Here is a 115,343-nt window from a genome sequence, read left to right as displayed (position 1 = left end):
GGTCTGATCGATATCGACGGCGAGCTGATCGGCTATCGACGCGATGGCGATACGCTATACGAGCTCAACGAGAGAGAGATTCTGCGACGCCGCGTCGAAGTCGGCATGGTGTTTCAGAGCTTCAATCTGTTTGCGCATCTGACCGTGCTCGAAAACATCATCGAGGCCCCGGTTGCGTTGGGACGTCTGTCGCGCGCGGAAGCGCAGAGTCTTGCACTGAGTCTGCTCGCGCGCGTCGGTCTCGAAGCGAAGGCGCATGCGTGGCCGCGTCAGTTGTCGGGCGGGCAGCAGCAGCGCGTGGCGATTGCGCGCGCGCTGGCGCTGAAGCCGAAGGTGCTGCTGTTCGACGAGCCGACCTCGGCGCTCGATCCCGAACTCGTCAATGAAGTGCTCGACGTGATCAAGGCCCTCGCGCGTTCCGGCACGACGATGGTGATCGTCACGCATGAAATCGGCTTTGCGCGCGAAGTGGCGGACACGATCGTGTTCATGGACCGCGGACGCGTAATCGAGTCGGGGCCGCCCGCGCAAGTATTGAACGAACCGCGCCATGCGCGCACGCGCGAGTTTCTGTCGCGCGTCCTGTGAATGCAGCCTGAACCTGATCAATGTCCAATCGACGTCAATTCATTCTCACCGCTACGGCGCTCGGCGCGCTGCTCGTGCGCAACGCGCTCGACGTGACACACGCGGCGCAGGCGCCGCACGGCACGGTGGATCTGAGCCCCGAGCAATCGGGCCGGATTCGCGTGCCGAAGAATCCGGATGCGGTCGCAGCTATCGGCAACCGCTACCGCTTCGCGAACGACGGCTGCTTCACGGTCGCGATTTCGCCGCACCTGCCGCCGACCGCGACCTACGCGACCGATGCGCGTACCGTCGTCGGCTCCGATGCCGACTACGCACAGTTGATCGCCGATTCGCTCGGCCTGAAACTGAACCTCCTGCCGATCGCGTGGGCCGACTGGCCGCTCGGCCTGAGCTCGGGTAAGTACGATGCGGTGATCTCGAACGTCGGCGTGACCGAGCAGCGCAAGGAGAAGTTCGATTTCACGACGTACCGGCAAGGGCTGCACGGCTTCTATGTGAAAACCGCGAGTCCGATCAGGAAGATCGCGCAGCCGCAGGATATTGCCGGGCTTCGGCTCATTACGAACTCGGGTACGAACCAGGAGAAGATCATCCTCGAATGGAACCGGCAGAACCTCGCGAAGGGTTTGAAGCCGGTGGAATTTCAGTACTTCGACGATGACGCCGCGAGCCGCATCGCGCTGCTATCCGGACGCGCCGACGTCGTATTCAATCCGAACGCGCCGCTTGCCTACGATGCGGCCACCACCGGCGCGATCCGCGAGGTGGGCACGCTGAACGCAGGCTGGCCGGCGCGCGCCGATGTGGCGATGGCCACGCGCAAGGGCAGCGGCTTGATGGATGCGCTGACGGTCGCGACGAACGGACTGATCTCGAATGGCACCTATCGGCGATCGCTCGCGCACTGGGGCATCGAGTCGGAAGCGTTGGCGCGCTCCGAAAGCAACCCGCCGGGTCTGCCGAAGTTCTGATGCGTTGAAAGCCCGCGGCAAAGCAGTGCGCCACAGCGCGCGACGCGTTGCAGCATCGGGTTTATTACTCCAGCAGATAACCGTATCGGATTTGCTTGGTTGGCATCGCGCGCACGGGCCGGTACATTCGTCGCACTCACCGCGCCGTTAGGCGCCCGCTGAATAGTTTCGACGAAGAGATGCCTGTGACGACCACCGCCGCTGCTTCTGCCGCTTCCGCTACCCCGCCGCAACCATTCGAGATCCGCCCGTTCGATGCGCCGCTCGGTGCCGAAGTGCTCGGCCTCGATCTCGGCCAGCCGCTCGGCGACGACGATTTCGCGCGCATCCACCGCGCGCATCTGGACCATCACGTCCTTGTGTTTCGCGACCAGCGCATCACGCCGGACCAGCAGATCGCGTTCAGCCGCCGCTTCGGTCCGCTGCAGATTCACGTGCTGCATCAGTTCGGTCTGGCAGGTTTCCCCGAGGTGCTGGTCGTGTCGAACGTGATCGAGAACGGCAAGCCGATCGGTCTCGGCGACGCCGGCCACTACTGGCACTCCGACCTGTCGTACAAGGAAAAACCGAGCCTCGGCTCGTTGCTGCACGCGCAGGAGTTGCCGGCCGAAGGCGGCGACACGCTGTTCGCGAACATGCATCTGGCGTGGGATACGTTGCCCGCGCATCTGCGCGGCGCAGTGGCAGGACGCAGCGCGGAGCACACCTATCTGGCCAAATACGCGGAACTGCAAAAACGCAGCCCGTGGCGGCCGAATCTGTCGGCCGAACAGATCGCGCAGGTGAAGCCGGTCGTGCATCCGATCGTGCGCACGCATCCGGAGACGGGGCGCAAGGCGCTGTTCGTCAGCGAGCACTTCACGACGCGCGTAATCGGTTTGCCTGAAGACGAGAGCAAGGCTTTACTCGACGAACTCTTCGCGCACAGCGTGAGGCCCGAGCATCTGTATCGGCATCGATGGGCCGGGCACGACATGGTGTTCTGGGACAACCGCTCGTTGATGCATCTCGCCGCCGGCACGCCCGACCACCTGCGCCGCAAGCTGTATCGCACGACGATCGAGGGCGACGTTCCGTTCTGAGCACCACGCTTTCCATCACAACCACACCTATCACACCGCACGCCCGTTGGAGTTTCAATGCTGAGCCGATTTCGCCCGACCGCCGCACGGCCGTCGTTCGTCCGCCGTTTGACGGCACTATTGCTGAGCCTGTCGATCGGTGCCGCGGGCGTCGCCGTCACGGCTCCCGCGCGCGCCGAGGGCGAGATTCGAGTGGCCGAGCAGTTCGGCATCGTGTATCTGCTGTTGAACGTGGCGCGCGATCAGCATTTCATCGAAAGCGAAGGGCGCAAGCAGGGCCTCGACATCAAGGTCGATTGGGTCAAGCTCTCGGGCGGCGCGGCGGTCAACGATGCGTTGCTGTCGGGCGCGGTCGATATCGCCGGCGCGGGCGTCGGCCCGCTGCTGACGATCTGGGATCGCACGCATGGCAAGCAGAACGTGAAGGGCGTCGCGTCGCTCGGCAATCTGCCGTACTACCTTGTGAGCAACAACCCGGACGTCAAGACGATCGCGGACTTCACGCAGAAGGACCGCATTGCGCTGCCGGCGGTCAACGTATCGGTGCAATCGCGCGTGCTGCAATACGCTGCGGCGAAGCGCTGGGGCGACAAGGAATACGACCGGCTCGACAAGTTCACCCAGGCGTTGCCGCATCCGGACGCGGCTGCGGCGATCATCGCGGGCCGCACCGAAATCACCGGGCATTTCGGCAATCCGCCGTTCCAGGAGCAGGAACTGGCCGGCAATCCAAAAGCGCATATCGTGCTCAATTCGTACGATGTACTCGGCGGCCCGAGTTCGGCGACGGTCCTCTATGCGACCGAAAAATTCCGCCACGACAATCCGAAGACGTATCGCGCGTTCGTCGATGCGCTCGCCGATGCGGCGAAGTACATCAATGCGAATCCGCAGGGCGCGGCCGATATCTATATCCGCACCAATCAGTCGAAGATCGATCGCAACCTGCTCGTGAAGATCATCACGAACCCGCAGGTGCAGTTCAAGATCGTGCCGCAGAACACGTTCGGGCTCGCGCAGTTCATGTATCGAGTCGGCGCGATCAGGAATGAGCCGTCATCGTGGAAAGATTATTTCTTCGACGATCAGGCGACGGCGGCGGGGAGCTGAGCATGACGTCCTGCGTTTTCATGGCGCTGAGCGGTACGCGGCAACACTCGTTGGCTGATTCGATTCACTCGCAGGGAGCGCTCTGATGGTGGCCAATCCTACGCTTCTGTTTCCCGATGACGCCGCGCGCAACGCCGCGGCAACGAGCGGCAAGCTGCTCGCGGTCGAGAACGTGACCCTCGAATACCGCACGCGCGAGCGGATCGTGCGCGCGACTCACGACGTCAGCTTCGACGTCTACGGCGGCGACCGTTTCGTGCTGCTCGGGCCGTCGGGGTGCGGCAAGTCGACGTTGCTGAAGGCGGTGGCCGGTTTCATCGAGCCGAGCGCGGGCAGCATTTCGCTCGATGCTCAACGCGTGCGCGGACCGGGCGCCGATCGGATCGTCGTGTTTCAGGAGTTCGACCAGTTGCCGCCGTGGAAGACGGTGGTGCAGAACGTCGTGTTTCCGCTGCGGGTCGCGAAGAAGCTGTCGAAACTCGAAGCGCACGAACGCGCGCTGCATTACCTCGACAAGGTCGGGCTCGCCGCGTTTGCGAATGCGTATCCGCATACTTTGTCGGGAGGCATGAAGCAGCGCGTCGCGATCGCGCGAGCGCTCGCGATGCAGCCGCGCGTGCTGCTGATGGACGAACCGTTCGCGGCGCTCGACGCGCTGACGCGCCGCAAGATGCAGGAAGAACTGCTGCGGCTATGGGAAGAAGTGAACTTCACGCTGCTGTTCGTCACGCATTCGATTGAAGAGGCGCTGGTGGTCGGCAACCGGATTCTGCTGCTGTCGCCGCATCCGGGCCGAGTGCGCGCGGAGCTGAACAGCCATCAATATTCACAGGACAGCTTCGGCCGCGCCGATTTTCAGCGCAGCGTCGCGCGGATTCATCAGCTGCTGTTCGAACAGACGGAGGCCGTGCAATGAGTACGCCCGCCACGTTGCCGCCGCCGGTCCGCGACGAATATGAACGCGCGCTCGAAGCGCCCGGCGAACTCACGAGCGAAGCGCCGTTGCCCATCGCGAGGCGGATCTTCGCGCACGGCTGGTTGCGCAAGACACTGATCGCACTCGTGCTGATCGCCGCGTGGGAAATCGCCGCGCGTACGATCAACAACGATCTGCTGCTGCCGACCTTCGGCGCAACCTTGAGCGCGTTCGTGCAAGGCGTATGGTCCGGCGAACTGCTCGCGAAGACGGCGGTATCGATGTCGGTGCTGCTGCGCGGCTATCTGCTCGGCGCCGCGTTTGCGTTCGTGCTGACATCGCTCGCGGTATCGACGCGTGTGGGCCGCGATCTGCTGTCGATGCTGACCGCGATGTTCAACCCGCTGCCGTCCATCGCGCTGCTGCCGCTCGCGTTGCTGTGGTTTGGGCTCGGCACCGGCAGCCTGCTGTTCGTGCTCGTGCATGCGGTGCTGTGGCCGCTCGCGCTCAATACTTATTCGGGCTTCCTGTCGGTGCCCGCGACGCTGAAGATGACCGGACGCAATTATGGTCTGACGGGCCTGCGTCATGTGTTGCTGATCCTCGTGCCGGCGGCGCTGCCGTCGATCCTGGCCGGGCTGCGCGTAGGCTGGGCGTTTGCATGGCGCACATTGATCGCCGCGGAACTCGTGTTCGGCGCGAGTTCGGGCAGCGGCGGACTCGGCTGGTACATCTTCCAGAATCGCAACGAGCTGTATACGGATCGCGTTTTCGCGGGGCTCGCCGCGGTGATCGTGATCGGTCTGCTGGTCGAGCATCTCGTGTTCGATACGCTCGAACGCGTGACCGTGCGGCGCTGGGGCGTGCAGCAGTAAGGCGGCTCGTCGGCTCGCATGCGCGGTCCGTGGCGTCTGCGGGAGCGCTGGCGGCTCGGCTCGCTGGTCCTGCTGGGTCGCACCTGCGTTCGCGGACAAATTTCCGGTTGCGTCCGCCGCTGTCGTGAACTACAAATTTAAAGTTACGCTGGCTCGATTTTTGGCGGGCCGCGCTTCCGTTCAGAACCGTTCAGAACGACAGGGAGAGTGCCGTCATGGGAATGCGCCCCGATCCTACCTTTCATGCATCGCCGAAGCTCGCGATGGATGCGCCGCCGGAAGAATTCGCGTACACGGTGCTGCTCAGTCCGGATGCCTCGCAGCCCGACGCGCTCGCCGTGATCGACGTGAAGCCCGGTTCGCCGACCTATAGCCAGGTGGTCCACACGGTGCCGGTGCCGAACAAGGGTGACGAGTTCCATCACTTCGGCTGGAACGCGTGCTCGTCCTCGTTGTCACCGTTGACGGGCCACGCGTTTCTGGAGCGACGCTATCTGATCATTCCGGGCATGCGCTCGTCGCGCATCTACATCGTCGATACCAAACCGCATCCGACTCAGGCGAAGATTCACAAGATCATCGAGCCGGAGGAGATCTTCCGCAAGACCGGCTATTCGCGTCCGCACACCGTGCATTGCGGACCGGAGGGCATCTACGTGAGCACGCTCGGCGGTGGCGGCAAGGACGGCACCGATGGGCCGCCCGGAATCTTCATCATGGACTGCCAAACATTCGAGGTGCTGGGCCGTTGGGAAATCGAGCGCGGCGAGCAGGAAAAGCATTACGACTTCTGGTGGAATCTGCCACGCAATTACATGGTGTCGACCGAATGGGCGTTGCCGCCGCAATTCGAAAACGGCATCGTGCCGGAAGACCTGCTCGCGAACAGATACGGCCACCGTGTGCACTTCTGGGATTTGCGCGCAAGGCGCAACGTGCAGACGATCGATCTCGGCGCGAACCATCAGATGGGGCTCGAAGTGCGGCCCGCGCACGATCCGAGGCGTGAGTACGGCTTTATCGGCGTCGTGGTCGACACCACGAATCTGGAAGGATCGGTCTGGACCTGGTGGCGCGAAGGCGGCCACTTTCACATCGAGAAGACCGCGACCATTCCGCCGGAGCCCGCGCACGCCGACGAATTGCCGCCGTTGCTGAAAGGGTTCGGCGCGGTGCCGCCGCTTGTCACCGACATCGATCTTTCGATCGACGATAAATTCCTCTACGTGTCCTGCTGGGGCACCGGCGAGATGCGCCAGTACGACGTGACCGAGCCGCGCAAGCCGAAATTGACGGGCTCGGTGCGCATCGGTGGAATCGAACGGTGCACGCAGCATTCGAACGGCAAGTCTTTCGCCGGCGGTCCGCAGATGGTCGAGATCAGCCGCGACGGCAAGCGCGTCTACTGGACCAACTCGCTGTACTCGACGTGGGACGACCAGTTCTATCCGGATGGCGTGCCCGGCGTGCAAGTAATGGCGCATGCCGATCCGAATGGCGGTCTCAAGCTCGCCGAAGATTACTTCGTCGAGTTTCCCGCCGGCTATCGCGCGCACCAGATCCGCCTGGAGGGCGGCGACTGTTCGACCGATTCGTTCTGCTATCCCTCGGTGGGCGTTTGAGCGGCGTGGTGTCTCCGCAAGCGGCACTGTGGCTGGCCGTCGTCGCGAGCGGCGTGTATCACGGACTCAATCCGGCGATGGGCTGGCCGCTCGCGGTGTCGAACGCGCTGATGCAGCGGCGCTCGCCGGCGCTGGTCGTGGCGCTGCTTTATCTCGCGGCGGGACACGCGCTCGCCATTCTGCTGATGATGCTGCCGTTCGCGATGCTCGCGAGCGTGCTTGCATGGCAGCGTCAGATGCAGATCGGTGCGAGCCTGCTCGTGATCGGCTTCGGGCTGGTGTTGCTGATGCGGCGGCGTCATCCGCGCGTGCTGGCGAGAATTCCGCCGTCGCGGCTCGCGTTGTGGTCGTTTGCGGTGGCGATCGCGCATGGTGCCGGCTTGATGCTGGTGCCGATCTACCTCGGTCTATGCCGCGCTGAAGAGATGGACGCAGCGCACAAAGCAGCGCAGACGCTGATCGAAACGAGTCTGCGCATGGCGCTGTCGGTCTCCGCAGTGCATGCGGCTGCGATGACGGCGGCCGGCGGCGTGCTCGCGTGGCTCGTTTATCGCTACCTCGGGCTCAGGTTCGTGTCGCGCAGCTGGTTCAATCTCGATGCGGTGTGGGCGTCGAGTCTGATTCTGGTGGGGGGCGTGTCGCTGGCGTTGAATGCGGCGGCAGCGGGTGTTTCCGGGTGATCTCGGCGAAGCCGATGCGGCAGTGGGTACAGCGTGTGCTGCGCAACTTCGGTGCCGGAACGCCGCGAAGATTCCGAAGAATAGCGAGAAATAAGCGGCTCGAGCACGCGCGGTCGCAGCCATGACCGACAGGCCGCAGAAAAAAAGCGCACGGATGGCGACTCGCAATCGCAGCGACGGCCAAGGCGCCGGAACGGCTCGCGAAAGGCCACGTGCGCGGCAAGATCGTGGTAGAGGTCGCGCCGCGGCAAGAAGCGTGCGCCGTCTGCTAGTTCGAATTCGCGTCGTCGCTCGCACTGCGCAGCGGCGCGCGGCTCTGATCGTTATTCAGATGAACGAACTTTCTCAACAGCCTCAATAGCTCTCGCGCATCCTCGTCTCCCATCCCGTCGAGCAGGCCGTGATTGAGCGCGTTGACGCCGGGAATCAATTCATCGAGCAACTGCTCTCCAGCCGGCGTCAGCAATAGACGACGCTGACGGCGCGGCAGAACTTCGCGCAGGATCCAGCCTTTGGCTTCGAGCCGCACCGCGATATCGGCAGTGGTCGAGGTGTCGAGGCCGACCCGTTGCGCGAGCGTGACCTGATCGAGCCCGGGCAACTCCTGCAGCATTCTGAGCACCGCATACTGCACGGGCGTGACTTCGCGCCCGATCAGATCATGAAACATGGACACGGAAATCTGATGCGCGCGTCGAATCAGATGGCCGGGCTGGTCGTACAGATCGATGCTGATCGCGGAAGTGCTGGTATCGGTTGATGTGACCATATTAGTTCTGAAGACCTCGCGCCTTTTCGTTGCAAATGGAATTGGCGAACAGCCTTTGTGTTACCGGATTGAAAGTTCGTCTAGGGGAAAACCTTCATTTAATCATTAAAGGCACATTGAGTACACTGAATCTCATTGAGTAGACTGAATGAAGTGCGCGGACAAACAACAAGGAGTGAGACTGACATGTTTCCCAGGAATGCGTGGTACGTCGCATGTATGCCCGATGAAGTCGCGGATCAGCCGCTCGGTCGGCAGATCTGTGGCGAGCCGATGGTGTTCTATCGCAACGCCGAAGGCACCGTGGTGGCGCTCGAAGACTTCTGTCCGCATCGCGGCGCGCCGCTGTCGCTCGGTTTCGTGCGCGACGGCACGCTCGTGTGCGGCTATCACGGCCTCGAAATGGGCTGTCAGGGCAAGGCGACCGGCATGCCGGGGCAACGCGTCAACGGCTTTCCATCCATTCGCAGCTATCCGGTGATCGAGCGCTACGGCTTCGTCTGGGTATGGCCCGGCGATGCGGCGCAGGCGGATCCCGCCAGGCTGCATCATCTGGAATGGGCCGAGAGCTCCGAATGGGCGTATGGCGGCGGCCTTTATCACATCCGCTGCGATTACCGGCTGATGATCGACAACCTGATGGATCTGACGCACGAGACTTATGTGCACGCGAACAGCATCGGGCAAAAGGAAATCGACGAAGCCGCGCCGAAAACCGTGGCCGAGGGCGATACCGTGCGCACGAGTCGCTTCATGGAAAACGTCGCGGCGCCGCCGTTCTGGAAAATGGCCTTGCGCGGCAACGGTCTCGCCGACGACGTGCCCGTCGATCGCTGGCAGATCTGCCATTTCACGCCGCCGAGTCACGTGCTGATCGAAGTGGGCGTCGCGCATGCCGGGCATGGCGGCTATCACGCGCCGGCTGACAAGAAGGCGTCGTCGATCGTGGTGGATTTCATCACGCCGGAAACGGAAACGTCGATCTGGTATTTCTGGGGCATGGCGCGCAATTTCCGTCCCGACGATGCCGAGCTGACCGCAAGCATCCGCGAAGGGCAGGGCAAGATTTTCAGCGAAGATCTGGAGATGCTCGAGCGTCAGCAGCAGAACCTGTTGCGCTGGCCCGAGCGCAATCTGCTGAAGCTCAATATCGATGCGGGCGGCGTGATGTCGCGACGCGTGATCGATCGGCTCGTCGCGCACGAACGCGCGCAGACGGGCGCGCCAGCGGCTGAAGTGACACGCGTGATTCCGGTGCGGACGGCAACATGAATCATCCCGTGCTGAATGTGGTGGTCGCGCGCCGGCGCGACGAAGCGCTCGGTATCGCGAGCTTCGAACTGGCGAGCGAAAACGGTCAGGCGTTGCCCGCTTTCGACGCCGGCTCGCACGTCGACGTGCATTTGCCCAACGGGCTCGTGCGTCAGTACTCGTTGTGCAACGATCCGCGCGAAACCCATCGCTATCTGATAGCGGTGCTGCGCGACGAAGCGGGACGCGGCGGATCGAAGGCGGTTCACGATCTGGTCCGCGAAGGCGAGCGCTTGCAGATCAGTGTGCCGCGCAATCATTTCGCGCTCGCTGACGATGCAGCACATCATCTGCTGCTCGCGGGCGGGATCGGCGTCACGCCGATCGTTTGCATGGCGGAGCGGCTTGCCGCCACGGGCGCTTCGTTCGAGATGCACTACTGCACGCGCTCGAAGGAACGCACGGCGTTCGTCGAGCGTCTGGCGCAGGCGGGCTTTGCGAAGTCGGTGCAGCTTCATCACGACGACCATCCGGGTGGCACGACGTTCGATATCGAACAGACGCTGAGCGACGCGCCGGCCGGCACGCATCTTTATGTGTGCGGTCCGCGCGGCTTCATGGACTTCGTGCTCGCGACCGCGCGTGCGAAAGGCTGGCCTGAAAACAGGTTGCACTACGAGTTCTTCGGCGCGGCCGCGAATCAGGCGGTGACGGGCGGCAGCTTCCAGGTGCGCATCGCGAGCAGCGGCGCGACGATCGACGTGCCGCCGGAATGCACAGTGGTGCAGGCGCTGGCCGCGCATGGCGTCGAAGTGATCACGTCGTGCGAGCAGGGCGTATGCGGTACCTGTCTGACGCGAGTGTTGTCGGGCGAGCCGGATCACCAGGATTCCTATCTGACCGACGAAGAACGCGCGGCGAACGATCAGTTCCTGCCGTGCTGCTCGCGCGCGAAATCGCCGCTGCTGGTGCTCGATCTTTGATCTGTGATCCTTGATCTTTGATTGACGACGGGCGTGTCGCCCGTCGTGCCGCCTATTGGGCGCCTATTGCGCGTTCCCCCCCAGAATCCGACGAACTTACCGTGCGCACACTCAACACCGGATCGTGCGCAATCGCTTCTTCCGAGAACGGCATCATCGTCCAGCGTTGGGCCGCGTAATCGCGTGTTCCGTCGGCATGGTGCGGCGACGCCGGATCGTCGGATTCGGACGGTGCAAGCAGCGTGCGCGCGACCACCTGATCGCCGGCGAACGACACGATCTGCAGATACGTGTCGCCCATTGGCTTCACGTTCATCGAGTAGCCGCTCGCATCGAATGGATGCGCGGCACACGCCGAGGTGAAATAGCCCCCCGCATCGCAGCCTCCGAAGAGCGCAATGCGCTCGTCGTTGCGTTGCACGTAGAGCGCCGTGCTGCGCGGCGCATCGATCGCGATGCCGGCTCGTTGCAGCGCCGCGAGCGCGTCATGCAGCGCGGCGGCGAGCTTCGCCGGATCGGCCGCAATGCCCGCGGGCGTGGTCAACGGCTTCGCGGGATCGAACGGCACCGCGTATAGCTGCGCGGGCGGAATCGTCAGCAGACGGCGCCACAACTCGTCCCACAAAGTTGCACCCACCGCGCCGGCCGCGGCCGTATCGTCCCATGCGGCGAGGACTTTGCACGCCGCGCGCTGTTGGTCGGCGTTCGGATCGGCCGGCAGGACCGCGGGCGCGTCGTTGCCGCACAGACGGTCGAGCACCGGCTGCTTGAACAACAACGCCGACATCGAGCGGCTGTCGAGCGCCGCGCGGCCGAGCGCATCGGCGGACACGCCATGCGGATCGTTCTGCAATTGCGCCGCGATCGTATGACCGAGGCGTGTGCGCAGCGTCTGCGGCGTGCCGGTCGCGCCGATGATCTTCGCGTAGCCCGTCATCGGTTCGGCCGGATTGCTGAGCCAGTAGCTGTCGTTGAAATTGCCGACATAGTCGCGCCGAAGCAGCGACGGCATTCGCGCGACCGGCAACGCATGATGCTGTACCGCCGCGGGATCGTCGCGCCAGTCGCAGTCGCTGCGCGAACCGTCGAGGACCGGCACGCCCGGCATGATTTGCGCCAGTGCCCGGCCGACCGGTGGCGTGCAGCGCTGCGCGAGTTCGTCGGGCACGTCCGGGATCGCGCCCATATCTGCGTACCACACGCGCGGATCGTCGCGGCCGATCGCGAGCGTGTTGACCCACGGCACGGCCGCGTTCTTCTTCTGGATGCGGATGAAATCGTCGAGCGAGCTCGCCTGATTCCATTCGAGGAAGTTTTCGTACACGCGGAAGTTGTCGGTGTTGATATCGCGCAGCGCGAACGCCTGCTGCGCATTCCACGCGAGCGCGGGCGACATCGTGCCGAGATTGACGAGCGGGCCGAAGCGCGAGCGATACAACGTGCGCGACACGGTATGCATCGAACCGTCGGCGGCGCGTACCTGGACGTTCACGCGCGACGGCGTCATCGCTTCGGTCTTGCCGTCGACCTGATACCGGGTCGGCGCGCCGGGTTCGAGCGTCAGCTTGAAGAGGCCGAAACGCTTCGCGGTGGATACGGTATGGGTCCACGCGATGTTGTCGTTGAAGCCGATGATGATCAGCGGCACGCCAAGAAACGACACGCCGGCGACGTTCAGCTTGCCGGGAATAGTGAGTTGAGCCTGGTAGAAACGATCGGGACCGGTCCAGAACCAGTGCGGATTGCCGAGCAGCAACGCGCTGCCGGTGTGCGTCGCGTCCGCGCCGAACGCGAGGGCGTTGCTGCCGATGCCCGCATGGCCGCCGAATTCGGCAAGCGGTGCGTCGACGTGGATGTCGCCGTGCAACCCGCTCTGCGGCGGCACCGGCATGGCCAGCGGCGGTTGCGCGGTCGCTATTGCATTGATGAAGCGCGCCTCGCCACCAGCCAGATTCGCCGCGACCTGACGCCGGTAGATGTCCGCGTTGCTGATCTTGCCGAGCCACGGCGCCGCGCGGCAGGCCGCATGCGCGCCCGGAAAGTCGCCGTGCGCGAGATCGGCGACGTAGCGGTTATAGCCGGCGACGAAGCCGTCGATCAGCGCGCGTATGTCGTCGGTCTGGCTTTTGCGGTAGCGCGCGACGGTCGCATCGTCGACGATGAAACGGAAGAAGAAATCCGAGTTGAGATTGTCGGGCTGGCCGAACGTCGCTCCTAATGCGGGGCGCGCGTCGGCGCCGAAGAAGCGCGAGCGTTCGCCGCGATAGGTGGCGAAGCTCTCGGCCATCGTGCATAAATTGTCTTGCGCCTGCGCGTAGCCGTAACCGTAGCCGAGGCTGCCCCAGTCGTCGGCTTTGATGTGCGGGATGCCGAGCGCGGTGCGGCGAATCTCGGCGCGATAGGGGCCGGCGTGCGCGACGTTGTCGGTGTCCGGGTTCGCGCAGCCTGGCAGCGTGGCGGCGATGGGCAGGGCGACCAGCAGGGCGGCGAGGCGGCGGAGCAAGGGGACGTTCGAACGCATGGTTCTTTTGTGGTGGGCGGACGTTGAGCGGCAATGGCTGTGGCGCAACCGCGAGCTTAGCGGGTAATGGAAGGCGGGTCACCGCGGGCAACGCTTGCGGTTGTGCATCGCTGCCGGCTCTGACCGGCGCGTCGAGGCGCGGCCGCGTCGAGCGCGTCACTGGTGCGATTGCTGGTCGTAGGAGGAGGCAGTCCGCATAACCGCGGCGGGAACGGAGCCGCGCAAGATGCCGTCTTTTGCGGACCAGCTGACGGCCACCGAAATGGCCTGCGTACTGACCTTCGTTCGGACCATATGGGGAAATACGGCCGGACCGGTCACCCGAAACGATGTGTCGAGCGTGCGCGGGGGATTGCACAAGTACACGCCAACGCGCTTAGTCAAGCGGTGTTCCCGTTGCCGTCGCAGTGCCCGTTGGCGGTGCTGAACAGCGTCTTCAGCTTCGCGTTGACCGCGATCAACTCCTGCACCGGCGCCGCCGCGAGTTGCTGATCGAAGAGCGTGAGGACCTGACCGAGCAGCGCGTAGGCGTCGTGATCGATGGCGCAGATGCCGTTTTCGAGTCCCGCCTGCCGGCAGCGCAGAATCACGCCCTCCGCGTCGCGAAACAACTCGGGTACGGCCGAGCCATAGCCGCGCTGATTCAGCAGCATCGCCATGTAAATGGCCTGTGCCATGCTGCCGACATGATATTGATTGGCGACGCCGCTGCGTAATGCCTCGAGCGTCATGTGATAGTCGAGCGAGATTTCGCCCGCCTTGGCAGGCACGATCGGGCGCAGCATCGCCTTCGGGCGGGTGCGCGGCGACTTCGCGGGTGCAGCGCGAGTAGCGCTCGCTTTTCTGGCCATAAGCTCACTGAGGCGGCCGGCTCACGCCGGGCCGCGACACCATCACGGAACCTGACAACGTCCATTACGGAAAACGGCTGCGCCGCGTAGCACGCGGCGCCGTTCCCGTTAGCCCATATGCAGACCGCCGTTCAGCGAGAAATCCGCCCCGGTCGCAAAGCCCGCCTGATCCGACGCGATCCACGCGACGATCGACGCAATCTCATCCGGCGTACCGAGACGCCGTACCGGAATCGTCGCGACGATTTTCTCCAGCACCTCCGGACGGATGGCCTTGACCATGTCGGTGCCGATGTAGCCCGGCGACACGGTGTTGACCGTCACGTTCTTGGTGGCCACTTCCTGCGCGAGCGACATCGTGAAGCCGTGAATGCCGGCCTTGGCCGTGGAGTAGTTGGTCTGGCCGAACTGGCCTTTCTGGCCGTTGACCGACGAGATGTTGATGATGCGCCCAAAGCCTCGGTCGACCATGCCCTCGATGACCTGTTTGGTCACGTTGAACAGGCTCGTCAGATTGGTGTCGATCACCGTTTGCCAGTCTTCGAACGTCATCTTGCGGAACATGCCGTCGCGCGTGATACCCGCGTTGTTGACGAGCACGTCGACTTCACCGACGTCTTTCCTGACCTTCTCGAACGCTTTCGCGGTCGATTCCCAATCCGCGACGTTGCCTTCGGACGCGATGAAGTTGAAGCCGAGCGCTTTCTGATCTTCGAGCCATTTGGCTTTGCGCGCCGAGTTCGGGCCGCAGCCCGCGACGACGGTGTAGTTCTCTTTGTGCAAGCGCTGGCAGATTGCGGTTCCGATACCACCCATGCCGCCGGTTACGTACGCAATACGATTTGCCATAAGTCCTCCTTCTTGTTTGGGGTGAGTTGAAGCAAGTCGATTGGAGGATGGACCTATTATTGGCAGCCGCCAACGGCCGGGACGATGGGCATTTTCACCTAGGGGTTAACTGCCAAATCAGCGGCGGAAATCGTTGTTTGACGGGGCAATGATTTCCGTTGCTTGCAGAATGAATGCTTTGCGAACTTCGGAGGTGCTCGATACCGCCGCTCGCCTGCCGTCCTTGCCTGCGCGCCATCTTCCTCTTACCCTTAGCGTTGGCCTTAAGTACCTGCCCCGGACACAGTCCGGCGGATTGCCCGCACGGCCATCGATCCGGGGCGCGAAGCCGTCTCTCGCTGCCGCGTCTTTTCGTGTGATCATCAGAGGCACATCAGGATGACTGATTATCTTGCTGACATCGATCCCGCCAGGTTGAATATCCTTGGGATCTTCGGGCTGTTGATTGGCGGGCTCGCGCTGTTTCTTCTCGGTCTGGAGTTCCTGACTGGCGGCCTGAAGGCGATCGCGGGATCGAAACTGCAGTCGCTGATCGGCGTGCTGACCGCGAGCCGGTTTCGCGGCGTGATAGCGGGCGCCGTCGTCACCGCGCTGCTGAACTCTTCGACCATCACGACGGTGCTGATGGTCGGCTTCGTGTCCGCCGGCCTGATGACGCTGGCCCAGGCGGTGCCGATGATCATGGGCGCGAACATCGGCTCGACGATCACCGCGCAGATCATCGCCTTCGACGTTTCGCGTCTGACGCCATACATGCTGGCGATCGGCTTCGTGCTGCACGCGTTTGCCCCGCGCGAGCTGCTGCGGCAGATCGGCAGCGTCGTGATGGGGCTAGGGCTGCTGTTCATGGGCATCCAGCTGATGGGCGAGTCCACGCATCCGCTGCGGACTTACCAGCCGTTCATCGACGCGATGCAGGATATGCGCAATCCGCTTTTCGGCGTCATCGTGGGAGCGGTCTTCACCGCGGTCGTGCAAAGTTCGGCGGCGACGCTCGCGGTCGTGATCGCGTTGAGCGGCCAGGGCTTGATGCCGCTCGAAGCCGCCATCACGCTGATTCTCGGTGCGAATGTCGGCACCTGCGGCACCGCATTGCTCGCGTCGATCGGCAAGCCGCCGGAGGCCGTGCAGGTCGGCGTCGTGCATCTGATCTTCAATGTGCTCGGCGTCGTGATCGCGCTGTTCCTGATTCCGCAGATGGCGGAGTTCGTGCGCTGGATATCGCCGTCGCATCCGGAACTGGACGGCCTCGCGCGCCTCGCGGCCGAGGCGCCGCGCCAGGTAGCCAATGTGCATACACTGTTCAGCGTGGCGAACACGCTGCTGCTGATCTGGTTTACCGGTCCGATCGCGCGGTTCGCGCAGCTGGTCGTGCCGAAGCGCCCGCAGGCCGCCAGACCCGCGGGCGATCCGCAGTATCTCGACGACTCGTTGCTGGATGTGCCGGCGCTCGGTCTGCAACGCGTGCGTATCGAGCTGACCCGGCTCGGCGCGCAGGTGCTCGAAGTCGTGCAACGCGGCTCCCAGATGGTGTCGACGGGCACGATGGAAGAGATCAATCAGATGCTCGATCAGGACAAGGAGAGCGACCGGCTCTCCTTCGAGATTCTTCAATATATCGGCCGCCTGTCGCAGGGGGAGCACTCGGAGGACGAAGGTCAGCAGATGGTCGGCTATACGCAGGTCGCGAGCCACCTCGAGAGCATCAGCGGCATTGTCGGCACGACGTTGATGACGGTCGCGCAGCAGCGAATGACGCAGCAGATCGACCTGCTGCGCCTGCGCGATGCGGCGACCACGCAGTTTTCCGAGGCGGTGATCCGCAATCTCGAGCAGGCGATCCGCACGATCGAGGCGCCCGATCCGGAGGAAGTCGCGCAGGTCATCGACGCGAAAGCCGGCATCGATAAACTCTCCGCGACCGCGCGTCAGGTCGTGCTCGCGAAGCTTCAGCTGGCGGACAAGGCGGACGTGGTCACGTTCCGGCTCGCCATGGATCTGATCGAGCAGGGCCGGCAGATCGCGCAGTTCGCGCGGGCCATTGCGAAAAACGTGGGGGCGCTTCAATAGACTCGATGGCGCGAGAGGCGCGTTCGGCGATCGCCATATTCGCGCGGAACTGATCGCCAGCACACGGAGGTTCGGCCTGCACGAGCGCTAGACTTGCGGCGTGTCATCCTCGTGACACTCTTTCAAAGAGAGTGGGATTGCCCGCCTTTGCTGTGCGGGCTTTTTTCGTGGCGCGCGGGTTGTGGTATCAGTACTCAAGCGGCGGCCGTCGTGAGTCGATTGTGCGATCTCCCACAGTGGCTTGCACAATAAGCAACGCCCGAAACGATTTAACACACGCCGCGTCCATAATTTGATAGCCTTAGTCGCAGCAGAGCATTGAACTCAAGGAGGGCTTCACCATGATGAGGTGGCTTGCTAACTGGGCTTCACAACATGCTCCTACTCCCGAGAAACAGGCCGAACGCGCGCTCAACAACTTGCGCATGGAACTGTTTCAGGCCGAACAGCTCGTGCTCGATGCACAGCTGCGTGCCGATTACTATCGGGCTCGCCTGACCTTCCTCGAAGAAGTCACGAGAAAGGGAATCGAACAGGTATCGGACGAACGCAAGGCTCCTCTAGAGCCTCCCCAGCCGTTGCGGCCGGGACTCAAGCTCACCGCGGCGCAATAGCCGCGCGTATTCCATCGCAATGTGTTCGGTCACCCGCGTCTCGCTACGTGGGGTGACGGCATTGGTGCTGTCGGGGGGCGCGTGCGGTGCGCGTTCCTGGGGGTAGATTGCGCGAGCATTGATTGTTGCGTGGAGAAGTTTCGGGTTGCCCGGTTTCGTGCTTCGACCGGGCAATCTCGTCTGAGCGATTGAATGTTGCTGCGCGACTTCTAATGCGCTTCGCTTGCCGCGAAACGCTTGCTTCGTCCTGCTTAACTTGCCAGATCGGGCGGCAGCTTGCCGCCGTTTGCCGCGAGCGCCTGCATGACCTGCTTGTGCAGCCAGATGTTCATGCTCGCCGAGTCGTTCATGTCTCCGCTGTACTTCAATTCTTGCGCAAGCTGCTTGCGGTGTTCGAGACTGCTGTCGACGCCGAGCGCCTTCATCGTGTCGACGATCGAAGTACGCCAGTTCAACGTCTGTCCACTTTCGCTGACGAGTTGATCCATCACGGCGCCCACGTCGACGTCGGTCAGCGGTGCGGGTGCGGCGGGAGCGTCGGGCGTCGCGGCTTGCGCGGCGGCCGGGTCGGGGGTGGGTTCCGTCGCGGGGGGAGGTTGGTCCGGCTTCGCTTTGCCGAACAGCTTGTGCACGATGTCACCAAAAATACTCATTTCCGAAATCTCCGCGGTTGAATGACGAATGCGAGTGGGGGCGCTCGCAGGACATGCGCCCACTATGCTACGCGATCTACCTCGGTGAAAAACGTAATATTTTGTCAGCCCGTCGTCATTCGGCGTGCGCGCGGTCGAACTGCCATACGGCGGGGAAGTCCATCAGTTTGCACATTTCGGAGAACGGGTACAGGGTGTTTTCCGCGTGCGTGGTGCCGCGCTGCGCCTTGATCTGGCCGTAGATGTCCCGCAACGCTTTCGCGACCGCGAGAAAGCCGGAGGCCGGATAAATCGCAATCGAAAAACCGAGCTTCTGCAATTCGGCCGGCGTCATTTGCGGAGTACGGCCGCCTTCGACGATGTTCACGAGCAGCGGTGTATCGAACGTGCGTGCGATCGTTTCCAATTCTTCGACCGATTCCGGCGATTCGATGAACAACACATCGGCACCCGCATTGGCGAACGCTTCACCGCGCCGCAACGCTTCGTCGAGTCCGAGCGATGTGCGCGCATCGGTGCGCGCGACGATCTGGAAGTTCGCATCTTCGCGCGTCTCGACCGCGACCTTGATCTTCTTCACCATGTCGTCGAGCGCAATCACTTTGCGGCCTGGCGTGTGGCCGCATTTCTTCGGAAACTCCTGGTCCTCGAGCTGGATGCCCGCGGCGCCGGCGCGCTCGTAGCCGCGTACCGTGTGCGCGACGTTCAGCAGGCCGCCGTAGCCGGTGTCGCCGTCGCAGATCAAAGGCGTGTTGGTGGCGCCGCAAAACGCGCTGACACGATCGACCATGTCGGTATAAGTCGCGAGGCCCGCATCGGGCAGGCCGAGATAGGACGCGACCGTGCCGAAGCCCGTCATGTACAGGCAATCGAATTGCATCGAGTCGGCCATCTTCGCGGAGATCAGATCGAAGATGCCGGGCGCGGTGACGATTTCCGGGCGGGCGAGACGTGCCTTCAATTGTTGACGTTTGTGCTGTGCGTTCATGCTATTTCCGTTTGCTGACGATGAATGTGTGCCGATTCGAGGTCGGATCATCGGCGCGGTTCACGCGCGACCGTTGCGCCGGCGAGCGCGGTGTCGGGGTCGAGCGTGGGGGGCGGCGCGATGTCTTCGAGCGAGCGCTGATTCGTTTCGATGCCGAACACCGCGAGAATCGCGGCCATCGCGACGAGCACGCCGACGATCACCGACAGCACGTCGCGCACGCCGCCCGTCGCATACAGGACGACTACCAGCTGCGGCGCGAGAATACCGGCGATGCGGCCCGCGCAACCGGCAATACCGTTCGCGCGCATGCGGTTTTCGGTGGCGAACAGCTCGGGGATGTAGGTGGCGATGCCGAGCGCGACCATCAGATACGTGAGCGTGAAAAGCAGGAAGCCGAGCACGGTGGCGGTCGCGACGCTCGTCGAGTGTCCGTACAGCCAGCCGACCGCGGCGGCGATCACCGCGACCGCAATGAGCCCATTTTTACGGCCTATCCGATCCGCAACCAGCACTCCCAGGAAGGCGCCGGCGGGACCGCCGAGCGACATCAGCGTCGTATAACCGAGCGACGACGCCATGCCCAGGCCCTGCTTGATCAGGAAGGTCGGCACCCAGACGATGAAGCCGTAGATCACGACGTTCACGCCGATCTGCACGCAGATCGCGAGCAGCATGCGGCGAATCTGCGGACCTTTGAACAAATCGAAGAGCGTCGTGGAGCGCGGAGCGGCAGAGGCCGATTCGAACGCAGGCGTGAAGGGCGGCAGCGGCTGACCCTTTGCCGATTCGGCTTCCGCCGCGCGAAGAATCGCATCGGCTTCGGCATAGCGGCCCTTCGATTCGAGCCAGCGCGGCGACTCTGGCATCTTCTTGCGAATCACCCAGACGATCATCGCGCCGACGCCGACGATCGCAAACATCGCGCGCCAGCCGATCGACGGGATGATCAGGTAGCCGATGAAGGTCGAGAAGAACAGCGCGGAGTTCGTGATCAGCGACAGATACGCGGACCACTTGCCGCGCACGGCCGGCGGAATGAACTCGCCGACCGATCCATAACCGACGACGATTTCCGCGCCGAGCCCGAGACCCATGAAGAAACGGCAGACGATCAGCCACGTCATGTTCGGCGCGAGCGCACCGGCGATCGACGCGAGACTGAAGATCGCGAGATTGAATTGGTAGGTGAACTTACGGCCCTTTGCATCGCCCAGCAAACCGGCCGTGAACGCACCCAATAACATGCCGACGAATGTCGACGACAGAAACGCCGCATTCAATTGCATCGTCGACCAGCCGCTCTTCGCGAGCGCGCCGAGCACGCCGCCGGCAAGGTAGATATCGAACGAATCGAGAAACATGCCTCCGCCGATCAGCCAGAGGATGCGCCGGTGAAAAGCGGAGAGGGGCAGTCTGTCCAGTCTCGGACCAGCGTTCACGGTGCTCGGCATTTCACGTCTCCTGCGTCGTTATGGGACGGCTATTCGTGCGTTGCGTCGATACGTGGTGCTGCGATGTTCGGCTGTGATGCGTGCGGACCAGAGGCTGATGGTCAATTGCTGATGGCTACGACGAGGGGTGTTCCCTTTGATAGCGGTCGAGCACCGCCTTCTCGGCGGCGAGGATATGACAACGGGTGATCGCCTCGGCCCACGCGGCATTGCGATTCTCGAGCGCCTGCACGATTTCGAAGTGCTGGCGTGCGCTGCTCGCGCGGTGTTCGTCGTTGTATGAGTCGAACGTCCACTTGATCAGCGGCGTTTCCTTCATCGACGTCAGCGAACGATCGAGGCGTGCATTGCCCGCCGCGGCCGTGATGATCGAATGGAATTCGCCGTTGGCGGCGAACCATGCTTCGGTCGTTTCGGGTGTGGACGCTTGCCGCGTGATGGCCGACATCTGTTCGGCGAGTATGCGCAACCGTTCGATTTCGGCGGCGCCGATTTTCATTGCGGCGCGCCCGGCGAGAAATGGCTCGATCAGAAGTCGCGCTTCGAAGATCTCGCGCGCGTCCTGCAGCGACCATGCCTTGACCCGCACGCCATAGTTCGGGCGGATCTCGACCCAGCCCTCGGCGCCGAGACGGCGCAGCGCTTCGCGCACCGGTGTGCGGCTCACGCCGAGGCTTTTGGCGAGCTGTTCTTCGCGCAGATACTGGCCCGCGCCAAAGCGGTTCTCGGCAAGCGACTGCTTGATCGCGAGATAGACGTCATCCGGAGATCGCGCCGACGGGGCCTGCATTGTATGCAAAATGCTCTCCTTCACAGCCGGACGAGTGAAAATCGACCGATTGACGGATACATTGTATGCAAAGTGGCGTTGCGCGGGCTCGGGGGTTTCCCTGGGCGATGAGGCGTGGTACCCGCCGCAAAAAGAAAATGGCCTGAAGGGCGAAGCCGCCCTTCAGGCCATTCACGAATACTTCTGGGATCAGAAGTGTGTGTTCAAACCGACCCGTGCGATAGCCTGGGTCTGGCCGCTCGATGCGCCGTTCGCGCTGTTCATGCCGTTGATCTGCGCGAAGCCGCCCGAGCTTGCGCGTTGATACAGACCCATCGCATAGACGCTCGTACGTTTGGACAGCGAGTATTCGACGATCGCCGCGACCTGGTGCGCGTGATTATTGTCGACGACCGAATTGCCCTTCATATACATATACGACGCGCCGGTGGCGAGTGCCGGCGTGAACCGGTACTGCGCGCCGACCGAACCTTCATAGACCGAGCCGCCGTTCGCCGAGTTGTGCACGGTGGTGAAGAGCGCGTTGGTGAACCACGAGCCGAAGCGGTAGTGCGCGCCGAGACCCCAGTTGCGCACGCTGACCTGCGGCGAACCCGCGGTGTAGTACTTCACGTTCGTATAGGCGGCATTGGCGCCGAACGAATTCGCCGCGTAGTTGAGCCCGAAGCTGGTCGAATTGCCCGCGCCAACGGATCCCGTGACATTGCCGAAGCCATACATCGCGCCCGCGCTGAATCCACCGAACACAGGCGTCAGGTATTTGACGGAGTTATTGAGGCTCACGCCGGCCATGCGGTCCCAGTCGAAGGCGCCGGTCGGATTCTGCGGCAGAGCGAGTTTCTGGAACGGCCCCGCGCGGAATGCATAGAAGTGGCCGGAGACGTTGGCAGGGTCATTCCCGCCGGCGTACAGCGAGTCCGTCATGAAGTCGTACTGATTACCGAGCGTGAACTTGCCGAGGCGATCGTCGACGAGACCCATGTACGAAAGACGGCTGAACAGGCTCGAATTAGGCATGAACTGCCCGTTGTTCAGCTGGTACTGGTTCACGAGCTCGAAGATGGCCTTGGTGCCGCCGCCGAGATCTTCCACGCCTCTCATGCCCCACAGGTTCGGGCCATTGACGCCGTCGTCCATCTTGACGTTGTGATTGCCACCCTGGTTACTCACATACGTAACACCGGTATCCATCAGGCCGAACAGCGTGACGCTGCTTTGCGCAAGCGCTGCCGTCGACATCAAGGTACCCGCGAGAATGGCGAGCGCGATTTGCGTCTTCTTCATCGAAATGATCTCCTTTTATATTTAGTCATGCCAAGCGAAGTCGTATAGCTGTGCCGTATTGGCGAATCACAAGGACCCAGGCGGGTCCTCGTGATGCGAAACAGGTCGGGCACTGGTGAACGGGGCTCAATATAGTCGGCGCGATGGTCCGGAGGAAGTGGCGCGGCTGGCCCGAAAAGCACAACTGATCGATGACCAGGCTGTCAGAAATCGCGGGGTTTACGCGAACTGCCGAGGCGGCGTGCTGACTGCGTCGTTTCAGGGGGTGAGATGTAGTTCGTTGAAAAATAAGCGCTTTGTGTTTTTCTCGCGGCGACGCCACGTTTTATTGTCGTAACGCAAGAGAATGAAAAATGTAAGAATTGGAGGTATCTCGACATTGCGTCGATAAACAAAACAGAAAGCTCATGGCATTGATTCGCAACGCGATTGGAAACGGCGTTGGGTTCACGCCACAACATGGCAATAGGCGAGATTGACGTCCCGTTGTTCTCTGTGAGAATACGCGCGCGATGCCGGGATTGTCGTTGCGCCATGCATAGAAGCAGTACTTTTCGAGTCTCTGCTCGTCATTACTTCCCGGAGGTCGTTCGAGTCTCATCGTGCCACCGAACTACCGGGTTCTTCCGCGCAAGATCTAACCACGTCCAATCAGCTTCCGTAATGCATTGCGACGCCCTTGGAAATTCAAGGCGACTCATTGCCGCGCAATGCATTTCAATTTGTTTCTTTTCACATCTAAAAAACTTATTGCATGTGGTCGTGCGAGATCTCGGTGCGCGGTTGAGCCGGCTTGCGCGGCTATCTGAAACTCCTTGTGCCATCGGCTCGAGCGTGGCTTCGGGGGTCTTCGGGTTGGACGCGCGAGGGTATCGGAGAGCCGTCGATATCGCTGATCCTTGTGGTTAACCCGCGATTACTTGTGATTCACCGTCTGGCTAACGTCGCGTCAAAACCCGGCGAGCCTACGCGCGACCGCGTGGTCATTGCCGAAAGAACGAAGACGTTTCTGAAAGCCGAAGTACTAAGAGAGGAGATGTGAATCGATGAAGGTGAATAACACTTGCGTCACTCGACGCGGATGCGTGATGCGCACCGCGAGCACACGCACCGGTCCAATAGTGGACCGCGACAACCACGCAGGAGAACAAGCATGAAAACACTGCAATCCCTGAAGTTACTGTCGCGTATCAAGGCGCGCAGCGTTTCGCTGCTGACGTTCGTCGGCGTTTGCGCGACGGCCGCGATCGTCGCCGCATGCGGTGGCGGCAGCGGTGGCGGCACGCTCACGTACACGCCGCTGTCGGTCGTGCAACCGGTCGTCGATTGCTCGAAGCTCGCGTCGATCGATATCACGGACATCGGCGGCGCCGGTAGTTCGATTACCTCGGCGACCGTGACCAACGCAACGGTCAACGGCGCGACGGTTGCGTTCTGCACGGTGAAGGGCACGCTCGCTCCGTCGAACACGTTCGAGGTTGCGCTGCCGGTCAGCTCGTGGACGCAACGTTTCGCGGAACTCGGTTGCGGCGGTTTGTGCGGCAACCTGAGCGATCCGACGCAGCAAAGCTCGTTCAGCTTCTCGTATCAGTGCCCGCTCGTGCAGCAAGGCGGCTTCGTGACGGCGGCGACCGACATGGGTCACTCGGGCCAGGATTCGAGCTGGACCACGGACCCGCAAAAGCAGGCCGACTTCGCGTATCGCGGCCAGCACATCACGACGCTCGCCGCGAAAAAGCTGATCAAGGCCTACTACGGACAGACGCAGAAGTACTCGTACTTCATCGGCTGCTCTGACGGTGGCCGCGAGGCGCTGATGGCTGCGCAACGTTACCCGACCGACTACAACGGTATCGTCGCGGGTGCGCCGGCTGCGCACTTCCAGATCCAGAACTCGCTGTATCACGGCTGGAGCGTGAAGTCGCAAAGCACGACCGGCACCAGCGCGGGCAATGCGACTCTGTATGCCGACAAGGCGACGCTGCTGCACAAAGCGGTTGCTGCGGCATGCGGCGGTGGCAGCGGTGCGGCCGACGGCCTGATCGCCGATCCGCGTACCTGCCATTTCGACCCGGCGACGATCCAGTGCGCGAGCGGCGCGACGAGCACCAGCAACTGCCTGACCGCTGCTGAAGTCACGACTGCGAAGGCCATCTACAGCGGTCCGACCGATGCGACGACCGGCGAGTACATGCTGGCGGGTTCGCCGCAGTATGGTTCGGAAGCGAACTGGATCGGCGTCGAAGTGCCGTCGTCGAACTCGACGGACGCACCGGTTTCGGTGACGAAGCTGTTCAGCTATTCGATCGTGACGGGCGCGTACAACCTGATCTTCACGGGCTCGCCGACGATGCCGACCATCGACACCTTCGGCTATCAGGACGCCAGCTTCTACCCGACTTATCTGAAGGCGAATCATCCGTTCATCGATGCGACGAGCCCGGACCTTTCCGCGTTCAATGCTGCCGGCGGCAAGCTGATCCTGTGGCACGGCTGGGCTGACCAGCACATCTCGCCGCTGTTCACGATCCAGTACTACGAGGCGATGCAGAACACGATGGGCGCGTCGAGCGTCGACCAGTTCGCGCGTCTGTATCTGGTGCCGGGCGTCGGTCACTGCGGCGGCGGCGAAGGCAACCCGAATATCGACCTCGTGTCGAAGATCACCAACTGGGTCGAAGAAGCCAAGGTGCCGACTTCCGTGATGACGTATCAGACGGATTCGTCGAACAACGTGACCGCCTCGCGGCCGGTCTATCCGTACCCGGCGGTCGCGAAGTTCACTGGCTCGGGCGACTGGCACGACGGCGCGAACTACACGCAAGGCGCGCCGCTCTATACGGCAGCCTCGCGTACGTGGGCCGGCTCGAGCTTCTACACGCCTTATACGGCGGCGACGCGCGGTGTTGCGGCGCCCTGAGCCGCTAGCGCGCAGCGGTAATTGACTACGTGCCGGTCCCGCAAGGGCCGGCTCGTCCCGAAGCGGAATGGCCGTTGCACGGTCATTCCGCTTTCTTCTTTTGTGCCTTTTTTGCAGTGCGAATTCGCTATCAGCGCTGGGCATCCTCGTTGAACGGGAAAGGTGGGCCGTCTCGCGGCCGTTGTATGCGAGTTCGTTCCCGCGTCATCTGTTCTATTTATGAGGATGCACGCGAACAGGCATTCGACGAGCCCGCTTCGAAGGGCCTGGGGCCTGGCTTGAGCGCTTATCCGACGGGGCTTTGCGCGAATCGGCGCAGCTTCGCGGGTGCTATGCGGAACGGTGAGAAAGCGGATACTCGCTTCGAGCATATGGTTAACCCGCGCTTTGGCCCGCGAAGGACGAAACGTACCTTCACGCCAGTCGCTTGAGTAAGGCGTGTAGGGGCCCATCGCCACGATGGATACGGAGTCGACGTACTTTGCGAAGCAACCCGCTTCGAGCGCGCGATGAGACCAATGAAGGAGACAGGAGAGTTTTGATGAGTACTACCAGCGGTAACCGGATTGACATCAAGAAGTTCATCGATGAACGGCCGATTTCGCCCTACCAGTGGCTATTGGTCGTGCTGTGTTTTCTGATCGTGACCGCCGACGGCATGGACGTCGCGATCATGGGTTTCGTCGCGCCGTCCATCATTCACGATTGGGCGATTTCGCGCCCTCAATTCGGGCTCGTGATGAGCGCGGCGCCGATCGGTCTCGTGATTGGCGCATTGTTCGCGGGTCCGGCGTCGGACCGCATCGGCCGCAAGTGGGTGCTGATTACCTCGGTGTTTCTGTTCGGCGTGTTCACGATCGCAACTGCGTTCACGCAATCGCCGTTTTCGATGGCGGCACTGCGTCTGTTGAGCGGTATCGGCCTCGGCGCCGCAATGCCAAACTCGACGACGCTGCTGTCCGAGTACGCACCGCAACGCAAGCGCGCGCTGCTGATCACCGTGATGTTCACGGGCTTCAATCTCGGCTCGGCCTTGATCGGCTTCGCGGCCGGCTGGCTGATTCCGGTTCACGGCTGGCGCTCGGTGCTGATTTTCGGCGGTGCACTGCCGCTCGTGCTGATCCCGTTCCAGATCTGGCTGTTGCCTGAGTCGGCCCGTTTGCTTGCGGTGCGCGGCGCGCCTGCGCAGCGTATCGGCAAGGTGCTCGGCCGGGTGTGCGGCGTGCACTTTGCAGGCAATGAAGTGTTCGTGTCGAACGAACCGCCGCTGCCGACGCGCAAGCCGATCGGCGTGCTGTTCTCGCAAGGCTATGGCTCGATGACGCTCGCGCTGTGGGTCACGTATTTCATGGGCCTGCTCGTGATCTATCTGCTGACGGGCTGGCTGCCGACGCTGATGAAGGATGCGGGTCTGTCGGTCACGACCGCGGCCAACGTCACGGCGATGTTCCAGATCGGCGGCACGATCGGCGCGATCCTGGTCGGCTGGATCATGGACAAGGCACGTCCGGCGCCGGTCATCAGCGCCGCGTATATCGGCGGCGCACTGTGCGTGCTCGGACTCGGCTACATCGGCGCGCTGTCTTCGTCGCTCGCACTGCTGGTGTTTCTCGCGGGCTTCTGCATGAGCGGCGCGCAAACCGGTCTGAACGCATTTGCGCCCGGCCGCTACCCGACCGTCGCGCGTGCGACCGGTGTGAGCTGGATGCTCGGCATGGGCCGCTTCGGCAGCATCTTCGGCTCGGCGATCGGCGGCGCGCTGCTCGGCCTCGGCTGGCAGTTCGGCGCGATCCTCGCGATGCTCGCAATCCCTGCTACGCTCGCCGCTATCGCCATCCTGGTGAGCCAGCGGGTGGGCGGCGCCGAAACGGTGGCGCAGCCGAATACCGCGCATTGACGCATGCGGGAACGCGGCGCGCGAGCGTTTCACGCGCGCCGCTGGTCAATCTCATTTACTGAGTTCATCTACTGAGGAATCACGGTGATCATCGACATTCACGGCCACTACACCACCGCGCCCAAGGCGTTGGAGACGTGGCGTAACCGCCAGATCGCAGGCATCAAGAGTCCGTCCGAGATGCCGAAGGTGGCGGAATTGCAGATCAGCGACGACGAGCTGTGCGAGTCGATCGAAAACAACCAGTTGAAACTGATGCGTGAGCGCGGCCTCGATCTGACGATCTTCAGTCCGCGCGCGAGCTTCATGGCGCACCACATCGGCGACTTCGAAATCTCGAGCACGTGGGCCGCGATCTGCAACGAACTGTGCTATCGCGTGAGCCAGCTGTTTCCCGAGAACTTCGTGCCGGCCGCGATGTTGCCGCAAAGTCCGGGTGTCGATCCGGCCACCTGTATTCCTGAACTCGTCAAATGCGTCGAGCAGTACGGCAATGTCGCGATCAACCTGAATCCCGATCCGTCGGGCGGCCACTGGACCAGCCCGCCGCTGTCGGACCGCTCGTGGTATCCGATCTACGAGAAGATGGTCGAGTACGACATTCCCGCGATGATCCATGTGAGCACGAGTTGCAACGCGTGCTTCCACACCACCGGTTCGCACTACCTGAATGCGGATACCACCGCGTTCATGCAATGCCTGACCTCGGACCTGTTCCGCGATTTCCCGACGCTGCGTTTCGTGATCCCGCACGGCGGCGGCGCGGTGCCGTATCACTGGGGGCGTTTCCGCGGTCTCGCGCAGGAGCTGAAAAAGCCCCTATTGAAGGACCACCTGCTGAACAATGTGTTCTTCGACACCTGTGTCTATCATCAGCCGGGTATCGATCTGCTCACACGCGTGATTCCCGTGGACAACATCCTGTTCGCTAGCGAGATGATCGGCGCGGTGCGCGGCATCGATCCGGAAACCGGTCACTATTTCGACGACACGAAGCGCTACGTCGAAGCCGCGGACATGAACCCGGAGCAGCGCTACAAGATCTACGAAGGCAACGCGCGGCGCGTTTATCCGCGTCTCGATAGCTTGCTGAAAACGAAGGGGCTGTAATCATGTATGAAATCGGAGTCGTCTATCGCAACATCCAGCGCGCGGATGCGGACGTGGCCGCGAAACTCGGCGCGCTGGGCTCGGCCACCGTGCACGAAGCCATGGGGCGCGTCGGTCTGCTGAAGCCTTATATGCGTCCGATCTATACCGGCGCGCGCGCGAGCGGCACGGCCGTCACGGTGCTGCTGCAACCGGGCGACAACTGGATGCTGCACGTCGCGGCCGAACAGATCCGGCCGGGCGACGTGGTCGTCGCGGGCGTCACCGCGGACAGCACCGACGGTTACTTCGGCGACCTGCTCGCCACGAGCTTCAAGGCGCGCGGCGCGCATGCGCTGATCATCGACGCCGGCGTGCGCGACGTCAGCGTGCTGACGGAGATGAACTTCCCGGTCTGGAGCAAGGCGATCTCCGCGAAGGGCACGGTCAAGGCGACGCTCGGCTCGGTGAACATTCCGGTCGTGTGCGCCGGCGCACTGGTCTCGCCGGGCGACGTCGTCGTCGCCGATGACGATGGTGTGGTCGTGGTGCCGTCGGCTATCGCGCAAGCGGTGCTCGACAAGGCCGCGGCGCGCGAGGCCAACGAAGCCGAGAAGCGCGCGAAACTCGCCTCCGGCGTGCTCGGTCTCGACATGTACAACATGCGCGGGCCGCTCGAGCAGGCCGGCCTGCGTTACAAGGACTGACAGGCGTGGTCTCAGAGTTCAATGCCCATGTGGCGCTCGCGCCGATCACCGGCATCTCGTCGATGGCCACACGCCAGCTGCTGGCCGAACTCGCCGCATCGTACGAGCGACGCACGGGGCAGGGTGTCGCGATCGAATCGGTCGGCGGCGTCGATGCCGCGCGCCGGGTCGAGGATGACGAAGTATTTGACATCGTCGTGCTTGCCGCGGACGCGATCGAGCGGCTCGTCGTGACGGGCTGCGTCGAGGCGGCGAGCCGCGTCGCGTTGGCGCGTTCGGGGATCGCGGTCGCGGTCGCGGCCGGACAAACGCACCCGGACATCGCGACCGCAGCGGCGCTGCGCGACGCGGTTCTCGGTGCGCGCAGCATCGGTTACTCGACGGGGCCGAGCGGTACTTATCTGCTGAAGCTGTTCGAACGCTGGGGTATTGCCGGGCAGATTGCGCCGCGCCTCGTGAAGGCGCCGCCCGGTGTGCCGGTCGGCACGCTCGTCGCGCGCGGAGAAGTCGCGCTCGGCTTCCAGCAGGCGAGCGAGTTGATTCACGTGCCGGGCATCGACGTGCTCGGCGAGCTTCCGGCCGCCGTCCAGTCCGCCACGACTTTCACCGCCGCGATCTGCACGGTGGCGCGCCAGCGTAAAGCGGCACAAGCGTTGCTTGCGTTTCTGGCCTCGCGCGAGGCCGACGGCGCAAAGCTGCAAAACGGCATGTCGCCCGCTTGAGGGCTGCTGGCGCTCGCCGACCCCTCCTCTTCGAGCGACTGCAGCGGGCACGCACGCGCTGTTTATCGAAGCGCTCCGTTCGATGATCGCGGGATCCGAACGCGACGAATGAAAGCGCGTTCAAACCAGCAGCTTGCCCCACTCGTAATCGATACGGTCCGGCGTGAAGGGCAGCACGCCCGCGCCGGGCGTAAATGTAAGTTCACCGAAATAAACGAGGCCATCCGGCGCATACAGGTCGACGCGCACATAGTCGAAGTCTTCGCACAGGCGGGTCGCGACATCGAGCACAGCCTGTAGGTGCGGCGGGCGCGGAGCGGGTGCCGCGCTGCGCTTGTAGTCGCCGATTGCGATATCGAGGTGATTCCAGTCGATGTCGTACACGTCGCCGTGCGTCGCGCTACCGAAGCGGTCGGAGATCACGAGGATATAGATGATCGGCCCCTCAGGCCGGCCACCAAAGCAGTGCATCTTGAAATCCGCCGGAATCTTCCCGCGCTGATCGAGCAGCAACTGCTCGAAGAACACGCGCGGCTCGATCATTCCGTAGTGCCGTTCGCGACCCACGTAATAGAACTGGGTGCGCAGCCATTGGTCGGCGAGTTTCTTCAGCTTCTCGAACGAGGTCTCCGATTTGTTTCTCACCACTTCGACGAAGCTGCTGCCGTGATTGGCTTTCATCACGAAAGCATCGGGCAGCGCGTCGAACACCTCAGGCGTGAATGCATCGGGCGCTGCGATCAGCGGTATCAAATGCTTGTCGCCGATTTTCCTGGCAATATACTCGCGCACCCGCAGCTTGTCGGTCAGCTCGACGAAGCGCGGATCAGGGTGAAGATTGCGCTGCAGGATCTTCTCATTGAACGTCACCGGATGAATCAGGTTCGGATAGCGGCCAATGCATTTGTGATGTAACAGGCTTACAAAAACGGTGTCCGGCAATAGGGTTTTCGCCGCTTCCTTGATCTTTCTTGCCGTAGATGGCGATTGCCCGTTCGCTGAATGCGCACCGGCGTGCGAACCCGGCCGCTCGCCGGACGGACCCAAGGCGCTGTCACCGGACTGTCGGGAGGCCGTTTTTTTCGGCGCGACAGGCGCGTCTTGCGCGGCCAGCCCCGCGGATTTGATGATCGTCATGTTTTAATCCCGTGGCGGTCGAGACGACGAGGCGTCCTCGGAGTAACAGGGAAATTGCAATCAAAGCGTCCTCGGTTTAACCGGGAATTGAAATCAAAGCGTCAGCGGTGCCTGCCGCAGCATCTCGGTTGCGGCGCTCCAGCTTTCCTCCGGCGTCAGCCAACGTTCATCCGCATCCACGTGCTGTTGCGCACGGAATTGGGTCGGCGACATCCCATAGCGTTCCTTGAATAGCCGCCCGAGCCGATTGCCATCGCCCATTCCGCAACGGCGCGCAATCTTGTCGACCGGCAAATCGGTGTTCTTCAGCATCGAGCGAACGATCTCGAAGCGTGTGCGCAGCAGATATTCGAGCGGCGTCATGCCGAACTCGCATTTGAAGCGGCGCTGGAAGTTGCGCTTGCTCATTGCCACCGATTCGGCCGCCTGCGCGACCGAAATAGCCTTGCTGTAGTTCTCCTTGATCCAGCGCGCCGATTCACGAATCTTCTCCGTCGTCGTCGTGATGTTGACGTCGTCGAGCTCCGAACGGCTTTTCTCGGCGTAGCCGGTCTGCAGGATGCGGCCGATCTTGCGGGCCGTGTCGGTATTGATGTCGCGCTCGATCTGCGCGAGTGCCAGATCGGTCGGCGTCACGTTGCTTTGCGTGCGTGCGGCATCACCACTGTCGTCGAACAGAAAAATCGGCACGATCGATTGCAGCGGATCGTTGCAGACGACCGCGAGATTCGCACCCTGTTGCATGCCGAACGATGCGATCGATCCTTGCAGGGAGATCCACGACAGGAAGCGGTCGTTCGATTCGGCGACTTCGGTGACGTCGCGGCACGCGACGAAGAACGCGTGAAAATCAGCGAGGCAGTACCGTTCGAGGCCTTGCGTCCAGATCGATATGCCGGAGGAGCTGGTCACCAGACCGCCACCGTCGGACACCACCGTAAACCGGTATGGCGCCTCTTCGCCAGCCGTTCTCTTGAACTCATTGGCAAGCCGAAACGCGTCGCCAATCGCGCCGGTACTTGCCATCGAACAATCCTGAAAGACGAATAGACCAATGTGCTTCATCACGCGAGCTTCTCCAGTCAGGAAAATCTACGCATTGAGATTAGCGCAACGATTTGGGTGAGACGAGCTTGGCCGGCATGCGTGGGTGTTTTGGCGTAATCGTCAGGATCCCAGAAATTATTACCTCGCTATTGGCCAACATGCGTGCTACTAATTAACGTTGCGCGGCATTTTTTTCCCCATCAATTAGCGCGATTCTTGCAAGCGAGACGAGCATAGATCGGCGGAATGCGCCGAGTGGCATGGTTTCGGCGCGATTTGCGTGATAACGACATCATTCCTTGCACATCAACCCTGCAAATCGTGTTCTGTCGCGATGTACGGCGCCGCCCGTATAACTCTGTTACAGCAATTGCAGATCGCAACAAGCCTTTCCGGCTTCTGTTTCATTTGTAAAAGGCTCCGCATTATCGGCCAATAGCACCCTACTTTGGGCCGCCGGCGAATGCCTCGATCCTTTGCGGACTATGCTTCACCGCAACATCGAGAGAGAAATTGTCAATCGCGGATTACGTGAATGGCGGGCTTCGCATTCCCTGCTTCGTGAGAAGAACAATCGGCAACGCTGCGGTGGATAAGCAATAGGTGTGTAGCTTTCCGTGCTTCGAGAGGTCCCGAACACGGCTCCCCGACCTAACCCGACACAGCACGTCGCTTCGCCGTGCTGCCAGCCAATCGAGGGCCTATCTGGCCGGCGGCATGAATAGTGACGTGGCGACGCAAAGCGATCGTCGATCGTTTTGTTTCATCAACCTGCAAGGATCAGACCGGTGGATTACTATCCGCAAAACTCGCTCTATCCCGCTGTTGATACCGAGCGCAGACAACTCAGTGCCAGCGGGATGCTCACGCTAATGCGCGACCACATCTGGGAGATCGTGGTGACGACGGTCGTCGTCCTCACGCTCGCGGTCGCGTATCTTCTGATTGCCACACCCATCTATTCCGCCGACGTAATCATTCGTGTGGACCCACCCGAGCCAAATGCGCTCGGACTCGCGTTGCAGAACCAGGAACTGCTGCCGCCGCCGACTCCATCGGCGGTCACCGAAATGGCGGTCATGGAAAGCCGCTCGGTTTTGCAGCCGGTCATCGACCAGTTCCGTTTCGACATTTCGATAAAGCCCCACAAGCTGCCGGTGCTCGGCGACATCGCCGAAAAATTCGCGACGCCGGGACAACCTTCCGCGCCGTGGCTTGGTCTGAAATCGTTTGCATGGGGCGGCGAGCGCGTGCAGATTGCGTCGCTCGACGTGCCGCGCGAACTCGAGGAAGAGAAGCTGACTCTGACCGCGCTCGATAATGGCGGCTTCGAATTGCACGGGCCGTCCGGCGAGTTGCTGGCGAGTGGTACGGTCGGCATGCCGCTCAAGCAGAACGGCGTGTCGATGCTCGTGAAGGAACTGGATGCGCGGCCGGGCACGAAATTCGAAGTGGTCCGCTGGAACGAGCTGGATGCGATCAAACGCTTCGAGAATCTCGTCAAGATCGGTGACAAGGTCAAAGACTCGGGGCTGATGCAAATCCAGTACCGCGACAAGAGCCCGGACAAGGCCGCGGCCGTCGCCAATGCATTGGGGCAGCAATACCTCACATCCGCGGTGGCGAGCCGGCAAGCAAACGACACACAGACGCTGGCGTTTATTAACGGCGAGCTCCCGCGCCTACTCGCCGATCTGCGAAAAAGCGAGGAAGCGCTGAAGAACTTCCGCTCGAGCTCGCAATCGATGCAGCCGACCAACGAGGCGCAAGCCTACTTGCAGGGCGGCCTCGATCTGGACAAGCAGATCGCGACGTTGCAATTGCAGCGCACGCAAATGATCGAGCGCTTTACGCCGCAGAGCCGCTGGGTGCAGAACATCGACGAGCAGCTGGCGCAATTGAATGCAGCGAAAGCGAAATTCTCCGACCATTTCAACGGCATGCCGGCGTCGGAACGCGCGAGCGTCGATCTGATCCGCGCGCAGAAGGTCGCGGAAACGGTGTATCTCGGCATGGTGCAGAAGGCCGAGCAATTGCAGGTGCGCCGCGCCAGCACGACCGGTGGCGCGCACATTCTCGACCAGGCGATCAGGCCGCATATGCCGGTCATGCCGCAGCCGATTCTGGTGCTCGGCGGCGGGCTGGTGCTCGGTATCGTGTCCGGCGTCGTGCTGGTCTTCATGCGCCGCCATGTGATGGTCGGCGTGACGGATCCGCGCTACGTCGAGCGTCAGATGAGCGTGCCGGTATTCGGCGAGGTTCTGTTCAGCCATCAGCAACTGCTGCTCGATCGCGATGCGACCGCGGGGCGCAAAGCGCTGCCGGCGGCGGCCGGGCGCGCCCATCCGCCAATGCAGAAGAGTCTGCACGACATTCAGCTCGATTCCGGCATTGAGAACAGGATTCTTGCCGCGCGCTTTCCGCACGACACGTCGGTCGAAGCGCTGCGCAGCGTACGGACCGCCGTCACGCGCGATCTCGCGCATGCGCGCAACAACATCGTGATGATCATCGGGCCCACGCCGTCCGCCGGCAAGAGCTTCGTCGCCGCGAATCTGGCGATCCTGCACGCGGAAGTCGGTTCGCGCGTGGTACTGATCGATGCCGATATGCGGCGCGGCCATCTCGCCTCGCTATTCAACGAGAGCAATCGGGGCGGCCTTTCGGAAGTACTGGCGGAGCGCATGCCGCTGCGTAATGCGTTGCGCTCGACCCGCATCGACGGATTGACGTTCCTGTCGTGCGGCGCGCGCCCGGAGAACCCCGCCGCGCTGCTGATGAAGCCGCGCCTGAAGGACCTGCTCGAACGGCTGTCGGGCCAGTTCGATCTGGTGATCATCGATACGCCGCCGTTCCTCGCGGTCACCGATGCATCGATCATCGCGAACGAGGCGGGCGCGTCTCTGCTCGTGCTGCGCTCGGGCATGCAAAGCGAGGAGGAGATCGCCGACACGGTCAAGAAGGTGGAGCGCGCGGAAGGGCGCATTGCGGGTGCGGTGTTCAACGGTATTCCGCTGCGTCGAAGCACGAAGAATTACGGCTACGAAACGAACTATGCCAGCGATTTCGGCGAAAACGACATCGCGCCGCCAGCGCCGCGAGGCACCTGAGCGGGTGGAGACCTCAACGCGGTAAGGCGGGTTCGCGATGGCGCAAAACGGAGAATCAGATGGCCTTTGCAATCAACGGAAAGTTTACTTCGCAGTCCGTCACGGGGGTTCAGCGCGTTGCGTACGAGCTGACGAGGGCCATGCAGATGCGCGCCGCGCCGGGTGACAAACCCGAAGTGTTCGTGCCGCAAAACGCGGTCGAACCTGGCGCGCAGCTCGAACCGCAACGGCGCTTTCCGTGGCTGCGCGGCACGCTGTGGGAGCAGATCACGCTGCCGATCGCCGCACGCGGCCTCACGCTGCTGAGTCTGTGCAATACGAATCCGCTGTTCAAGCACGGTCAGATCGTGATGGTTCACGACATGGCCGTCTATGACGTGCCGGAAGGGTTCTCGAGGAAATTCCGGCTCTGGTATCGCATCTGTTTCACGCTATTGCCGCGCACGCATCCTATCGTTCTGACGGTGTCGACGTTTTCGAAGGCGCGTATCTGCCATCACCTGAAAATCGACGAATCACGTGTGAAAGTGGTGACGCCCGGCGCGGATCATCTCGACCGGATCGTTGCCGACCCGTCGGTGCTGCAACGGCTCGGATTGAAGCAGGACACTTATTGCGTGATCGTCGGCAGTCTCGACCCGCGCAAGAATCTGCGGGGCGTGCTTGCTGCGATCGCGCGGCTCGGGCATCTGAGCGATGTCAAATTCGTCATCGTGGGTAAAAAGAATCCGCGCATCTTCAGTAACGCAGGCGTCGAGCATCCAGTGCATTCGCGACAGATCGTGTGGGCTGGCTTCGTGTCGGACGGGGAGCTGAAGGCGCTGTACGAGAGTGCGGGATGCCTCGTGTTTCCGTCGTTGTACGAAGGTTTCGGTCTGCCGCCTCTGGAAGCCATGTATTGCGGCTGTCCGGTGATCGCGTCCGCGCGCACCTCGATACCGGAGGCCTGCGGCCATGCCGCGATGTACTGCGAGGCGACTTCCGCGGACGACATCGCGGCAAAGATCTCGAAGATGATGGGCGACGCCGGGCTTCGCCAAAGTTACCGCGTGGCGGGGCGAGCGCATGCGCGCGAGTTTCGCTGGGAGCGCGCGGCGCAACAGGTACTCGAACTCCTCGATGTCCGGACCGGCGAGCGACTGGCCGAACTGACGCCGCGCGCGTCCGCGAGCTAGCGATGGGTGGGCATTCCATCGGCGGGCTGCAGGCGCTGCGCTCGCACGCGGTACAGGCCGATTTCATCGCCGCTGTCGGATTTCGCGGTGCGTTATATCGTGAACCCGCATGCGCGCCGTGGCGTCGCAGGACGCTGAGGCGAAGGAGGAAGGCATGGATAGACGAACGAGCGCCAATCTGATCGTATTTGTCTACGTCGGCTATTTCATGAGGTACGTGTACCTCATGATCGTCGTGCCGTTCTATGGCCGGGTGCTTGGCGTGGCCGAGTACGGCCGGGTACTCGCGTCGATGTCGTTGATGAACGTGATCTGGATGCTCGTCGGCTTCGGCTTCACTTTCGTCGGGATACGCGAGGCGGCGAAAGCGCAGTCGCCGCAGGAATGCAATGCGATCTATTCGCTACAGGTCAGCGCGCGGCTGGTATTCGCCGTGATCGGCGCGGGCATCGGCATCATTGCGACGTTCTGTTCACCGTTATTGTCGGAGCGGCCCCTGATCGGTCTGCTCGCGACCTTGCTCGGCATCGTGTCGGCATGCAATCTCGGCTGGCTGTTTCAGGGTCGGCAGCAGATTCGCACGCCGATCATGATCGAAGTATTCGGCTTCGCGCTGAGCCTCGTGCTGGTGCTGACGCTCGTCAGAGGACCGAACGACGCCGTATGGGTGTTGGCGAGTCTGCTGATTGCGGGAATCGCGTCTTCGTTTATTTCCTATGGTTTGACGACATGGCAGATCGGTTGGCCGCGTCTGGCGTTTGCCGGCGTCCTGCCGCTCGTGCGCAGGTCGGCGATGCTGTTCTGCTATTCGTCCGGCTCCGTCGTGCTGACGGCATCGTCGACGTATTTGCTGACCTTGTTCTCGACACCGGCGCAGGTCGGCTATTTTGGTGCGGCCGAGCGTTTCGCGACGATCGGACTGAGCCTGATGTCCCCCGCGGCGCAGGTCTTTATTCCGACGATAACCCGCCAGCTCGCGCAGGGCGACACGGCCGGCGCGCACGTCACGACGCGGCGCGGCGCGATCTTGCTGATGGGTTATGGCGCACTCGTGTTGTGCGGCGCGTTGACGCTTTCGCCTTTCGTGTTGCCTCTGATTCTCGGCGCCGCGTTCGAGCCGAGCGTGCACGTGATGCAGATATTTGCATGGATGTTCCCGTTCGCGGCCTTCAATGACTTCGTCGCGCTCTACGTATTCGTGCCGCGCAGGAAAGACCGGGTGCTCGCGATCGTCGGCGTCGCATCAGCGCTGCTCAACCTCACCACGGCGCTGATTCTCGCGCCGCGGTTCGGCGCGATTGGCATGGCGTCTGCTCGCGTGATCGGGGAGGCGTCGTCATCGGTGGCGCTGCTCAGCGTGTTGATTCGCCTCGAGCTGGTCGGGGTGTTGCCCGGCGCGGAGCGGGCGCTCGACCGGGTAAGGGTGGCGTGTGGGCTTCGTACGCAGGCGGGCGGCGCAAAAGATGATTGAAGTGGCGCGTGGGTGTGCGGGAGTTTGGTTGGATTGTCACAGGAGGTCGAAGTGAAAGTCGCTATTGTTCACGATTGGCTGGTAGTGTCCGGCGGCGCCGAGAAAGTATTGAAGAACATCATCGAGTGCTTCCCGGATGCGGACATCTTTTCGATTGTCGATTTTCTCGAAGACCGCGAATGCGTGAAGGGGAAGTCCGTCAACACGTCGTTCATCCAGAAGATGCCATTTGCGCGAAGACGATACCGCGCCTATCTACCGTTGATGCCGATTGCGATCGAGCAGGTGGATCTGTCCGCCTACGATCTCGTTATTTCGAGCTCGCACGCGGTCGCGAAAGGCGTGTTGACCGGGCCGAATCAGGTGCATATCAGCTACATTCATTCGCCGATCCGCTACGCGTGGGATCTGCAACATCAGTACCTGCGCGAATCCCATCTCGACACGGGACTGCGCTCGGCGTTGGCCCGCGTGCTGCTTCATTACATTCGCAGCTGGGATTCGCGCTCCGCGAACGGGGTAGATCATCTCGTCGCGAATTCTCAGTTCATTGCGCGGCGAATCAGAAAGGCCTATCAGCGCGATGCGACGGTGATCTATCCGCCGGTCGATCTGGCGAAGATGTCCATTGGTACGGAGAAAGAAGATTTCTACGTGACAGCTTCGCGTATGGTGCCTTACAAGCGTATCGATCTGATCGTTCAGGCCTTTTCGCAAACGCCCGAGCGCAAGCTGGTCGTGATCGGCGATGGTCCCGAGATGAAGAAGATCAAATCGGTGGCCGGCGAGAACGTGCAGATTCTGGGGCATCAGCCGTCCGACGTGCTGGTCGATCATTTACGGCGCGCACGCGCATTCGTGTTCGCGGCGGAAGAAGATTTCGGCATCTCCGTGGTGGAAGCGCAGGCATGCGGCACGCCGGTCATCGCCTTCGGCCGCGGCGGTGCGCTTGAATCGGTGGTGGGATTGCCGCTCGAGCGGCCCACTGGAGTTTTCTTCGGTGAGCAAAGCACTGCGTCCCTGCTCGAAGCTGTGAGCCGCTTCGAGAGCAACGCAGCCTTATTCGACGCGCGCGTGTGCCGCAAGAATGCCGAGCGCTTTTCGTCGGAGAACTTCAAGAAGGCGCTGATGGGCTTCGTCGAAGCGCGACTCCCGTATGCGTGCGTCGAACAGTTTCTTCCCTATGCGCCGAGTCAGTCTCTGCCGGTCGAAGAACGTCATCTTGCCGACGTGACACCCTGAGTCGGGCGCCGGGGCACGGGCTGTGCAGCTCGCGCGCCCACGATGCCCGCGTTGCGCGCTCCGCGCGTGCCGGGCCTGAATACGGTGGCCGTCAGCGGACGCGCGGCTAGCAGCAGCGAGATCACCAGAGAAAGAATCAGTACGTTCGACGGCGAGACCAGCCGATGCTCGGTAGCCGACATCACCAGCAGGCAGACCGACGAAATCTCGACGAAGCGGAACGCCGCGAACTGGCGGCCCCCCTCGACCAACGCGGCATACGCCGCCCCCTGTTTGCTCCATTCGACCAGTTTCCAGAAGAACGCGAGGATCAGCGTCAGGCCCACTACGCCGAGCTCAGCGAGGATATTCAGGTACGAGTTGTGAGCGTGCGAGTCGCTGTGCTCGATCACCACGTTGGACGGCACCGCGAACAGATGGAAGTACGAGACGAGGCTGCCGATATGATCGTCGAAGGAGCCGAAGCCGAGACCGACGAGCGGGCTTTGCACGAAATACGCGAGCGCTCGTGGCCACAACCACTCGTAACGAATGTTGAGGTTGGCGACCTTGGCGTCATTGGAGTGAATCGCGAACGAATAGCCCATGTAGTCGACGTTTGGCTCGGTATGGTAGATCGCGATGGCGAGCGAGGCGAGCAGCATCACGGCGATCAGCGTGCCGAGAACCCAGCGTTTGCGGCCAAGGTACAGATAGGGCAGCACGGCCGCCGCGCCGAGCAGCGAGCCGCGGCTATAGGTCGAAAACAGCATCAGCGCATTGCACACGAGCAGCGCGATCAGCAACTTGCTGCGTTTCTGCAGGTAGCAGGCTACGCCGAGACAGAACAGCATCGCCAGGAAGCCACCGGCTGCGTTACGGGCAATGAAGTAGCTGCCGAAACTGTCGTTTGCGTGAACGAAGATGCTGAAAAGCCCGTTTTCCGCGATGTAGTAAGCGTACATCGGCAGGTTGATGGCGACCGCGAAAATGAACAGCGCACGCAGTACCTTGTTCAGATCCCAGCGGTGCGCATACACGCAACCGGCAAAAATGGGCAGATAGGAGATGAAAAAATTGCCGTCGCGCCGATAGAAATCGAAATCGAGGAACGACTGCGGATCATAGAGCAGCGTCGAGATGATCGCGAGCACCGTGAAAGCCGTAAGCGGCGTGATGAACGCGGGATAATTGCGGCCGTAAAAGCGCCATGCCAGCAATAGCATCGGGACAAAGCCGATCGCACAGATGGGCACGAAATTCGTGACCGTCATGAAAAGTGCGAGTAGCGAAATATAGGCCATTGCAACTCCAGAAAAGCCGATGGCGCGCCGATTGGGGTGGTACCCATGCGCTGGACGATGGCGAGATTGGGAACAGCGGAAAACTCGCAGTGTGGCCGCACTATCACACCGCTGTTTCTATTTGACATGAATGCCACGGGACGTTCATTAAACGGTAGCACGTGTTGCGGTTTATTTCCAATCGTGCGCCCTGCAATAGAAGTGCAAGCTCGTTCGCAAGCTTGCTAAATCCAGTCCGCGAGCGCCGCCAAAACTTCCGCGCTTCGCGCCAGATGGGCTGCGTGGCAACGTGTCCTCACTATGATGAATTCATCGGGGCACGATGTCGACCAGATCCAATGGACGTCGTTGCCGCATTCGTTCTTTCGTTTCAATCGTTTTCCGGTCGTCGTTCTCGAGCAGACCACTGCGATCCGGCCAGTAGTCAGTTTCCGTACTTCCCGATCGAGCCGGATTCTCCGTCGGCGGATGCATTTTTTCACAGCGAACTGAACTACTGGTCTGGTCCGTTCGATGCGGACGCCCTGTCAATAAATCACATCAAACGGTATTTGCGTGGATCGCGACACGCCGTGTTATGCGGTGTCGTGCAGAAAGACGCGTTCCCGAGCCGGTTTCAATGCGAAGGAGTTAGCGATGGGAAAGGTTACCGCGGCAGACGCCGCGACGGATGTCGAAACGATACGACAGGATTCTGCCGAGGCGGAGCTTCCGACGCTCGTGCAGGTGATTCTCGCCGGTGGTTCCGGCACCCGGTTGTGGCCGGTGTCGCGCGAACAGTTTCCCAAGCAACTGATCGATGTGATCGGCAATCAGACCTTGCTGCAGGCGACCATGGGGCGCATGGCGGGTTTTGATCGCGCATGGAACGTCGCGGCCGATCCCGTGATCGTTTGCGGCACTGAGCATTATTTCGCAACTTACGAACAGGCTCGCGAGATCGGCGTGAACGCGCGGATCGTGGTCGAACCCGGGCGTCGCGATACGGCGCCGGCACTCACGCTTGCCGCGCTTGCGGCATGCCCGGAAGAGGAAGACGCGATCCTGGTCGCGATGCCCGCCGACCATGCGATCGGGAATCTCGAAGCGCTTCATCACGCGCTCGACATCGCCGCGAGGCACGCGCGCGACGGCGCGATCGTCACGCTTGGCGTGCCGCCCGTACGGCCCGACACGGGCTTCGGTTATATCCGCCTCGGCGACGCATTGCCCGATGGCGCGCGCCGCATCGAGCGTTTCGTCGAGAAGCCCGCGGCGGAGCTCGCTGCCCAGTACGTCGCGTCGGGCAGTTACTGGTGGAATAGCGGCATCTTCGTCGTGCGGGCGTCGGTGTGGCTATCCGCGATCCGGCAGTTTCAGCCTGAGATGCATGCGGCCTGCGTGCAGGCGTACCGCGACGCGAAGAAGACTGAAGAATGCATCATGCCGGACGCCGACGGGTTTCTGGGTTCGCCGTCCGACTCGATCGACTACGCGGTGATGGAACAGCTTGGCAAACCGGAGTCGGCGTTTTACGGCGTGGTGGTGCCGCTGGAAGCGGGCTGGTCCGATCTCGGCTCGTGGGATGCGGTCTGGCAAGCGATGGAGAAGGACGAGTGCGGCAACGCGGCCAGCGGCCGCGTGCTGTTCGAAGGGGCGACCGCGACTTACGCTCGCTCGCAAGGAGGCAGGCTTCTTGCCTGCGTCGGCACCGACAACATGATCGTGATCGAAACCGATGACGCGGTACTGGTCGCGGATCGCTCGCATGTGCAGGACATTAAGGGACTCGTATCGCGGATCAGACGCGAGAACTCTCCGGAAGCGGATGCGCACAGAAAAGTCCGCCGCCCGTGGGGCTTTTACGACTCGATCGATCACGGAGAGCGCTTTCAGGTGAAGCGCATCGTGGTGATGCCGGGCGGGCGTTTGTCGTTGCAGATGCATCACCATCGCGCCGAGCATTGGGTCGTGGTGTGCGGAACCGCACTCGTCACGCGCGGAGAGGAACAGTTTCTGCTCGGTGAAAACGAATCGACCTATATCCCGTTGGGCGTTCACCATCGGCTCGAAAATCCGGGTCGGGTACCGCTGCAGATCATCGAGGTGCAGTCGGGCACTTATCTCGGCGAAGACGATATCGTTCGTTTCGACGACCAATACGGGCGTTGTGGCTGATGCGACGGAGTCGACCTGAGACGAGCTATGAGGGGGCTGTGATGCGATTGCTGACTGGTCTACTGGCGAGAACGTTCGACGTCGCGATGATCGTGGCCGGGGCCTGCGCGGCCTCCCAGATCCGCTTCGACGGCGGCTCGCAACGGAGCTTCTATTTCGCGTTCGTCGCTTTTGCCGCGGCGTTCGCCCTCGCGGTTTTTCCGGCGCTCGGGGTGTACGAATCGTGGCGCGGCCGCTCGAAAAGAGTGCTCGTGAGCCAGGTGGCGCTTGGCTGGCTGGTGGTACAGGTCTGCGCGATGGCGCTGATGTTCTCGCTGCACCGGATCGACTTCGTGTCGCGGCTATGGTTCGTGTACTGGACCGGCATCTCGGGTGCGGCGATGATGGCCGGCCGCCTGGTCACGCATGTGCTGCTCGGCCGCATGCGTCATGCGGGGATGAACTTGCAGCAGGTCGCGGTGGCGGCGTGCGGCGATCATTGCGACGAGATCATCCGGAAGATCGAGACATCACCCGCGGCCGGCTTTCGCGCGAATGCGTTGTATAACCTGCACCCTGGCTGCTGCATTCCGCCGCGCCCGTCGGTGCAGGTGTTCGAAGAACAGGGCGCGTTCGCTCGCTACGTGCGCGAACAGCAGATCGGCGAAGTGTGGCTGGCACTGCCGCTCACCGAGGAGCGCGCGATTCTCAAGCTGGTGTCGGAGTTTCGCAACGACCTGATCAATGTGCGCTTCATGCCCGACGTGCGCTCGCTTGCATTGTTCGAAGGCAGCATGACCGAGTTGCTCGGCTTGCCGACGATCAATCTCGCCGCGTCGCCGCTGCCGCCGAAGGCGTTGGTGCAGAAAGACCTGTTCGACCGTCTGTTCGCGCTCGTCGCGTTGATCGCGATCGCGCCGATACTGCTGGGCTGCGCGATCGCGGTCAAACTGAGCTCGCGCGGGCCGGTGTTCTTCAGGCAGCGCCGCAAAGGCGCCGACGGCCGCGTCTTTACGATCTACAAGTTCCGCACCATGCGCTTGCACGAGCAGAAGCCGGGCATTCTCGAACAGGCCCACCGCGACGATCCACGCATCACGAGCGTCGGCGCGTTCCTGCGCCGCACGAGTCTCGACGAACTGCCGCAGTTCTTCAACGTGCTGCGCGGCGATATGTCGGTGGTGGGGCCACGTCCGCATGCGCTCGAACACGACGATCTCTATCAGAACATCGTGTCGGGCTATATCCATCGTTACCGGATCAAGCCCGGCATTACCGGCTGGGCGCAGATCAACGGGTATCGCGGCGAGACCGATCGCCTCGAAAAGATGGAAGGCCGCGTCGCACACGATCTCTATTACCTTCGCAACTGGTCGTTCTGGCTCGATATGAAGATCATTTTCGCCACGGTTTTCAAGGGGCTTCATCATCCGAACGCGTACTGAGCATGATGCTATCCGGTGTTGAAGACGTGCCACCAGTCTGACCAGACAGGACGAAAAACGCAGCAGGAGACGCGACGTGAGCGAACAGTTATGGTGCGTCCACATCGAAGGACTGAACGACTTCATTGCCGTCGATTCGGAGGAATCGGCGCGGCACGAGGCGTCGGAGATCAATGCGTATATCGATCGTGCCGACAGAAGCTCGCGTGCCGCGCAATTGCGCGCGGTGGTGGTCGAATGGCCGTTCAGCGCGGACGGTCACGCGAGAGCGCTCGATAGCGACCGGCACGATCTGCAGCGTATGCCGCACAGACGGCAGGGCGTGACGCAGTCCGGCGGCGCGCTGTCGAATTTTGCGCGGCGCGTCAGAGAGCTGCTGAACGTCGCGCGCGCGGACAAGGACGGTGCCTGAACCGCGGCGCGGCCAGCGCAAAAACGCGTTATGCGGGCAGCGGCACGTCCTCGATCAGATCCGCGTTCAGCGCGCGAATCCTGCGATCGACGAAGTAACCGCCCCCTTCGACATAGCGTAAGTACAGGCGCCCGCAGGTCGAGCACTGCCACACGCCGCAGCGGTTGTACGGGAAATAGCGCGGCGCGATCGGGGCGTCTGCCGACCAGTAGGTCGTTTTGTTGGGCAGATATTCGCTGAAGGTCGGCTCGGGATCGTCTTCCGGCATCAGCGTGCCGATCTCCTCGAACAACGTTTCGTCGAGCGACAGCGGTTGCGAGTGCCAGCCGTCGAGCGGCGTGCGCGTGCATGAGCAAGGCGCGGCGGCGGGCCGCTGCGCCGCGCGCGCGAGCTCGAGAAGGGTTGCAGCGTTCAGGTAGTGCGCCATGTGGCCGATAGCAAGGGGTTCATGAGCCGTTCATCATCCGGTCGCGTTGCACGTTGACCCAGCCGCGCTCGAACGTGCCATTGGCAATCGACGCGAGCGCCGCCGCTTCCCTCGCGTGCTGACGCCGCGCGCCTTCGATCACCGCGTCGACGTCGGCCGGCGCAATGGCGAGCAGACCGTCTTCATCGCCGACGATGATATCGCCCGGATGCACGACCATGCCGCCCACCGTGACCGGCACGTTGATTTCGCCGGGGCCGTTCTTGTACGGGCCGCGATGCGTGACGCCGCGCGCATACACCGGAAAGTCGTGTTGCCGCAGCGCGCCGACGTCGCGAATCGCACCGTCGATCACGAGACCGCGCACGCCGAGGCTTTCCGCGTACGTCGCCATGATCTCTCCCATCAGCGCCTGCGTGAGATCGCCTGCGCCATCGATCACGAGCACGTCGCCGGGGCGGCAGAATTCGAACGCGCGATGAATCGCGAGATTGTCGCCGGGGCGCGTGTGGATCGTCAATGCGGTGCCGACCAATGGCTTCGGCCGATGATACGGCCGCAAGCCGATCGCGCCGCTCGCGCGCGCCATGTTGTCGCTGAGCAAGGACACCGCGAGTTCGCCCAACGCGTTGAGCGTGGCTGCGCTCGCTTGCGGCGCGCACGGATATTCACGCCATCCCACTGGATTCATACGGTTGCTCCTCGTGCCGCGAATTGTCGATCGAGTTGACGCGACAGCCGTGGATAGACGCTGCGCGCATTGTCTTCGTAGATACGTTGGCGGTCCGCTTCGCTGAGCCATTCGATCCCGTCGATGTAGCGGCGGGTGTCGTCGTAGTAGTGGCCGGTGCGCGGATCGATGCCTTGCACCGCGCCGATCGTCTCCGACGCGAACAGAATGTTCTCGACCGGAATGACCTTCGCGAGCAGTTCGGCGCCGGGCTGGTGATAGACGCAGGTGTCGAAGAACACGTTCTTCAGCAGATGCTCTTCGATGAGCGGCCGCTTCATGTCCTGCGCGAGTCCGCGATAACGCCCCCAGTGATACGGCACGGCCCCGCCGCCGTGCGGAATGATGAAGCGCAGCGTGGGGAAGTCCGCGAACAGATCGCCCTGCAACAACTGCATGAATGCGGAGGTGTCGCCATTGATGTAGTGCGCGCCGGTTGCATGGAAGTTCGGATTGCACGACGACGAGACGTGAATCATCGCCGGCACGTCGAGTTCGACCATCGCTTCGTACAGCGGATACCAGCTGCGATCCGTGAGCGGCTGGCCGCTCCAGTGTCCGCCGGACGGATCGGGATTCAGGTTGCAGCCGATAAAGCCGAGTTCCTCGACACAGCGGCGCAACTCGTCGATGCAGTTGGCCGGCGCCACGCCGGGTGCTTGCGGCAATTGGCAGACGCCGACGAAGTTGCGCGGAAACAGCTCGCATACGCGATGCACGAGATCGTTGCATTCGGCAGACCATTGCGCGTTCGCTTCGGCGCCGGCGAGATGATGGCCCATGCCGGCCGCACGGGGCGAGAAGATCGTCAGATCCGTGCCGCGTTCGCGCTGTACGCGCAATTGGCCGCTTTCGATGCTGTCGCGAATCTCGTCGTCGCTGATGAAAGGCCGTGGCGGCGGCGCAAGGCCGTCGCGCAGCGCGTCGATCTGGTGCTTGCGCCAGGCTTCGTGCTGCGGCGGGGAGGTCGTGTAATGACCGTGACAGTCGATAATCATGGGTGCAATGATCCTCTGCGATGACATGGAGTTTTAGCGAACGGGCACGCTCAGGCGCGCGGTGCGGCATCGCCGGTCGCGAACTCGGCGGTTTCCTGTTCAGCGGGCGTCACGCGCATCGCGAGCGCGATGATCGTGGCGATGACGAGGAACGCGGCGATCGTCAGCAACGCCAGCTTGAAGTTGCCGGTGGCGCTGCGCACCAGCCCGATGCTCCACGGCCCGACGAGGCCGCCGAACTGCGCGATCGTGTTGATCAGCGCGATGGTCGCGGCGCCAGCCGCGCCGGTCCTGAACGACGACGCGAGACTCCAGAACAGCGGATTGCCCGCATAAATGAACAGGCCGGTTACACACAGCAGCAGATAGGCGAGCACCGGGCTCGGCGCGTACGCACTGCCGGCAATCGCGAGTGCGCTCATGCCGTACACGAAAGCGAGGTGCTTCTTGCGGTCGCCGGTGCGGTCGGAACTGCGGCTGATCAGATAGGTGCCGAGCACGCCCAGCAGCGGCGGCGCGGCCGACAGAAAGCCCACCTCGATGTTGCTCAACTCGCCGAGGCTCTTGACGATCTGCGGCAGCCACAGAAACAGCCCATAGATACCCACCAGCGCACAGCCGAACAGACAGGCGAGACTCCATACGCGGATATCGCTCGCGACGCGCAGCAGCGGAAAATGCCGGTTGCCGCCGACGGCTTCGCGCTCGGCGGCGAGCGTCGATTCGAGCCAGTTCTTTTCGTCGCTGGTGAGCCAGTCCGCGTCGGCCGGACGTTCGGTCAGGATGCGCAGCGTCAGCAGACCCAGCAGCATCGCCGGCAGGCCTTCGAGAATGAACATCCATTGCCAGCCGGCGAGGCCCAGAATGCCGTTCGCGTAGGTCATCAGCATGGTCGAGATCGGACCGCCGAGCACCGCGGAAAACGAGCCCGCGACGATATAGCCGCCGACCGCACGCGCCCGGTAGCGCACCGGAAACCACTTGGTCAGATACACGGCAATGCCGGGCAGAAAGCCTGCTTCCATCACGCCGAGCAGAAAGCGCAGCACGTAGAAGCTCGTATCGTTGAACACGAAGGCGGTGGCGGCGGCGACCGCGCCCCACGTCAGCAGAATGCGCGCGATCCAGATACGCGCGCCGACACGATGCAGGATCAAATTACTCGGTACTTCGAGCAGCATATAGCCGACGAAGAAAATACTACCGGCGAAACCGAACACGGCTGGGCTGAAGCCCAGCTGCTTGTTCATATCGAGCGCGGCGAAGCCGATATTGATCCGGTCGAGATAGTTGATGAACATCATCGCAAAGAGCATCGGCATCAGGCGCCGGTACACCTTGCGCATCGTCGTGGTTTCGTCGAATGCGGTCATGCTGTCTCCAGTTGGCCCAGGTTCGCGCTTCAGCGCTTACTCGGGTTCCATGCAACGCTATCGCCCGGAGTGTGTCTTGTGACACCTGCCCCGAGCCCATGCCGCATGGCGGGGACCATGCGGCGCCGGGCGTGGCCGTCGTTGCGTTTTGTCGTGTGCGCGCCTGATACAGCGGCCAGTCAATGATAGGAACGCACGGGCGAGGAGTCCAAGACCGCTTGCTTATGCTTGTATTAGCTTTTTCTTATAGTGCTAGTCGGTCAGCGGCGGCGGCAGGCAGCCGAGGAAAGCGTGCAAATGCGGCGACGCGTCGTCGGTGCGGAAGGTGGCGGCGAGCGTCGTGCGATAGGACGAGCCCGGTCCGGACAGATGGCGAAACACCACGTCCGAGCGGCCATGCCGCGCCACCGATTCGCCGACGATCGTGACGCCGAGCCCCGCCGCGACGAGCGCAATGGCCGTCTGGATTTCATACGCCTCGTGGGCGATCATCGGCGTCACACCGGCATCGCGATACAGCGATTGCACCGAGTGTTTGAACTGCGCGTTCTGATGCTTGGGATAAAGAATCAACGGCGTATCGGCGAGATCGGCGATGCGCAGGGTCTTGCGCGCGGCGAGCGGATGACCCGCTTCGAGCGCGACGACCACACGCTCGCGCAGCAGCGTGCGCGACGTGCAGCCTTCCACTGTCAACGGTTGCCGGCCGATGCCGATATGGATGCGCATGTCGCGCAGCGCGTCCGTCTGCTCTTCGGTCAGCATTTCGAACAGCTTCAGTTCGACCTGCGGATACGCCTTGTGGAATTTCTTCAGCGCGGGCGGCAGTACGCTGTACATCGACGATCGCGTGAAACCGATGCTGAGCCAGCCGCGCCGGCCGACGCCGATCTCCTGCGCGGCGAGCGTCATCTGTTCCAGCGAGCCGAGGATCTGGCGCGCCTCGGTGCACAGATAATGGCCGGCCTCGGTCAGAATCAACGGCCGCCGCGCGCGGTCCACCAGTTGCGTGCCGAGCCGTTCCTCGAGCGAGCGGATCTGCTGGCTCAGCGCGGGCTGCGCGATGTGCAGCCGCTCCGCGGCGCGGCTGAAGTTGAGTTCCTCCGCGAGAATGACGAAGCACTGTAGAGCCCTGAGGTTCATGTCGGTGGTCCTGGCTGGGGAAAGCAAAGCATACCGCGCAGTGCTCGGCCAGCGATAACCGCCAGTGATCGCTGTATCCAAACAATTCATTAGTCAACTATCACCCGGCTTCTGATAATGTGCGCACAAAACAGGTCATAGCGGACGCCAACGTCGGAGCATCGGGGTGGGCTCACGCAACAATCCGGAGGAGACGATGCTGCGACCCAAGGTTAGCCGGGCGGTTCTCGCGCTCATGTGCGCGATGTCGTTCATCATGTATCTCGATCGCGTCAACCTGTCGGCGGCGGCCGGCCTGATTCGCGACGATCTGCACCTGAGCAATACCAACCTCGGCCTCGTGTTCGCCGCATTCGCGTACACGTACGCGCTGTGCCAGGTGATCGGCGGCTGGGTCAGCGACCGCTTCGGCGCGAAGCGCACCCTCATCGCCTCCGCGAGCATCTGGATCGTCGCGACGGTCGCGACCGGTCTCGCCGGCGGGCTCGTGTCGCTGTTCGCCTCGCGTCTGCTGCTCGGCATAGGCGAAGGCGCCGCGCTGCCCGCGCAGGCGCGGGCGCTCACCAACTGGTTCCCGCCGAACAAACGCGGCTTCGTGCAGGGCATCACGCATTCGTTCTCGCGGCTCGGCAACGCGATCACTCCACCGCTGATTGCGCTGCTGGTCGCGTATTCGTCGTGGCGCGGATCGTTTCTCGCGGTGGGCGCGCTGACCTTCGTGTGGGTCGTTGTCTACGCCTGGTATTTCACCGACGATCCGCGCAAGCATCGCCATATGACGGCGGAGCAGGAAACGCAATTGCCGCCGGTGCGTCAGGCTGGGGCCGAAGCGACGCGTGAGCCCACCCCGTGGCGGCGTCTGCTCAAACGCATCGCACCCACGATGCTCGTCTACTTCTGCTACGGCTGGACCGGCTGGCTGTTCTTCACCTGGCTACCCACCTTCTTCATGCACGGACGCGGCCTCGATCTGAAAAGCTCGGCGATGTTCTCCGCGGGGGTGTTTCTGTCCGGCGTGGTCGGCAATACCGCGGGCGGCGTGCTCAGCGACCGCCTGCTGAAGCGTACCCGCAACGTCGTCGCGGCGCGCCGCAACGTGATCATCTGCGCGTTTCTCGGCGCGCTGATTTTCCTCGCACCAGTGATGGTCGTGAAGTCGCTGCCGGTCATGGCCGCGTGCATGAGCCTGTCGTTCTTCTTCCTCGAAATGACGATCGGGCCGATCTGGGCCGTGCCGATGGACATCACGCCGCGGCACGTCGGGGTCGCGAGCGGACTCGTCAACGCGGGCTCGGCGATTGCGGGGATTTTCACGCCGATCGTGTTCGGCCTGATCGTGGACCGCACGGGTAGCTGGACGCTGCCGTTCGCGGGCTCGCTCGGACTGCTCGCGCTCGGCATCGTCGCGACGTTCTTCATGCGGCCGGATATTCAGCTCGACGCGGCTGGCGCTCAATCCGAGCTCGCGGACCTCGACGCGGGCGCCGATTTGCGCTTCGCCGAAAACCTCACGCCGCGCGAATCGAATCGATGACCAGTTGCATGGCCGGCGTGACGCGCCGGTTTCTGCGCAAAATCAGCCCATACGGCGCGAGCCGGCCGCGCAACGGCGTCGCGATCGCGGCGATCGCATCGAGCGCGACGTAGTACTGCGCGACCGAACTCGGCAGCACGGCGAGCATGTCCGAATCGCGCAGCAACGACAGCGTGGTCAGAATCGACGAGGTCTCGACCGTGCTGACCGGCGGCGCGACGCGCGACTCGCGAAACGTTTGATCGATGACCTGGCGCATCGGGCTCGGATGCGGCTGGATGATCCACGGATAGCGCGCGAGGTCCGCGAGCTTCGGCCGCGCGTTCGCCTGTTTGCCCGCCAGCACGGCCGGATGATCGGGTCGCACGACGATCGACAGCGCCTCTTCCGCCAACGTCTCGAAGCTCAGGTCGAGCGCCGGAAAACCATCGGGAATGCGGCCGATCACGATGTCGAGCTGATCCTGTTGCAGCGACTGCACGAGCACGTCGCTGGTGTCGATCATGACCGCCATCTGCAGGCGCGGATGCGCCTCCTTCAGCTTGACGATCGTATGAGTCAGCAATTCGGGCGACGGCGCCATCACCGCGCCGATGCGCACCTTGCCGATGTCGCCGGCCTCGATGCCGGCCAGCTCCTCGCGCAACTCGTCGAGATCCTCGAACACTACCCGCGCATAGCGCATGACGGCCTCGCCGAAGATCGTCGGCTCCATGCCACGCGCATGGCGCACGAACAGCGATACCCCGAGCGTGTCTTCGAGTTCCTGCAAGGCTTTGGTGGCGGCGGGCTGGGTCATCGCGAGATCGTCGGCGGCGCGCCGCAGCGATTCCGTTTCCGACAGCGCGACCATCAATTGCAGATGACGCAGGCGCAAGCGTTTGCGAATGGTGGAGGCGGGCGGGATCATGAGCGATAACTTTAGCGAATCGGCCGATGCGAATTATTCAGTGGTCAGTTATCGGATAGTTTCGCACACTAGCGCTTATCGAACGACGCCAATCGCAACGCTGTTCGGGTTGACAAGACAAAACTGGAGACGACGCATGACGATCACCGCGAGCCCCGCGCTCGACAGCGCGATTACCAAAGCGCGCACGAGGCTGTTGCCTTTTCTGATCCTGATGTATGTGCTGGCCTTCATCGACCGCGCGAACGTCGGCTTCGCGAAGAACGTGCTGCAGGCTGACACCGGCTTGAGCGATGCGGCGTTCGCGTTCGGCGCCGGCATTTTCTTCGTCGGCTACGCGGTGTTCGAAGTGCCGAGCAACCTGCTGATGTACCGCTTCGGCGCGCGCGTCTGGATGAGCCGCATCATGGTTACGTGGGGCATCGTGTCCGCGTGCACGGCCTTCGTCGACAGCGCCACCAGCTTTTATGTGCTGCGCACGCTGCTCGGCATCGCCGAAGCCGGTTTCTTTCCCGGCATCATCCTGTTCCTGTCGAACTGGTTTCCCGCGAAAACGCGCTCGCAAACGATGGGCATGTTCTATTTCGGCTTCCCGCTCGCGCTGCTGCTCGGCAGCCCGCTCTCGGGTCTGCTGCTCGATGCGGGAAATCCGTTCGGCATGCATCCGTGGCAATGGCTGTTCGTCGTCGAGGGGCTCGCGGCGTCGGTGGTGGGTGTCGTCGCTTACTTCTATCTGACCGACCGGCCCGTGCAGGCGCGCTGGCTCGATGCCGAAGAGCGCGACGCGCTCGATCAGGCGCTGCGCCAGGAAGACCGTCAGAAGCTCGCGCATGGCCCGTCGTCGGTGCTCGCGGCACTGCGCGATTCGCGCGTGCTGTTCTGCGGCCTGATCTACTTCGCGGTGCAGATGAGCGTGTACGGCGTGGTGTTCTATCTGCCGACGCGCATCGCCGGGCTCGCGAGCGGCGGCCATGTCGGCGTCGAGGTCGGACTGCTGACCGCGATTCCGTGGATCGCGGCGATCGTCGGCACGTTCTGCGTGACGCGCTACGCCGACCGTCACGGTCATCACCGTATCTGGGCCGCGGCGATGCTCGCGCTCGCGGCGTTCGGCATCGCCGCATCGGCGATGACCTCGTCGGTCGCACTGGCGATTGCCGCGTTCTGTTTCGCCGCCATCGGCTTCGTCTGCGTGCAGCCGCTGTTCTGGACTCTGCCGACCAACTACCTCGGCGGCGCCGCGGCCGCGGGCGGCATCGCGTTGATCAATTCGATCGGCAATCTCGGCGGCTTCGTTGCACCGAATCTGAAGGGGCTGGCCGAGCGTGCGCTCGGCTCGTCGCAGGCGGGCATGTTCTCGCTCGCCGTGGTCGGACTGATCGGCGCGTTGCTGCTGCTGACGTTCCGCTTCACGTCCGCCTCCGCCTCCCCATCCGCCTCTCATCGCAACGGCCCGCTCGGCGAACGCACGGGCCACTGACTCACCGACTCTCTGAAGGAAATCGTCGAACATGAAAATCAAGCATATCCGTACGCGTGTTTTCGAGTGGAAAGGCAAAGTCGTCCCGCCGCAAGCGCATTTCTGCACGAACGCGGTCGATATTCTGTACGAGCGTGGCGATGCGATGGGCTCGTTCCGTTTTCACGGCTGGCTCGTCGTCGAAATCGAATGTGACGACGGCACCGTGGGCATCGGCAATTGCGCGCTCGCGCCGCGCATCGCGAAGCAGATCATCGACGAATACCTCGCTCCGATCGCGATCGGCGAAGATCCGTTCGACAACGAATACATCTGGCAGAAGATGTACCGCCGCACGCTCGCGTGGGGCCGCAAGGGCATCGGCATGGCGGCGATCTCCGCGATCGATATCGCGCTGTGGGACATCATGGGCAAGGCCGTGAAAAAGCCGGTGTTCAAGCTGCTGGGCGGCCGCACGAAAGAGAAGATCTGGTGCTATGCGTCGAAGCTGTACAACAACGACGATCGCGACGCGTTCCTCGGCGAAGCGCAAGGCTATCTGGACAGCGGCTTCACCGCGATGAAGATGCGCTTCGGCTACGGTCCGAAAGACGGCCCGAAAGGTATGGCGAAGAACATCGAACAGGTGCGCCTGTTGCGCGAACTGGTCGGCGACGAAGTCGACATCATGCTCGAATGCTATATGGGCTGGACGCTCGAATACGCGCGCAGAATGCTGCCGCGCCTCGCCGAATTCAATCCGCGCTGGATCGAGGAGCCGGTGATCGGTGATGACGTGGAAGGCTATCAGGAGTTGAAGAAGATGAACCTGATGCCGGTGTCGGGTGGCGAGCACGAGTTCACCAGCTATGGCTTCAAGGATCTGCTCGAACGCCGCGCGATCGACGTGATCCAGTACGACACGAACCGCGTCGGCGGCATCACGGCGGCGCGCAAGATCAATGCGATGGCCGAAGCGTGGTCGGTGCCGGTGATTCCGCATGCGGGGCAGATGCACAACTATCACCTGACGATGGCGAGCACCGCGAGCCCGATGTCGGAGTTCTTCCCGGTGTTCGACGTCGAAGTAGGCAACGAATTGTTCTACTACATCTTCGAAGGCGAGCCGCAGCCGGAAAATGGCTATCTGCAACTGTCGGACGACGTGCCGGGTCTTGGCATCAAGTTGAGCGACAAGTATCTTGCCGATTTCAACATCGTCGAATGAATGGACAAGCCTGAGGAAAGCATATGAAGCCACGCATCGCAGTACTTCTCGGCGACCCCGCCGGCATCGGTCCCGAGCTGATCGCGCGTCTGTTCGCGCAGCAGGCGAACCGGGCGCGCGCGGAGTTGCTGATCATCGGCGACCGGCGCGAGCTGGAGACTGGCATGAAGATCGCGCAGCAGCGCTTCGACTACGACGTGATCGAAGATGAGCGCGCCGCATTTCGACGCGAGGGTGTGCCGTCGCTGATCGACTATCGTTTGCCAGGCGAGCAGCCTTTCGAGCGCGCGGTGGCGACCGAACGCGGCGGCCGCTATAGTCTCGCCGCGTTCAGGCAAGCGCTCGCGCTGACGCAGACCAACGTCACGCAAGGCATGCTGTTCGCGCCGGTCAACAAGACCTCACTGCATCTGGCCGGCATGGAAACCGGCGACGAGATGGAGTGGTTCGCGAAGCAGCTCGGCTATACGGGCAGCTTCTGCGAATTCAACGTGCTCGACGAGCTATGGACCTCGCGCGTGACTTCGCACATGGCGTTGAAGGACGTCAGCGCGAAGCTGACTGAGGAGCGCATCGTCGGCGCGGTGCAACTGATTCACGACGGCCTGAAGCGCGCGGGTCATCCTCAGCCGCGAATCGCGGTGTGCGGTTTCAATCCGCACAACGGCGACAACGGCGCGTTCGGCCGCGAGGAGATCGACGTGATCGCGCCGGCCGTCGAGGCTGCGCGCAAGCTTGGCTACGACGCGCAAGGTCCGTTTCCGGCCGACACGATCTTCGTGCGCGCGCGCGACCAGAAGGCCTTCGACGGCGTCGTCACGATGTATCACGATCAAGGCCAGATCGCGATGAAGCTGATGGGGTTCTGGCGCGGCGTGACCGTGCATGGCGGCTTGCCGATTCCGATCGCGACGCCCGCGCACGGCACCGCGTTCGACATCCACGGGCAGGGCAAGGCTGATGTCGGCGCGACACAGAAGGCGTTCGACATCGTCACGCAGATGGCGACGGAGCGCGTGAGCTAGCGCGAACGATGCGCGCGGAACGCTTCAGCCGCTTCAGCGCTTCCTGCGCTGCCCGGTCGAAGCGCGCACCACGAGCTCCGGCGGCGGCCCAAGCACCATCGACGGCTGCCGCTCCGGCGTCTGGATCAACCGGATCAGACTCTGGATGGATAGCTCCGCGACAGCCGCGGTCTGAATCGCGACCGTGGTCAGCGCGGGATGCACCTGATGCGCGAGCTGAATGTCGGTGATGCCGATCACCGACACGTCGTCGGGCACCGAGCGGCCGAGCGTGATCAACGCCTGGATCGCGCCGATCGCGAGCAGGTCGTTGGTCGCGAAGATCGCGCTCAGTTGCGGGCGGTTCGCCATCAGTTCCATGCAGGCGGCGAAGCCGGCGTCGATCGAGTCGCGAATCTGCAGCACCGCGGCCGCGTCGGCCTCGATGCCGGCCGCGCGCATTGCCGCCCGAAAGCCGTTCGAACGCGCGTCCTGCAAACCGCCGCAGCCGTCGCCGATCAACAGGCCGATCTCGCGATGGCCGAGTCCGAGCAGGTGCCCCGCGGCCAGTTCGCCCGCGCGCGCGAAGTCGACCGCGATGCACGGCAGCGCGGGCGGCGACTCGGGGCGCTCCCACATGGAGAGGAGGATCGGCGCGTTATGGATCGCCGACTCGCACAGTTCGTTGAACGTAACGTCCGTATTCATCACGAGCACGCCGTCGGCGAGCGTGCCGGCAATCTGGTTCAGATATGCACGGCTGATTTCGGCGTCGTCGTCGGTATTGCAGACCATCAGAAAATAGCCGCTCTTGCGCGCCGCGCGCTCGGCGGCGAGCACGAACTCCGGGTAGAACGGGTTCGAGATGTTCGACAGCATCAGCGCGAGCGTCGACGAACGGCCTTCGGCGAGCGCGCGCGCATTCAGGTTCGGCCGATAGCCGAGTTCGGCGATGGCCTGCAACACGCGCTCGGCCGTTTCAGGGCGGACTTTCTCGCGATTGCGCAGCACGTTGGAGACGGTGGCGGCGGTAACCTGCGCGCGTTTCGCGACTTCGGACAACGTGACCATGTCGGGTTATCCCATATTTAGGGAGGTCAATTCAAATGTTGCAATCGGGCTGCGACATTGCTAACTTTCTCGGAAACGTAACGGAGACACCCACCATGACTTTTTCCGTCGAACTCAAATTTAAGCGATTAAATGTGGCCAGCACAAGGCCCGGGCGTTTTATTTCGACGAAAATTTAAGCGGTTAAATCAAGACGGAGACAGCATGGCGACGATTTGCTTGAGCGATGTGCAAAAGGCCTACGGTGACCATCCGCCGGTGATCCGGCGTGTGAATCTGGAGATCGCGCAGCATGAGTTCTGTGTGTTCCTTGGACCCTCGGGCTGCGGCAAGTCGACCTTACTCCGGATGATCGCCGGTCTCGAAGACTTGAGCGAAGGCGAGCTTCATATCGCCGGGCGACTCGTCAACGACGTGCCGGCCGCCGAGCGCGGCGTCGCGATGGTGTTCCAGAGCTACGCGCTGTTTCCGCACATGACCGTGTTCGACAACATGGCGTTCGGTCTGAAGCTCGCGAAGCAGCCGAAGGACGTGATCGAGCGCAAGGTGCGCGAAGCCGCGCGGATTCTGCAACTGGATAGCCTGCTCGAACGTCATCCGAAAGCGCTGTCGGGCGGCCAGCGGCAGCGCGTCGCGATCGGCCGCGCGATCGTGCGCGAGCCGGGCGTGTTTCTGTTCGACGAGCCGCTCTCGAATCTCGATGCCGCGCTGCGTGGCCAGACGCGCGTCGAGATAGCGCGTCTGCATCAGCGTTTCGCGAACGCCAGCGTGGTCTACGTGACGCACGATCAGGTCGAAGCGATGACGCTCGCCGATCGCATCGTGCTGCTGCACGCGGGCGCGGATGCCGAGCGCTTCGGCAGCATCGCGCAAAGCGGTGCGCCGCTCGAGCTGTATCACCACCCGAAGTCGCGCTTCGTCGCGGGCTTTATCGGCTCGCCGCGCATGAACTTCTTCGATGCGATCGTCGAATCGACCGAGCCAGGGCGCGTGACGGTTGCATTGGCGGCCGGTGCGGAAAAGCTCGTCGCGCACGTCGATGGAGAACGACTGCAACGTGGCCAGCGCGTCACGCTCGGCGTGCGACCCGAGCATCTGCGGCTCGACGGCGACGAGCAGTTCATTCAGTGCGCGACCGTGCTGTCGGAACGGCTCGGCGAGCACAGCTATATCCACGCTGACCACGCGGGCGGCACGCTGATCGCGAAGGCGCCCGGCGATACCCCGCTCGGCGCGGGCGAACGCCTCCGCGTTCACGTGCCGCCCGCTGCCTGTCATCTGTTCGACGAACAGGGACTCGCGCTGCGGCGTAGCACGTTCGAACCGGAACGCGCGGCCGCCTGATCAAACATCGACGACGAACCCCGGACCGAACGGTTCGTCTTGCTGAATTCCGCCATAGAGCGGGTTACATCGCCGGCCACGCTGCGTAGCCGGTCAACAAGGTAGACAAGGAGACATAGATGATTGCTCTTCGCCTTCGCCGTCTTGCACAGGTGTCGATCGCCGCCGCCGTGGTGGCGGGCGCGCTCGGCAGCGCCGTGGTCGACGCGGCCACGCTGAACGTCAACGTATCGGCGCGCGGTAATCAGCGCTCGACCTGGCAGGACGCCTTCGATCAGTTCAAGAAAGCCAATCCCGACATCGATCTGAAAGTCACCTATGTGACCGAGGAAGCGTACAAGGTGCAAATGGGCGGCTGGCTCGCCACCGATCCGCCTGACATCGTGTCGTGGCACGACGGCGAGCGGATGGCCTACTACGCGCAACGCGGTCTGCTCGAAGATCTGAGTTCGGACTGGGCGAAGAACGGCTGGTCGCAGCAGTACGCGTCGGTCAAGGAGGCTTCGACGTACAAGGGCAAGCAGTATGCGGCGCCGCTCGGTTATGACGCGTACGGCTTCTTCTATCGCAAGGATCTGTTCGAGAAGGCCGGCATCAAGAGCGAGCCGAAGACGTGGGACGAACTGCTCGAAGCGAACAAAAAGCTGAAGGCGATCGGCGTCGCGCCGATCGCGGTGGCCGCGCGCGATAGCTGGACGCTGGCCGCCTGGTTCGACTATCTCGATCTGCGCATCAACGGCAACGAGTTCCACCAGAAGCTGATGGCCGGCGAGATTCCGTACACCGATCCGCGCGTGAAGAAGGTCTACACGACGTGGAAGACGTTGCTCGACAATCACGACTTCATCGAGAACGCGCTGTCGTACGACGTCGATTCGATCGGGCCGATCCTGAACAACGGCAAGGCCGCGATGATGCTGATGGGCACCTTCTTCTCGGCGAGCTTCCCGCCGTCGATCAAGGATCAGATCGGCTTCTTCCGTTTCCCGGTGATCGACCCGAACGTGCCGATGGCCGAGGACGGCCCCGTCAACGTGCTGCTGATTCCGGCGAAGGCGAAGAACAAGGCCGACGCGCGCAAGCTGCTCGCGTTCATGGAGACGCCGAAGATCAACGCCGAACTTGCGAAGGGCTGGGGAACGTTGCCGTCGAACAGCCAGGCGGCGGCGCCCGAAGACGCGATTTCGAAGGTCGGCTTCCAGACGCTCGCGAACACGAAGGGCGGCATCGCGCAGTTCTACGATCGCGATATGCAAAAGGAAATGGCGGACGAAGGCATGAAGGGCATGCAGCAGTTCTACAGCGATCCTTCGCAACTCGACAGCGTGCTCGCTCATCTCGAAGCGACCCGCAAGCGAATCTATCAGAAGTAAGTCCCGCCGCGCCGGCCGCCTGAGCGCGGCCGGCTTCCGGGTCCCGCTTCCGGGGCAATTCCGCCTTCGATTTCCAACGAGGCCGTTCCATGTCTCATACCGCAGCGCGCCGCCTGCCCGCGGCGCGGCACCGTCGCGTCTCTACGACGCGCCGTCATCAGCATCGCGCCGCGTTTTTCTTTCTGCTGCCGGGCTGTGCGTTGTTCACGCTGTGCGTGATCTATCCGATCATCAGCAGCATTTCGCTGAGCTTCTACAACTGGGACGGCATGACGCCGAAGACCTTCGCGGGTCTCGCCAATTACGTCGAGCTGTTCCAGTCCGATACGTTCTATACGGCGCTGAAGAACAACCTGATCTGGCTTGCGCTGTTTCTGCTCGCGCCGCCTCTAGGTCTGCTGTTCGCGCTGTATCTGAACCAGCACGTGCGCGGCATGCGCGTCGTGAAGTCGCTGTTTTTCGCGCCGTTCGTGCTGTCCGGTGTCGTGGTCGGCCTCGTGTTCAGCTGGTTCTACGATCCGACCTTCGGGCTGCTGCGGTTGATAGTAGGTCGTGGCATTCCGGTGCTCGGCGATCCGCACACGGTCACGTTCGGCATCATCTTCGCCGCGCTGTGGCCGCAGGCGCCGTTCTGCATGATCCTCTATCTGACCGGACTCACCGGCATCAATCCCGAAGTGGTCGAGGCCGCGCGCATGGAAGGCGCGCAAGGGCTGCGGCTGCTGTGGCACGTGATCCTGCCGCAACTGCGGCCCGCCACCTTCATGGCGGTGGTGCTGACCGTGATCGGCGCACTGCGCAGCTTCGATCTGATCGCGGTGATGAGTGGCGGCGGTCCGTTCGACAGTTCCACCGTGCTCGCTTATTTCATGTACGACCAGGCGATCAAGTACTACCGCGAAGGTTATTCCGCGGCGATTGCGGTCGTGCTGTTCGCGATCATGCTCGTCTATATCGTGTTCCATCTGCGCCGCATGCTGCGCGAGGAACGCTGATTCTCTGAACGTCAGGAGTACCAGCTCATGTATCCGCTTCCCGTCGAACGCTGGAAACCGCTGAATCGCACGCTTTACAAAGCCTCGCTCCCGCTCGCGCTGTTCATCTGGCTGCTGCCGATGCTGGCCGTGCTGCTGACCTCGATCCGCTCGACGGACGAGTTGTCGCGGGGCGACTACTGGACCTGGCCGAAACAATTCGCGCTACTGGAGAACTACGGCACCGCGCTCACGCAAACGCCGATGCTGCACTACTTCGCCAACAGTGTGCTGATCACGGTGCCGTCGGTGATCGGCGCGATCGTGCTGGCGTCGATGGCGGGCTTCGCGTTGGCGACCTATCGCTTTCCGGGCAACACGGCCGTGCTGTTCGCGTTCGTCGCCGGCAACTTCGTGCCGATCCAGATCCTGATGATCCCGGTGCGCGACATGGCGCTGAAGTTCGGTCTGTTCAACACCGTATGGGCGCTGGTGATCTTTCACGTGTCGTTCCAGACCGGCTTTTGCACCTTGTTTCTGCGCAACTTCATCAAGCAGCTGCCGTTCGAGATGATCGAGGCCGCGCGCGTCGAAGGCGCGGGCGAGTGGACGATCTATCTGCGCATCGTGCTGCCGCTGATCCGCCCCGCGCTCGCCGCGCTCGCGATTCTCGTGTTCACGTTCGTGTGGAACGACTACTTCTGGGCGCTGTGCCTGACGCAAGGCGACGATGTCGCGCCGATCACGGTGGGCGTCGCCTCGCTGAAGGGGCAATGGACGACCGCGTGGAACCTGGTCGCAGCGGGCTCGGTACTGGCCGCCTTGCCTTCGGTGCTGATGTTCTTCGCGATGCAAAGGCATTTCGTCGCCGGGCTGACCTTCGGGGCAAGCAAGGGATAAACGGCGCTTGAAACACGATTGAAACGACGGCTCGACGTCAACTCACCACGAGACTTTCACATGCAACTTGGTGTCTGCTACTACCCGGAACAATGGCCGCGCGCGATGTGGGCCGACGATGCGCAACGTATGGTCGAACTCGGCATCACGCATGTGCGGATCGCCGAATTCGCGTGGAGCCGCATGGAGCCGCGCGCCGGCGAATACGACTGGCAATGGCTCGACGAAGCCGTCGAGACGCTCGCCAAAGCGGGCCTGAAACTCGTGCTCGGCACGCCGACCGCTTCGCCGCCGAAGTGGCTCGTCGACGCGCATCCGGACGTCTTGCCGGTGCGCGCGGACGGCACGCGCTGGAATTTCGGCTCGCGGCGTCACTACGATATTTCGAGCGACACGTACCGGCGCGAATGCGTGCGCATCGTCACCGCGATGGCGAAGCGCTATGGGCGGCATGCGTCGATCGTCGCGTGGCAGACCGATAACGAACTCGGCTGCCATGACACGGTGCCGAGCTATTCGGCCGCCGCGTTGCAGCGCTTTCACGCGTGGCTGCAGCGGCGCTACGCAACGATCGGCGGGCTGAACGATGCGTGGGGCAACGTGTTCTGGAGCATGGAGTACCCGTCGTTCGACGCGATCGGCCTGCCGACGCTGACGCCCACCGACGCCAATCCGATCCATCTGCTCGACTTCCGCCGCTTCATGTCGGACGAGGTAGCGAGTTTTCATCGCGAGCAGATCGACGTGTTGCGCGAGCATGCGCCGAACGCGGATCTGCTGCACAACTTCATGGGCTTTTTCACGACCTTCGATCACTATCGTTTCGCCGCCGACAACGCGATCGACGTCGCCGCATGGGACAGCTATCCGATCGCGCGCACCGAATCGATCGCGTTGCCGCAGGAGCAGAAGGCGCGCTTCGCGCGGACCGGGCATCCCGATGTGTCCGCGTTCGATCACGACCGCTACCGCGGCATCGGCGGCGGCCGCTTCTGGGTGATGGAGCAGCAGGCCGGTCCGGTGAACTGGGCATCGTGGAATCCGGTGCCGGCGCCGGGTATGGTGCGGCTGTGGGCCTACGAGGCGTTCGCGCATGGCGCGGAACTGGTGTCGTATTTCCGCTGGCGGCAGTGCCCGTATGCGCAGGAGCAGATGCATTCCGGGCTCAATCTGCCGAACAACGAACTGTCGCCGGGCGGTCTCGAGGTGCAACGGGCAGCGCGTGAAATCGCGGGCAGTACGCCGCTGGCGACGCTCGCCGCGCCGGCGCGCGCGGCCACCGCGCTGGTATTCGACTACGAGACGCAGTGGATGTTCGAGATCCAGCGTCACGGCAAGGGCTTCGACTATCAGACGCTCGCGTTCGACTACTACGAGTCGCTGCGCGAACTCGGTCTCGATGTCGATATCGTGTCGAGCCGCGGCGATCTTTCCGGTTACCAGCTAGTCGTGGTGCCGAGTCTGGCGGTGATCGACGCTGCGCTCGTTGAGCAGATCTCGCGTTCGAACGCGCAATGGGTATTCGGCCCGCGCAGCGGCTCGAAAACCGATGCGTTCGCGATCCCCGGCAATCTGCCGCCCGGCGCGTTGCAGCGCGTGCTGCCGATCCAGGTGCTCGAAGTCGAAACGCTGCGCTCGACGCTTGCTCCCGCGCTGTCGATCGGCGGCGCCGAGGGTCACGCGCTGCATTGGCGCGAACACGTGCGCGCCAATGGCGAGACGCGCATTGCCGCGCGCTTCGACGACGCATGGCCCGCGCTGCTGACGCACGGCAACGTGCGCTATGTGGCCGGCTGGTTGTCGCACGACCTGCATCGCACGGTGTTGCGGCAGGCGGCGCACGACGCGGGCCTCGATACGCAGGTGCTCGCCGACGGACTGCGGCTGCGCCGGCGCGGCGACCTGACCTTCGCATTCAATTTCGGCCCGCAACCGGTGCAGGCGCCGGCGCCGCGCGATGCGACGTTCGTGCTCGGCGAGCCGCGCCTGAATACAGGCGACGTTTGCGTGTGGAAAGACGCGTGAAGTGGTGTGTTTTGACGTCAGGAAGTCAACAAAGAAGGAAGCGGTAACAGCAGTCTGAAACTCGCAGTTCGAAACTCGAAGGTTGCAACACGGACGCATCAAACCAGGACCAGGCGGCCCATCAGGAGCCGCCATTCAATCGATGGAGGATGACGGATGAACCGAAGAGAAATGCTGGGATGGCTCGCGGGCGCCGCTGCGGCGGCGGGTGTCGGCGCGACGGTGGGCGCGCCCGCTATTGCCGCCGAGCCCGGGCAGTCGGCTGGAAACGCTGGCGCGCAGAATGCCGCCGGGCTTGCGAACCGCTTCGCGATGGGCGCGGACGTCTCGACGTTGCTCGAACTCGAAGCGAACGGTGCGAAGTATTACGAACATGGCGAGGCACACGACTGCCTGCAGATTCTGAAGCGTCACGGCGTCGATTCGATCCGTATCAAGGTGTGGAACGATCCTGGCAATCCCGACTTCTTTCCGGCGAATCAGAGTCCCGCGGCCGGCTGGAACAATGCCGAGCACGTGCGCGTCCTCGCGCGCCGCGCCGCCGCGCTCGGTCTGCGCATCCTGATCGACTTCCACTACAGCGACTGGTGGGCCGATCCGGGCAAGCAGTACCCGCCGCACGACTGGGCCGGCAAGGACATCACCGAGACCTGCTCGCTGCTGTCGGCGTATACGTCGAACGTGTTGCGGATGCTCGCGCGCGACGGCGTGCATCCCGAGTGGGTGCAGATCGGCAATGAGATCACCGGCGGCATGCTGTGGCCGCTCGGCAAGTACGACCAGCTCGATAACCTCGCGGCGCTGCTGACGGCCGGGCACGACGCGGTCAAATCGGTGGACGGGCGCATCAAGGTGATGCTGCATATCGACAGCGGCGGCAACAACGCAACGAGCCGCTGGTGGTTCGACGCCATGACGCAGCGTGGCGTCACGTTCGACGTGATCGGCCTGTCGTATTACCCGCAATGGCAGGGCTCGTTCAGCGACCTGCAGGGCAACGTGAACGACCTCGCGACGCGTTACGACAAGGACGTGATCGTCGTCGAGACCGCCTATCCGTGGACGACCAGCGACGGCGATTCGGAGCCGAACTCGATGACCAACGTCGGCACCTCGACCTACCCGCAGACGCCCGCCGGCCAGGCGCAGTTCCTCGGCGCGGTGACCGACATCGTGAAGGCGATCCCCGACGGACACGGCAAGGGCGTGTTCTGGTGGGAGCCCGAGTGGATTCCGACGCCGAACGTCGGCTGGAAAGTCGGCGCCGGCGATCAGTGGGACAACAACACGCTGTTCGATTTCCACGGCAATGCGTTGTCGTCGCTGGATGCGTTCCGGCGGCGCTAGCGCCTGGCGCCCGGCGCATCGCGTGTGACGCGCGGCTGAAGGCGCAGCGCGACGCGCGCGGGGCACGCCGGCATCACTTTGCCGGCGCTGCCTGCCCGTTGTGGTGGTTCACGCAGTCCGAGGTGATTGCCATGCTCGCCTGATCGGGCGTCATGTGCGGCGCGTCGGGGCTGTAGATCTTTTCGATGATCGCGTCGACGGCCGCGCGGTCGGCCGGGTCTTTGTAGTAGTGGGCGGCCTGATCGAGCGCCTGAGCTTTGGTCTTCTTGTGGGCGCGCCACGACGCGACCTGGCCGGCGATATCGCCGAGCGCGAAGCATTGACCGCTGACGGTCTGCGCGATGGCCTGGGCGGCCGGCTGTGCGATGCACAGCGCGACGAGCGCGGATACGACTACGCGTTTCATTACCGGAATCCTGAGTTGGGACGGCGGCGGCGCGGAAGCGGCGGTGGTCGCCGCGCCGGGCCGCGCGCGGAAAAATTGTTGCGTAGTGTATCGGGAAGTGGACGGGGGCGCTTTTTACCGCCCCTGCCTGCGTTGGCGCCTTACTTGATGAAGCTGAGTTGCTCGCTGATCTTGTCGAGGATTGGTTTCTTCCTGTCGTTAAAGACGGCCTTGTTCTGCTGTATCAGGTTGTTGCCCTTGGTGTCGATCGAGATGATCAAAGGACCAAACTCCTTGACGCGGTTTATCCAAAGGGTCTCCGGCATGCCGAGATCCTGCCACTCTGCACCTTCGATCTCTTCGACCAGTGTTGCGGCCAGCACCGCGCAGCCGCCAGGAAAAATCGCGTGGACAGCCTTGTGCTCCTGGCAACCTGCTGCCGTTTCTTCGCCCATGCCGCCCTTGCCAACGATGAGTTTGACCCCGGTTTGCTCGATGAACTGACGCTCGAATTTTTCCATCCGCATGCTGGTCGTGGGACCGATGGAAACCATCTCGAAGCTGTCATCGTCTTTCTTGCGGACGATCGGGCCTGCATGGAAGATTGCGCCGCCTTCGAGGTCGACGGGCAGTTGCCGACCCTGTTCGATGAGTCTGCGATGCGCTACGTCACGACAGGTCACGAGCCGGCCGGTCAGATAGACGACGTCGCCGATGTTGAGATCTTCAAGATCTTCGCTCTTGATGGGGGTGGTCAAAATCTTCTTCACAGTACCACTCCTTCGTGGGACAGGATTTCATAGGAAGTGTCGGCGTTAATGCGAATCTTGCCGCGCCGGTGTGCCCAGCAACCGGTATTGATGGCGACACCGATGGTCGAGGGATGGCGCGCGGAGGACTCGATGTTGACGCCCATGACGCTGTTGTTGCCGGTCAGACCTTGCGGACCGATGCCGACCTCGTTGAGGCCGTCCTCGAGCAGTTGCTCCATCAGTGCGGCCCGAGGGTTCTCGCTCTTCGAATCAACCGGGCGCAGGATCGCCAGCTTGGAAAGGCGGGCCGCCGTCTCGACCGAGGTCGAAACACCGACCCCGACCAGAAGAGGGGGACACGCGTTGACGCCGCGTTCCGTGATGACGTCCATCACGAATTCCGCCACACCTTCATAACCCTGACCCGGCATCAGCACCTTCGCAGCTCCCGGCAGGGTGCAGCCACCGCCGGCCATATAGACGTCGATGGTGCAGCTATCCTTTTCAGGAACGATGCGCCAGTCGAGCCAGGGAATTTGCGTGCCCGTATTGGTGCCGGTGTTTTTCTCGTCGAACGTCTCGACGGCGTTGTGACGCAGCGGACCCATTCTGGTCGCTCCCGCGGTGGCTTCGCGCAGGATCTCTTCCAGTTCGCCGAGCAGCGGAAAGTTCGCACCTGCCTCGACGAAATACTGGATGACGCCAGTGTCCTGACAGCTAGGGCGATTCAGTTTATCGGCCGCTTCCTGGTTGCCGTCCATGGAGTCGTAGATCGACCTGGCGAGCGGGTTGGTTTCGAGCGTGCGCAATTCCGCGAGCTTTGCCTTCACATCCTTGGGCAGACGCTTGCCAATGTAGGCGGTGAATTTCGCCATGGTGTCCGTCACGGATTGAACGGCAGTTTCCTTGTCCATCTTGAACTCCTCTTGAAACGAATTGGGATTGGGGACGAGCGTTGGTCGCATCAGTGCGCGGCAGCATTGCCGGACGTGACCGTGGATTTGTTCGATCGGCCGAGCAGAAGCGTCAGAACAGCGGAGAGCACGAGCAGGCCTGCGACGAAATACAAGCCGCCCGCGAAGCTTCCAGTCTGATCCTTGATCCACCCGATCATCGCGGGTCCGACGAAGCCGCCGAGATTGCCGATCGAGTTGATCGTAGCGATGCCTGCCGCGGCTGCGGCACCAGAGAGGAACGTCGTCGGCATGGTCCAGAGAGGGGGCTTGGCGCAACTGATTCCGATGTTGACTAGCGTCAACGAGGCAATCAGTCCGACGACGCTATTGGAGATCGCTGCTACCGTCAGACCGACGATTGCCGCTACACACGCCAGCACGACATGCCAGGTACGTTCACCGGTACGGTCGGAATGACGGGACCAGAAGACCATCGCAACGACCGACACGATTGGCGGTATCGCATTGAGCAGGCCAACGGTCATCGAGGAGACTCCGAGCTGTTTGATGATCTGCGGAGCCCATATGCCGAGGGTGTACAAGCCAGCGGAGGTGCCGAAGTAGATCATCGACAAGGCAAGCACACGGGGATTGGTGAGGCCGCTCGTGATGCTGTGCCTGGCGGAGGTAGCCCTGCTGGCGGCCTCCTGATTCATGACGTTGACCAGCCAGTCTCGCTCATCCTCCTGCAACCACTTCGCCTTTTCAGGTTTGTCGGTCATATAGAAGAAGACGACGACACCGAGGATGACCGCGGGTACGGCCTCGAGCAGGAACAGCCACTGCCAGCCGTGCAGGCCCATGACGCCGTTCATTTCGAGCAACGCGGCGGAAAGCGGCGAGCCGATTGCCGTCGAAATGGGGGCTGCGGCCATGAAGAAAGCGACCACGCCAGCGCGGCGTCGGGCGGGGAACCAATAGCCGAGATACAGGATGATGCCGGGGAAGAAGCCCGCCTCTGCCGCGCCGAGGAGAAAACGGACGATGTAGAAGCTGGTTGGCCCTTTGACGAAGGCCATACACGCTGAAATGATGCCCCAGGTGAGCATCACGCGGGCAATCCACAGCCGGGCACCCACCTTGTGCAGAATGATGTTGGAGGGCACTTCGCAGATGAAGTAACCCCAGAAAAAGATCCCGGCACCGAACCCGAGCATGGAGGAGGTGAACCCCAGATCCGCTTTCATCGTCAGCGCGGCGAAGCCGATGTTGACCCGGTCGACGTATGCGATGAAATACAACAGCATGATGAACGGCACGATGCGCCAACTCACCTTGCGCAAGGTGCGTTTTTCAAGTTCCAAGTCCATTGAATGTCTCCGTTATCCTCTGACCAACCGATGTCTGGGCCGTCTGACGCGGCTTCAGTGTCTTTCCCGAGGGTTCGAAGCGGTGCGTTCGTCGGGTAGGCACAGCGAAGGTTAATCCTGTGGAATTTCGTGTGAATCGACGTACACTTAATTCATCATTGCGAAAAATTCACGAATGAACACAGACTCGGAGTTGAGCTTTTTCTGCCTGGTGGTGAAACAGGGCAGCCTGGCTGCGGCCGCGCGTGAAATGAACCTGACGCCGCCGGCGGTCTCGCGCCGGCTCTCGGCCATGGAAAACCGACTGGGGGTGCGCCTCTTGAATCGCACTACCCGGCGCATCAGCATGACCAGCGAAGGTGAGGTTTATTTCGCGAATGCGCGCCGCATCCTGAGTGACATCGACGACATGGAGCGTCTCGTATCGAGCAGCCGCGAAGCGCCGAAGGGATTGTTGCGGGTCAATGCTCCGCTCGGATTCGGCCGGTCCTATATTGGGCCGTCCGTCTCGGTCTTCAGCCACACCTATCCCGATGTGGAAGTGCAACTGCATCTCAGCGACCGACCCGTCAGCCTGCCGGACGAAAACATCGATATATCCGTGCGCTTTGGTGAGATGCCGGACTCACGCCTGATCGCCAAGAAGATTGCCGCCAATCGCCGCCTGCTGGTTTCCTCGCCGGGGTATCTGCGCAGAGCGGGCCAGCCAGTCCATCCACATGACCTGACCCATCATGATTGCATCGTGCTGCGACAGAACGATGCGGCTTACGGCAACTGGCGCCTGAGCCGGGGCGGGCGCACCGAGACGGTGAAGGTGCATGGAAAATTGAGCACCAACGATGGCGAGGTCGCGCTGAACTGGACGCTTGAAGGGCACGGCATATTGATGCGCGCAGAATGGGACGTTGCCAAATATCTGCGTAGCGGGCGGCTGGTGCAGGTTCTGGCCGACTACGACACGCCGCCCGCCGATATCTACGCGGTTTATCCGGAGCGCCTCAACCTGTCGGCCAAGGTAGCGTGCTTTGTCGAACACCTGCGCAACTATTTGGGGGAGCATGCTGACGCCCCGTCTCCAAATAGTTTGAATTGGTGAGCCACCGGCGCATTCGTGCGTCAAACTTAACGATACCTTAAGTTTTGCGGCGGTTCTGAAGGTCAGGGCGCGAGTAGAGTCTCGTCAAACACAACCTTTGGAGGACGGAGACATGAAGACCTATCGCATCGCGACCATTCCTGGCGACGGTATCGGCAAGGAAGTGGTTCCCGCCGGCCAGAGAGTGCTCGAAGCACTCGCCGGCACTACCCAGTCGTTCAGATTCGAGTTCGAAAACTTCGGCTGGGGCGCCGACTATTACCGCGAGCATGGCGTGATGATGCCCGAGGACGGGCTCGATGCCATCCGCACCAAGGACGCGATCCTGTTCGGCTCTGCGGGCGATCCGGATGTTCCTGACCACATCACGCTGTGGGGCCTGCGCCTTAAAATCTGCCAGGGCCTCGACCAGTATGCGAACGTTCGGCCGACGCGCATCCTGCCAGGTATCGACGCGCCGCTCAAGCGCTGCAAGCCAGAAGATCTGAACTGGGTGATCGTGCGCGAGAACTCGGAGGGCGAATACTCCGGCGTGGGCGGCCGCGTGCATCAGGGGCATCCGATCGAGGCCGCAACCGATGTGTCGATCCTGACGCGAGCCGGTGTCGAGCGCATTTTGCGATTCGCCTTCCGTCTCGCGCAGACCCGCCCACGCAAACTGCTGACGGTCATTACGAAAAGCAACGCGCAACGTCACGCAATGGTGATGTGGGACGAGATCGCCAGCGAAATTGCGACGGAATTCCCGGACGTCGAGTGGGACAAGGAACTGGTGGACGCGTCCACCGCCCGCATGGTCAACCGGCCGGAGTCGCTCGATACCATCGTCGCAACCAATCTGCACGCCGACATCCTCAGCGATCTGGCAGCCGCACTCGCCGGCAGCCTGGGCATTGCGCCGACTGGCAACATCGACCCGGAACGTCGCTATCCTTCGATGTTCGAACCGATTCACGGCTCCGCATTCGACATCATGGGCAAAGGCCTCGCGAATCCGGTCGGCACGTTCTGGTCGGTCGTGATGCTCCTTGAACATCTCGGCGAGTTCGACGCGGCCAGGCGCGTCATGCAGGCGATCGAAGCCGTGACCTCCGACAAGTCACTGCATACGCGCGATCTCGGCGGTAAGGCGACGACGGCGCAAGTGACGGATGCCGTTTGCGCGTTGGTCGGCGAGAAGTCCGCCAACGCAGCCTGAACCGACGCAAGTCGTCTTCTCACAAGTACGCCCGCGCAGAAGGCGGGCGTGTCTGGCGCAAGAGAAAGAAGTGACGGTTTTTTTCAGGCTTGGGATAACTCGGTCGTCACGGGCCGACGCTCTCCAACGTCAAGGATTTTCGTGCCATCTTCATCGCCGCCCAACCCGGCGAACTTTCAGGGAGTAGATAAGGATGCGTCGCACTCGAAATGCCAAGGTCGTGGCTACGCTGGGTCCCGCGAGTACCAGCCACGAAACCATCGAATCGCTCTATCGCGCGGGCGCCGACGTGTTCCGGCTGAACTTCAGCCACGGCACGCACGACGATCATCAACGTCGGCTGGAAGCCATCCGTATCATCGAAAAGCGTGCGGGTCGGCCCATCGGCGTACTGCTCGATCTTCAAGGTCCGAAGCTGCGGATCGGCACCTTTGCAAACGGCCCGATCACACTTGAAAAAGGCGCGTCGTTCCGGCTCGATCTCGATGTCGAGAAACCAGGCAACGGCACGCGGGTCGCGCTGCCGCATCCTGAGATTTTCGCGGCACTCAAGGCTCACACGAACCTGTTGCTCGACGATGGCCGCGTTCAGCTCCGCGTCGAGCGGTGCGGAAACGACTTTGCAGATACGACCGTTATGGTTGGCGGGCCGCTTTCCGAGCGCAAGGGCGTCAACGTTCCCGATGTCGTGCTGCCGCTCTCGGCCATGACTGACAAGGATCGCCGCGATCTGGAGTTCGGCCTTACGCTCGGTATCGACTGGCTGGCGCTGTCTTTCGTGCAGCGTGTCGAAGACATCCGCGAGGTTCGAAAGATCGTCGGAGACCGGGTCGGCATCGTCGCCAAGCTGGAGAAGCCGGCTGCGATCGGCAGTCTCGATGCGATCGTCGAGGAAGCGGACGCTGTGATGGTCGCCCGTGGCGACCTGGGCGTCGAGATGCCGGCGGAGCAGGTCCCCGCGATCCAGAAGCGCATCGTTCGCGCATGCCGCAAGGCCGGCAAGCCAGTGATCGTCGCCACGCAGATGCTGGAGTCGATGGTGTCGGCGCCGGTTCCGACGCGCGCCGAGGCCTCGGACGTGGCCACCGCAATCTATGACGGCGCGGACGCGGTGATGCTGTCAGCCGAATCTGCGAGCGGCAGGTATCCCGTTGAAGCGGTGCGCATGATGGACCTGATCATCGCTCAGACCGAGCGCGATCCGTACTATCGCGAAGTGATCTCCGCCTCGCACGCCGCGCCGCGCCCGAACACGTCCGATGCGATCGGCTACGCGATGCGCCACGTGACGAATCTGCTTGATGCCGCGGCCACGGTCGCCTACACGTGTTCCGGCTACTCGGCGTTGCGCATGGCGCGTGAGCGGCCGGGTGCGCCGATCATCGGCATGACGCCGCACATCGGTACGGCGCGTCGTCTTGCGCTGGTCTGGGGCGTGCATCCGGTCGTGTGCAAGGAAGTGGTCGACATGCTTGAAGTGAGCGAGCTCGCCTGCGAGACCGCGCGCGAGGAAGGCTTCGGCGCGAAGGGCGAGACGGTGGTCATCTCCGCGGGTATGCCGTTCGGCACGCCCGGCACGACGAATCTTCTGCGCATTGCACAGATCGAGTGAGGCATCACTCGCGGCAATTTCGATGGCTCGCCAAGCCGGATATGCGTCGGTTGTTTCGCACCGACCAGGCGACAGCGGGGACACGACTATCGCGGATCTAAGTGTGGTTGCCTAAATTGGATGGCCGCTTGACTCTCACGAAGAGGCATTGAGCCTTCCGGGCGTTGAGCGACCGAGGTAGGTCGGGAGTACGCACTGCGGACTGGTCGCTTCCGGGAAGCGGAATTCCACTCGCCGCTTTCCGGCTATGAACTTGAAGAGCGGACTGACGCAAACTGAACCATTGCGGGCTGTCGGGACAGGAAGTTGAATGACCGATCTTCGGAGTACAACGGCCGTTTCGTGTTGTTACCAGGAATGCAGAGGCCCGGGCTGGGCATCCCTGTCGCTCAAGGCCGCGGCGGCCGCGGATCGGTGCGGATGGCGCCGTCGGCACGGCCGAGAAAGTACCGGTAAATATCGTCAATGTGCTCGGCAATCAAGGAGTTGTCGCGATACGCGGGCATCCCACGAGACAGGTCACCGTCAAGGACCATCCGGACAAACATTTCACGGCTCCGCGTGCGTGCGTAATCGACGATTGAAGGTGCGGCCAACCCCTCATAATCCTTGCCATGGCAGCGGGCGCAGTCGACGGTGCGCAGGACACGCCAGGCGCTAACGATGGCGTCATCGGTCAGTGGCCCACCAGCATGCTCGGCGTTCACATCGGCATGGGTCGGCTTTGCAACCGCAATCATGACTAAGACTACAACCGCGCAGCGCCTTGACAACAGTCGCGCGCTATTGTGGTTGTCCATTGCATTGTCCTTTACCGGTGCTACGATCCGGCGTTGCGTCGACTCTGCGCGACTAAGGGGCTCCGCCTCACGCGGCGCTATTTTGTTTGGTCGGCGATACGGCCGACGAACTTCCAGCCTTGGTCGCGTATCCAGACGTATGTATAACCGGTCGGACCGTCGATCATTACCGTTAGTGGACGGATTGCGATAGCGTCTTCCTGTTGTGGCGCCGCCGTTGGCGTAACTCGTCCTTCGGTCCGCTCGAGACTGGCATCGCGGTCGTCAAACTTCCAACCGTCGTCGTGGACGTAGGTGAGCCGGAGCGTGCCACCACCAGGGGACTGAACCAGCAACGTAAGCGGTGAATGCGTGATAGCCGTTTCCTGTTCAGGTTTTGCTGGAGCATTACGCGTCGCTACAGCTTCCACCTGAACGGCATCCGGACTGTCGCCCGTGGTGGCCGCCAGAGTGACCCGGCCAAAGGTCCCAAGCGTCACGGTCGTAAGCGCCGCAAGGAGCAACCGTGCGGCAGTATCTGAGCCTTTCATTGCGCTACCTCTGCTAGTGAACTGAGGGCCGGGCGCTTCCCATGCGCCCCGGCCGCCCCGGTAATTAACGAACGGAGTCTCCGCGCCCAGATAGTCTCCACAACTCACCCCATCGGCGGTCCGCTTCGAGATCGCATACCTCAGCGGTCAAATCTCCATCGTGTGCATGCGGCGTTCGAGCTCATCGATGTCGACGGCGGACGCGAGATACACGTCGCGGCAACTGTTTTCATCTCGGTCAAGCGCCTTTCTCAACAACGGCTATGGATAGATGAGCAGGATGAACACAGCGTCCTCCGGTCGACCTGGTCTATTGCGTATCGGCCCAAACGGCGCGCGACACATGCGGCCGAGGCATACATTCGGCGCGGGACATCCGAGTTCGATTGATGCGCGGTTCGTGCTACGGCTGGACGCTGCTTAACGCAGGGTCCATGCCAGATTGCGGCAAGCTTGTCTGGCGCGGGTTTCAGCGTGATCGGGGGGATGTGGATTGGCGAAATGTCGTTGTATGGCCGACGAAATTCGAATGAAAGTCGGGCCGTGCCAAACATGTGTTCTACATGGTGTCGCGCTGTACGACTCGCGTTCAGGTAAGCGCGAGATTCCACGCGTTCAGCCAAACAAAAAAGCCGCCCTGCGAATCGCAGGGCGGCTTTTCGGGTCGGTAGTTGCTCGAACCGTTACCGGTTCGCTAGCGGGCACATCTCATTGCACGCTCAATGTCCGAACGACTCCGTCTTCGACGCACCGGCTTCCGCCGCTTGCGGCCGGGCCGCCTGCTTGATCAGCAGCGCGACGCACGACAGCAGACCCGCCACCGCGATCGTCGCGAAGATACCGGCGAACGAGAAGTGACGGCGCGTCAACTCGGCCACGAGGAACGAGCCCGCGATGCCGCCGAAGCGGCCGACGCCGAGCATCCACGCGACGCCCGAGCCGCGGCCCACGGTCGGGTAGAACGCGGCGGCGAGCGCCGGCATCGACGATTGCGCGGTGTTCATCAGCACGCCGGCGATGAACACGATCGCCACGAGCGCGCCGACGTTGCCGGCCGCCTGGCCAATGAAGTACACGCTGACGGCGGTCAGTGCATAGCAGGCCGCGATGACGCGGTTCGCGTTGAAGCGGTCCATCAGCACGCCGGCCAGCACCGCGCCGACGCCGCCGAGCGGGAACAGCGCGGAGATCAGCGTCGCGCGTTGCGGCGTGAGACCGGCGTCCTTCAGCAGGATCGGCATCCAGTTGATCGATGCGTAGAAGATCACGAGGCCCATGAAGTACGCGAGCCACAGCATCACCGAACCGACGATGTACGAGCGCGACAGCACGACGCCGAGACCCTTGCCGCCGGTTTGCGGCGCGGTTTCGGTCATCGTGAAACCGGCGGCCTGCACCGCGTCGCCGGAAATGCGCGCGAGGGCGGCGCGAATCCGCTCGGCCGGCTTGTTGTTCGCGACCATGTAGCGGACCGACTCCGGCATTTTGGTGGCCAACAACACCAACAGCACCAGCGGCGTGACGCCGCCGAGGATCAGCACACTGCGCCAACCCACGTGCGGAATCATCCATGCGGCGAGGAAACCGCCGAACGCGGCGCCGAGCGGGAAGCCGCAGAACATCAGGTTGATCACCGTGGCGCGGCGGTTGTCCGGGCAGTACTCGCCCATCATCGTGACCGCGTTCGGCATGGCGGCGCCGAGGCCGACGCCGGTGATGAAGCGCAGGATGGTCAACTGGTCGATGCCGGTCGAGAACGCCGACGCGAGGCAGGCGAGGCCGAACAGCAGCACCGAGCCGACCAGCATCGAGCGACGTCCGAGGCGGTCGGACAGCGGACCCGAGCCGAGCGCGCCGCAAGCAAGGCCAAACAGCGCGGCGCTCAGCACCGGCGCGAGCGCGGGCTTGTCGATACCCCATTCGGTGATCAGCGAAGGCGCGATGAAGCCAATCGCAGCAGTGTCGAAACCGTCCAGCAGGACGATGACGAAGCACATGAAAAAAATCAGCCACTGGAACGGCGAAAACGGATGCTCGTTGATGAAAGTTTGAACGTTCACAGCGGGGCTGCGGTTCATGATGGTCTCCTGACAGCGAAAGGCCCGACACGGCGAGCTATTCTTCTTTAAGACTGTACGCCGTCTGGCAACGGCGCACGATGCCTGCGCGGGGCCAACTGGCCGTGCTTCGGCAATGAATCATACCCGGACGGATCGGCTTGACGGAGCCGCGTCGGGGGAACGGATTTGTTCGTATATAGAACGGTGATTCTTTACACGAACGCGCGCCACTGTAAGGAACGAAGGCGAACGGGTCAACGGGGGAATACCCGAGCTACGCGGTGGTGGGCGCGCCGAGGTCGACGCGCCGAATCTAACGGCAAACGGCAAATCGTTGCGAACCGTCAACCCGTCACGCCAGGATTGGCCACCGTCCGCTCGATTCGCCCCAGCCGCACGACCGTGACACCGGGGCGCAACTGGCGCAGCGACGGCATCACCAGCATGCAGTTGTCGTAGGGCGTGCGTACCGCTTCGCCGTTCGACCAGCCGATCACGGCGCCCGCCTCGGCGAAAACCTCGAGGCCGGTGTACGCCGCGGCGAAGCTGAAGTCCATGCTGGTCGCGACGACCGGCTGCGTCACCCGCACGATGTTCTGCTCGGGCGGCAACGGCGCGAGCCACCCCGGCGGCAGATCCGTCTCGTCGATCACGCCGGCCAGCAGCAGGAAGCGCGCGGTCGTATCGCGCGCGACCGCCACCGCACTGCGCTCCCAATGCTGGCCGCATTCGATCAGCAGCGCGTTCTTCGGGCTCGCGGCATCGCCGAACCCTTCGTAGTCGCGCATGCGGCGGCCTTCGGGATGCCCTTCGTCGCAGATCACCGTGGCGGGCGTGCCGAGCCGCACCGCGAGGTCGATGCCTTTTTCCAGCGGTCCCGCGACGATCAGCGGCTTGCAGCGCTCGTGCATCGAATGCAGGTCGAGCAGCGCGTCGACCGTGTCGATGACAGGGCGCATCGCACGCGCGCGCTTCAGTTCGCTCGACGTGCGCGACGTGTCGTCGAGCACCGCCGCGGTCCACACGCGGTTGAAGTCCTGATCGACGAAGCGCGCGGCATCCGGATTCGCGGGATCGAAGCGCCGGTACGCGGCGACGTTCGCGAACGACAGCGTGAGCTGCCCGCGCCGCGGCCGCAGCGCGTGGCGCAGCAGTTCGTCGACGACGATCGCGCCGCACACTTCGTTGCCGTGCGTGAGCGCGTTGATCATCACGTGCGGGCCGGGCACACCCGAATCGAACGTGTGGACGTATGCAATGCCCGATGACGATTGCTCATGCTGCGCGATATCGGGGAATTCGACTTCGATCGGATAGGCTTCTCGGCTCATAGCGGCATCCTTGGTGAATGGCATTGATAATCTTTTCGTAAGACATTGTTGTGCTCAGCGCCTTGCGGAAAAGATAGTAAATGTTCTTCCGATATGTGCGTGCAAAGGCCATTGCCGCCCGGCGCGTCGTTCAGCTCACGCCAGTTTCGCCGCAATCGCGTTGCCGACTTCGCTCGTGCTTGCCTTGCCGCCGAGGTCGCCGGTGTGCGGACCGTCCTCCTGGGGATTGGGGTTGGGGATTCGGTGGTCTACCGTCCTGCATTCAGCTTGCGCCACAACGTCGTCTTGCTGATGCCCAACGCGGCGCAAGCGGCATCGCGATCGCCTTCGTGAGCCGCGAGCACCGCGCGGATTTCGTCGGCCTCGACATGACGGCTGCGCTCGCGCAGCGTCAGCGCGGCCGGCTTCGCGCGCGCGACGGGCTCGACGATTTCCGGCGCGATCGCGCGCAGCATGTCGCGCGTGACGAGCGCCGCGCTTGCATCCGTATCCGCATCGCTATCCGCGAGTTCAACCACGATCCGCTCGATCACGTTCTGCAACTCGCGCACATTGCCGGGCCACGCATAGCGCCGCAACGCCGCGCCCAAACCATCGAGCATGCGCGCGGCGGTCTGCGCGTCGGGCACCCGCGCCGCCAGCCTCGGCTCGCGCGCGGCCGCCTGGCGCAATAGTTCGGCGGCGAGCGGCAGCAGGTCGTTTGGCCGTTCGCGCAGCGGCGGCAGCGCGATGCTGAGGATGTTGAGCCGGTAGTACAGATCGGCGCGGAAACCGCCGGCCGCGACGGCGTCGGTCAGCGCGCGATGCGTCGCCGCGACGACGCGGATATCGACGCGCATCGGCTCCGTCGATCCGAGCCGCACCACCTCGCGCTCCTGCAACACGCGTAACAGGCGGCTCTGCAACGGCAGCGGCATCTCGCCGATCTCGTCGAGAAACAGCGTGCCGCGATGCGCGACCTCGATCAGCCCCGCCTTGCCGCCCTTGCGCGCGCCGGTGAACGCGCCTTCTTCGTAACCGAACAGCTCGCTTTCGAGCAGCGCCTCCGGAAACGCGCCGCAATTGATCGCGACGAACGCGAAGTCGCGCCGCGCGCTCAGCTGATGCATGCTCTGCGCGACCATCTCCTTGCCGGTGCCGCTCTCGCCGAGAATCAGCACGGTCGCGTCCGACCTCGCATAACGCGCGACGAGCGCGCGCACCCGTTCGATCGATTCCGACGCGCCGACGATATCGTCGAGCCGGTAGCGTGCGGTGAACTGCTGCACCCGTTGACGCGCGCGCAGCGTGCGATCGAGCCGCTCGACCGCGCGCGATTCCTGAAACGTCAGCACGATGCCCGGCGCCGCACCGCTGCTCGCGAGCGGCCCGCGATGCACGACATAGCTCGCGCCGCGCACCGTGCAGAAGCTGTCGCCCTCCGCGTCCGGCAGACTGCCCGCCAGGTCGGGCGCAAGTTCGAGCAGCGCGCGGCCGACGGCCTTCGCGGCATCGATGCCGAGCACGCTCGCGAGCCGCTGGTTCATCAGTTCGACGCGGCCTTGCGCATCGAGCGCGACCACGCCGTCGCGCAGATGCTGCAGCAGCGTGTCGAGCCGCTGACGTCGCACGGTTTCGCGGCGCGTCGCCTGCGCGACTTCGAGCGCGGTGTCGAAGCCGGCGCGCACCGACGCGCGCGAGTACAGAAACACCGCGCCCATCCCCGCGTTGGCGGCGAGATCGGTCACCATGCCTGGGCCGACCACGACGTCGATGCCGCGATCGCTGAGATCGAGCACGACGCTCTCGGCGTCCTGCGCGGACTGATACGACGCGAACGTGACGTCGAGCGCGTACGCGGCGGCGAAGCGGCGCACTTCGTCGGGCGTGTCGCCGTGCGTGACCAGCGCAACGCGCGCGCCTTCGCGACGCGCGCGGGCGAGCGCATGCATCACGTCGTAGCCGGTCGGGCTGATGCGCACGACCGGCACCGACACGCGCGTCTTCAGATACGCGCCATTCGAGCCGCCCGCGAGCACGACGTCGGGACGCGCGGCGCCTGCGCCTTCGATTTCGCGCACCGCGTCTTCGAAGGCGTGCGACACGATGCGAACATCCGCGCGGTCCACGTATTCGCCGGCGATATCGAAGAACAGATCGCGCAGGCGGCTGATGCTGAGCGCCCAGACGCGCGGACGCTGCGGCGGTTCGTAAAGAGGCGTGCTCAAGGTGGGTGGCTCGAGGCGGGTTGGTCCGGAATCTCCATTATGCGAGCATTCATTGCCAATTTGAAATCCGCAGTTTCATTAATGAAATGTGGCGTGAAGCGGGCCGCTTGAATCGTTTCGCGAGACCACCGCCAAATCAGGCACTTAGCCGGCGGCGCGCGGGCTGGCCCGTTCTTTGCATACAAGGCAGCCCAGTCGAAGCAATGATCCAAATTCCAACCGTTTCCGGAGACACTCCATGAGCGAAGCAGACAACAGCACGCCGAACGCAGGCGCTTTCAAGCCGAAAAAATCCGTTGCGCTGTCCGGCGTGACCGCGGGCAACACCGCGCTGTGCACGGTCGGCAAGACCGGCAACGATCTGCACTATCGCGGCTACGACATTCTCGACCTCGCCGGCGCGTGCGAATTCGAAGAAATCGCTTATCTGCTGGTTCACGGCAAGCTGCCGACCCAGGCTGAACTGAGCGCCTACAAAACGAAGCTGAAGTCGATGCGCGGCCTGCCCGCCAACGTGAAGGCCGCGCTCGAATGGATTCCCGCCGCCGCGCATCCGATGGACGTGATGCGCACCGGCGTGTCGGTGCTCGGCACCGTGCTGCCCGAGAAGGACGATCACAACCTGCCCGGCGCGCGCGATATCGCCGACAAGCTGATGGCCTCGCTCGGCTCGATGCTGCTGTACTGGTATCACTACTCGCACAACGGCAAGCGCATCGAGGTCGAAACCGACGACGATTCGATCGGCGGCCACTTCCTGCATCTGCTGCATGGCGTCGAGCCGTCGAAAGCGTGGGTCGACGCGATGCACGTGTCGCTGAACCTGTACGCGGAGCACGAGTTCAACGCGTCGACGTTCACGGGACGCGTGATCGCGGGCACGGGCTCGGACATCTACTCGGCGATCACCGGCGCGATCGGCGCGCTGCGCGGCCCGAAACACGGCGGCGCCAACGAAGTCGCATTCGAAATCCAGTCGCGCTACCAGACGCCCGATGAAGCGGAAGCCGACATCCGCCGCCGCGTCGAGAACAAGGAAGTCGTGATCGGCTTCGGCCATCCGGTGTACACGATTTCCGACCCGCGCAACAAGGTCATCAAGGAAGTCGCGAAAAACCTGTCGAAAGACGCCGGCAACATGAAGCTGTTCTCGATCGCCGAGCGCCTCGAATCGGTGATGGCGGACGCGAAGAAGATGTTTCCGAACCTCGACTGGTTCAGCGCGGTGTCGTATCACATGATGGGCGTGCCGACCGCGATGTTCACGCCGCTGTTCGTGATCTCGCGCACGGCGGGATGGAGCGCGCACATCATCGAGCAGCGCGTCGACAACAAGATCATCCGCCCGAGCGCGAATTACACCGGTCCGGACGATCTGCCGTTCGTACCGCTGGCGAAGCGCGTTTGAGGTGAGCCTGGAGCGGCGCGCATCGCGCGGCCGCTCCGCTGCGAGCATCGAACGATCGCAATTCAGCAACCCGTCAGCAGCGAGCTAAACTACTTGCACTGTCCGTCCGGCCGCGCGAGCGAAGCGCCGCCGGACGCCGCCGGTCTCCCGTCCGGCGGCTGATAACCGTCCTGTCCCTACGTCATGAATACTGCCAACCGCAAACGCCTTCCGGGCACCGAACTCGACTTCTTCGATACGCGTGCCGCGGTCGACGCGATCGAACCCGGCGCCTACGACAAGCTGCCGTATACGTCGCGCGTGCTCGCCGAAAACCTGGTGCGCCGCTGCGATCCGGTGACGCTGAGCGCTTCGCTGAAACAGATCATCGAGCGCAAACGCGAGCTCGATTTTCCGTGGTTCCCGGCGCGCGTCGTGTGCCACGACATTCTCGGTCAGACCGCGCTCGTCGATCTGGCGGGTCTGCGCGATGCGATCGCCGCGCAAGGCGGCGATCCGGCGCTCGTGAATCCGGTGGTGCCGACGCAGCTCGTCGTCGATCATTCGCTGGCCGTGGAGTGCGGCGGTTTCGATCCGGACGCGTTCGCGAAGAATCGCGCGATCGAAGATCGTCGTAACGAAGACCGCTTCGATTTCATCAACTGGACCAAGCGCGCGTTTCGCAACGTCGACGTGATTCCGCCGGGCAACGGCATCCTGCATCAGATCAACCTCGAGCGCATGAGCCCGGTCGTGCAGGTGAAGGACGGCGTGGCGTTTCCCGACACGCTGGTCGGCACCGACTCGCATACGCCGATGGTCGATGCGCTCGGCGTGATCGCGATCGGCGTCGGCGGCCTCGAAGCGGAAAGCGTGATGCTCGGCCGCGCGTCGTACATGCGCTTGCCGGATATCGTCGGCGTGGAGCTCTCCGGCAAGCCGGGCGAGGGTATTACCGCGACCGACGTGGTGCTGTCGTTGACCGAATTCCTGCGCAAGCAGAAGGTGGTCGGCGCGTACCTCGAATTCTATGGCGAGGGCGCGGCGAACCTGACGTTGGGCGATCGCGCGACGATCGCGAACATGGCGCCCGAGTTCGGCGCGACCGCCGCGATGTTCTACATCGACGAGCAGACGATCCGCTATCTGAAGCTGACGGGCCGCGACGACGAACTCGTCAACCTCGTCGAAACGTATGCGAAGCACACCGGCTTGTGGGCCGATACGCTCGAGCATGCCGAGTACGAGCGGGTGCTGAAGTTCGATCTGTCGAGCGTGGTGCGCACGCTCGCGGGACCGTCGAATCCGCATCGCCGCTTGCCGGTGTCGGAGCTGGCCGCGCGTGGCGTTAGCGGCAAGGTCGAGAACGAGCCCGGTCTGATGCCGGACGGCGCGGTGATCATCGCCGCTATCACGAGCTGCACCAACACCAACAATCCGCGCAACATGATCGCGGCGGGCCTCGTTGCGCGCAATGCGAACCGGCGCGGACTCGTGCGCAAGCCGTGGGTCAAGAGCTCGCTCGCACCGGGCTCGAAGGCCGTCACGCTGTATCTGGAAGAGGCGGGGCTGCTGCCTGAACTCGAACAGCTCGGTTTCGGCGTGGTCGCGTACGCGTGCACGTCGTGCAACGGCATGTCCGGGGCGTTGGACCCGGTGATCCAGAAGGAAGTGATCGAGCGCGATCTGTATGCGACCGCCGTGCTGTCGGGCAACCGCAACTTCGACGGCCGCATCCATCCGTACGCGAAGCAGGCGTTTCTCGCGTCGCCGCCGCTCGTCGTCGCGTATGCGATCGCAGGAACGATCCGCTTCGACATCGAGAAGGACGTGCTCGGCGTCGATGCCGACGGTCATGCGGTCACGCTGAAGGACCTGTGGCCGTCGGATGCGGAGATCGATGCGATCGTTGCCGCGAGCGTAAAACCGGAGCAGTTCCGCAAGGTCTATGAGCCGATGTTCGCGCTCTCCGCCGATACCGGCCCGAAGGCTGACCCGTTGTACGACTGGCGCGAGCAGAGCACCTATATCCGCCGTCCGCCGTATTGGGAAGGCGCGCTCGCCGGAGAACGCACGCTGAAGGGCATGCGAGCGCTGGCCGTGCTCGGCGACAACATTACGACTGACCACCTGTCGCCGTCGAACGCGATTCTGCCGGACAGCGCGGCCGGCGAATACCTGACGAAAATGGGCCTGCCCGAAGAGGACTTCAACTCGTACGCGACGCACCGGGGCGATCACCTGACCGCGCAGCGCGCGACCTTCGCGAACCCGACGCTGAAGAACGAGATGGTGATCGTGGACGGCCAGGTGAAGGCCGGTTCGCTCGCGCGCATCGAGCCCGAGGGCAAGGTCACGCGCATGTGGGAGGCGATCGAGACGTACATGGAGCGCAAACAGCCGCTGATCGTGATCGCGGGTGCCGACTATGGCCAGGGGTCGTCGCGCGACTGGGCCGCGAAGGGCGTGCGGCTGGCGGGTACCGAGGCGATCGTCGCGGAAGGCTTCGAGCGGATTCACCGCACGAACCTCGTCGGCATGGGCGTGTTGCCGCTCGAATTCAAGCCCGGTGTGAATCGCCTGACGCTCGGCATCGACGGCACCGAGACCTTCGACGTGATCGGCGAGCGCAAGCCGCGCGCCGATCTGACGCTGGTGATTCATCGTCGCAACGGCGAGCGCGTCGAAGTGCCGGTGACGTGCCGGCTCGATACGGCCGAAGAAGTGTCGATCTACGAAGCCGGCGGCGTGCTGCAGCGTTTCGCGCAGGACTTTCTCGAGTCGACCAGAGCCGCGGCTTGATGGCTTGAAGCGCGTTTTGTACTGAACGTCACAGCACAGGGCGATGCGGCTTGATACGCCGCATCGCCCTTCATCCAAAGAACAGGTCACCTCAGGACACTTTCATGCACTTACCCCAGATCAGGATTGCGGCCACCTACATGCGCGGCGGCACCAGCAAGGGCGTGTTTTTCCGTCTGCAGGATCTGCCCGAGGCCGCGCAACGACCGGGCGCCGCGCGCGACGCGCTGCTGATGCGCGTGATCGGCAGCCCCGACCCGTACGGCAAGCAGATCGACGGCATGGGCGGCGCGACATCGAGCACCAGCAAAACCGTGATCATTTCGCGCAGTAGCCGGGCCGATCACGACGTCGACTATCTGTTCGGTCAGGTGTCGATCGACAACGCGTTCGTAGACTGGAGCGGCAATTGCGGCAACCTGTCGGCCGCGGTCGGACCGTTCGCGATCAGCGCGGGCCTCGTCGACGCGAGCCGCGTGCCGCGTGACGGCGTCGCGATCGTGCGGATCTGGCAGGCCAACATCGGCAAGACGATCATCGCGCACGTACCGATGACCGATGGCGCGGTGCAGGAGACTGGCGACTTCGAGCTCGACGGCGTGACCTTCCCGGCCGCCGAAGTGCCGCTCGAATTCATGGACCCGGCCGCCGACGAAGAAGGCGCGGGCGGCGCGATGTTCCCGACCGGCAACCTCGTCGACGACCTGGAAGTGCCCGGCGTCGGCACGTTGAAGGCGACGATGATCAACGCGGGCATTCCGACGATCTTCGTCGACGCCGAAGCGATCGGCTACAAGGGTACCGAGTTGCAGGACGCGATCAATAGCGACGCGAAGGCGCTCGCGATGTTCGAGACGATTCGCGCGCACGGTGCGCTGCGCATGGGGCTGATCAAACATCTGGACGAGATCGCGACGCGCCAGCACACGCCGAAGGTCGCGTTCGTCGCGAAGCCGGTCGATTACGTGGCGTCGAGCGGTAAGCCGGTGCGTGCGGGCGACGTCGATCTGCTGGTGCGCGCGATGTCGATGGGCAAGCTGCATCACGCGATGATGGGCACCGCGGCGGTCGCGATCGGCACCGCGGCGGCGATCGCGGGCACGCTCGTCAATCAGGCGGCGGGCGGCGGCGAGCGCGAATCGGTGCGTTTCGGGCATCCGTCGGGCACGTTGCGCGTCGGCGCGCAGGCGAGTCTGAAGGACGGCGAGTGGGTCGTCACGAAGGCGATCATGAGCCGCAGCGCGCGCGTGTTGATGGAGGGGTGGGTCCGGGTGCCGCAGCAGGGCTGAGGCGGCGTCGATGTCGGCCGACGTCAGCGGCACGGAAGGCTATGCGGAGCACGCCGAGGCGCTGATCGAACGATGGCGCACGCTGTCGTTCACCGACCGGCATCGGCCTATTCTCGACTGGATACCGCAGGCGCCGTCGCGCATCGTCGATATTGGCGCGGGCATCGGTACCGATGCAGCCGCGCTCGCGGCGTTGGGGCATACGGTGCTCGCCGTCGAACCGGTCGACGCGCTGCGCAACGCGGCGCGCGAGATGTATCCGTCGGCGCGCATCGAATGGCTCGACGATAGCCTGCCCGATCTCGCTCTGGTGATAGCCAGGCGCACCGCTTTCGACGTGGTCATGCTCACTGCCGTCTGGATGCATCTCGATGCGCGGCAGCGCGAACGCGCGATGCCGCGCGTGGCGTCGTTGCTGCGCGACGGCGGCATGTTGATCATGTCGCTGCGGCACGGACCGGTTCCCGCCGGTCGCCGCATGTTCGACGTCACACCTGAGGAAACCATCCGGCTGGCGAGCGAGCAAGGCCTGCGACTCGTGAGCGAATTGCGTACGTCATCGGTTCAGCAGGCCAACCGCGATAGCGGCGTCACGTGGACGCGGCTCGTGTTCCGCTAACTCCCCGACCCAGGCGCGGCATATGCGCCGCGTTCGCCGCTGCGAACCGACGCGTCGTCTACAATGGCCGCACGAAACGGGCCGCTCCCAACAACCACTCCCAGCGGCCGACTCAGACCCGACGCAGAGGAGGCACGATGCAGAACAGGCTGGACGCCGACGCGACGAATTCCGCCGACGCGGCGCGCGACGCCGCACGCGCGAAACGCGCGGTGCTCGTGATCGCGATTGCGCAATTGCTCGGTACATCGTTGTGGTTCAGCGCGAACGGCGCGATGCGCGATCTGCAGATCGCGTGGCAACTGAGCGCGTCCGGTATCGGCTGGCTGACGAACGCGGTGCAGGCCGGCTTTATCGTCGGGACCTTGCTGTCGGCGACCACCGGACTTGCGGATCGTGTGTCGGCGAGCAAGGTGTTCGCCGTCTGCGGCGTGCTCGGCGCGGCCTTGAACGCGCTGTTCGCGCTGTGCAGCAGCGGGCTCGCGTCGGCCCTCGTGTTTCGCTTCGGCGTAGGCGTCGCGCTCGCCGGCATCTATCCGCTCGGCATGAAGCTGCTCGTCACGTGGGACCCGCGCCGCGCCGCGCAGACGCTCGCGTTGCTCGTCGCGATGCTGACGCTCGGCACGGCGTCGGTGCATGCGATTCGCGCGTTGCTGTCGAGCGTGCCGTGGCAAACCGTGGTGCTCACTTCGTCGGGGCTCGCGGTGATCGGCGCGCTGCTGGTGTTCGTGCTCGGCGAGGGACCGCACGCGCGGCGCGCGGGCAACCGTCGCTTCGGTTTGTCGGCCGGTGTCGGGCAGGTCGTGCGCATCAGCGAGTTTCGCTCGGCCGCGCTCGGCTATTTCGGTCACATGTGGGAGTTGTACGCATTCTGGACGCTGACACCGCTCTTCGTGCAGCGCGCGTTCGCGAGCGGCGCGCCGGCGGCGCCGGGCAGCGTCGCGTCGTGGTCGTTCCTGATCATCGCGATCGGCGCGCTCGGCTGCCTGTTCGGCGGGAAGCTCAGCCAGTCGGTCGGCAGCGCGCGTACCGCCGCTCTCGCACTGACGATATCGGGCACGTTGTGCGCGATTTATCCGCTGACCACGGGGTTCGGCACGGCCGCGCAGCTTGCGCTGCTACTCGTGTGGGGCATCAGCGTGATCGCCGATTCGCCGCAGTTTTCGGCGCTGTCAGTGAAGGCCTGTCCCGCCGACAAGATCGGCGGCGCGCTGACGCTGCAGAACAGCTTCGGCTTTTTCCTGTCCGCCTGCTCGATCCTGTGGTCGACGAGCGTATTTCACACGCTCGATGTGCGCGTCGCATGGCTGCTGCTGCCTGGGCCGATCATCGGTCTGATCGCGATGACGCCGCTTTTGCGCAAGCAGCCACGCTGGTGATGCCGGCGGCGCGTTACTTGCCGCCGTGCTTTTCCTGCCAGCGCTGCATGAACGCGATCTCGTCATGCTGCGCCTTGATGATGTTGCGCGCGAGCCGTTTGATCTCCGGATCCTTGCCGTATTTCAACTCCGCCTGTGCCATTTCGATCGCGCCCTGGTGATGCGGGATCATGTGCGCGACGAAATCGCGGTCGGCGTCGCCGGTGTATTCGGGGGCGCTCATGTCATGCATCATGCGCTCGTCGGCGGCCTTGAAGGCCTGCGTCGATGCGCCCGCATCCGTCTGCGCCGAAGCCGGCATGTTCATGCCGGGCATGCCCTGATGTTGCGCGTGAGCGGGCAGAGCCGCCGCCGCGAATGCAAAACCGCCGAACACACAGAGAGCGCGCAACGCGCGAAGGTTTGTCATCTTGGTTTTCCGTTGTCGAAGAGAGAGAGGCGATGCGATCCGCGCGATTCTAGCGGTCACGTCGGACATCGTGGAGCTTCCTACCGTGGGAAGGTCAAGCGAGGGTATGGAAATGCACGCCTATAATGAAACGCGACCGGATTAACGCTCCACCATCATTGGCAGCATCACTCACTCAACGAGGCTGACAGCATGTACATCGCGATGAACCGCTTCAAAGTGGCGCCCGGCTCCGAGGACGCGTTCGAACATCTGTGGACCACGCGCGACACCCATCTGAAAGAGGTGCCGGGCTTCGTCGAATTCCATTTGCTGAAGGGACCGCGCAAAGACGATCACGTGCTCTATTCGAGCCATACGATCTGGCGTGACCATGCATCGTTCGAGGCATGGACGAAGTCCGACGCGTTTCGCGCCGCACATCGCAGTGCCGGCAACGAAAACCGCGTGCTGTATCTCGGCCACCCGGAATTCGAAGGCTTCGAAGTCATCCAGACCGTCAAATAGTGCAGCGCTCGCGCGGCGCGCGGTTGCGCGCCTCTCACCAAGGAACGAAAACATGAAAGCCGTCAGAATCGGTTCGCCCTCCAGCGTCGATAGCCTGCAGGTCGTCGATCTTCCCGATCCGGGGCAGCCAGGAGACGGGCAGATTCGCGTGCGGATTCGCGCGAGTTCGCTGAACTACCACGACTACGGCGTCGTCTGCGGCAATCTGCCGGCCGAAGCGGGCCGCATTCCGATGGCCGATGGAGCGGGCGTCGTCGAAGCGGTCGGCGCGGGCGTGCGCGAATTCAAGGCCGGCGATCACGTCGTGTCGTGCTTCTTCCCGCATTGGGAAAACGGCTCGCCCGTGATCGGCGATTTTTCGACGACCCCCGGCGACGGCGTCGACGGTTACGCGCGCGAAGTCGTCGTGCTGCCGAGCCACTACTTCACGCACACGCCGGCCGGCTACAGCCACGCCGAGGCGGCGACGCTGACCACGGCGGGGCTGACCGCCTGGCGCGCGCTGGTCGTCGATGGTCAGTTGAAGGCGGGCAGCAGCGTACTCGTGCTCGGCACCGGCGGTGTGTCGATCTTCGCGTTGCAGATGGCGAAGGCGATGGGAGCGTCGGTGATCGCGACGTCGTCGTCGAATGCGAAGCTTGCGAAGCTGCGCGAACTCGGCGCCGACCATACGATCAACTATCGCGACAATCCCGAGTGGGGCAAAGAGGTGCGTCACCTGACCAACGGGCGCGGCGTCGATCACGTGATCGAGGTGGGTGGTCCCGGCACGCTGCCGCAGTCGATCATCGCCTGCCGCATCGGCGGGCATATCGCGCTGATCGGTGTGCTGACCGGCCGCGCGGGTCCGGTGCCGACCGGGCATCTGATGGCGCGGCAACAGCGTCTGCAAGGGCTGATCGTCGGCAGCCGGCAGGATCAGATCGATATGATGCGCGCGCTGGAGACGACCGGCATCAAGCCGGTGATCGACAGCACGTTCGAGCTGGACAAGCTCGCCGACGCGTTCCGGCACGAGGCATCGGGCGCGCACTTCGGCAAGATTTGCGTGGCGATCTGAGCAGCGATGATGCGCGGGTGATCGCTGCGCGAGCAGCGACTTGCAAAGCGTTTTGCATGGCCCGCACCGTGGTTCCAACTCAACTCAAGCGCGCCTCGCGAGGTCCGCGAAACTGACGCTCGTCGCCTCGCAGGCTTGCGTGAACCCTTCGTCGTAACTCGAGAAAAACACCGTGCGCGTCGTGCCGAGCGTTCTGAACAGCTCGGCGAGCACCGCGCGCGCCGACGCGTCGAGTCCGCCGGCTGGTTCGTCGGCGATCAGCACGCGGGTTTCGCCGAGCGCGGACGCCGTCAGAAACACCTTTTTGCGGCTGCCATACGACATCTGCTCGAAGCGTTTGTCCAGATGCGGCGCGAGGCCGAAGCGTTCGGCGAGCGCGAGCACGTCGTCGGTGAGCGCGGTGTGCCGCGCCGAGGCGACTTCGCACAGATAGTCGCGGCCGGTTTGATCGGGCCAATTCATGCTGTCTTCGGGCACGTACGTGAGCAACGCACGAGCGGCCTGCGGCGCGGCGCGCAGCGAATGGCCGCCGAGCCATACGTCGCCGGTATCGGCTTCGAGCGCGCCGGCGAGGATGGCGAGCAACGTCGATTTGCCGCTGCCGGATTCATCGTTTAACGCGACGCATCCTGACGTCGCGTCGAAGTGCAGTCCTTCGAACAGGACGCGGTCGCTATAGCGCTTGCTGAGGTTGTCGAATCGAAGCATGGGTTGGCGCGCAACGGGTGTTGTGAACGCGGCGCAGGGTCGCGCCGCATCTCATGTATGCCGTGCGGGGTTTTCAGCACGGCAATTTCGCGCCAGTGTAGCAGCGCGCGCCCGCTTCTTTCGAGCCGTTACGCCAGGACCGACGTCTCCAGCAAAAACTCCACCATTCGGTCGCACACGCGTTCGAACATCTGCGTGCCCGTCACGGTCGGGCAACCGCGCGCGCGTGCCGCTTCGATCAGCGGCGTAAGCGGTGGTTTGGTTACGACGTCGCCGACGAATGTCGTGGCCGCCAGGCGTGCGACGTCGATCGGCAACGGATCGCCCGCGCGCATGCCGAGCGGCGACGCGTTGACGACCACGTCGTACCGAGTCAGGTCCGGTTCGCCCGCCGCGCCGCGTGCCGTGCCTCGGCCGAGCGCGTTGAGCCGTGCGGTCAGCGAGCCGGTGCGTTCGATGTCGTTGTCGCGCACGTCGAGCGAGCCGACGCCGCGCTGCATCAACGCATGGCCGATCGCCGAGCCCGCGCCGCCCGCGCCGACCAGCAGCGCGCGTTTGCCCTGTAGCTCACAGCCCGCGGCGACGAGCGCCGCGACGAAGCCGGTGCCGTCGAACATACCGCCGTGCCAGCTGCCGTCGGCATTGCGGCGCAGCGTGTTGACCGCGCCGAGGAACGCGGCTTCTTCGGCAAGCGTCGCGCAATAGCTCGCGGCGCTGAATTTGTGCGGCACGGTAATGATCACGCCGTCGACGTTGCGCATCGGCGCGATGCCCGCGAAAAACGCCGGCAGATCGGCGGGCGCGACGTGCGCGGGCACCACCAGCGCATCGCGGCCGGCCGCGCGCAACGCGGCGGTCACGCCCGACGGCGAGCGCACCTGCGCAATCGGATCGCCGACGATGAAATACACGCGCGTCGCGCCGCTCAGACCCGCGTCGAGCGACGCCGCGAACGAAGAGGTGTCAGCCTGCTGCATAGTCGAATCTCCTGAAGTAGATGCCCGTTTGCATCGTGCCCGATGCGGGGCGTGAGGTGTTGCCTGTTGTCGAGTGTGTTCAGAAAGCTTTGCTTTTTCTCAATACTGGAATAGTATTCCAATAACAAAGCAAATTCTAGATCCTGCGAAAAATCCGGAATTGCCATGGCAGCCGGACGCAACGCACGAGCACACAAGGAGCAGCAGATGGTGGAGACACTGAGCGGTTTGAAGGAGGACGAAAGGTTCGACGTCGTGGTGATCGGCGCGGGCGGGGCGGGCATGTCGGCGGCGCTGTTCGCCGCGATTGACGGCGCGCGCGTGCTGCTGGTCGAAAGCACCGAATACGTGGGCGGCACGACCGCCTACTCGGCCGGCACCACATGGATACCAAACTCGCCGCACGGCCCGTCAATCAATCCCGACGACAGCAGCGCCAACGTCGAGGGCTTTTTGCGCCGCGCGGTCGGCGAGCGCAGCAGCGAGGCGTTGCGTCGCGCGTTCCTGCAGGCGGGGCCGCGGGCGGTCGCGCAGATCGAGGCGAATTCGCACGTCAAGTATCGGGCGCGGCCGTTTCATCCGGACTATCTGTCGGAGCTCGAAGGCTCGACGCTGCGCGGCCGCGCGCTCGAACCGCTCGCCTTCGACGGCCGCCAGCTCGGCCGTCACTTCGCGCTGATCCGTCCGCCGATTCCGGAGTTCACGGTGCTCGGCGGCATGATGGTCGATCGCGACGACGTCGGGCATCTGCTGAATATGACGAAGTCGTTCAAGTCCTTGCGTCATGCGGTGAAATTGCTCGCGCGGCATGCGCGCGACCGCCTCAGCTGGCCGCGCGGCACGCGTCTCGTGATGGGCAATGCATTGATAGGCCGGCTGCTCTCTTCGTTGCTCGAGCGCGACGTCACGGTGCTCGTGAGCACGAAGCTCGAAGCGTTGCGCACCAACGCGAGCGGCGCGATCGACGGCATCACGCTGAGCCATAACGGGCAGCGTCGGCAAATCTCGGTCACAGGCGGCGTGATTCTCGCGAGCGGCGGTTTCAACCGTCATCCGCAACGGCGGCGCGCGATGCTGCCGGGCGCGGAGCTCGCGTGGTGCCCGGGCGCGCCGGGCCATACCGGCAGCGCGCAGGATCTCGCGCTCATGGCGGGCGCGCGATACGGCGAGGGCGCGCTCAGCAACGCGTTCTGGGCGCCGGTGTCGATACGTCAGCGCGCGGACGGTACGACCGCGGTGTTCCCGCACTTCATCATGGATCGCGGCAAGCCCGGCATGATCGTCGTCAATCAGAAGGGACGGCGCTTTCTGAACGAAAACACCTCATACCACCTGTTCGGTATCGCGATGCAGGACGCGCATCGCACGACGCCGTCGGTGCCCGCGTTTCTGGTCACCGACGCGGATGGCCTGCGCAAATACGGGCTCGGCATGGTACGGCCGGGCGGCAAGGGCCTCGCGCCGTTTCTCGCGGACGGCTATCTGACGCAAGCCGCGACGCTCGGCGAACTCGCGGCCAGGCTCGGCATCGACGCGGCCGGTCTCGCCGACAGCGTCGCGCGGATCAACGACTACGCGAAAACCGGCGTCGATCCGGAGTTCCAGCGCGGCACGACCGACTATCAGCGCGCCAACGGCGACGCCAACTGGCCGGGCCCGAATCCCTGCCTTGGTCCGATCGGGCGCGCGCCGTTTTACGCGGTGCGACTGTACCCGGGTGATATCGGCGCCGCGACCGGCCTCGTCAGCGACGACAAGGCCCGCGTGCTGAATCGCGACGACCGGCCGATCGGCGGCCTGTACGCGTGCGGCAACGACATGCAATCGGTGATGGGCGGGGTCTACCCGGCGCCCGGCATCACGCTTGGACCGGGGCTCGCGTTCGCGTATCTGGCGGCGCGCGATGCGGCGGTGCGCGCCAAAGCCGCGCGCGGCGATACGGCGTCGGTCGTGGCGCGCGAAACAACTCAGGCCGCCAACGAAAAGATCGTCTGACGAACCAGGGGCAAGCCTGGTTTGAACTAAGTTAAAAAGTGGAATAGTATTCAACAAATGCAGCAACCCGGATTTTTCAACCGACGAAGCGAATGGCGATGAAGCGCGAACCGATCCTCGAATGCGATGTACTGGTGCTGGGTTCCGGCGCGGCGGGACTTTCCGCCGCGGTGACGGCAGCCACCCAAGGCCTGCGTGTGATGGTGGCCGAGAAGGCCGACGTGTTCGGCGGCACGAGCGCATGGTCGGGCGGCTGGATGTGGATTCCGCGCAATCCTCTCGCGGCGCGCGCGGGCATCGTCGAGGAATCCGAAGCATCGCGCACCTATCTGCGCAACGAGCTTGGCGCGCACTACGATCCGGAAAAGGTCGACGCTCTGCTCGATCACGGTCCGGAGATGATCGAGTTTTTCGAGCGCGAGACGGCGGTGCGTTTCATCGACGGCAACCGCATTCCCGACTTTCATACGACGCCGGGCGCGATGACGGGCGGCCGCTCGATCTGCGCGATGCCGTTCGACGGCCGCGAACTCGGTCCGTTGATCGACCGCCTGCGTCCCGCGCTCGACGTGGTGACGCTGAAGGGCATGGCGATCGCGTCCGGCCAGGATCTCGCGCATTTCTTCAACGCGACGCGTTCGCCGCGCTCGGCCATGTATGTGCTGCGCCGGCTCGCGGCGTTCGCGCGGGACAAGCTTCTCCATGGCCGCTCGATGCATCTGGTCAACGGCAATGCGTTGGTCGCGCGTCTGCTGAAATCGGCGCAGGACCGCGCGGTCGATTTGCGCACCAACGCGAAAGCGGTGGCATTGCTGCGCGAAGGCGACGCTGCGACCGGGCGCATCATCGGTGCGCGCGTCGAGATCGACGGTGTCGCTCATGAGGTGCACGCGGCGCGCGGCGTCGTGCTCGCGTGCGGCGGTTATCCGCATGACGTCGCGCGCCGCGCTCAAACCTTCGCTTATACGCCTTCAGGGCGCGAGCACTGGTCAGCCGCGCCGCTGACCAATACCGGCGACGGCATCCGCCTCGGCGAAGCGGTCGGCGCGCACTTCGACGCGTCGCTGGAAACGCCGGCGGCGTGGGCGCCGGTGTCGCTGGTGCCGCGCAAAAGCGGCGAGGCCGCGGTCGCGTTTCCGCATCTGATCGAGCGCGCGAAGCCGGGTGTGATTGCGCTCACGCGCGCGGGTCGGCGCTTCGTCAACGAGGCGTCGTCGTATCACGACTTCATCAATGCGCTGATCGGCACGACGCCGGCGGGCGAGGAGGTCTGCGCATGGCTGATCTGCGACCACCGCTTCCAGCGCCGTTACGGGCTCGGCTTTTCGAAGCCGTTTCCGTTTCCGACCGCGCCGTATCGCCGCTCCGGTTATCTGCAATGTGCGGATAGCCTCGCCGAATTGGCTGCGCAATGCGGCATCGATCCGCAAGGTCTTCAAACGACTGTCGCCGCCTACAACAGCTACGCAAAAGACGGCTTCGATCCGCAGTTCCACAAGGGCTCGACGCCGTACAACCGCGTGCAGGGCGACGCACGGCACGAGCCGAACCCCTGCAACGCGCCGCTCGAACATGGTCCGTTCTATGCCGTGAAGCTGCTGCCCGGCAGCCTCGGCACGTTCGCCGGGCTCGCCACCGATGCCGCCGCGCGCGTGCTCGACGACGCGGGCCAGCCGGTGTCGGGTCTCTACGCGGTCGGCAACGACAGCGCGAGCATGATGGGCGGCTGCTATCCGAGTGGCGGCATCACGCTCGGACCCGCGATGACCTTCGGGTATCTGGCGGGGCTGTCGCTGGCAGCCGGGAAGCAGGCCGACGACACGGCCCGTGCCGCGCGCACCGAACCCACTCCGAATTCTTCCATCCCGTCACAAGGACGCATCTGATGAACCTCTACGACCTCGTCACGCTCACCGTGAAAATCGGCACCAACGCGCAGGTGTTCGAAAGCATCCAGTCGCATGGCGACGCGCCCGGCTCGAAGCTGCTCGGCTGCTGGTACTCCGATATCGGCACGCTGGGGCAGGTGCTGGTGCTGCGCGGCTTCGATTCCGAAGCGGCGCTGATCGCCGAACGCAAGCGTATGCTGCTCGAAGGCAATCCGTTCGGCTGCGGCGAATCCGTCACCGACGTGAAGATCGACAGCTATGCGCTGTTTCCGTTTCTGCCGCCGATCGAGCCTGCGGCTCACGGCGGCATCTACGAGATGCGCGTGTACGGCACGAAGCTCGCGAGCTTGCAGCACACCATCGACGCCTGGGAAAAGGCGGTACCCGAGCGCACGAGGCGCTCGCCGCTCATCGGCGCGATGTATGCGCTCGACGGCGCTGTGCCGCGTTTCCTGAACATCTGGCCGTATGCGAGCGTCGACGAACGTTCGCGGATTCGCGCCGAAGCGGTGAAGGACGGCATCTGGCCGCCGAAGGGTGGCCCCGCCCATCTGACGACGATGGAATCGACGATCTGTATGCCGGCGCCGTTCTCGCCGCTGCGCTGAGCGCGATACCCAATTCGAGGAAACGACATGACCCAGCAAAACCCGCGCGCGCTGTCGCTATCGGCGTTGACCGTGCTCGAACTGAGCCCGCCGCAGATGGTCGAGTGCGCCGCGCAAGCCGGCTACGACTACGTCGGCCTGCGTCTCGTACCCGCCACCGATCACGAAGTGCGCCACGACATCATCAACCCGGGCGCGTTGAAGCGCGAGACGCTTGCGCGTGTGCGCGACACCGGCGTCAAGGTGCTCGACGTCGAGATTCTGCGCCTGAAGCCCGACACCGATGTGAACGCATGGCTGCCGATGCTCGACACCGCCGCCGAACTTGGCGCGCGCTACGTGCTGGTCGCGGGCAACGATCCCGACGAAGCGCGTACCGCCGAGCGGCTCGCACAACTGTGCGAGCTGGCCGAACCGCGCGGCCTCGCGCCATCGCTCGAACCGATGCCGTGGACCGACGTGAAGGACGTTACGCAGGGCGCGCGCATCGTCAAGGCGGCCGCGCGGCGCAACACCGGGCTGATCGTCGATCCGATCCACTTCGATCGCGCGGGGACCTCGACGGACACGTTGCGCGCGTTGCCGCGCGAGTACTTCGGCTACGTGCAGTTCTGCGATGCACCGGCCGAACGGCCGACCGATCTCGACACGCTGCTGTATCAGGCGCGTTGCGAGCGCATGATTCCGGGCGAGGGCGGCCTCGATCTCGCCGGCATCCTGCGTGCGCTGCCCGACGATCTGCCGATCAGCCTCGAAGTGCCGATGCAGCAATGGGCGCAAACCGCGCCCGCGCTCGAACGGGCGCGCAGGCTGCGCGAGGCGACACTCGCTCTGCTCGAGCGGACTTACACGGCGGCGCCGTCATCTATCACGTCATGATGTAACCGCACACCGCAGTTCACCCCCGGCTGGTCCTTCACGAAAAGCGCACGGCAAAGAGGCGCGAGGGACCGGCTTGCCCAATCGATCACGATAAAAGATCAGGAGACAGCAGGCATGGAACCTTCAAGCAAGGCGCCGCGGCACGGCACGTCCGCGTCGCGCGCACTCGACGTACAGCAGTGGCTCGACGAGCGCCGCATCGGGCGCTTTCAGATTCTCGTATTGCTGATGTGCATGTTCATCGTCACGCTCGATGGGCTCGATACCGTGATGGTCGGCTTTATCGCGCCGGCGTTGTCGAGCGCGTGGGCGATTCCGCGCGATGCGCTCGGCCCCGTGATGAGCGGCGGCCTGCTCGGCCTCGCATTCGGCGCGCTGTGCGCGGGACCGCTCGCGGATCGCTTCGGCCGTAAGACGGTGATGACCTGCGCGGTGCTGTTCTTCGGCGTGTGGAGTTTCGGCTCCGCGTTCGCGACGAACATCGGCGAGCTGACCGTGCTGCGTTTTCTGACCGGCCTCGGGCTCGGCGCATCGATGCCGAACGCCGCGACGTTGATGGCCGAATACGCGCCGCAGCGCTGCCGCGCATTGATGGTGACGACCGTGTTCTGCGGCTTTACGCTCGGCGCGGCCGGCGGCGGCTTCGTCAGCGCATGGCTGATCGCCGCGCACGGCTGGCACTCGGTGCTGATTCTCGGCGGCGTGCTGCCGGTGCTGTACGTGCCGTTGATGATTCGCTGGCTGCCCGAATCGGCGCGCTATCTTGCACTGAAGGACGCGCGGCGCGCGCGGCTCGTCGCGGTGTTGAACCGCATCGAGCGCGGTGTCGCCGATCAATCGACGCGCTTCGTCGCGCCCGCCGTCGCGCAGCAGGCGCCGAACAGCGAGCGCAGCCCGGTGCGGCTGATCCTGTCGCGCGGTTACGCGTTCGGCACCGTGATGCTGTGGATCTGCTATTTCGCGGGGCTGCTGACTGTCTACCTGCTCGGTAGCTGGCTACCGACGCTGATTCGCGGTGCGGGCTTCACGCTCGGCGAGGCGGCGCTGGTTGGCGCGCTGTTCCAGGCGGGCGGCACGATCGGCTCGCTCGCGATCGGCTGGTTGATGGACCGCTTCAACGCGCACCGCGCGCTCGGCGCGACCGTGTTCGCGGGCGGCGTGCTCGCGTGGGCGATGGGTCTGCCGGGCCACGGCATCACGGCGATGGCCGTGCTCGCGTTCTTGATGGGCTACTGCATGAACGGCTCCAACACCGGGTTCTGCGCACTGGCGGCAAGCTCGTATCCGACGCGGATGCGTGCGACCGGCACCAGCTGGATGCTGGGCATTGGCCGCTTCGGCGGGATCGCGGGCGCGATGCTCGGCGCCGGCATGCTGCACGCGAACTGGGGCTTCAGCCAGGTGTTCACGTCGCTGGCTTTGCCCGCGGCGGTCGGCGCCGCGGCGGTGCTGCTCAAGGGCGCGCGGCATCGCGGGCCGCTGCTGCGCGTGAGCGCGGGCATCGGGCATTGATCGCACCGGAACCAGTGCCCGCCGTGCCCTTGAATTCCGATGTGGAATCATGTTCTCATGTGGGATTCGAATCGAATGAGAGTGGATCATGGCGGGGAATCTCGAGCGGGCGCTGGCCATCATCGAATTGCTGGCGAAGCAGGGCGGCAGCATGCAGCTGGCCACGATTGCCGATACGCTGAACATCCCGCGCAGCGGCACGCATCGGCTGCTCGCCGAGCTGAGCGACGAAGGCTACGTGCGTCAGGATGAGCATGGCGAGTACGTGCTTGCGCTGAAGCTGGTGTCGCTCGGGCTGATGTGGCTGTCCACTGCCGGCGTGCTCGATATATCGCAGCCGGTGCTGGATCGGCTCGCGAGCGCGTCGGGCGAACTGGCGCGCCTGGGCGTGATCGAGGACGATCACATTACCTTCGTCGGCAAGGCGCAGGGCGCGCGCTCCGGGCTGCGCTACGACCCGGACATGGGTAGCAGCCCGCCGCTGCACTGCACCGCGAGCGGCCAGGCGTGGCTCGCCACCATGAGCGACGAGGAAGCGCTCGAACTCGTGTCGCGCCAGGGCGGCATCGGCAAGGCGGGGCCGCTCGGACCGAAGGCGCCGAAGACGATCCAGCAGTTTCTGCAGGACCTGGCCGGCGCGCGCAAGCGCGGCTACGGCATCGCGAGCGAAACCTACGAGGCGGGCATGACGTCGATGGCGGCCGCGATCCGTCATCCGGTGACGGGGCTGGTGGTCGGCACCGTCAGCCTCGCGGGTCCGACCAGCCGCCTGCCGGACGCACGGCTGAAGGAACTTGCGCCGGCGCTGCTCGAAGCCGTGTCGGACATGAGCGCGGCCGCGCTCAGCTCGCCGTATTTCAAGCGCACGCCGCGCGTCGCGCCGCCGGTGGCGGTCGTCCGGGCGGTCGAGCCGAAGCGCAAGGGGCGGCCGCGCGCGGCCTGAGCGGTTGTTCGAGTGGTGGCACGACTGTTCGCCTGAGCGGCGCGAGCCGCCTGAACCGCTTGCGTCGCGGCGAGGCGGCTGCGCTTTCGAGGGCGCCAGCCGCGTCTACACCATCTCCATCAGCCGCAACTCCAGCGCGCGAGCCCGCAGGTCTTGCGGACTCATGTCGAACGCGCGCCGGAACGCGCGCGTAAAGTCCGACGCGCTGACAAATCCCAGCCCATACGCGATTTCAGTGACCTGAAGGTGCGGGAAGCGGACGAGCTCGTCCGCCGCTTCGCGCAGCCGCCGATGGCGGATATACGCAGCGAGCCCTCCCTCGTGCTCGAACCAGCGATAGATCGTCGCGCGTTTCAGATGCAGCGCCTGCACGATGTGGTCCGGCGTCAGGTCGCTCTGATGCAGGTTCGCGTCTATATAGCGGCGTACCTGCGCCATCAACGCTGACTGCAACGCCGCGCGGTCGGCGCCGGTCAGGCGCGCCTCTTTGCGGAACGCGGCGATCAGCAGTTGCCTGCCGGTCTGCAGGGCGTCGATCGCGGCAGCGGCATCGAGCGCGGCGACCTCATGCGCGAGTGCCGCGAGATGGCCCAGCGCGAGCCCGGCAAGCGGCGCTTCGTTACGCACGATGCGGCCATGAATCCCGACGCCGTCGCGCAACTGCTCGTCGACGAGCGACGCCGGAACGAACAGGCTCAGCACCCGGCACTCGGGCCGCTCGACGCGAAACGGCTGGTTCATATCGAGCGCGACGAGGCCCGCCACCGAGCCCGGCTCGCTGCGCTTCTTGCGCATGCCCGTGATGTACCCGACCTCGCCCTCGAGAAACAGATGGAATACGTAATCGCGCCGCTGGTCGGTCGAGATGCGCGCGACCGAGCGCTCCAGCAGCATCGCCTCGGTGCGACAGTCGGTCAACACCATGCCGCCGACCGCGTACAGATCGATTTCCCCGCGAAAACCGTTGGCGATCTGCTCCCGCGACGGTGGCGCGTCGATCACATGGCCGACCCGCTGACGCCACGCGAGAAACTGCTCGCCCGGTGCGAGTGCGTGCGTGCTGAAACGATTCGTCGACACGACCGTGCGTGAATCGGCCGCGGCGCGCGCGGCGTGGTGGGACGGTGACGGGCGCTGGCTCATGAAATGACTGCGATTGAAAGCATGGATGGGTTGACAGAGCAAGGCGGGGCGATAGCAGCAGCATTTCTCGCGCCCCGCGCCCCATTTTGAGACGTACGGTCAAGCCGCGCCAGAAAGCTGCGTTATCGTCACATGATTAAATTGCAGATCGCTTGCGATTGTAGCGGTCGACGCGGCGGAATCATCAGGCCAACAGGCAGCACACGGGGGTAGCGAAGATGAGCCTTACCAGCAGGCAACCGGCCGTGCAAAGCGGCGGGCGGCTTCCGGCCAGTGTCGCGGATGGCCAGTTGACGCATCTCGAGAGTGTGCTCAGCTATGTGGCGCGCGAGGACGCGGCGCGGCCCGATGAGTTCGACCACGTCTATTGGGAACAGCGCATTCGCGCGCTCGAAGAGACGCATGAGCTGATCGCGAGTCAGCGCACGCGCATCGCCAGGCTGCGGGGCATGTTGGATGTGACGGCGCGTACTGGCGTCGCGCGGCGCACGGCCGCTTGATTTATCGGGGTGGTCCGCGAGGACCAGCAGTAGTGCAGCGCAGGAGAGAACCGCCGATGCCGTCTGGTATCGGCGCAAAAATAAGCAGGAACCTGAGAGAAAGTGGCGATGACGCGAACGGGCCCGCAGAGGCCCGTCGCTCATCCGCCCGATCTTCGTCGAGCGAGCGTGGCGTTCGCCTTCCTGCCCGCGATCCGTTTCCATTCCCCTGATTTCAAAACCCCGACTTAATCGCGAGCTATTTTCACATCATTTAAGCCGCGTCGAAATCCCCACTTTTTGCAGTAAATCTGACTGATTTTAATTGGGGTGCGGTTAGATATAGACATTTAAAAACACGCGTCGCTTTTTACGCTGATAAACTGTGCGCCGGAGCCAATGCGGCGACGCCTTTCGCGCGTTCGCCGCGTCCCCCTTCCGGCGTGTCGACGGCCGGATAGACGGCACAAATAGGCCTTTTCCGCGAATTTGACAGACGCGTCCCCCCGGCATACTGCCTTCGGCCAACGCGACTCACCGGGACGCACATAGCGTCGTCCTTCTGGATTGTCCATTACGCCACGTCCGTGTGGCGCTTCACCTCAGCCGATTTTCCCGAAGACTCCGAATTCCGATTTCGACAGGTAATTTTGACAGACAGCTTGATTAAGTAAGGGCTTGTTCAAGTCCGCATTTTGGAAATGACTCATGAAGCCGGGAAATAATTCGCTTGGGAAAAGACGCGCACGCAAAATCGTGGTGGCGGCTGTGGCGGTGCTGCTCGCGGTACTGGTCGGCTGGGGCGGCTGGTATTTCCAGCATCGCGCCGAGCCGCAAGCGCCCGCGCTGAGCGGCATCGCGAGCCAGATGCGTCACGATGCCTCCGCGTGGACGCATGCGGAGAAAGACGCGTCGACGATGCTGCGCGACATTCACGACACCAACGTCGCGGCGATCGGCGTGAGTCCCAACGCGATTCTGGTGTCGCTGCGTGACGGCTCGAAGTATTTCGTCACCGACCACAACGCGACCTTCTCGCACGCGCTGCTGCTGGGCGAGCGCTCCGACGCCGCCGCGTATCAGCTCGTATGGCTGCCCGACGTCGACATCCACAGCGACGGCGCGCGCTGGACCCAACTGTTCGAGCAGTTCCGCGACGCGCTGAGCGTGCTGCTGCCGCTCGCGCTGATCGGCGGCATGGCGTGGTTCATGCGGCGCGAGATGAAGGGCGGCGCGAGGCTGCTCAGCGAAACGCCGACGCTGCGTTTCGACGACGTGATCGGCGCGAACGAGGCGAAGGCCGCGCTCGCCGACATTCGCGGTTACCTGTCCGATCCGAAGCAGTTTTCGTCGCTGGGCGTGCGCGCGCCGTGCGGCATCCTGATGGTCGGCGCGCCCGGCGTCGGCAAGACGCGGCTCGCTCAGGCGCTGGCCGGCGAATGCGGCGCGAACTTCATTTCGATCACGGGCAGCTATTTCAGCGCGAAGTACTACGGCGTCGGCATCCAGAAGGTGCGGCACCTGTTCGAACTCGCGCGCAAGAACGCGCCGACGGTCATCTTCATCGACGAAGCGGACGGCCTCGCGAAACGCACCGACACCGGCGGTGGTCCGGTCGAAGCCGAAAGCAACCGGATCATCAACCAGCTGCTTGCGGAGATGGACGGCTTTGAATCGAACGAGGGCGTGATCGTCGTCGCCGCGACCAACCATCCCGACAATCTCGACGAAGCATTGCGCCGCCCCGGCCGTTTCGACCGCACGGTGCAGGTGCGTCTGCCGGATCGCGAAGACCGCGCCAAGATTTTCCGCTTCTACGCGCAGCGGCTCAAATCGAAAGCGGCGGATATCGACTACGACCAGCTCGCGCGCTTGACGACCGGACTGTCGCCGGCCACCGTCGCGATGGTCGTGAATCAGGCGGGGCTGATCGCGCGCAAAGCGGGCGACAACGAAATCGCCGCGAAGCATTTCATGGAAGCGATCAAGATCGCGCGCATCGGCGACGTGAGCGGCGCCGAGCGAGCCCTCACCGAGGACGAGCGCAAGCGCATCGCGGTGCATGAGGCGGGCCACGGCCTCGTCGCCGCGCTGCTTGGCACCGGCGTGCTCGAAGAAGTGACGATCCTGCCGCGTGGCGGCGCGCTCGGCGTCGCGCTCATCACAAAGGCGCAGGACAAGCACCTGTACCGCGAAACGGAAATCCGCAACGAAATCCAGGTGCTGCTCGGCGGACGCAACGCGGAAATTCTGATGTTCTCCGAAGCATCGAGCGGCGCCGCGTCGGACTTGCAGGAGGCCTCGCGTATCAGCCTCGACATGGTGTCGAAGTTCGGCTTCAACAGCGACGGCGATCTGTTCAGTCTCGCCGCGCTGCCGTCGCAGTACGCGGGCCTGCAAATGAAGAGCGCAATCGAGCATGCGAACGTGCTGCTCAAGGAACTCAACGAACTTTGCTACGGCCTGCTGCACGCGTACGAGCCGGTGCTGCGTGACATTTCAGAGCAGTTGCTCGAGCACGAGACCGTGCCCGGAGACACCGTCTATCGGCTCATCGCCGAGCACAAGGGCACGCTCAAGATCGTGCATGAGCCCGAGGCGGCTTGACGGACGTTCCGAAGCGCTACGCGAAGTCGGACGGTCCCGGATCGGGTACGCCCGGGGGCGGGTCGGTATCGCCCAACGGGTCGCCGCTGTGCTGGCCGGGTTTTTTCGGGTCGGGTGCGGGGGTTTCACCCTTTTTCGGCAGGGGCTGATCGAGGCCCGGTTCGGGCGGCGTGGGGATGGCATCGCCGATGGGCTTCGAGACCTCGGCGGGCGGCATGCCGGGATCCTCATCCGCCGGGCGCTCAGGCTCGTTCGGGAAGTTCGCGGTATTCGACACAGTGCTCTCCAGTTGCTGAAGGTAAGCCTTCGAGCAGCAATGCGCGTGCCACGGCCCCCTGGCGGGCGTTTGAAGCGTCGGCTCGCGTCAGAGCGAAGGTGCGCCGAACAGCGCCTGAACCACGCCCGATTTCCAGATCATCTGCGCGGCGGCGGCCAGCACGAATAGCAGCACCACGACGCGGAACACCGCGGGCGGCAGACGGTCGCGCAACGGCCGCACGAGCAGAATGCCCGCGATCACGGGCACGCTCGCGCAGGCCGAGATCGCCAGATCGGTCCAGCTCGCATGCGCGCCGCCGCTGAACGCGGCGACCAGCGTGATGATCGACACGACCAGAATGATCGCGATCTGCTTCGTGAATGCTCTGCCGGTTGCGCCGGTCGCGATCAGATACATCGCGAGCAACGGGCCTGGCACCGACGCGATGCTTTCCATCAGCGCGGCGCCGAAGCCGAGCACGAGACCCGCCGGCTTCGCCCAGCTCGGCGACAACGTGAGCCGTGGCGCGGCGAGCAGCAGCAAGGCCGCGATCATCAGCAGTGCGCCGGCCGCCGCCTGGGCGCGATGCGGCGCCAGCGAGATCAGCACCGACACGCCGACGATGTTGCCGAGTACGGTGCCGACGAGCGGTGCCGCGATGCGCTTCATCGTCGGCAGCAGCTCGCCGCCTTCGAGCGCCTGCGGAATATTGCCCAGGATGATCGGCATCGACAGCAGCAGGACGGCCGCCTTGATCGGTAGAAAGTGGCTGAGAATCGGCATCGCGACGAGCGGCACGCCGATGCTGACCACGCCCTTCACCATGCCGCCGAACAGCAGTGCGGCCACGATGCCGGCGAGCGCATAGAGATCGAGCGTTTGCAGGCTGGTCCCGAGGATGCCGGTGGCGAAAGCGAAATGAGACATGGTCGAGGTTGGCGAATCGGTGTGGCGAGCGGCATTGCGAGAGAATGCCGCGCGTATCGTGTTCTTCTATCGTTTGGCCGGTTCGGTCCCGAGGATGCGTCAGGCGGGGAGCGGCCGGATGGTGAGGCCGAATGATAGCGTGATTGGACAAGCCCGATGTATCGGCAACTCGATCCGATCTTTCAGGCGACGTCGGAGGCGACGTTCTTCGTCGCTTTCAATACCGGTTCGCCCCGCGTCTTCACCCGCAAAATCGGCGCCTCGATCAACCGCCACGATAGCCATGCAATGCCAACGGAGATCGCAAACGACGCGACGATTCCGATCATATGTGCCCACATCGGCACGATGCCACCGAACAATGCTTCGGCATGACGATTACGCGTCAGGTCGGGGATCAGGTTGTGATACAGATAGAAGCCGTAACTGATACGCCCAAGACCGACGAGCCAACGCGTCTGTAGCAGACTCATCACGGCAGCATTGCGGCAACACGCAATCGAAGCCACCAGCGCCGCAATCCCGATCCCGTACGTGGCGCTGATTGCGGTAAACAGCAAGGGATCGTCGAGCATGTTCCACCGCGGTTCGGCCGCGCACAAACCGATCACGACCAGACTCAGCGTGAACAGCGTCAGGCCATGACCGAGCAAGGCGCGCACGCGGCCGCGATCGTCCGCGATCGCGAGGCCAGCGATGCCGCCCAACGCGAGCAACCAGACATTGCTCAACGGATGCGTATAGATCGTGATCTCATCCCAATGCGCGGCCCGCATCGCGAACAGCGCAGCGAGGCCGAGGACCACGATCGCCCAACACGCCGCTCGATGTCGCCGCGTCGCGAGCAGCAGTAACAGCGGCGCAACCACGACATAGAACTGCTCCTCGATCGCGAGACTCCACAAGTGCGAATAGCGGCCCGGCCAGTAGCGCAGTACCGAGCCGATCCAGAAGTTCGACAGATACGCGAAGTGAAACGGCATGCCGCCCGCGAGTTCCGGATTCGCGAGGCCGAATGCCATCAGCACGCACATCGCGACGAGCATCAGGTAATAGATCGGAAAGATGCGCACCGTGCGACGAAACAGAAAGCGCCCGAGTTCGGCGCCGAAACGGCTGTCGCCCGCTTCGATTCGCGCGCGCTGCGACGACAGGATGCCGATGATCAGAAAGCCGCTCAGCGCAAAGAAGATCCACACGCCGAGATGCCCGATCTCGCCGATGTCGCCGAATAGTCGATGCTGCAGAAACACCATCAGCACGGCGATTGCGCGCAACCCATCGAATCCGGCAATTCTGTTTTTCATAAACCTCTATTCGCAAAGCGGCGGAAAAGCACGAAAACATCGTACGGGGAAAAAATGCGAAAAAAATCGCAGCACGTGCTCGACGATTTATTTTCGAGGCTCGCGTCCGCTCATCAGTACAGGTGTCGCTGTTTCGCGCATGAAAAGCCGCAAAACTTTCCGCTCGGTCGATAAAAGCGCACCGAGTATTACCAGTCGCCAACGACTTCATTTCAGATTTCCGTTTGTGAAAGCGAACATTAAAGGCGGCGTGTTAGCGCATTCGTTCGCGGCATAAGGCGAGGTGTGCGAACGATTGAGTCTTTGGTGTTTTGCCGAAGTTGGGGCCGCTAATGGGTGGCCGTTTGCGTTCTTGCGCGTCTTCGACGCGCATTCTTCGAGAAGACGAATGGAAATTCCTGGCCGCGGTCGTGGACGATCGGTCGAAGTCGATTTCTTTCGCGGTGTCGTGCTGATCGTCATCGTGCTCGATCACATTCCCGGCAGCACGTTATCCCATCTGATGCTGCACGCGTACGCATTGTGCGATTCGGCCGAGGTATTCGTGTTTCTCGGCGGCTATGCATCGGCGGCGGCGTATACCGCGGTGCTTGCGCATCGCGGTGAGCATGCGGCGCAGTTGCGCTTCTTCAAACGCTGCTGGGAGATCTATCGCGCGTATCTGTTGACGGCGATGCTGACGCTCGTGTCCGGCGCGATTCTCGCGCTGCTCGATCTGAACCGGCCGATGGTAGAAATGAGCGGGTGGCCGCCTTTCGCGTTGCAGCCCTGGCGTCAGGCCTTCGATATCGCGCTGTTACGCCGGCAACCGTATCTGTCCAGCGTGCTGCCGATGTACGTGCTGTTCGCGCTATGTGTGCCCGTGATGGTGCCGCTCGCACGCCGCTCGGCATCGCGCGCGCTTGCCGTGAGCCTCGCGGTGTGGGTCGTTGCGCGGCCGCTTGCCGCGTTATTCAGCATTGACGATGTCGCCGACTGGGCTTTTAATCCGTTTGCGTGGCAGTTGATGTTCGTGCTCGGCATGCTGTGCCGCGTTCGGCCGATCAGCGAGCGCTTTCATGCGAGCCACGCCGCGCAGTGGTTCACGCGCGTCACGGTGGTCGCGGTGCTTGCCTTCGCGATCGTCAAACTTTTCGTGCTGACGCAGCCGTTGCCCGGCACGCACAAGCAGAACCTTTCCGTGGAACGTGTGATCAATTTCATCGCCATCGCGTGGGTCGCCGCCCAGTTCGTGCGGATGGGCAGCATCGGGTGGCTCGCGCGGCGGCTGCCCGCCGTCGTGACGGTAGGGCGCACCGGGCTCGTGTGCTTCGTCACCGGCACGCTGGTGTCGTTGATCGTCGATACAGCGACGCCGCACACCTTTCACGGTTTCCGCGCTGTGCTGGTCGGGCTCGGCGGCGACCTCGCGGCGATCGGCGCGCTGCTGATGATCGCGCGCGGCTGGAGCGGCTGGAAGGGGCAGCACGCCGGCGCGCAGGCCAAGGGCGCGGGTTGCGGATGACGCGCAGCGGGCGCCGCGGGCGCATCACGACCCCGATGCGTACTACGCGCACGACTCGCACGATTCGCACGACTCGCACGACGGGCAGGCTGGTTGGACTCGCAACCGTGATGAGCGTCGTCGTGCTCGCGTGGCTTGCGATGCATCGCACGGCCGCGCTGGCCAAAGAAACACCGTTCGCGATGCACTGCGCGGAGTTCGCGGGCGCGGTGCTGTCGCCCGAACTGATCGAGATGCCAACGGCCGGCGCGCTGATCGAAAGCGCGGCAATGATCGGCGCGACTGCGCCGGGCAATCAGCAAGGCGGCGAGTATTGCCGCATCACGGGCCGCATCAAGGCACTGAATCCGACCACGCCCGACATCCGCTTCGATCTGAATCTGCCGCGTCGCTGGAATGGCCGCGCGTTGCAGATCGGCGGCGGCGGGTACAACGGTGTGGTCGTCAGCGGCACTGGCGTGATGCCGTTCTCGCCGGATCGCGCGCCGCTCGCGCAAGGCTATGCGACGTTCGGTGACGACTCGGGGCATGTCGGCGATTCGTCGCTCGCGGAGTTTGGCCTCGTCGATGAAGCGGTGACGAATTTCGGCTACGCGCATCTGAAGAAAACCCACGATGTCGCGCTCGCGTTGATCGCGCGCGCGTACGGCCGGCCGCCGCAGCGCATGTACTTTGCCGGCGGCTCGACGGGCGGGCGTGAAGGCTACACGGTGATGCAGCGCTTCCCCGACGACTACGACGGCGTGATCGCCAACTCGCCCGCGCTGAATTTTTCGGGCGTGCGCCTGATCGGCGTGAAGCTCGGCCAGGCCGAGTACGGCACGGCGGACGGCTTCGTGCCGCCGGCGCTGCTCGAACGTGTCTACCAACGCACGCTCGAGGTGTGCGACCGGCTCGACGGCGCGGCGGACGGCATCGTCAGCGACGTTCAGGCGTGTCGCGCGCACGAAGCGCAAATCATCGATTCGCTGCGCTGCGCGCTGCGCCCTTCATCGCACGATTCGTCGCACGACGCGTGTCTGACCGACGCGCAACTGGCCACCTTGCTGGTGATGCGCGATGGGCTGTCGCTGCCATATCGGCTCGCGTGGGACGTGAACGGCTATCGTGGCTACAACGTGTTCCAGGGCACCCAACTGACCGGCGTGCTCGGGCTCGCGCATCAAGCGCGGCGTCAGCCGGTGCCGACGTTCTATGCGAACGGCTATCTGTTCACGCAAGGCGACGGCTATCTGCGCTACTTCGTTGCGCGCGATGCGGACTTCGATTCGTTGACGTTCGATCCGCAACGGCCCGGCAAATATCGAGCGCAACTGATCGCGCTGTCGGGCACGATCGGCGCGATGAATCCGGACCTGTCGCGCTATATCGCACACGGCGGCAAGTTGATCACGCTGCAGGGCCTTGCCGACGAAGTGATCAGCCCGAACCAGACGATCGCGTATCACGACGCGCTGGTCGCGCGTTTCGGCAAGGACGAGGTCGATCGTTTCGCGCGGCTCTACATGGTGCCGGGGTTTCAGCATGGCAACGGCGTGTTCATTCCCTCGGTCGATCTGCTCGGCGCGCTCGACGCGTGGGTCACGCGCGGCGTCGCACCCGAAACGCTGACGGCCACCGATCTCGCCGCGGCGACGAATGGACGCTCGCGGCCGCTGTGTCGCTATCCCGGCTTTCCGCGCTATGTCGGCAAAGGCAATGTAAATCTGGCGACCAGTTTTGTCTGTGCGCAGCCTTGAGGTTCGAGTCGTCGCAGCGCTTGCGATGAAGAGCGCGTCGCGCACGAAGCCAACGCCGCGCTCCAGCTGGCCGCGCACTTAGAGCCGCAGATCGTGCTGCTCGACCTCGACCTCGACCGCGACCTGCCCGGCATGGACGGCTTCCAGCTCGCACAGGAGATGCGCCGCCTCCCGCCCACCGGCGACGCGCTGCTGATCGCGGTGACCGGCTATGGCCAGGCCACCGACCGGCAGCGTTCGCGCGAGGCCGGTTTCGATCATCATCTGGTGAAGCCGGTGTCGGTCGAGGAAATCCAGCACGTGATCGCGAGCCGCTTCCCGGGCGCGCAACGCGGCGCGTCGGCGTAACAGGCCGTCCGCGAGGCCGTCCGCGAGGCCGCCCGCGCGGGTTGGGCGCGCCCGGACGGCCGCGCCGCGCCTCGGTCTGCGTCTCAATCCCGTGCCAATCCATCAGTAAGCCGAACTATCTTGCGCCGCAGCGAAATCGCCCCGGCGCGTTCCCGTGCGCTGCACGCTTTCGCACTTTCCATTACATTGCGGATGCGGCGCACCCGTTCGCGCCGATTTCTCTCATTCAACAGCGGTGTCTGCCATCATCGAGTCCATGCAGCCAATCGTTTCGGTCACGAATCTGTCGAAAACCTATGCCAGCGGTTTTCAGGCACTGAAGAACATCAATCTGGCGATCAACCGTGGGGAAATCTTCGCGCTGCTCGGGCCGAACGGCGCGGGCAAGACCACGCTGATCAGCATCGTCTGCGGCATCGTCAACGCGAGCGAAGGCAGCGTGACGGTGGACGGCCACGAGATCGGCGCCAACTATCGCGCGGCCCGCTCGCTGATCGGCCTCGTGCCGCAGGAGCTGACCACCGACGCGTTCGAAACCGTCTGGGCAACCGTGTCGTTCAGCCGCGGCCTGTTCGGCAAGCCGAAGAACCCCGCTCACATCGAGAAAGTGCTGCGCGACCTGTCGCTATGGGAGAAGCGCAACAACAAGATCATCACGCTATCGGGCGGCATGAAGCGGCGCGTGCTGATCGCGAAGGCGCTGTCGCACGAGCCGCGCGTGCTGTTTCTCGACGAACCGACCGCCGGCGTCGACGTCGAGCTGCGGCGCGACATGTGGAAGCTCGTGCGCTCGCTCGCGGCGAGCGGCGTGACGATCATCCTGACCACGCATTACATCGACGAAGCCGAGGAGATGGCCGACCGCATCGGCGTGATCAACGCGGGCGAAATCATGCTCGTCGAAGAGAAGACCGAGCTGATGCGCAAGCTCGGCACGAAGCAGTTGACGCTGCAACTGGAGAGCCCGCTCGACGCGGTGCCGGCGGCGCTCGCCGGCTACGGGCTCGCCGTCGCGAACGGCGGCAACGAGCTGACCTACACCTATGAAGGCGAGGGCGGTCGCACGGACATCATCGCGCTGCTGAAATCGCTCGACGACGCCGGCATCCGCTTCAAGGACCTGCACACCACGCAGAGTTCGCTCGAAGACATTTTCGTCAGCCTGCTGCGGGGGAACCCATGAACATCTACGCAATGCGCGCGATCTACAAGTTCGAAATGGCGCGCACGTGGCGCACGCTGATGCAAAGCATCATCGCGCCGGTAATTTCCACGTCGCTTTACTTCGTCGTGTTCGGCTCGGCGATCGGTTCGCGTATCAAGGAAGTGGAGGGTATCAGCTATGGCGCGTTCATCGTGCCGGGGCTGATCATGCTGTCGCTGCTGTCGCAAAGCATCGCCAACGCGTCGTTCGGAATTTACTTTCCGCGTTTCACCGGCACGATCTACGAGCTTCTGTCGGCGCCCGTGTCGTATCTGGAGATCGTCGTCAGCTACGTGGGCGCGGCGGCCACCAAGTCGATCCTGCTCGGGCTTATCATTCTGGCGACCGCCGCGCTGTTCGTGCCGCTGCAGATCATGCATCCGTTATGGATGGTGCTGTTTCTGGTGCTGACGGCCGTCACGTTCAGTCTGCTCGGCTTCATCATCGGCATCTGGGCCGATAGCTTCGAGAAGCTGCAACTGGTGCCGCTGCTGATCGTCACGCCGCTCACGTTCCTCGGCGGCGCCTTCTACTCGGTGAACATGCTGCCGCCGTTCTGGCACGGCGTCACGCTGTTCAATCCGATCGTGTATCTGGTCAGCGGATTCCGCTGGAGCTTCTACGAGTTAGGCGACGTCGACGTCGCCCTGAGTCTCGGCATGACACTGCTGTTTCTCGCGGTGTTCCTCGTGATCGTCGGCTGGATCTTCAGGACCGGCTATCGACTGAAAAGTTGATAGGAGAGGGCGCGGCGGCGAAAAGCCGTCGCGCCCTCTTCATCGTCACGGGGCGATGTCAACTACGACAGATACGCCTGCGCGACATTGATCAACTGCACGCGGTTGCGCACGTTGAACAGCTGCCGCAAGCGCCGCAGATGATAGTCGACGTTATGCGGCGACAGCCCGAGGAAATACGCGATCTCCTTGTCGCGCTGCCCCTGCACGACCGCCTTCAGCACCGCATGCTGCAGCTTGCTCAGCGCGACGCGCTGTTGCTGCGCGGGAGCGATGCCGATCACGCTTTTCGCGTGCGTCCAGATGAACTCGTGAATCGAGTGCGCAAACATCAACGTTTCCGCGACGATCGATTCGGTCATCCAGCGCGGGTTGCCGATCTCCGAGTTGAAGCACAGGCTCGCGCTCAGCTCCGGCTCGGGCAGCGGCATCTGCGTGAGAATGCCGCTCTTGCGCCCGGTCGCCTCCAGCATGTCGATCAAAGCGCCGAGCCGCTCGCTGCGCAACTGCGCGCGCGGCAGGTCGGCGCGCAGATCGGCCGTATTCCACAGAAACGGCATGCCGGTCGGCGACGCGAGCGCGACGCGCGGGTCGAGCTCGAAATAGCGCTCGCGGAAATAGCGCGTGAGCCATGCCTGCGACTCGTAGCTCGTCAATACGAACATCGTCTTGTGATGCGACGACGTGCGCGTGGCGGTATAGCTGAACGAATCGAAGCCCAACTGCCTGATGCGCTGACGCACGAACTCCATCCGGTCCTGAGCGCTGCCGAACCGTCCGAGCGGACTGATCAGCGGCGCGGCGCGCCGCGCCGCGGGCGACGGCGTGCCGATCTCCTCCTCGGTGAACAGAGTCAGAAAACCACTGCGCCCCGCACCGTTGGCGGCGCGAGGAGACATCTTCACTGCTTCAGCCGCGTGGGCTGAGTTCGCGGCGTGCCGCACGCCGGCCGGGTAAGCCGGTTGGGCGGATGCCGCTCTAGGGTGTGCTGCCGACGCGTGCCCGGCTTCGCCTTGCGGCGAGCCGGTCAGCCATTGCGGCAGCGTATCGCATTCATGTTCCATGAAACGGTAGCTCCGGCGTTCTAAACGCGTGAAAGACGACAACCTCAATGATTAGCGATTTCGTGAAATGTCGGTAGCCGGTTCCTTGCTATCATTTTTGTGATCTTGCGCTGACAGTGGACCGGCAATACGGGTACGGCGGCGCTTCTCCTTCCATACGGCACCTCCTTTGAAGGGATGTGATGGCACGAATTCCCAAGCTCACGACCACGCTCGCCTACGACCGCTACATGGCCGGCCAGCGACTCGTGTCGAGCGTGGATCGCGAGTGGCGGCATCTGGTGCTGCGCTCGTATCTCGAGCCGGTGCGGCAAGACCTGCTCGAAGCGCCGGGCTTGCGCGACTTCACGCTGATGACGCTCGCGAGCGGCGCCGAGCATCTCGAACGCAACCTCGGCGGATCCTGGGAAAGCGCCGATATGCGCGTGAACGACCTGTGGTTCGTGCCGCCCGCGCCGATCTCGTGGCGCTGGCATTCGATCAGCGACGAGCCGTTGTCTACGTTGCACGTGCACATCGAGCGGGGTTTGATCGACAACGTCGCGCAACAGATGGGGCTCGACGCGTCGCGTGAGCTGTCGCTCGGCGACGCGATGCGCTTCAACGATCCGCTGATCGCCGCGATGCTTGCCGCGCTGCATCGCGCCGCCCGCGATCCGGCCGATTCGCGTCTGTATGTCGATACGCTGGTGCACGCGCTCGCCGCGCACCTGCTGCAGCACTATTCGAGCGGCAACGACGCGCGGCGCGGCAGCCCGACGCGGCCCGAACGGCTGGTGCCGCGCCGGATCCGGCGAGTGACCGACTACATCCGCGCCAATCTCGCCGAGGATCTGGCGATCGCCGAACTGGCCGGGCAGGCCGGCCTAAGCAGTTTTCATTTTGCTCGGGTGTTTCGCCGCGAGACCGGGGAGACGCCGCATCAGTTCGTCACGCGCTTGCGGCTCGAGGAAGCGGCGAGGCTGCTGCGCGCCACGGATCGAACCGTGCTGCAAATCGCGCTCGAGGTTGGCTTCGAGAATGCCAGTCATTTCTCGGTGCAGTTCAAACGTGGCTATGGCGCGACGCCGCTCGCCTACCGGTTGCGCGGTTGAGATGCGCGCCGGCTGCTGCCTGCGCCAGCCGTGACGGCAAGCGTTTCTGCAGTCGGAATCACGCACCTGCGCAGTGTGCGTTGCATTGCGCAGCTTGCAAACTACGAACTTTCGTGGCGGCGCGCGGTGCAAACTGGCATGGTATGCCGCGCAAGGCTTTGCGGCTCGGCCGGTCGCCCGCGATGGCCAGTGGTCTAACTGGCCTGACCGCGGTGGCACCAACTGTATCTGTCGAAGCCTTGCATCGGACGACAGAATCGAAGCGCCTTTCAACCTCACACATCGGATAACGCGCCATGACCCGACTCAAAATGACCGCCTGCGGCCACACCTTCATCGCCGAAACGCATCCCGATGCGCCGCAGACCGTGGCGGCGTTCCTGAAGCTGCTGCCGTACCGGCAGAAGCTGATTCACGTGCGCTGGAGCGGCGAGGGCTGCTGGGTGCCGCTCGGCGAGTTCAAGCTCGAGAACGACGGCGTCGCGGTCGGCTTCGAGAATCACACCAGCCATCCATCGGTCGGCGACATCCTGTTCTATCCGGGCGGCTATAGCGAGACCGAGATCATCCTCGCGTATGGCTCGTGCTGCTTCGCGAGCAAGATGGGGCAACTCGCGGGCAATCATTTTCTGACGATCGTCGAAGGCAAGGAAAAACTGCGCGAACTCGGCACCAAGGTGCTGTGGGAAGGCGCGCAGGAGGTGGTGTTCGAGAGGCTTTGAGCGGCGGCATTTCCTCGCTGGGCATGCGTGATGCTTGTTCGAAGAGCCGCGTGCGATCGGGCACCGACCGCGCACCTGAGGCACTCGACACCGTCTGGACCGCCCGGCGAGGAGGAGCAAATGCGAGGCATAAATGACAAGATCCGCGCTGTAGTTTTTGCCATCACGACCGTGTTGCTCTCCGCTTGCGGCGGGGGCGGTAACGGCAGCAGCGGATCGAGTAGCGGCGGCAGCACGTCGGCCGAGCCGGCGGGCGGTGTCAAGCTGCAGGTGGTTTCGTTCGGCGACAGCCTGTCGGACGTCGGGACTTATGCGCCGCTCGCGGGCGCGGTGGGCGGCGGGCGTTTCACGACCAATCCCGGCCAGGTGTGGACCCAGGACGTCGCGCAATACTACGGCGATACGCTCAGCGCCGCGTTCACGATCGATATCACGCATAAGCTGAGTGCGCAGAGCGGCTTCGGTTATGCGGAAGGCGGCTCGACCGTGGCGACGCCGGCCAACCAGTACGACTACCTGGGCGACGTCATCGGCGACATCGAAATGCCGGTCAATCAGCAGCTATCGAGCTATCTGAGCGCTCACGGCAGCTTCAATGCCAATCAGCTCGTGCTCGTGTGGGCGGGCGCGAACGATGTGCTTCGCGCTGGCAACCTGCCCGCCGCGGCGCCGATCGTGCAGGCGGCGGCCACGACGCTCGCCCAACTCGTCGGGCAGATCGTGCAGAACGGCGGCGCTCATGTGGTGGTGGTCAATCTGCCGAATATCGGGCTGGCGCCGAAGGGGCTCGCTTCGGCCGATGGCGGCGCGAACCTCACGCAGTTGTCGCAGCTTTTCAACCAGACGTTGAATACCGCGCTACAAACCGGTGGGCTGCAGTCGAAGGTGATCGAGGTCGATTCGTACACGTGGACGAATCAGGTGATCGCAAACTTTCAGGCGAACGGTTTTACCGTGTCGAATACGGGGCAGGCCTGCGATCCGAAGAAAACGCCCGATGACACGTCATTGCTATGTTCGCCGGCGACCTATGTGAGCGCCAATGCGGATCAGACCTACATGTTCGCCGACGATCTGCATCCGACGACCCATATGCATGCTTTGTTCGCGCAGTTCGTCGAGCAGCAGATCGCGCATAGTGGGTTGGGGCGCTGAGGGGGATACCCGGGCGCTGCGTGCTATTCGCACCCCGGCTCTGAACAGGGCCGGGGTGCGCGCCACGTCACATCGTCATTTGAACAGCTTCATCGCTTGCGTCAGCGTATTGATGACCCCCCAGGCGAGCGGAATCATCACGTACAGCCAGAACACCACGAGCATCACCTTGTTGGTCGGATGTGCGGTTTGAACGGTCGACATATGGATCTCCTCACGCGCCCTTGGCGACTTGTGCATCGGTCATGTGGTGCTTCTCGTCCACACGCTTGACCAGCAGGTTGCAGATAAAGCCGATCACGAGCAGCACGGCCATGATGTGCACGGTCATCGTGTACGCGTCCGCCTTGGCCACACCGTTCGCGACTTCATACGCGCGGATGTAATTGACGAGCACCGGACCCGCGACACCCGCCGCGGCCCACGCCGTCAACAGACGTCCATGAATGCCGCCGACGAACGCCGTACCGAACATGTCGGCGAGATAAGCCGGCACCGTCGCGAAGCCGCCGCCGTACATCGACAGGATGATGCAGTAGGTCAGCACGAACAGCGCGATCTGGCCGTTCGCGGCAAACGTGGGCACCAGGTAGTAGAGCACCGCGCCGAGCACGAAGAAGATGGCGTAAGTGTTCTTGCGGCCGATCCAGTCCGATGCCGACGACCACACGAAACGTCCACCCATGTTGAACAGCGACAGCAAGCCGACAAAGCCGGCCGCGGCCGACGCCGTCACGGTGTTCTTGAAGCTCTCCTGGATCATCACCGAGGCCTGGCCGAGAACGCCGATCCCAGCCGTCACGTTCAGGAACAGCACGAGCCAGATCAGGTAGAACTGCGGGGTCTTCAACGCCTGATCAATATGCACGTGGTTGCGCGAGATCAGGCGGTGCTGCGTGACTTCGGGCGCAGTCCAGCCGGCGGGTTTCCAGTCCGTCGGCGGCACGCGGATCGCGAGCGCGCCGATCGTCATCGAAATGAAGTACACGATGCCGAGCACGACGAAGGTTTCGGCGACGCCGACGCTCGTCGCGCTTTGAAAGTGCTTCATCAGCGCGACCGACAACGGCGCGGCGATCATCGCGCCGCCGCCGAAGCCCATGATCGCCATGCCGGTCGCCATGCCGCGGCGGTCCGGAAACCAGCGGATCAGCGTCGACACCGGCGACACGTAACCGAGCCCCAGCCCGATCCCGCCGATCACGCCGTAACCGAGATACAGCAGCACGATCTGATGCAGATACACGCCGAGCGCGGACACGAGGAAGCCGCCGCCGAAACAGCACGCCGC

98 protein-coding genes and 1 pseudogene (2 of these 99 cut by a window edge) are annotated in these 115,343 nt (G+C 63.5%); 61 read left to right on the top strand and 38 right to left on the bottom strand.

What is annotated here, in order from left to right; translation table 11 throughout:
• The 8 genes from L0U84_RS44080 to L0U84_RS31775 all read left to right on the top strand — a co-directional run.
• On the top strand, positions 1-588 hold the 3' end of the coding sequence (locus tag L0U84_RS44080; protein ID WP_326491212.1) for an amino acid ABC transporter permease/ATP-binding protein. It extends 1,215 nt beyond the left edge of the window; the window shows 588 of its 1,803 coding nt (coding positions 1,216-1,803); its start codon lies beyond the left edge, outside the window; its stop codon occupies positions 586-588.
• A 20-nt stretch (positions 589-608) separates the two neighbouring features.
• On the top strand, positions 609-1,562 hold the full coding sequence (locus L0U84_RS31805; protein ID WP_233856020.1) for an ABC transporter substrate-binding protein: 954 nt from the start codon (positions 609-611) through the stop codon (positions 1,560-1,562).
• 179 nt (positions 1,563-1,741) lie between these two features.
• Positions 1,742-2,644 (top strand): TauD/TfdA dioxygenase family protein, encoded by a 903-nt coding sequence (locus tag L0U84_RS31800; protein WP_233856019.1) that lies wholly within the window; start codon positions 1,742-1,744, stop codon positions 2,642-2,644.
• A 57-nt stretch (positions 2,645-2,701) separates the two neighbouring features.
• Positions 2,702-3,754: an ABC transporter substrate-binding protein gene (locus tag L0U84_RS31795; protein ID WP_233856018.1), complete on the top strand. Its 1,053-nt coding sequence runs from the start codon at positions 2,702-2,704 to the stop codon at positions 3,752-3,754.
• 85 nt (positions 3,755-3,839) lie between these two features.
• Positions 3,840-4,670 (top strand): ABC transporter ATP-binding protein, encoded by an 831-nt coding sequence (locus L0U84_RS31790; protein WP_233856017.1) that lies wholly within the window; start codon positions 3,840-3,842, stop codon positions 4,668-4,670.
• The gene (locus tag L0U84_RS31785) at positions 4,667-5,545 is read left to right on the top strand and encodes an ABC transporter permease (RefSeq protein WP_233856016.1); all 879 of its coding nucleotides are present in this window, start codon (positions 4,667-4,669) and stop codon (positions 5,543-5,545) included. Before L0U84_RS31790 ends, L0U84_RS31785 begins: the two co-directional genes overlap by 4 nt.
• 215 nt (positions 5,546-5,760) lie before the next feature.
• The gene (locus tag L0U84_RS31780) at positions 5,761-7,167 is read left to right on the top strand and encodes a selenium-binding family protein (protein ID WP_233856015.1); all 1,407 of its coding nucleotides are present in this window, start codon (positions 5,761-5,763) and stop codon (positions 7,165-7,167) included.
• A gap of 8 nt (positions 7,168-7,175) precedes the next feature.
• Positions 7,176-7,847 (top strand): hypothetical protein, encoded by a 672-nt coding sequence (locus tag L0U84_RS31775; protein ID WP_233856014.1) that lies wholly within the window; start codon positions 7,176-7,178, stop codon positions 7,845-7,847.
• Positions 7,848-8,115: 268 nt separating this feature from the next.
• Here the strand turns inward: L0U84_RS31775 and L0U84_RS31770 are convergent, their stop codons facing one another.
• On the bottom strand, positions 8,116-8,616 hold the full coding sequence (locus tag L0U84_RS31770) for a MarR family winged helix-turn-helix transcriptional regulator (RefSeq protein WP_129960513.1): 501 nt from the start codon (positions 8,614-8,616) through the stop codon (positions 8,116-8,118).
• Between the two features lie 186 nt (positions 8,617-8,802).
• Here L0U84_RS31770 and L0U84_RS31765 point away from each other — a divergent pair, with 186 nt between their 5' ends.
• Together L0U84_RS31765 and L0U84_RS31760 are read left to right on the top strand one after the other, a co-directional pair.
• The gene (locus tag L0U84_RS31765) at positions 8,803-9,888 is read left to right on the top strand and encodes an aromatic ring-hydroxylating oxygenase subunit alpha (protein WP_233856013.1); all 1,086 of its coding nucleotides are present in this window, start codon (positions 8,803-8,805) and stop codon (positions 9,886-9,888) included.
• Positions 9,885-10,850 carry a PDR/VanB family oxidoreductase gene (locus tag L0U84_RS31760; protein WP_233856012.1) on the top strand — a complete coding sequence of 322 codons (966 nt, stop codon included), beginning with the start codon at positions 9,885-9,887 and terminating at the stop codon, positions 10,848-10,850. The genes L0U84_RS31765 and L0U84_RS31760 overlap by 4 nt, the downstream gene beginning before the upstream one ends.
• Positions 10,851-10,902: 52 nt before the next feature.
• Here L0U84_RS31760 and L0U84_RS31755 read toward each other — a convergent pair whose 3' ends face one another.
• The 3 genes from L0U84_RS31755 to L0U84_RS31740 all read right to left on the bottom strand — a co-directional run bounded on the left by L0U84_RS31755 (position 10,903) and on the right by L0U84_RS31740 (position 15,071).
• Complete coding sequence (locus L0U84_RS31755; protein WP_233856011.1) at positions 10,903-13,371, bottom strand: penicillin acylase family protein; 2,469 nt, start codon at positions 13,369-13,371, stop codon at positions 10,903-10,905.
• 380 nt (positions 13,372-13,751) lie between these two features.
• Positions 13,752-14,222, bottom strand: coding sequence for a Fis family transcriptional regulator (locus L0U84_RS31745; protein ID WP_233856010.1), 471 nt, complete (start codon positions 14,220-14,222; stop codon positions 13,752-13,754).
• Positions 14,223-14,330: 108 nt separating this feature from the next.
• Positions 14,331-15,071: a 3-ketoacyl-ACP reductase gene (locus L0U84_RS31740; RefSeq protein ID WP_233856009.1), complete on the bottom strand. Its 741-nt coding sequence runs from the start codon at positions 15,069-15,071 to the stop codon at positions 14,331-14,333.
• Between the two features lie 378 nt (positions 15,072-15,449).
• Between L0U84_RS31740 and L0U84_RS31735 the strand changes: the two genes are divergently transcribed.
• The gene (locus tag L0U84_RS31735) at positions 15,450-17,141 is read left to right on the top strand and encodes a Na/Pi cotransporter family protein (protein WP_233856008.1); all 1,692 of its coding nucleotides are present in this window, start codon (positions 15,450-15,452) and stop codon (positions 17,139-17,141) included.
• Between the two features lie 341 nt (positions 17,142-17,482).
• The gene (locus L0U84_RS31730; protein ID WP_129960563.1) at positions 17,483-17,755 is read left to right on the top strand and encodes a hypothetical protein; all 273 of its coding nucleotides are present in this window, start codon (positions 17,483-17,485) and stop codon (positions 17,753-17,755) included.
• 251 nt (positions 17,756-18,006) lie between these two features.
• Here the strand turns inward: L0U84_RS31730 and L0U84_RS31725 are convergent, their stop codons facing one another.
• The 5 genes from L0U84_RS31725 to L0U84_RS31705 form a co-directional block, all read right to left on the bottom strand.
• The gene (locus tag L0U84_RS31725; RefSeq protein ID WP_233856007.1) at positions 18,007-18,408 is read right to left on the bottom strand and encodes a DUF3597 domain-containing protein; all 402 of its coding nucleotides are present in this window, start codon (positions 18,406-18,408) and stop codon (positions 18,007-18,009) included.
• A 115-nt stretch (positions 18,409-18,523) separates the two neighbouring features.
• Entirely contained in the window at positions 18,524-19,396 is an 873-nt protein-coding gene (locus L0U84_RS31720; RefSeq protein WP_233856006.1) for an isocitrate lyase/PEP mutase family protein, read from the bottom strand.
• Between the two features lie 47 nt (positions 19,397-19,443).
• Positions 19,444-20,850, bottom strand: a complete 1,407-nt coding sequence (locus L0U84_RS31715) for an MFS transporter (RefSeq protein WP_233856005.1) — start codon at positions 20,848-20,850, stop codon at positions 19,444-19,446.
• A 115-nt stretch (positions 20,851-20,965) separates the two neighbouring features.
• Entirely contained in the window at positions 20,966-21,640 is a 675-nt protein-coding gene (locus L0U84_RS31710) for a GntR family transcriptional regulator (protein WP_233856901.1), read from the bottom strand.
• Positions 21,641-21,829: 189 nt separating this feature from the next.
• Complete coding sequence (locus tag L0U84_RS31705) at positions 21,830-22,924, bottom strand: porin (RefSeq protein WP_233856004.1); 1,095 nt, start codon at positions 22,922-22,924, stop codon at positions 21,830-21,832.
• A gap of 1,153 nt (positions 22,925-24,077) precedes the next feature.
• On the opposite strand from L0U84_RS31705, the gene L0U84_RS31700 reads away from it, so the two are divergent.
• The 5 genes from L0U84_RS31700 (at position 24,078) to L0U84_RS31680 (ending at position 30,259) form a co-directional block, all read left to right on the top strand.
• Positions 24,078-25,844 carry a tannase/feruloyl esterase family alpha/beta hydrolase gene (locus L0U84_RS31700; protein WP_233856003.1) on the top strand — a complete coding sequence of 589 codons (1,767 nt, stop codon included), beginning with the start codon at positions 24,078-24,080 and terminating at the stop codon, positions 25,842-25,844.
• Between the two features lie 541 nt (positions 25,845-26,385).
• Entirely contained in the window at positions 26,386-27,741 is a 1,356-nt protein-coding gene (locus L0U84_RS31695; protein WP_233856002.1) for an MFS transporter, read from the top strand.
• Positions 27,742-27,825: 84 nt separating this feature from the next.
• A complete protein-coding gene (locus L0U84_RS31690; RefSeq protein ID WP_233856001.1) occupies positions 27,826-28,851 on the top strand; it encodes an amidohydrolase family protein in 1,026 nt (341 codons plus the stop codon).
• Positions 28,852-28,853: 2 nt separating this feature from the next.
• Positions 28,854-29,537 carry a 4-carboxy-4-hydroxy-2-oxoadipate aldolase/oxaloacetate decarboxylase gene (gene ligK, locus L0U84_RS31685; RefSeq protein ID WP_233856000.1) on the top strand — a complete coding sequence of 228 codons (684 nt, stop codon included), beginning with the start codon at positions 28,854-28,856 and terminating at the stop codon, positions 29,535-29,537.
• A 62-nt stretch (positions 29,538-29,599) separates the two neighbouring features.
• The gene (locus tag L0U84_RS31680) at positions 29,600-30,259 is read left to right on the top strand and encodes a substrate-binding domain-containing protein (RefSeq protein ID WP_267940094.1); all 660 of its coding nucleotides are present in this window, start codon (positions 29,600-29,602) and stop codon (positions 30,257-30,259) included.
• 120 nt (positions 30,260-30,379) lie between these two features.
• Here the strand turns inward: L0U84_RS31680 and L0U84_RS31675 are convergent, their stop codons facing one another.
• Together L0U84_RS31675 and L0U84_RS31670 are read right to left on the bottom strand one after the other, a co-directional pair.
• Positions 30,380-31,396 (bottom strand): ATP-grasp fold amidoligase family protein, encoded by a 1,017-nt coding sequence (locus tag L0U84_RS31675; RefSeq protein WP_233855998.1) that lies wholly within the window; start codon positions 31,394-31,396, stop codon positions 30,380-30,382.
• 93 nt (positions 31,397-31,489) lie between these two features.
• Positions 31,490-32,422 carry a helix-turn-helix domain-containing protein gene (locus tag L0U84_RS31670; protein WP_233855997.1) on the bottom strand — a complete coding sequence of 311 codons (933 nt, stop codon included), beginning with the start codon at positions 32,420-32,422 and terminating at the stop codon, positions 31,490-31,492.
• A gap of 809 nt (positions 32,423-33,231) precedes the next feature.
• On the opposite strand from L0U84_RS31670, the gene L0U84_RS31665 reads away from it, so the two are divergent.
• The 4 genes from L0U84_RS31665 (at position 33,232) to L0U84_RS31650 (ending at position 39,441) form a co-directional block, all read left to right on the top strand.
• Positions 33,232-35,553, top strand: coding sequence for a polysaccharide biosynthesis tyrosine autokinase (locus L0U84_RS31665; RefSeq protein ID WP_233855996.1), 2,322 nt, complete (start codon positions 33,232-33,234; stop codon positions 35,551-35,553).
• Between the two features lie 59 nt (positions 35,554-35,612).
• Positions 35,613-36,728: a glycosyltransferase family 4 protein gene (locus L0U84_RS31660; RefSeq protein ID WP_233855995.1), complete on the top strand. Its 1,116-nt coding sequence runs from the start codon at positions 35,613-35,615 to the stop codon at positions 36,726-36,728.
• Positions 36,729-36,882: 154 nt separating this feature from the next.
• A complete protein-coding gene (locus L0U84_RS31655) occupies positions 36,883-38,199 on the top strand; it encodes a lipopolysaccharide biosynthesis protein (protein WP_233855994.1) in 1,317 nt (438 codons plus the stop codon).
• Positions 38,200-38,250: 51 nt separating this feature from the next.
• Positions 38,251-39,441 carry a glycosyltransferase family 4 protein gene (locus tag L0U84_RS31650; RefSeq protein ID WP_233855993.1) on the top strand — a complete coding sequence of 397 codons (1,191 nt, stop codon included), beginning with the start codon at positions 38,251-38,253 and terminating at the stop codon, positions 39,439-39,441.
• Here the strand turns inward: L0U84_RS31650 and L0U84_RS31645 are convergent.
• Positions 39,417-40,724: an O-antigen ligase family protein gene (locus L0U84_RS31645; RefSeq protein ID WP_233855992.1), complete on the bottom strand. Its 1,308-nt coding sequence runs from the start codon at positions 40,722-40,724 to the stop codon at positions 39,417-39,419. The two genes, L0U84_RS31650 and L0U84_RS31645, sit on opposite strands and share 25 nt — an antisense overlap.
• Positions 40,725-41,360: 636 nt before the next feature.
• Between L0U84_RS31645 and L0U84_RS31640 the strand changes: the two genes are divergently transcribed.
• From L0U84_RS31640 to L0U84_RS31630, 3 genes are all read left to right on the top strand, one after another.
• A complete protein-coding gene (locus tag L0U84_RS31640; protein WP_233855991.1) occupies positions 41,361-42,881 on the top strand; it encodes a mannose-1-phosphate guanylyltransferase/mannose-6-phosphate isomerase in 1,521 nt (506 codons plus the stop codon).
• Positions 42,882-42,922: 41 nt separating this feature from the next.
• Positions 42,923-44,305 carry an undecaprenyl-phosphate glucose phosphotransferase gene (locus L0U84_RS31635; RefSeq protein WP_233855990.1) on the top strand — a complete coding sequence of 461 codons (1,383 nt, stop codon included), beginning with the start codon at positions 42,923-42,925 and terminating at the stop codon, positions 44,303-44,305.
• A 76-nt stretch (positions 44,306-44,381) separates the two neighbouring features.
• A complete protein-coding gene (locus tag L0U84_RS31630) occupies positions 44,382-44,717 on the top strand; it encodes a hypothetical protein (RefSeq protein ID WP_233855989.1) in 336 nt (111 codons plus the stop codon).
• 28 nt (positions 44,718-44,745) lie between these two features.
• Here L0U84_RS31630 and L0U84_RS31625 read toward each other — a convergent pair whose 3' ends face one another.
• The 5 genes from L0U84_RS31625 to L0U84_RS31605 all read right to left on the bottom strand — a co-directional run bounded on the left by L0U84_RS31625 (position 44,746) and on the right by L0U84_RS31605 (position 49,388).
• Positions 44,746-45,144, bottom strand: a complete 399-nt coding sequence (locus L0U84_RS31625) for a hypothetical protein (RefSeq protein ID WP_233855988.1) — start codon at positions 45,142-45,144, stop codon at positions 44,746-44,748.
• A gap of 19 nt (positions 45,145-45,163) precedes the next feature.
• Positions 45,164-45,835 (bottom strand): RraA family protein, encoded by a 672-nt coding sequence (locus tag L0U84_RS31620; protein ID WP_233855987.1) that lies wholly within the window; start codon positions 45,833-45,835, stop codon positions 45,164-45,166.
• Positions 45,832-46,872 (bottom strand): amidohydrolase family protein, encoded by a 1,041-nt coding sequence (locus tag L0U84_RS31615; RefSeq protein ID WP_233855986.1) that lies wholly within the window; start codon positions 46,870-46,872, stop codon positions 45,832-45,834. The genes L0U84_RS31620 and L0U84_RS31615 overlap by 4 nt, the downstream gene beginning before the upstream one ends.
• A 50-nt stretch (positions 46,873-46,922) precedes the next feature.
• Complete coding sequence (locus tag L0U84_RS31610; protein WP_233855985.1) at positions 46,923-48,245, bottom strand: MFS transporter; 1,323 nt, start codon at positions 48,243-48,245, stop codon at positions 46,923-46,925.
• 252 nt (positions 48,246-48,497) lie between these two features.
• The gene (locus L0U84_RS31605; protein ID WP_233855984.1) at positions 48,498-49,388 is read right to left on the bottom strand and encodes a LysR family transcriptional regulator; all 891 of its coding nucleotides are present in this window, start codon (positions 49,386-49,388) and stop codon (positions 48,498-48,500) included.
• Positions 49,389-49,584: 196 nt separating this feature from the next.
• Here L0U84_RS31605 and L0U84_RS31600 point away from each other — a divergent pair, with 196 nt between their 5' ends.
• Entirely contained in the window at positions 49,585-50,922 is a 1,338-nt protein-coding gene (locus L0U84_RS31600) for an MFS transporter (RefSeq protein WP_233855983.1), read from the top strand.
• On the opposite strand, the gene L0U84_RS31595 is transcribed toward L0U84_RS31600, so the two are convergent.
• The gene (locus L0U84_RS31595; RefSeq protein ID WP_233855982.1) at positions 50,897-51,832 is read right to left on the bottom strand and encodes a LysR family transcriptional regulator; all 936 of its coding nucleotides are present in this window, start codon (positions 51,830-51,832) and stop codon (positions 50,897-50,899) included. The two genes, L0U84_RS31600 and L0U84_RS31595, sit on opposite strands and share 26 nt — an antisense overlap.
• A gap of 136 nt (positions 51,833-51,968) precedes the next feature.
• Here L0U84_RS31595 and L0U84_RS31590 point away from each other — a divergent pair, with 136 nt between their 5' ends.
• The 3 genes from L0U84_RS31590 to L0U84_RS31580 are packed head-to-tail and all read left to right on the top strand — an operon-like array spanning position 51,969 to position 55,544.
• Positions 51,969-53,312 (top strand): MFS transporter, encoded by a 1,344-nt coding sequence (locus L0U84_RS31590; RefSeq protein WP_233855981.1) that lies wholly within the window; start codon positions 51,969-51,971, stop codon positions 53,310-53,312.
• A gap of 31 nt (positions 53,313-53,343) precedes the next feature.
• Positions 53,344-54,519: an L-rhamnonate dehydratase gene (locus L0U84_RS31585; RefSeq protein WP_233855980.1), complete on the top strand. Its 1,176-nt coding sequence runs from the start codon at positions 53,344-53,346 to the stop codon at positions 54,517-54,519.
• Positions 54,520-54,542: 23 nt separating this feature from the next.
• Positions 54,543-55,544, top strand: coding sequence for a 4-hydroxythreonine-4-phosphate dehydrogenase PdxA (locus L0U84_RS31580; protein WP_233855979.1), 1,002 nt, complete (start codon positions 54,543-54,545; stop codon positions 55,542-55,544).
• A 33-nt stretch (positions 55,545-55,577) separates the two neighbouring features.
• Here the strand turns inward: L0U84_RS31580 and L0U84_RS31575 are convergent, their stop codons facing one another.
• Positions 55,578-56,594 carry a LacI family DNA-binding transcriptional regulator gene (locus L0U84_RS31575; protein WP_233855978.1) on the bottom strand — a complete coding sequence of 339 codons (1,017 nt, stop codon included), beginning with the start codon at positions 56,592-56,594 and terminating at the stop codon, positions 55,578-55,580.
• 204 nt (positions 56,595-56,798) lie between these two features.
• Between L0U84_RS31575 and L0U84_RS31570 the strand changes: the two genes are divergently transcribed.
• The 6 genes from L0U84_RS31570 (at position 56,799) to L0U84_RS31545 (ending at position 64,557) form a co-directional block, all read left to right on the top strand.
• The gene (locus L0U84_RS31570) at positions 56,799-57,938 is read left to right on the top strand and encodes an ABC transporter ATP-binding protein (RefSeq protein ID WP_233855977.1); all 1,140 of its coding nucleotides are present in this window, start codon (positions 56,799-56,801) and stop codon (positions 57,936-57,938) included.
• A 119-nt stretch (positions 57,939-58,057) separates the two neighbouring features.
• Entirely contained in the window at positions 58,058-59,311 is a 1,254-nt protein-coding gene (locus tag L0U84_RS31565; RefSeq protein WP_233855976.1) for an ABC transporter substrate-binding protein, read from the top strand.
• 89 nt (positions 59,312-59,400) lie between these two features.
• On the top strand, positions 59,401-60,306 hold the full coding sequence (locus L0U84_RS31560) for a carbohydrate ABC transporter permease (RefSeq protein WP_233855975.1): 906 nt from the start codon (positions 59,401-59,403) through the stop codon (positions 60,304-60,306).
• Positions 60,307-60,333: 27 nt separating this feature from the next.
• Entirely contained in the window at positions 60,334-61,185 is an 852-nt protein-coding gene (locus tag L0U84_RS31555; protein WP_233855974.1) for a carbohydrate ABC transporter permease, read from the top strand.
• Positions 61,186-61,245: 60 nt separating this feature from the next.
• On the top strand, positions 61,246-63,210 hold the full coding sequence (locus tag L0U84_RS31550; RefSeq protein WP_233855973.1) for a beta-galactosidase: 1,965 nt from the start codon (positions 61,246-61,248) through the stop codon (positions 63,208-63,210).
• A 156-nt stretch (positions 63,211-63,366) separates the two neighbouring features.
• Positions 63,367-64,557: a glycoside hydrolase family 53 protein gene (locus L0U84_RS31545; protein WP_233855972.1), complete on the top strand. Its 1,191-nt coding sequence runs from the start codon at positions 63,367-63,369 to the stop codon at positions 64,555-64,557.
• Between the two features lie 73 nt (positions 64,558-64,630).
• Here L0U84_RS31545 and L0U84_RS31540 read toward each other — a convergent pair whose 3' ends face one another.
• From L0U84_RS31540 to L0U84_RS31525, 4 genes are all read right to left on the bottom strand, one after another.
• The gene (locus tag L0U84_RS31540; protein WP_233855971.1) at positions 64,631-64,963 is read right to left on the bottom strand and encodes a hypothetical protein; all 333 of its coding nucleotides are present in this window, start codon (positions 64,961-64,963) and stop codon (positions 64,631-64,633) included.
• Between the two features lie 140 nt (positions 64,964-65,103).
• A complete protein-coding gene (gene ttdB / locus L0U84_RS31535) occupies positions 65,104-65,712 on the bottom strand; it encodes a L(+)-tartrate dehydratase subunit beta (RefSeq protein ID WP_233855970.1) in 609 nt (202 codons plus the stop codon).
• Entirely contained in the window at positions 65,709-66,608 is a 900-nt protein-coding gene (ttdA, locus tag L0U84_RS31530; RefSeq protein WP_233855969.1) for a L(+)-tartrate dehydratase subunit alpha, read from the bottom strand. Before ttdA ends, ttdB begins: the two co-directional genes overlap by 4 nt.
• Before the next feature lie 50 nt (positions 66,609-66,658).
• Positions 66,659-67,960 (bottom strand): MFS transporter, encoded by a 1,302-nt coding sequence (locus L0U84_RS31525; protein WP_233855968.1) that lies wholly within the window; start codon positions 67,958-67,960, stop codon positions 66,659-66,661.
• 175 nt (positions 67,961-68,135) lie between these two features.
• Between L0U84_RS31525 and L0U84_RS31520 the strand changes: the two genes are divergently transcribed.
• The 4 genes from L0U84_RS31520 (at position 68,136) to L0U84_RS31505 (ending at position 71,984) form a co-directional block, all read left to right on the top strand.
• Entirely contained in the window at positions 68,136-69,059 is a 924-nt protein-coding gene (locus tag L0U84_RS31520; RefSeq protein ID WP_233855967.1) for a LysR family transcriptional regulator, read from the top strand.
• 112 nt (positions 69,060-69,171) lie between these two features.
• Positions 69,172-70,257, top strand: a complete 1,086-nt coding sequence (locus L0U84_RS31515; RefSeq protein ID WP_233855966.1) for a tartrate dehydrogenase — start codon at positions 69,172-69,174, stop codon at positions 70,255-70,257.
• A 193-nt stretch (positions 70,258-70,450) separates the two neighbouring features.
• Positions 70,451-71,869, top strand: coding sequence for a pyruvate kinase (gene pyk, locus L0U84_RS31510; RefSeq protein ID WP_233855965.1), 1,419 nt, complete (start codon positions 70,451-70,453; stop codon positions 71,867-71,869).
• Entirely contained in the window at positions 71,853-71,984 is a 132-nt protein-coding gene (locus L0U84_RS31505; protein ID WP_442794062.1) for a hypothetical protein, read from the top strand. Before pyk ends, L0U84_RS31505 begins: the two co-directional genes overlap by 17 nt.
• Before the next feature lie 274 nt (positions 71,985-72,258).
• Here L0U84_RS31505 and L0U84_RS31500 read toward each other — a convergent pair whose 3' ends face one another.
• The 5 genes from L0U84_RS31500 to prpR form a co-directional block, all read right to left on the bottom strand.
• Positions 72,259-72,669, bottom strand: a complete 411-nt coding sequence (locus L0U84_RS31500) for a c-type cytochrome (RefSeq protein WP_233855964.1) — start codon at positions 72,667-72,669, stop codon at positions 72,259-72,261.
• Positions 72,670-72,746: 77 nt separating this feature from the next.
• Complete coding sequence (locus L0U84_RS31495; protein WP_233855963.1) at positions 72,747-73,199, bottom strand: hypothetical protein; 453 nt, start codon at positions 73,197-73,199, stop codon at positions 72,747-72,749.
• 719 nt (positions 73,200-73,918) lie between these two features.
• The gene (locus tag L0U84_RS31485) at positions 73,919-75,277 is read right to left on the bottom strand and encodes an MFS transporter (RefSeq protein ID WP_233855962.1); all 1,359 of its coding nucleotides are present in this window, start codon (positions 75,275-75,277) and stop codon (positions 73,919-73,921) included.
• Between the two features lie 326 nt (positions 75,278-75,603).
• Positions 75,604-76,590, bottom strand: a complete 987-nt coding sequence (locus tag L0U84_RS31480) for a M14 family metallopeptidase (RefSeq protein ID WP_233855961.1) — start codon at positions 76,588-76,590, stop codon at positions 75,604-75,606.
• Positions 76,591-76,838: 248 nt separating this feature from the next.
• Entirely contained in the window at positions 76,839-78,797 is a 1,959-nt protein-coding gene (gene prpR, locus L0U84_RS31475) for a propionate catabolism operon regulatory protein PrpR (RefSeq protein ID WP_233855960.1), read from the bottom strand.
• A 238-nt stretch (positions 78,798-79,035) separates the two neighbouring features.
• On the opposite strand from prpR, the gene prpC reads away from it, so the two are divergent.
• From prpC to L0U84_RS31450, 5 genes are all read left to right on the top strand, one after another.
• Positions 79,036-80,205: a bifunctional 2-methylcitrate synthase/citrate synthase gene (gene prpC / locus L0U84_RS31470; RefSeq protein WP_233855959.1), complete on the top strand. Its 1,170-nt coding sequence runs from the start codon at positions 79,036-79,038 to the stop codon at positions 80,203-80,205.
• Between the two features lie 183 nt (positions 80,206-80,388).
• Complete coding sequence (gene acnD / locus L0U84_RS31465; RefSeq protein ID WP_233855958.1) at positions 80,389-82,986, top strand: Fe/S-dependent 2-methylisocitrate dehydratase AcnD; 2,598 nt, start codon at positions 80,389-80,391, stop codon at positions 82,984-82,986.
• 104 nt (positions 82,987-83,090) lie between these two features.
• Complete coding sequence (gene prpF / locus L0U84_RS31460; protein WP_233855957.1) at positions 83,091-84,275, top strand: 2-methylaconitate cis-trans isomerase PrpF; 1,185 nt, start codon at positions 83,091-83,093, stop codon at positions 84,273-84,275.
• A gap of 10 nt (positions 84,276-84,285) precedes the next feature.
• Positions 84,286-84,894 carry a class I SAM-dependent methyltransferase gene (locus L0U84_RS31455; RefSeq protein ID WP_233855956.1) on the top strand — a complete coding sequence of 203 codons (609 nt, stop codon included), beginning with the start codon at positions 84,286-84,288 and terminating at the stop codon, positions 84,892-84,894.
• Positions 84,895-85,031: 137 nt separating this feature from the next.
• The gene (locus L0U84_RS31450) at positions 85,032-86,273 is read left to right on the top strand and encodes an MFS transporter (protein ID WP_233855955.1); all 1,242 of its coding nucleotides are present in this window, start codon (positions 85,032-85,034) and stop codon (positions 86,271-86,273) included.
• 13 nt (positions 86,274-86,286) lie between these two features.
• Here the strand turns inward: L0U84_RS31450 and copM are convergent, their stop codons facing one another.
• Positions 86,287-86,682: a CopM family metallochaperone gene (gene copM, locus L0U84_RS31445; RefSeq protein ID WP_233855954.1), complete on the bottom strand. Its 396-nt coding sequence runs from the start codon at positions 86,680-86,682 to the stop codon at positions 86,287-86,289.
• Between the two features lie 192 nt (positions 86,683-86,874).
• Between copM and L0U84_RS31440 the strand changes: the two genes are divergently transcribed.
• On the top strand, positions 86,875-87,189 hold the full coding sequence (locus L0U84_RS31440; RefSeq protein ID WP_129961577.1) for an antibiotic biosynthesis monooxygenase family protein: 315 nt from the start codon (positions 86,875-86,877) through the stop codon (positions 87,187-87,189).
• Between the two features lie 52 nt (positions 87,190-87,241).
• Positions 87,242-88,249, top strand: coding sequence for a zinc-dependent alcohol dehydrogenase family protein (locus L0U84_RS31435; protein WP_233855953.1), 1,008 nt, complete (start codon positions 87,242-87,244; stop codon positions 88,247-88,249).
• An 84-nt stretch (positions 88,250-88,333) separates the two neighbouring features.
• Here the strand turns inward: L0U84_RS31435 and L0U84_RS31430 are convergent, their stop codons facing one another.
• Positions 88,334-88,957, bottom strand: coding sequence for an ABC transporter ATP-binding protein (locus L0U84_RS31430; protein WP_233855952.1), 624 nt, complete (start codon positions 88,955-88,957; stop codon positions 88,334-88,336).
• 128 nt (positions 88,958-89,085) lie between these two features.
• Positions 89,086-89,934: a shikimate dehydrogenase family protein gene (locus L0U84_RS31425; RefSeq protein ID WP_233855951.1), complete on the bottom strand. Its 849-nt coding sequence runs from the start codon at positions 89,932-89,934 to the stop codon at positions 89,086-89,088.
• A gap of 207 nt (positions 89,935-90,141) precedes the next feature.
• Between L0U84_RS31425 and L0U84_RS31420 the strand changes: the two genes are divergently transcribed.
• The 6 genes from L0U84_RS31420 to L0U84_RS31395 all read left to right on the top strand — a co-directional run bounded on the left by L0U84_RS31420 (position 90,142) and on the right by L0U84_RS31395 (position 97,763).
• Positions 90,142-91,929, top strand: coding sequence for an FAD-dependent oxidoreductase (locus tag L0U84_RS31420; RefSeq protein ID WP_233856899.1), 1,788 nt, complete (start codon positions 90,142-90,144; stop codon positions 91,927-91,929).
• 98 nt (positions 91,930-92,027) lie between these two features.
• Positions 92,028-93,815 (top strand): FAD-dependent oxidoreductase, encoded by a 1,788-nt coding sequence (locus L0U84_RS31415; RefSeq protein ID WP_233855950.1) that lies wholly within the window; start codon positions 92,028-92,030, stop codon positions 93,813-93,815.
• The gene (locus L0U84_RS31410) at positions 93,815-94,426 is read left to right on the top strand and encodes an NIPSNAP family protein (protein ID WP_233855949.1); all 612 of its coding nucleotides are present in this window, start codon (positions 93,815-93,817) and stop codon (positions 94,424-94,426) included. Before L0U84_RS31415 ends, L0U84_RS31410 begins: the two co-directional genes overlap by 1 nt.
• A 27-nt stretch (positions 94,427-94,453) precedes the next feature.
• Positions 94,454-95,305, top strand: a complete 852-nt coding sequence (locus tag L0U84_RS31405) for a sugar phosphate isomerase/epimerase family protein (protein WP_233855948.1) — start codon at positions 94,454-94,456, stop codon at positions 95,303-95,305.
• Between the two features lie 117 nt (positions 95,306-95,422).
• Positions 95,423-96,820: an MFS transporter gene (locus L0U84_RS31400; protein ID WP_233855947.1), complete on the top strand. Its 1,398-nt coding sequence runs from the start codon at positions 95,423-95,425 to the stop codon at positions 96,818-96,820.
• 88 nt (positions 96,821-96,908) lie between these two features.
• Entirely contained in the window at positions 96,909-97,763 is an 855-nt protein-coding gene (locus tag L0U84_RS31395) for an IclR family transcriptional regulator (protein ID WP_233855946.1), read from the top strand.
• A gap of 105 nt (positions 97,764-97,868) precedes the next feature.
• Here L0U84_RS31395 and L0U84_RS31390 read toward each other — a convergent pair whose 3' ends face one another.
• Positions 97,869-98,906 carry a helix-turn-helix domain-containing protein gene (locus L0U84_RS31390; RefSeq protein WP_233855945.1) on the bottom strand — a complete coding sequence of 346 codons (1,038 nt, stop codon included), beginning with the start codon at positions 98,904-98,906 and terminating at the stop codon, positions 97,869-97,871.
• 218 nt (positions 98,907-99,124) lie between these two features.
• On the opposite strand from L0U84_RS31390, the gene L0U84_RS31385 reads away from it, so the two are divergent.
• A complete protein-coding gene (locus tag L0U84_RS31385; RefSeq protein ID WP_233855944.1) occupies positions 99,125-99,406 on the top strand; it encodes a hypothetical protein in 282 nt (93 codons plus the stop codon).
• Between the two features lie 687 nt (positions 99,407-100,093).
• Positions 100,094-101,992: an ATP-dependent metallopeptidase FtsH/Yme1/Tma family protein gene (locus L0U84_RS31380; RefSeq protein WP_233855943.1), complete on the top strand. Its 1,899-nt coding sequence runs from the start codon at positions 100,094-100,096 to the stop codon at positions 101,990-101,992.
• 16 nt (positions 101,993-102,008) lie between these two features.
• Here the strand turns inward: L0U84_RS31380 and L0U84_RS31375 are convergent, their stop codons facing one another.
• From L0U84_RS31375 to L0U84_RS31365, 3 genes are all read right to left on the bottom strand, one after another.
• Positions 102,009-102,269, bottom strand: a complete 261-nt coding sequence (locus L0U84_RS31375; protein WP_233855942.1) for a hypothetical protein — start codon at positions 102,267-102,269, stop codon at positions 102,009-102,011.
• A gap of 87 nt (positions 102,270-102,356) precedes the next feature.
• Positions 102,357-103,178 (bottom strand): TSUP family transporter, encoded by an 822-nt coding sequence (locus tag L0U84_RS31370; protein ID WP_233855941.1) that lies wholly within the window; start codon positions 103,176-103,178, stop codon positions 102,357-102,359.
• Between the two features lie 182 nt (positions 103,179-103,360).
• The gene (locus L0U84_RS31365) at positions 103,361-104,485 is read right to left on the bottom strand and encodes an acyltransferase family protein (protein WP_233855940.1); all 1,125 of its coding nucleotides are present in this window, start codon (positions 104,483-104,485) and stop codon (positions 103,361-103,363) included.
• Positions 104,486-104,873: 388 nt separating this feature from the next.
• On the opposite strand from L0U84_RS31365, the gene L0U84_RS31360 reads away from it, so the two are divergent.
• The 5 genes and pseudogenes from L0U84_RS31360 to L0U84_RS31340 all read left to right on the top strand — a co-directional run bounded on the left by L0U84_RS31360 (position 104,874) and on the right by L0U84_RS31340 (position 110,017).
• Complete coding sequence (locus L0U84_RS31360) at positions 104,874-105,989, top strand: OpgC domain-containing protein (RefSeq protein WP_233855939.1); 1,116 nt, start codon at positions 104,874-104,876, stop codon at positions 105,987-105,989.
• A gap of 110 nt (positions 105,990-106,099) precedes the next feature.
• The gene (locus tag L0U84_RS31355) at positions 106,100-107,728 is read left to right on the top strand and encodes a tannase/feruloyl esterase family alpha/beta hydrolase (protein WP_233856898.1); all 1,629 of its coding nucleotides are present in this window, start codon (positions 106,100-106,102) and stop codon (positions 107,726-107,728) included.
• 45 nt (positions 107,729-107,773) lie between these two features.
• Positions 107,774-108,076 (top strand): annotated as a pseudogene (locus L0U84_RS31350) (response regulator); the annotation flags it as partial.
• Between the two features lie 256 nt (positions 108,077-108,332).
• Positions 108,333-109,259 (top strand): ABC transporter ATP-binding protein, encoded by a 927-nt coding sequence (locus L0U84_RS31345; RefSeq protein WP_233855937.1) that lies wholly within the window; start codon positions 108,333-108,335, stop codon positions 109,257-109,259.
• Entirely contained in the window at positions 109,256-110,017 is a 762-nt protein-coding gene (locus L0U84_RS31340) for an ABC transporter permease (protein ID WP_233855936.1), read from the top strand. The genes L0U84_RS31345 and L0U84_RS31340 overlap by 4 nt, the downstream gene beginning before the upstream one ends.
• A 62-nt stretch (positions 110,018-110,079) precedes the next feature.
• Here L0U84_RS31340 and L0U84_RS31335 read toward each other — a convergent pair whose 3' ends face one another.
• Positions 110,080-111,081, bottom strand: a complete 1,002-nt coding sequence (locus L0U84_RS31335; protein WP_129961601.1) for a helix-turn-helix transcriptional regulator — start codon at positions 111,079-111,081, stop codon at positions 110,080-110,082.
• 182 nt (positions 111,082-111,263) lie between these two features.
• Between L0U84_RS31335 and L0U84_RS31330 the strand changes: the two genes are divergently transcribed.
• The 3 genes from L0U84_RS31330 to L0U84_RS31320 all read left to right on the top strand — a co-directional run bounded on the left by L0U84_RS31330 (position 111,264) and on the right by L0U84_RS31320 (position 114,052).
• Complete coding sequence (locus tag L0U84_RS31330) at positions 111,264-112,175, top strand: helix-turn-helix domain-containing protein (protein ID WP_233855935.1); 912 nt, start codon at positions 111,264-111,266, stop codon at positions 112,173-112,175.
• Between the two features lie 296 nt (positions 112,176-112,471).
• Positions 112,472-112,897 carry a DUF3830 family protein gene (locus L0U84_RS31325; protein ID WP_129961603.1) on the top strand — a complete coding sequence of 142 codons (426 nt, stop codon included), beginning with the start codon at positions 112,472-112,474 and terminating at the stop codon, positions 112,895-112,897.
• Between the two features lie 120 nt (positions 112,898-113,017).
• Positions 113,018-114,052 carry an SGNH/GDSL hydrolase family protein gene (locus L0U84_RS31320; RefSeq protein WP_233855934.1) on the top strand — a complete coding sequence of 345 codons (1,035 nt, stop codon included), beginning with the start codon at positions 113,018-113,020 and terminating at the stop codon, positions 114,050-114,052.
• 75 nt (positions 114,053-114,127) lie between these two features.
• Here L0U84_RS31320 and L0U84_RS31315 read toward each other — a convergent pair whose 3' ends face one another.
• Entirely contained in the window at positions 114,128-114,256 is a 129-nt protein-coding gene (locus L0U84_RS31315) for an MFS transporter small subunit (RefSeq protein ID WP_233855933.1), read from the bottom strand.
• A 10-nt stretch (positions 114,257-114,266) separates the two neighbouring features.
• A protein-coding gene (locus L0U84_RS31310; RefSeq protein WP_233855932.1) for an L-lactate MFS transporter crosses the window boundary here: on the bottom strand, positions 114,267-115,343 show its 3' portion. 327 nt of this gene lie beyond the right edge of the window; 1,077 of the gene's 1,404 nt are visible here — the last part of the coding sequence; its start codon lies off the right edge, out of view; its stop codon occupies positions 114,267-114,269.

Origin of the sequence: Paraburkholderia sp. HD33-4, from assembly GCF_021390635.1 — a bacterium.
In the GTDB taxonomy this organism is placed as follows: Bacteria; Pseudomonadota; Gammaproteobacteria; order Burkholderiales; family Burkholderiaceae; genus Paraburkholderia.
Note: the sequence above shows the minus strand (reverse complement) of the source record. Positions and strands in the feature narration are given on the sequence as shown.

Coding starts and splice junctions, on each gene's coding strand:
- L0U84_RS31805 (WP_233856020.1), top strand. CDS start 609: ATGTCCAATCGACGTCAATTCATTCTCACCGCTACGGCGCTCGGCGCG.
- L0U84_RS31800 (WP_233856019.1), top strand. CDS start 1,742: ATGCCTGTGACGACCACCGCCGCTGCTTCTGCCGCTTCCGCTACCCCG.
- L0U84_RS31795 (WP_233856018.1), top strand. CDS start 2,702: ATGCTGAGCCGATTTCGCCCGACCGCCGCACGGCCGTCGTTCGTCCGC.
- L0U84_RS31790 (WP_233856017.1), top strand. CDS start 3,840: ATGGTGGCCAATCCTACGCTTCTGTTTCCCGATGACGCCGCGCGCAAC.
- L0U84_RS31785 (WP_233856016.1), top strand. CDS start 4,667: ATGAGTACGCCCGCCACGTTGCCGCCGCCGGTCCGCGACGAATATGAA.
- L0U84_RS31780 (WP_233856015.1), top strand. CDS start 5,761: ATGGGAATGCGCCCCGATCCTACCTTTCATGCATCGCCGAAGCTCGCG.
- L0U84_RS31770 (WP_129960513.1), bottom strand. CDS start 8,616: ATGGTCACATCAACCGATACCAGCACTTCCGCGATCAGCATCGATCTG.
- L0U84_RS31765 (WP_233856013.1), top strand. CDS start 8,803: ATGTTTCCCAGGAATGCGTGGTACGTCGCATGTATGCCCGATGAAGTC.
- L0U84_RS31760 (WP_233856012.1), top strand. CDS start 9,885: ATGAATCATCCCGTGCTGAATGTGGTGGTCGCGCGCCGGCGCGACGAA.
- L0U84_RS31755 (WP_233856011.1), bottom strand. CDS start 13,371: ATGCGTTCGAACGTCCCCTTGCTCCGCCGCCTCGCCGCCCTGCTGGTC.
- L0U84_RS31745 (WP_233856010.1), bottom strand. CDS start 14,222: ATGGCCAGAAAAGCGAGCGCTACTCGCGCTGCACCCGCGAAGTCGCCG.
- L0U84_RS31740 (WP_233856009.1), bottom strand. CDS start 15,071: ATGGCAAATCGTATTGCGTACGTAACCGGCGGCATGGGTGGTATCGGA.
- L0U84_RS31735 (WP_233856008.1), top strand. CDS start 15,450: ATGACTGATTATCTTGCTGACATCGATCCCGCCAGGTTGAATATCCTT.
- L0U84_RS31730 (WP_129960563.1), top strand. CDS start 17,483: ATGATGAGGTGGCTTGCTAACTGGGCTTCACAACATGCTCCTACTCCC.
- L0U84_RS31725 (WP_233856007.1), bottom strand. CDS start 18,408: ATGAGTATTTTTGGTGACATCGTGCACAAGCTGTTCGGCAAAGCGAAG.
- L0U84_RS31720 (WP_233856006.1), bottom strand. CDS start 19,396: ATGAACGCACAGCACAAACGTCAACAATTGAAGGCACGTCTCGCCCGC.
- L0U84_RS31715 (WP_233856005.1), bottom strand. CDS start 20,850: ATGCCGAGCACCGTGAACGCTGGTCCGAGACTGGACAGACTGCCCCTC.
- L0U84_RS31710 (WP_233856901.1), bottom strand. CDS start 21,640: ATGCAGGCCCCGTCGGCGCGATCTCCGGATGACGTCTATCTCGCGATC.
- L0U84_RS31705 (WP_233856004.1), bottom strand. CDS start 22,924: ATGAAGAAGACGCAAATCGCGCTCGCCATTCTCGCGGGTACCTTGATG.
- L0U84_RS31700 (WP_233856003.1), top strand. CDS start 24,078: ATGAAAACACTGCAATCCCTGAAGTTACTGTCGCGTATCAAGGCGCGC.
- L0U84_RS31695 (WP_233856002.1), top strand. CDS start 26,386: ATGAGTACTACCAGCGGTAACCGGATTGACATCAAGAAGTTCATCGAT.
- ligK (WP_233856000.1), top strand. CDS start 28,854: ATGTATGAAATCGGAGTCGTCTATCGCAACATCCAGCGCGCGGATGCG.
- L0U84_RS31680 (WP_267940094.1), top strand. CDS start 29,600: ATGGCCACACGCCAGCTGCTGGCCGAACTCGCCGCATCGTACGAGCGA.
- L0U84_RS31675 (WP_233855998.1), bottom strand. CDS start 31,396: ATGACGATCATCAAATCCGCGGGGCTGGCCGCGCAAGACGCGCCTGTC.
- L0U84_RS31670 (WP_233855997.1), bottom strand. CDS start 32,422: ATGGCAAGTACCGGCGCGATTGGCGACGCGTTTCGGCTTGCCAATGAG.
- L0U84_RS31660 (WP_233855995.1), top strand. CDS start 35,613: ATGGCCTTTGCAATCAACGGAAAGTTTACTTCGCAGTCCGTCACGGGG.
- L0U84_RS31655 (WP_233855994.1), top strand. CDS start 36,883: ATGGATAGACGAACGAGCGCCAATCTGATCGTATTTGTCTACGTCGGC.
- L0U84_RS31645 (WP_233855992.1), bottom strand. CDS start 40,724: ATGGCCTATATTTCGCTACTCGCACTTTTCATGACGGTCACGAATTTC.
- L0U84_RS31640 (WP_233855991.1), top strand. CDS start 41,361: ATGGGAAAGGTTACCGCGGCAGACGCCGCGACGGATGTCGAAACGATA.
- L0U84_RS31635 (WP_233855990.1), top strand. CDS start 42,923: ATGCGATTGCTGACTGGTCTACTGGCGAGAACGTTCGACGTCGCGATG.
- L0U84_RS31625 (WP_233855988.1), bottom strand. CDS start 45,144: ATGGCGCACTACCTGAACGCTGCAACCCTTCTCGAGCTCGCGCGCGCG.
- L0U84_RS31620 (WP_233855987.1), bottom strand. CDS start 45,835: ATGAATCCAGTGGGATGGCGTGAATATCCGTGCGCGCCGCAAGCGAGC.
- L0U84_RS31615 (WP_233855986.1), bottom strand. CDS start 46,872: ATGATTATCGACTGTCACGGTCATTACACGACCTCCCCGCCGCAGCAC.
- L0U84_RS31610 (WP_233855985.1), bottom strand. CDS start 48,245: ATGACCGCATTCGACGAAACCACGACGATGCGCAAGGTGTACCGGCGC.
- L0U84_RS31605 (WP_233855984.1), bottom strand. CDS start 49,388: ATGAACCTCAGGGCTCTACAGTGCTTCGTCATTCTCGCGGAGGAACTC.
- L0U84_RS31600 (WP_233855983.1), top strand. CDS start 49,585: ATGCTGCGACCCAAGGTTAGCCGGGCGGTTCTCGCGCTCATGTGCGCG.
- L0U84_RS31595 (WP_233855982.1), bottom strand. CDS start 51,832: ATGATCCCGCCCGCCTCCACCATTCGCAAACGCTTGCGCCTGCGTCAT.
- L0U84_RS31590 (WP_233855981.1), top strand. CDS start 51,969: ATGACGATCACCGCGAGCCCCGCGCTCGACAGCGCGATTACCAAAGCG.
- L0U84_RS31585 (WP_233855980.1), top strand. CDS start 53,344: ATGAAAATCAAGCATATCCGTACGCGTGTTTTCGAGTGGAAAGGCAAA.
- L0U84_RS31580 (WP_233855979.1), top strand. CDS start 54,543: ATGAAGCCACGCATCGCAGTACTTCTCGGCGACCCCGCCGGCATCGGT.
- L0U84_RS31575 (WP_233855978.1), bottom strand. CDS start 56,594: ATGGTCACGTTGTCCGAAGTCGCGAAACGCGCGCAGGTTACCGCCGCC.
- L0U84_RS31570 (WP_233855977.1), top strand. CDS start 56,799: ATGGCGACGATTTGCTTGAGCGATGTGCAAAAGGCCTACGGTGACCAT.
- L0U84_RS31565 (WP_233855976.1), top strand. CDS start 58,058: ATGATTGCTCTTCGCCTTCGCCGTCTTGCACAGGTGTCGATCGCCGCC.
- L0U84_RS31560 (WP_233855975.1), top strand. CDS start 59,401: ATGTCTCATACCGCAGCGCGCCGCCTGCCCGCGGCGCGGCACCGTCGC.
- L0U84_RS31555 (WP_233855974.1), top strand. CDS start 60,334: ATGTATCCGCTTCCCGTCGAACGCTGGAAACCGCTGAATCGCACGCTT.
- L0U84_RS31550 (WP_233855973.1), top strand. CDS start 61,246: ATGCAACTTGGTGTCTGCTACTACCCGGAACAATGGCCGCGCGCGATG.
- L0U84_RS31545 (WP_233855972.1), top strand. CDS start 63,367: ATGAACCGAAGAGAAATGCTGGGATGGCTCGCGGGCGCCGCTGCGGCG.
- L0U84_RS31540 (WP_233855971.1), bottom strand. CDS start 64,963: ATGAAACGCGTAGTCGTATCCGCGCTCGTCGCGCTGTGCATCGCACAG.
- ttdA (WP_233855969.1), bottom strand. CDS start 66,608: ATGGACAAGGAAACTGCCGTTCAATCCGTGACGGACACCATGGCGAAA.
- L0U84_RS31525 (WP_233855968.1), bottom strand. CDS start 67,960: ATGGACTTGGAACTTGAAAAACGCACCTTGCGCAAGGTGAGTTGGCGC.
- L0U84_RS31520 (WP_233855967.1), top strand. CDS start 68,136: ATGAACACAGACTCGGAGTTGAGCTTTTTCTGCCTGGTGGTGAAACAG.
- L0U84_RS31515 (WP_233855966.1), top strand. CDS start 69,172: ATGAAGACCTATCGCATCGCGACCATTCCTGGCGACGGTATCGGCAAG.
- pyk (WP_233855965.1), top strand. CDS start 70,451: ATGCGTCGCACTCGAAATGCCAAGGTCGTGGCTACGCTGGGTCCCGCG.
- L0U84_RS31500 (WP_233855964.1), bottom strand. CDS start 72,669: ATGGACAACCACAATAGCGCGCGACTGTTGTCAAGGCGCTGCGCGGTT.
- L0U84_RS31495 (WP_233855963.1), bottom strand. CDS start 73,199: ATGAAAGGCTCAGATACTGCCGCACGGTTGCTCCTTGCGGCGCTTACG.
- L0U84_RS31485 (WP_233855962.1), bottom strand. CDS start 75,277: ATGAACCGCAGCCCCGCTGTGAACGTTCAAACTTTCATCAACGAGCAT.
- L0U84_RS31480 (WP_233855961.1), bottom strand. CDS start 76,590: ATGAGCCGAGAAGCCTATCCGATCGAAGTCGAATTCCCCGATATCGCG.
- prpC (WP_233855959.1), top strand. CDS start 79,036: ATGAGCGAAGCAGACAACAGCACGCCGAACGCAGGCGCTTTCAAGCCG.
- acnD (WP_233855958.1), top strand. CDS start 80,389: ATGAATACTGCCAACCGCAAACGCCTTCCGGGCACCGAACTCGACTTC.
- prpF (WP_233855957.1), top strand. CDS start 83,091: ATGCACTTACCCCAGATCAGGATTGCGGCCACCTACATGCGCGGCGGC.
- L0U84_RS31455 (WP_233855956.1), top strand. CDS start 84,286: ATGTCGGCCGACGTCAGCGGCACGGAAGGCTATGCGGAGCACGCCGAG.
- L0U84_RS31450 (WP_233855955.1), top strand. CDS start 85,032: ATGCAGAACAGGCTGGACGCCGACGCGACGAATTCCGCCGACGCGGCG.
- copM (WP_233855954.1), bottom strand. CDS start 86,682: ATGACAAACCTTCGCGCGTTGCGCGCTCTCTGTGTGTTCGGCGGTTTT.
- L0U84_RS31440 (WP_129961577.1), top strand. CDS start 86,875: ATGTACATCGCGATGAACCGCTTCAAAGTGGCGCCCGGCTCCGAGGAC.
- L0U84_RS31435 (WP_233855953.1), top strand. CDS start 87,242: ATGAAAGCCGTCAGAATCGGTTCGCCCTCCAGCGTCGATAGCCTGCAG.
- L0U84_RS31430 (WP_233855952.1), bottom strand. CDS start 88,957: ATGCTTCGATTCGACAACCTCAGCAAGCGCTATAGCGACCGCGTCCTG.
- L0U84_RS31425 (WP_233855951.1), bottom strand. CDS start 89,934: ATGCAGCAGGCTGACACCTCTTCGTTCGCGGCGTCGCTCGACGCGGGT.
- L0U84_RS31420 (WP_233856899.1), top strand. CDS start 90,142: ATGGTGGAGACACTGAGCGGTTTGAAGGAGGACGAAAGGTTCGACGTC.
- L0U84_RS31415 (WP_233855950.1), top strand. CDS start 92,028: ATGAAGCGCGAACCGATCCTCGAATGCGATGTACTGGTGCTGGGTTCC.
- L0U84_RS31410 (WP_233855949.1), top strand. CDS start 93,815: ATGAACCTCTACGACCTCGTCACGCTCACCGTGAAAATCGGCACCAAC.
- L0U84_RS31405 (WP_233855948.1), top strand. CDS start 94,454: ATGACCCAGCAAAACCCGCGCGCGCTGTCGCTATCGGCGTTGACCGTG.
- L0U84_RS31400 (WP_233855947.1), top strand. CDS start 95,423: ATGGAACCTTCAAGCAAGGCGCCGCGGCACGGCACGTCCGCGTCGCGC.
- L0U84_RS31395 (WP_233855946.1), top strand. CDS start 96,909: ATGGCGGGGAATCTCGAGCGGGCGCTGGCCATCATCGAATTGCTGGCG.
- L0U84_RS31390 (WP_233855945.1), bottom strand. CDS start 98,906: ATGAGCCAGCGCCCGTCACCGTCCCACCACGCCGCGCGCGCCGCGGCC.
- L0U84_RS31385 (WP_233855944.1), top strand. CDS start 99,125: ATGAGCCTTACCAGCAGGCAACCGGCCGTGCAAAGCGGCGGGCGGCTT.
- L0U84_RS31380 (WP_233855943.1), top strand. CDS start 100,094: ATGAAGCCGGGAAATAATTCGCTTGGGAAAAGACGCGCACGCAAAATC.
- L0U84_RS31370 (WP_233855941.1), bottom strand. CDS start 103,178: ATGTCTCATTTCGCTTTCGCCACCGGCATCCTCGGGACCAGCCTGCAA.
- L0U84_RS31365 (WP_233855940.1), bottom strand. CDS start 104,485: ATGAAAAACAGAATTGCCGGATTCGATGGGTTGCGCGCAATCGCCGTG.
- L0U84_RS31360 (WP_233855939.1), top strand. CDS start 104,874: ATGGAAATTCCTGGCCGCGGTCGTGGACGATCGGTCGAAGTCGATTTC.
- L0U84_RS31355 (WP_233856898.1), top strand. CDS start 106,100: ATGAGCGTCGTCGTGCTCGCGTGGCTTGCGATGCATCGCACGGCCGCG.
- L0U84_RS31345 (WP_233855937.1), top strand. CDS start 108,333: ATGCAGCCAATCGTTTCGGTCACGAATCTGTCGAAAACCTATGCCAGC.
- L0U84_RS31340 (WP_233855936.1), top strand. CDS start 109,256: ATGAACATCTACGCAATGCGCGCGATCTACAAGTTCGAAATGGCGCGC.
- L0U84_RS31335 (WP_129961601.1), bottom strand. CDS start 111,081: ATGGAACATGAATGCGATACGCTGCCGCAATGGCTGACCGGCTCGCCG.
- L0U84_RS31330 (WP_233855935.1), top strand. CDS start 111,264: ATGGCACGAATTCCCAAGCTCACGACCACGCTCGCCTACGACCGCTAC.
- L0U84_RS31325 (WP_129961603.1), top strand. CDS start 112,472: ATGACCCGACTCAAAATGACCGCCTGCGGCCACACCTTCATCGCCGAA.
- L0U84_RS31320 (WP_233855934.1), top strand. CDS start 113,018: ATGCGAGGCATAAATGACAAGATCCGCGCTGTAGTTTTTGCCATCACG.
- L0U84_RS31315 (WP_233855933.1), bottom strand. CDS start 114,256: ATGTCGACCGTTCAAACCGCACATCCGACCAACAAGGTGATGCTCGTG.